Source organism: Kitasatospora sp. NPDC048715, assembly GCF_043198905.1.
Taxonomy (GTDB): Bacteria; Actinomycetota; Actinomycetes; order Streptomycetales; family Streptomycetaceae; genus Kitasatospora; species Kitasatospora lactacystinica.
The window spans coordinates 72248-182496 of the sequence record NZ_JBICVH010000015.1 but is presented as its reverse complement, the minus strand read 5'-3'; the positions used below and the strand labels follow the sequence as shown (position 1 = coordinate 182496).

The following is a 110249-nucleotide window of genomic DNA, read 5'->3' as shown; positions in this document are numbered from 1 at the left end:
GCCAAGTACTTCCTGGTCCTGCTCGCGCTCTGCGAGCCCAGACTGCGCTCGCCCTCCGCCGCGGCCGTCCCCGGGGTGACCGAGGTGCTCGCCCGGCTGCGCGCCCTGCCCGGCTGCCGCGGACTGAGCCGCTCGGCGGTCAACTACCACATCGACTACCTGGTGGCGACCAAGCTGCGGCTGCGCGAGCCGTACGAGGAGGGCCCGGGCGGCGGAAAGCGCGAGGAACTGGTGGCGCTGGCGCTGAGGTTCGACCTCGTCCGGGAGGAGCACCTCGCGCTGCTCCCGCCCCGGCGCCCGGCCGCCCGGCCGTGACGCCCGGTGCCCCGCCCGGCGGCCCGCCGTTCGCGGTCCCGGCGGGCTACCCGATCGCCGGCTACCGCCTCGGCGCCTTCCTCGGCGCGGGCGCCTGGGGCAGCGTGTACGCCGCCGAGGGCCCCGACGGCGGCCCGGCCGCCGTCAAGATCCTCGGCGCGGCCCGGTTCAGCCCCGGCCAGCGCCGGACCGTGGCCCGGATGGCCCGCAGCGAGCAGCGCTTCAGCCGCCGCGCCGACCATCCCCACCTGATCCGCACCTTCGCCGTGGCCACCGTCGAGGACCCGGACCACCCGGAGCTCGACGGCGCCGTCGCCCTGGTGATGGAACGCGCCGCCCGCAGCCTCCAGGACCTGCTGGCCGAGGCCCGCCCCGGTACGGCGGTGCCCGGCGCCGAACGCATCCTGACCGAGGTCTGCGCCGGGCTGACCCACATGCACCGGGCCGGCTGGGTGCACGGGGACCTGAAACCGGCCAATGTCCTGCTGATGCCCGACGGCACCGCCAAGATCGCCGACTTCGGCCTCACCGCCGAGCTGGAGGGCACCCACGCCTACGCCCCTCCGCTCGGCTCGCCCGACCACGTCCCGCCCGAGTGGTGGTCCGAGCGCACCGGTGCCCGCGGCGTCGCCGTGCGCCCCAGCGCCGACGTCTGGGCCTTCGGCGTGATCGCCCACCAGCTGCTCACCGGCGGCCTGCACCCCTTCCTCGGCGCGACCGCCCGGGCCCGCTCGCTGGCCGCCCAGGCGTACGCGCGGGGCGCCGCGCCGCTGCGGCTGGACGAGGCGCTGCCGGCGCGCTGGCGGCCCGTGGTCACCGCCTGCCTCGCCCCCGGGCGGGAGGAGCGGACCCGGACCGGGCCGGCCCTGCTGGTCGCCCGGGCCGCCGCCCCGCCGGGCCGGCGCCGCCGCGCCGCCGTCCGGGCCGGCGCGGGCCTGCTGGCCTGCGGGCTCGCCGTCCTCGCCCTGACCGGCGGGCCGGAGCCGGGCGGGCCGGGCGCCGCCCGGCGCGCGGTGCCCCCGCAGCCCGGTGCGATCCCGGCCGGCTCGGACGTCCCGGTGGCCTACCGGGGAATGATCGAGACCGCGGCGCGGCGCTGCCCCGAGCCGGAGGTCACCCCGGTGCTGCTGGCGGCCATGCTGAAGGCCGAGAGCGGCTTCGACCCGGACGCGGCCCGCCCGGAGACCGGCGAGTACGGCATCGCGATGTGGACGCCTTCGGTCTTCGAGGCCTGGGGCAAGGCCGCCGCCCACCCCGGAGCCAAGTCGTACTGGGACCCGGGCGACGCGATCGCCGCGATGGGCAACTACGTCTGCTGGCTCGACCAGCAGATAAAGCACCGCGGCCTGACCCACGACCTGCCCGCCCTGGTCGCGGCGGCCTACCGCACCAGTGACAAGAGCGTGGTGGCCGCCGGGGGCGTCCCGGAACGGGTTCGACCACATGTCGACAAAGTGCTTCAGTACCTTCGCGACTACGGAGGGTGACACCGCGAAATGGGATGAGTTATGCCACATCCCTACGAATCCCGGCGCGGGCACCCGGGTGACGGGCCTCCGGTCTGGGATCCTCGGCGGCATGATCACGAAGCTCCGCGCGGCCGTCGCGCAATGGACCGTCGTCGTTCCGGTGGTGTCGTTCCTCGTCCTCGCCCTGACCTGGCACAAGGAACTGCCCGGCTGGGTGGTGGCGGTGGTCGCCTGCTTCCTGGTGGGCGCCGTACTGTCCGCCGTGCACCACGCCGAGGTCATCGCGCACTGGTCGGGGGAGCCGTTCGGGTCACTGGTCCTCGCGGTGGCGGTCACCGTGATCGAGGTCGCGCTGATCGTGACGCTGATGGCCGACGGCGGGGACAAGTCCTCCACGCTGGCCCGGGACACCGTCTTCGCCGCCGTGATGATCACCTGCAACGGCATCCTCGGACTGTCCATCGTGGTCGCCGCCGTCAAGTACCGGACCGCCGTGTTCAACGCCGAGGGCACCGGCGCCGCGGTCGCCTGCATCGCCACCCTCGCGACCCTCAGCCTCGTGCTGCCGACCTTCACCACCAGCTCGCCCGGCCCGCAGTTCTCCACCACCCAGCTCACCTTCGCGGCCACCGCCTCGCTGGTGGTGTACGGGCTGTTCGTGGCCACCCAGACCATCCGGCACCGGGACTACTTCCTGCCCGTCACCCCCGAGGGCCGGGTGCTGGACGAGGAGGAGCACGCCTCCCCGCCGACCGTCCGGGCCGCCGGGGTCAGCCTGCTGCTGCTCGCCGTCGCCCTGGTGGCGGTGGTGGGCCTGGCCAAGGGCGTGTCGCCGACCATCGAGAAGGCGGTGGACGACGCCGGGCTCCCGCACGCGGTCGTCGGCGTGGTGATCGCCCTGATGGTGCTGCTGCCGGAGACCATCGCGGCGCTGCGCGCGGCCGTCCGCAACCGGGTGCAGACCAGCCTCAACCTCGCCCTCGGCTCGGCGCTCGCCAGCATCGGCCTGACCATCCCGGCGGTCGCGATCGCCTCCAGCTGGCTCTCCGGCCCCCTCGTCCTCGGCCTCGACCCGGCGCACATGGTGCTGCTGACCCTGACGATCATGCTGCTCACCCTGACGGTCATCCCGCGCCGGGCGACCCCGCTCCAGGGCGCGGTGCACCTGGCGGTGCTGGCGGGGTACGTGGTGCTGGCGTTGAACCCGTGAGGGCCCGCCGGCCGTAGTCCGGAGTGGAAGCCCCTGGCCCGTTCCCCCGTGCGGACCAGGGGCTTCCGGCGTTCCCGGGGCCGGACCGGGCGGACCGCGTGCGCCCGGTGCGGCCGATGTGGCCGGCGGGGCCGGCGGGGCCGTGGGTGAACCCGGGGAGCGGCGGCGGCCGTGGTACCGGGTGAGGGCCCCTGGTCCGCCCCCGTGGCCGGGGACCCTCGTCGAATCCGGTGCGACCGCCGGTGGACCCCCTGGCCAGGGGGTGCGCACCGTGGAACGACAAGGAGCCCCTGGTCCCGCAGCTGCTCGCGGGCCGGGGGCTCAGTGGCGCCGCGGCCCGGCCGCGGCGCCCCGCAGGTACTCGATCACCCGCTTGTCATGGTGCCGGGTGTCGCCGAGCGGCCCGAGTGGCCCGAGCGGCCCGAGCGGTCGACTCCGCTCCCCGGTCCGGTGGGTGAACCCGGACGGCCGTGGTGGCCGGTATTGACCGGTTCGCGGCGGCGGCCTGCGTGTCGGGGCGGCGGGCGGGTGCCGGGGTTCTCTATCGTCCGTCCGGAACCGCCCAGTCCGAGGAATCCGTCGCGAGTACAGCCGATCCGACCCGTGGGAGAGTGCGATGCCCGGCCCAGAGCAGACCGTCCGACCCGAGCGGACCGTCCGGCCCGAGGAGACCGACAGGGACGAGGAGGCCGTCCGGGCCGCGGAGAGCGCCGACGTCATCGTGGTCGGCGCCGGACCGGCGGGCTCCACCGCCGCCGCCCACCTCGCCCGGACCGGGCTGGACGTCCTGCTGCTGGAGAAGTCCGCCTTCCCGCGCGAGAAGGTCTGCGGCGACGGCCTCACCCCGCGCGCCGTCAAGCAGCTGACCGACCTCGGCATCGACGTCTCCGAGGGCGCCGGCTGGCTGCACAACCGGGGCCTGCGGCTGATCTCCGGGCGCCGCTCGCTGGAGTTCGACTGGCCCGAGCTCTCCGCCTACCCCGGGTACGGACTGGTCCGGCGCCGTGCCGACTTCGACGAACTGCTCGCCCGCAAGGCCGCATCGGCCGGTGCCCGGCTGGTCGAACGCGTCACTGTGACGGGCCCGCTGCTGGACGAGCGGACCGGCCGGATCACCGGCGTCACCGCCAGGTCGGGGGAGGAGCGCCGGCCGGTCGCCTACCGGGCCCCGGTCGTGGTCGCCGCCGACGGCAACTCCACCCGGCTGTCGGTGGCGATGAAGCGCTACCGCCGTACCGACCGCGCGATGGGCGTCGCGTACCGGACGTACTTCACCACCCCGCGCCACGACGACCGCTACCTGGAGGCCTGGCTCGACCTGCGCGACCCCGACGACCCGGCCCGGGGCCTGCTGCCCGGCTACGCCTGGGTGTTCGGCATGGGCGACGGCACCGCCAACGTCGGCCTCGGGGTCCTCGACACCACCGGGACCGAGGTGGACTGGCGGGAACTGCTGCGCCGCTGGTGCGACGGCCTGCCCCCGGAGTACGGCTACACGCCCGACGGGGTCACCGAGCCGATCCGCGGCGCCGCCCTGCCGATGGGCCTCAACCGCCGGCCCCACTACGCCGACGGCCTGCTGCTGGTCGGCGACGCGGGCGGCACGGTCAGCCCGGGGACCGGCGAGGGCATCGCCTACGCGATGGAGTCCGGCCGGTTCGCCGCCGAGACCATCGTCCAGGCGCTCGCCCGCCGCACCGACCGCGGCCGCGAACTCGCCCTGCGCGCCTACCCGCAGGCGCTGCGCTCCGCGTACGCCGGCTACTTCGCGCTCGGTCGCCTGGCCGCGGACCTGCTGGGCCGCCCGAAGCTGCTCGGCGCGGCCGGGGCCGCCGGGCTGGGCCACCCGGCGCTGCTGAAGGTGGCGTTCCGGCTGATGGTCAACCTGACCGAGCCGAACTCCAAGGACGCTCTCGACCGGCTGCTCCACCTGCTCGGTCGGGTCGCCCCGGGCAGGTGACCCGGTGGCGCCGGACCGCCCATCCTCCTGGACGGGCGGCCCCGCTGTCCCGGGTTCGGTGGAATCCGCGCAGTCGAACGAGCAGTCGTACGGATTATATTGACGAATGATCAGAAGATCCGATTGCCTGGTGTCGAACCAGCCACGGAGGGTGAGCACAACGCCCCTCCGTGGCTCCCTTTTCGACCGCTGACCCGTTCGACGGAGACACCGTGCGCCTTCGCCTTCGCCTGCTCGTCGCGCCGCTCGCCGCGGCCGCCGCCCTCACCGCCGTGAGCACCCCCGCCGCCCTCGCGGCCCCGGCGGCCACCCCCTCCGACCAGTGCTCCGCCGCCTTCCACCACGACGACGCCCGCCTCGGCCCCGCCGACCTCCCGACCACCGGTCCGGTCGGCCGCCAGCTCGCCGGCTACCAGCGCACCGGCGGCGCGAGCGACCAGACCTTCCTGGCCCAGTACTACGACCCGGCCGGCAACGGCGGCAAGGGCGGCTGGATCTACCCGCCGGCCGACGGCTACGTCACCCTGCCCGACGGCAGCCCGATCGAGTTCGACCTCACGCTGTACCCGAACCAGAACATCGACCGCTACGGCAGCGAGTACGGCGCCTACCTCGCCCCCGAGGGCCTGCCCTACGCCAACCGCGCGCTCCCGCCGCAGAGCCTGGACAGCAACCCGCCGGCCGCCTGCAACTACCACGACTACAAGGTGGTCAAGGCCTTCACGGTGCACGCCGGCCCGATCGCGCCGTGGTTCAACCAGCCCGGCTGGGGCCTCCAGTACCAGCTCGACGGCGCCCTGCTGCCCGGCGGCCCGGCCAGGCCGAACGTGCTCTGGCTGGTCGAGAACGGCTACCTGGCCCGGATCTGACCCGCTCCGGGCCCGCGGCCGCTCCGACCCGGACGGAGCGGCCGCGGGCCCGGGCCCCGGGAAATTCGCTGGCGGGCCCGGGGGCGCCGGGGATAGGAAGACGGGATGACCATCAGCGATCCCGCCACCGACCGGCGGGTCTTCCGCCCCACCGTCCTCGACCTCGGCGACGCCCTGCTGCGCCCGTTCGGGCACGGCCTCGACGTGCCCGGCGGCATCGTGCCCGCCCTGGCCGCCGCCGCGGCCGACCCGGCCGTCGCCCGCTGGACCCCGCTCGGCGGCTCCGGCCCGGTCGACGTCGAGGCCTACCTCGACCGCTGCGAGGCCCGCTGGGCCGACGGCACCGCGGCCCCCTTCGCCGTCGTCGACGCCGCCGACGGCCGCCTGTGCGGCAACGCCTACCTGGTGTGGACCAACCGGGACGACGGCGTCGTCATGGTCGGCTACTGGCTGCTCGCCGCCGCCCGCGGCCGGGGCCTGGCCACCCGGGCCGCCACCGCCGCCACCCGCTGGGCGGTGGAGCAGGCAGAGGCCCGCCGGATCGAGCTCTACCACGCCGTCGGCAACGAGGACTCCTGCCGGGTCGCGGCGCGGGCCGGCTTCCCGTACGAGGGCACCCTGCGCGCCTCCTACACCTACGGCGGGGGCGTCTACACGGACGAGCACCTGCACGCCCGGCTGGCCTCCGACCCGTTCACGGACTGAGCGCCCCGCCCGCGGGCCCCGGCCGACCGACCGGGCTCAGCCCCGGACGGTGCCGCCGTGGAGCCCGAACGCGGGGGCGGCGGACTCGGTGAAGCGCTCCTCCTGCATGGCGGTCAGCCCGCGGACCACCAGGACGGCGAGCACGGCGGCCACCACCAGCAGCAGGTCGGAGGCGATCAGCCAGCCGACGGCCTGCTGGTAGCCGTCCGCGTACTGCGCCGAGGCCGAGTCGAGGTACTGGGAGCCGACCCGGCCGGTCGCGTTGGAGATCCAGAAGGTGGCCCACCAGAGGTTGAGCAGCGTCTGCGGGAGCTGCGGGCGCACGCCCGAGGCGTCCGGCCGGGCGCCGGCCTGCCAGATGTCGCCCGCGATCTGGCGGGGGAACCAGAGCGCGACCACGGGGGTGAACCAGGCGCCGATCGCCCAGCCGCGCTTGAACCGGTGCCCGCGCGGGTCGAAGACCTCGGCGTTCACCCGGACCCGGTGGAACCAGGTGACGAACGCGACCGCGGACGCGGCCAGGGCCACCACCTGGAGGTAGCCGACGTTGTCGTAGAGCTGCGCCGTGTCCATCAGCGCGGAGCCGTCGGACTCGGCGCCGGTGGCGAGATCGCCGGCCTCCCCGTACAGGCGCAGGCCCACGCCGAGCGGGGCGAGGGTCGTGGCGGCGCTCACGGCGAGCAGAACGGTGGCGGCGGTGGCGCTGGCTCTCGGCGAGCGGTACACGGCGGGCGAAGGCATCGGGGATCGGGCTCCTGGACTGGACCAATGTGACGGAGCGACACCCTAGGGCCAAACGATCACCCCTGACCAGCCACTTTTCCGGGCCGTCGAGAGGATTCCGGAGGCCCGGTCGCAGGCTGCGCGCGCGGCGGAGGAGCGACCTAACCTGGAAGGGAGCATTCGGTGCGTCGCCCGCGAACGGAAGCGGTGGTCATGACGGTGGTCTCGGCGGCTCTCTTCGGTACCGACTGGTGGCAGCCCGCGCTGCCCGGCGGTGCCGAGTTGCTGCGCGAGTGCGCCGCCCGGGGGTGGACGGTGGTGCTGACCGGCCCCGGGCCCGCCGGGGCTCCGGCGCTCACCGTGGCCGATCCCGGGGGCGATCCGGTGAGAGCCGCGCTGGACCTGGTGGACGGCAGGCCCTGGCACGCCGTGGCCGTCGCCGGGAGCGTGCGCGAGGTACGGGCCGTGCGGCGGGCCGGGGTGCCGTGCGTCGCCCTGACGGCCGGCCGGGACACCGGCCCGGAGCTGCGGGCGGCGGGCGCGGCCGAGGTCCACCGCGACGCCGCCGCCCTGTTGGGGGTCCTGGACGACAGCCTGCTCGCCCGCCCCCGGGCCTTCGGGCCCGTCGGCGCCGGAACAGGCGGTGCCCGCAACGGTTAGTGCCGGCCCGTACCGGGCAACCGCCGGGTGCGAGCACGTCACCGGAAGTGTCGGAGGTGACCGAGATGGACGGTCCCGCTTTGAGCGGATGGGAGCGGCGGCTCCTCGAGGAGATCGAGTCCGATCTGCGCCAGGACACACGGCTCGACCGGAAGCTGAGCACGATGGGGGCCAAAGCGCCGAGCCGGGTCCGGCGCGTGCTCCGCGGGGTCGGGCGCAGGGTCACGGCGGGGGTGACGCTGACCGCCCTGGTGATGACGGCGATCTGTTTCGGCGTGGGCGCCCGGACACCGGCCACCGCCGTACTGGTCGCGCTCGGGGTGGTCTGGGCGGCGACGGTGGGGGCCGCGGTCGCCGCCTCCGAACTGCTGCGCCGCCGGCGCGAGGCCCGCAGCGGTGTCGCACCGGCGGACCCGACGGAGTTCCGGGAACGCCGGGAGCGCCGCGATCGGCGCCCCTGGGACCGGCCGGAGGCGTGACGCCATGACCACCGACCTGTGGGAGTACCGCCCGGGCTCCCATCCCGCCGCCGACCTCGCGCTGGTCGGGTACGAGGTGCACGCCACCGACGGCCCGGTCGGCCGGGTCGAACAGGACGCCGGGGACCACCTGCTGGTCGACGCCGAGCCCTGGGTGCCGGGCGCCCGGGTGCTCGTCCCGGCCGGACTGGTCGCCCGGCTCGACCACCTCGACCGCGCCGTCCACCTCGACTGCCCGCGCGCCCGGCTCAGCACCGCTCCGCCCGTGGCCGTCGACCTGACCGCCCCGCACCCGGGCTGAGCGACCGCGCCATGGGCTGGCCGTCCACCACGCTCACCGGCCGGACGATCGCGTTCCTGGTCGCGCCGTACGGGGCCGAGCAGGTCGAACTGACCGACCCGTGGCAGGCGGTCGCCGAGTCCGGCGGCACCCCGCGGCTGCTGTCCACCGCCGAGGGGCGGGTCCGGACCGTCCGGCACCACGCCGAGGGCGACACCTTCGCCGTCGACGCGCTGGTCGCCGAGGCCGACCCGGCCGACTACGACGGGCTGGTCCTCCCCGGCGGCGTCGCCAACCCGGACCGGCTGCGCCTGGACCGGTCGGCGGTCGGCTTCGTGCACGCCTTCGGCGCCGCCGGCCGGCCGGTCGCGGCGATCTGCCACGCGGCCTGGACACTCATCGAGGCCGACGCCGTACGCGGCCGCACCCTCACCTCCTGGCCCAGCCTGCGCACCGACCTGGTCAACGCCGGTGCGCACTGGGTGGACGAGCCGGTGCACGTCTGCCACGACGGCCCCGGCCCGCTCGTCACCAGCCGCAGGCCCGCCGACCTGCCGCTGTTCGACGACGCCTTCGTCACGGAGTTCGCCCACGCGTCGGCGAAGCGCGGGAAGTGAGCGCGGTCCGACGTCAGTCGCCCCGGAGGCGGACGAAGGTCGCGGTGGGCGGGCGGCCGGTGAGGGTGAACTCGGCGCGCAGGGGCGAGGTCAGCGGGTGGACCGGGCCGTGCTCGGGGTCGGTGCCGGGCGGGCCGAGCAAGGGGCGGACGACCTCGGCGACCTCGCCGGACTGGACCGGGGTGAGCCGCGGGGAGGTCAGGAACACCCGGCCGTCGTCGAGCCGCAGGACCAGCGCGTGCGGGTGGTCGGCCGGGCCGGTGACGGCGCCGACGGTGGCGTCCAGGGTGTCGCCGCGGCGGAACTTGACCCAGACCCGGCCCGCGCCGCGCGGCCGGTACGCGGCGGCGGCGGCCTTGCAGACCAGGCCCTCCACCCCGGTGTCGGCGAGCCGCTCCATCCACTCCAGCGCCTCCGCCCGGTCCGTGGTGGCCATGACCGGCCGGATCGGCGGCGGGACGTCGGCGAGGGCGGCGAGCAGCAGCCGACGGCGGTCGGTGAGCGGCAGCCCGCGGACGTCGCGGCCGGGCAGCGCCAGCAGGTCGAAGGCGATCAGGCCGAGCGCCACCTCGGGGGCGGCGGCGCGGGCCCGGCGGGTGCGCAGCAGCTCGCCGAAGGCGAACCGGCCGCCGCGCCAGGCGACCAGCTCGGCGTCCAGCACCAGCCCCTCCGGCAGCCGGGCCACGGCGGCGGCGACCAGCGGGAACTCGGGGGCGAGGTCGCGGCCGCCGCGGGACTGGAGGTACGCGGGCCGCCCGCCCCGGGCGAAGGCGACGCAGCGGAAGCCGTCCAGCTTCAGCTCGTACTGCACGCCCCCGCCGCCCAGGCCGTCGGCGGGCGGGACGGCGGTCACGGCGGCCGGGCGCATCACCTCGACGGGCGGGTGCAGCACCTGGCGCGCCGGCGGCCGCGCTCCGGACGCCGAGGGCGCACCTGGCAGCGGCCGGGCCCGCTCCGGGTCCAGCAGCGGGGCGAGCAGGTCGCCGTGCGCGGCCAGCCGGTCGGGCACCTCGGCGAGCGTGAAGACCAGGTCCCGCTCCTCGGTGGCCCGTTCCAGTTCCGCCCAGGCCAGCGGGGTGGAGACGGTCGGCAGCGGCCGGGCCCGCAGGGTGTACGGCGCGGCGGTGGTCTTCTTGGCGTTGTTCTGCGACCAGTCGACCAGCACCCGGCCCCGGCGCCGGGCCTTGGCCATGGTGTGCACCACCAGCTCCGGGCGCTCGGCCTCCAGGGCGGCGGCCAGCGCCTTCGCGTAACCGGAGACCCGGGTGCTCGGCGTGGGCTCGATCGGGACCAGCAGGTGCAGGCCCTTGGAGCCGGAGGTCTTCACCCAGGCCGCCAGACCGTCCGCCGCGAGCCGCTCCCGCAGCAGCAGGGCGACCGTGCGGCAGGTGAGCACGTCGGCGCCCTCGCCGGGGTCGAGGTCCAGCACCAGCCGGTCGGCGAGGGCGGGCGCGGCCGCGTGCCACTGCGGGACGTGCAGCTCCAGGCAGCCCAGGTTGGCGACCGCCAGCAGCGCCGCGCCGTCCTCCAGCACCACCTGCCGCAGCTCGCCGGTGTTGCTCGGCACGTCGACCGTGCGCACCCAGGCCGGGGTGCCGGGCGGCGGGTTCTTGGCGACGAACACCTCCGCCTCGACGCCGTCCGGGCAGCGCAGGAAGGAGACCGGGCGGTCGCGCAGGTGCGGGAGCAGGGCGGTGTGCACGGCGGCGTAGTAGCGCAGCACCTCGCCCTTGGGCGTGCCGGTGCGGGGGTAGTACACCTTGTCGAGGTGGGAGAGGGCGAGGGTGCGCCCGTCCACCGTCATCTGCGGCACGCTCCGCCTCCGATGCCTCCGATGCCTCCGCTGTCGCCGCTGTCTCCGATGCCTCAGGTGCCTCCGCTGTCTCCGGCGCCTCCGGTGGGGTGCCCCCGCAGCCAGTCTGCCCCGGTTCGGCGGCGGCCGCCCCGAGGGCTCCCGGGGGCCGTCCTCAGATGCCCGTCGTCCGCCCGGCGGGCGGCCGGGGCGCGCCCGGGTACGTGCCGAAGTACCAGCGGTTGCCCTCCGGGTCGGCGGCGGCGAAGTCCCGCGAGCCGTAGTCGGTTTCGTACAGCCCGGTGGTGATCCGGGCCCCGGCGGCCACCGCGCGGGCGTGCACGGCGTCCGGGTCGGCGGTGACCACGTACGCGGTGAAGCCGCCCGGCCGGCCCGGCCAGGGCTCGGCGCCCTCGGGCGTCCCGCGCTCGGAGCCGAGCATCACGCCGCCGCCCTCGGGCCAGGCGAGTTCGGCGTGCGCGACGACGTCGCCCTCGCCGTAGGTGACGACCTCCTGGAAGCCGAAGGCCTCGACCAGGAAGCGGATCAGGGCCCGGGCGTCGGTGGCGCGCAGGCTGGGCCAGACCTGCGGGGCGGGGGTCTCGGTGGCGTCCATGGCTCACTCACTCCTCGGGAAGCGTGGGTCGTCGTGCGGGTCGTTCCGCCTCCCACTCTGCGGCCGCACCCGGCGCCCCGCCTTGGACGTTTCGGAACTTCGCCTGCTCCGGCCCCTCCGCCGCCAGCCAGGCGCTCGGCGCGGCCCCGGCCAGCGCCCGGAACTCGCGGGCCAGGTGCGCCTGGTCGAAGTACCCGCAGCGCACGGCCAGTTCCGCGAGCCGGGGAGGCGGCTCGGTGGCGGCGAGCAGGCGCCGGGCGCGGTCGAAGCGCATCACCCGGGCGGCCGCTTTCGGGGTCAGCCCGGTCTCCCGGCGGAACCGCTCCTGGAGGTGCCGGGCGCTCCAGCCGGTCTCCCGGGCCAGCTCCGCCACCGGCAGCGCGCCGTGGCTGCGCCGCAGTGCCTGCCAGGCCCGGCCGACCTCGGGCGGCACCCGGCCGGAGGGACGGGCGGCCCGCAGCAGCGCCCCGTCCAGCACGGCGAACCGTTCCGTCCAGTCGGGGGCGACCAGCAGCTGCTCCCGGAGCCGCGGGGCGAACCGGCCGAGCACCTCCTCGGCGGGTACGTCGATCCCGGCCAACTCCCCGGCGGGCAGCCCGAACAGCGCCCGGGCGGCGAGCGGGTGCACGGCGATCTGCACGCCGGACTGCGCGCCCTCGTGGGTGATCAGCGCGGGGGTGGTGTGCAGTCCGCCGAGCAAGGTCGGGTAGCTGCCGGGCGGCTGTGCGGGATCGGGGTGCCCGGCGATCACCAGCGGCTCGTCGAGGGTGAGGATGAAGGTCAGGTACGGGGACGGCAGGCCGCGGTGCGCGGAGGGGGCGAGGCCGCGCTGCCGGTAGCCGGAGTACCGGGCCAGGTAGCGGCGCAGTGCCGTGGTGGGCCGGGCCCGGACGGCCTCGTCGACCGTCCGCTCGGCGTCCGTGGTCATGCTCCCAGTATCGGCGGTCGGGGCCGCCGGGCGCCGGGCCGGGGTCGCGGGCGGGGGCGGGGTTGCTTATGGTGAGGGCGCGGTCACACCCCTTCCGCCCCGACGGCGGGAGCCCGGGAGCGCCGCCGGGGGGATGCGGGGGGACCAGCGGGGGGAACCACCGACGAAGGAGTCCCCGTGACCACCACTGCCCGAGACATCATGCACACCGGCGCCCAGTGCGTCGGCGCCCACCAGACGCTGGCCGAGGCCGCGCGGATGATGCGCGACAAGAACGTGGGCGCGCTGCCGATCTGCGGCGACGACCAGAAGCTGAAGGGCATCATCACCGACCGCGACATCGTGCTGCGATGTATCGCGGAGGGCAAGGACCCGGCCACCATGACGGCCATGGAGCTCTCCGGCCACCTGCACTGCGTGCGCGCCGAGGACAGCATGGAGGCGGTGCTGCGCAAGATGGAGCAGCACCAGATCCGGCGCATCCCGGTGATCGACGGGGACCGGCTGGTCGGCATGATCAGCGAGGCCGACCTGGCGATGGGGCACCGCGACGGCCAGCGGCTGACCGATCAGCAGATCATCGAGTTCATGGACAGCGTCTACATGAAGCATTGACCGGCTGACGCCCCGCGTGCCCCGTGCCTGCCCGCCCCCGTGACCGGCCGGTCCCCCGTACCGGCCGGGCCCTTCGAGCGTGCCGGGCGGGGCACCGGTTCGTCTTGTACAAATGCGCACCGCCGGCGGCCGCGCACTTTCGGGGGCCGCATGTCGTGCGCGGGCGTGCGCCTCAGCCTCCGGCGTCCAGGAGGGTGCTGGTCACCCGCCCGGTGACCCGGTCGGTGACCCGGCCGGCGGGCTCGGGCAGGGCGGCGGCGGTGCGCCGGGACGCCAGGAACGCGCTCGGCGAGCGGCCGACCATGGCGCGGAAGGTCCGGTCGAGGTGCGACTGGTCGTAGTAGCCGCAGCGCGTGGCCAGGTCGGCGCCGGTGGTTCGCGCCCCGGCGGGGCGGCGCCCGAAGGGGTGGTCCCCGGCGGTCCGCTCCTCGTGGGCGGTCAGGACGTGGAGGGTGCGCTGGAGCCGGAGGATGCCGGCCGCCTGCTTGGGGGCCAGCCCGAGGTGCTCGCGGAAGCGCAGCTCCAGCCTGCGGCGGCTCCAGCCGGTGCCCTCGACCAGGGCGCCGATCGGCACCAGCCCGTGGGTGTGCCGCAGTTGCCGCCAGACCCAGTGCACGGACGGGTCCCAGTCCGGCCCGTACGCGAACAGCGCACCGAAGTAGCCGTCCAGCATGGCGAACCGGGCCGGCCAGCTCGGGGCGTGGGCGAGCCGGTCGGTCAGCGCCCGCAGCCGCGGGCCCAGCACGTCCCCGGCCTCGGCCCAGTGCCCGCCGAGCTCGCCGGCCAGCGGACCGAATGCCCGGAAGGCGCCCTGCGGAGTGAGCGAGACGGCCAAACCGTGCAGCACGCCCGCGTGTTCGGCGATCGTCGCGGTGCGGCGCAGCCCGGCCGCGACCGAGCCGAAGGCGGTGGCGGGCGCGGGGGAGACGGCGTCGGTGAGGCTCATCGTGCCTTCGAAGGCGAGGGCCACGGTGACCACGTCCGTCGGCACCTCCAGCCGTCGGAGCGGCCGGCGCAGGGCCAGCCGGTAGCCGCGGTAGCCGAGGACGTACGGGCGCAGCGGCGCGGCGGGGGTGCCGAGGACCGTCCCGGGCGCGGTGGTGGGGAGGGTGCTCCGGGTCATCGCAACTCCCGTGCTCGGCCTGGCGGGTGGCAGGTACCCGAACCATCGTAGGCGCCGCCGGGCGGCCTTTGGAGGGCGCGGACGGCGGTCGGTCGGCTTCGGGCGGCCCGGGCCGCCCGAGAGGCCGTCTCAGGGGCCGGAACCTCCTTTCCCACCAGTCGGGATGCGGGCACACTTGCGCCCATGGGAAAGCAGTACGAACGCATCGACGGCCGGCTGCGCGGTTTCATCGAGCGCCAGCCGGTCTACTTCGTCGCCACCGCCCCGCTGGCCGCCGACGGGCACGTCAACCTCTCGCCCAAGGGCCGCGCCGGGACGCTCGTGGTGATCGACGAACTCACCCTCGCCTATCTGGACTTCGGCGGCTCACAGGCCGAGACCGTCGCCCACCTGCGGGAGAACGGCCGGATCACCCTGATGTGGTGCGCCTTCGAGGGCCCGCCGACCGTGGTGCGGGTGCACGGGCGCGGCGAGCCGGTGTTCCGGGACGACCCGCGGTTCGCCGGACTGCTGCGCCACTTCGACCCGGCCGCGGACGGCTCCGGTCTGCGGGCGATCGTGCTGGTCGAGGCCGAGCGGGTCAGCGACTCCTGCGGTTACGCGGTGCCGTTCATGGACTACCGCGCCGACCGCGACCTGCACGCCCAGTACTTCGACCGCAAGGAGGAGGAGGAGTTCGGCGCCTACTGCGAGCGCAAGCCGCTGGTCGGCACCAGCATCGACGGCCTGCCGGCCGTCCCGCTGCCGCTCCCGCCCCGGCCGTCCTGACCGTCCCGGTCGTCCTGACCGGCGCGTTCGTCCCGGCCGCCCCGATCCCGCGGGCCCCGGGCACGACGAGGCCGCCGCACCCCGGGTGGGGTGCGGCGGCCTCGTGGCGTGCGGTCCTACTTGGTCAGACCGGCCTTGGCGGAGCAGACCGGCCAGGCGCCCGGACCCTGGGCGGCGAGCACCTTCTCGCCGACGGAGATCTGCTGCGCCTTGGTGGCCTGGTGGGCCTGCGGGGCGTAGGCGGTGCCACCGAAGGCGGCCCAGGTGCTGGAGGTGAACTGCAGGCCGCCGTAGAAGCCGTTGCCGGAGTTGACGGCCCAGTTGCCGGTCGCCTCACAGGCGGCGACCTTGTCCCAGACCGTGGCCGGCGCGGCGGAGGCGCTGGTGGCCGCGACGAGGCCGGCCGCGGGCAGGGCGGTGAGCGCCCCGGCCATCAGAGCCATCCGGATGCGGTTGCGGCGCTTCGGGGTGGCGGTGGTGGCGGCAGCGGCGGTCTCGTTGCGGAAGGTCATGGAGTTCCTTTCGGAGGGTTCGCGAGCGCGCGGAACCAGACCCTCGGAAGGCCGTCGGTTTCGGGGACACGTCACTCGCGTGGTTCTGCACCGTCCTGCCCGGGGGCGGTTGGCCCGGCCGGAGCGGATCGCTCGGTGCAACGGGTTCGAAGTTACGGGGGTGGTCGTGGCGGTTTCAAGGATTCGAAGGTTTAGCCATGTCAGAGGGCTGTTACCGGGCGTAAGGATCAAGGAATTGTGGCGATTTCGCCCGATTTACCACTATTTCCAAGATCAAATAGCCCCGGGAAGTGGCCCGCGCCACTCCGGACCCCCCGCAGAACCGCTGTGAGGCCGCCCACACGGTCGACAGCGTGTGACGGTCGGCCAGCCGCCGGTGCCGGATTCGGCGTCCGGGCCACCGCCCCGGGTGGCCCGGGCCACAGCCCTCACCCGGAGAGCCCGCCGCCGTCACTCCCGGTGGCGGGCATAGCCTCATTTCCATGAGCAACGAGAGCGATGCAGCGGACACGGCGGACGCGGGAGAGGCGGCCGCCGGTACGGGTGGGGCGGCGGACGCCGGCGCGCGAGGGGCCGCCGCGGCCGGGGCGCCGACCGGCCCCCCGGAGCACGAGGCCGCGGCCGCACCCGCCGGCTTCGAGCTGGGCACCGACGGCCCCGGCGTGATCCTGGCCGGCCTGGACGGCTCCGACTCCTCCTGGCGCGCCACCGCCTACGCCGCCGGACTGGCCCGCCGGCAGGGCGCCGTCCTCGCGGTGGCGTACATCCAGCCGATCCTCGGCGCCGCGACCGCCCTGGCCGGGGCCGCGGTGGAGGAGACCACCCAGGAGATCGCCGAGGAACTGCTGGCCGCGCTGCGCGAGGCCGAGCACCGGGTGCGCGAGGTGTGGAAGGTGGAGTGGCGCTTCCTGACCATGCGCGGCGACCCGTACGGCGGCCTCGCCAAGCTCGCGGACGAACTGCGCGCCGACGCCGTGGTGGTCGGCGTCTCCGAGCAGGCGGGGCACAAGGTGATCGGCTCGGTGGCCGTCCGGCTGGTCAAGGCCGGCCGCTGGCCGGTCACCGTCGTGCCGTAGGAGGGACAGTCCCGGCCCGCGGCCGGGCAACCGCCCGAGGAGGGCCGGGGCGGCGGCCGGTAGGGTGCGTGACCATGACGGACACGCGGGGCACGCACCCCTCCGAGCCCGCCCACTCGACCGGCAACGACCTGCACCTCGACCTCCCCGCCACCGGGGGTCGGCGCGCCGCGCTGATGGCGGCGCTGCGTGAGGCGATCCGCAGCGGCAGACTGGCCCCCGGCACCCGGCTGCCGCCCTACCGCGCCCTCGCCACCGACCTCGGCCTGGCCCGCAACACCGCCGCCGAGGCCTACGCCGAACTCGTGGCCGAGGGCTGGCTGACCGCCCGCCAGGGCTCCGGGACCACCGTGGCCGAACGCGCCGAACCCGTCCCGCGCACCCGGGCCCGCCGGCCCGTCCGCCGCCCCGGCCCCACCCACGACCTGCGGCAGGGGCAGCCCGACGCCGCCTCCTTTCCGCGCACCGCCTGGCTCGCCGCCGCCCGCCGGGCCCTCACCGGCGCCCCCAACGAGGCCTTCGGGCCCGGCGATCCCCAGGGCCGGCGCGAGCTGCGCACCGTCCTCGCCGACTACCTCGCCCGCGCGCGGGGGGTGCGCACCGACCCCGACCGGATCGTGGTCTGCTCCGGCTTCGCCCACGCGCTGCGGCTGCTCTTCGACGGCGCCGCACCCGTCCTGCCGCCCGCCGAGCACGGCCCGCTGGCCGTCGAGGCGTACGGGCTGGGCTTCCACCGCGGGCTGCTGGCCGCCGCGGGCGTTGCCACCGTTCCGCTGTCGATCGACGAACTGGGCGCCCGGACCGGTGAGTTGGCCCGGTATCCGGAGGTCCGGACGGCCCTGCTCACCCCCGCCCACCAGTTCCCGACCGGCGGCCCGCTGCACCCGGGCCGCCGCGCGGCCGTGGTCGACTGGGCGCGCGGGCGCGGCGGGCTGCTCCTGGAGGACGACTACGACGGGGAGTTCCGGTACGACCGCCAGCCGGTCGGCGCCCTCCAGGGGCTCGACCCCGAGCGGGTGGTCTACCTCGGCAGCGCCAGCAAGAGCCTGACCCCCGCGCTGCGGCTCGGCTGGATGGTGCTGCCCGACCACCTGGTGGACCGGGTGCTCGCCGCCAAGGGCGAACGCGAGGGCTGGGCCAGCGCCCTGGACCAGCTCACCCTCGCCGATTTCATCGACTCCGGCGGCTACGACCGGCACGTGCGCCGGATGCGCCGCCGCTACCGGGACCGCCGCGACCAGCTGGTGGCCGCACTGGCCGCCCGCGCTCCGCACATCGAGGTCTCCGGCATCGCGGCCGGCCTGCACGCGGTGCTCCGGCTGGAGCCGGGCACCGAGCGCTCGGTGCTCAAGGCCGCCGCCTACCGGGGCCTGGCCGTCGAGGGGCTCGCCGACTACCGCCACCCGGCGATCGGCGAGGAGGCGATGCCCGCCGTCGACGGACTGGTGGTCGGCTACGCCACGCCGCCGGACCACGCCTACCCGGCGGCGCTCGGCGCGCTCTGCGACATCCTGCCGCCCTGCGGGTGACGGGGCGGGGGAGGAGCGGCGAAGCATAGGGCCCCGGGCACGCCCGTGGGGGCGGAACGCGGGCGGCGGGTGCGCGGTGTCCGTTCGCCGCTCCTGCGTCGGTACGGACCGGGGCCGAGGAACGCAACCCGGGCGGAGGCGAGGCCTACGCTCCTTGGTCATGCGCAGAACACATCCGAGTCGCGCCGCGCTCGCCGCGTGTCCGGCCCTCGTCGTCGGTCTGCTCCTCGCCGCCGCCCCCGCCGCCCGGGCCGACACCCAGCTGCCCCTCACGGCCGTCTCCGACAAGCAGACGACCGTCCGGGGCGGCGAGTTCACGCTCTCCCTGACGCTCACCAACCCGTACGACACCCCGATCCAGTTCGTCTACCAGAGTGTCCAGGAGACCTACGCCACCAGTCTGGAGAACGGGCTCAAGTTCACCGCGACCGCCTGCGGCACCCAGACCAACGGGTGCAGTGACAACGTCCACGGCGGCATCGCCCGCTACAGCGTTCCACTCGCCCCGGGCGCCAGCAGCGCCTTCACGGTGACGTACGCCGTCGCCCCGGATTCGGCCTGCGGTCCGGACACCCGGATCGACTTCTACTCCTACCTGTACTACGAGTACAACGGCGGTGAGACCAACAACTCGGGGATCATCGGCATCCCGGGTACCCAGGTCGCCTGCGCCTGACCCGACGGGACCGTCGGCGCCGTCGGCGTCATCGGCAGCCCCTCGCGGGCGCCGGGCCTCCCCGGTGCGGACCCCGACCTGCGCGCCCCCCGTTCACCCGTCAGGTGCCGGCTTCCCCCGTGCCGGCACCTGACGGGCCCTTCGCGTTCCCGGAGACCTCCGCGCCCCCCGGGACCGTCGCGTCGCCGGGGTGGTTCGCGCACTCCTCGCCGACGCCGGGACGGTGCGCCGGGTTGACGTCCGGCGATGGCCTCCGGGCCGTTCGGCAGGGCCCGGGCCGGGACTGGAAAGCCTTTGGCAGCACGGGGATCGCAGGGGCGAACGGATGTTCCCGGAGTTTATGTGACTGTGGGGGCGGACCGGGCGAGATTCACCCTATCGGGGGGTAGTGGGCCTCCGTGCGGGCCCGGTCGGGTCCTGGTGATCTAGGGTTCCGGATGGGCCGCCCGGAGACGGCGGCCGCCTTTCGCGTGAAACACCAACGCCCCCACCAGTAAGCGGATCTGATGATCCGTCATGGCATGCGCCAGGACGGGCCGGTATGCCCCTGGACGCGTGACCCGATCACAGGAATGGAGATCCCTGCCGATGACCGTGGACACGAGCCCGGAGGCAGTGCAGGCCAAGCAGCAGAGCCTGGCGACAGCCGCTGCCCGGAACCTTGCCACCACGACCAAGTCCGCACCGCAGATGCAGGAGATCACCTCCCGCTGGCTGCTCAAGGTGCTTCCCTGGGTCCAGGCGGCCGGTGGCGCCTACCGCGTCAACCGCCGGCTCACCTACGCCGTCGGCAACGGGGTGGTGGAGTTCATCAAGACCGGCTCCCAGGTCCGGGTGATCCCGGCGGAGCTGGGCGAGCTGGCGCTGCTGCGCGGCTACGAGGAGGAGGACGTCCTCACCGCCCTGGCCGACCGCTGCCAGCAGCGGGACTTCGGCCCCGGCGAGGTGCTCGCCACCCAGGGGGACGCCGCCGACAAGATCTTCCTGATCGCGCACGGCAAGGTCAACAAGATCGGCACCGGCAAGTACGGCGACGACACCGTGGTCGGCGTGGCCGGCGACGGCGACCGCTTCGGCGAGGACGCGCTGCTGAACCCGGACGCCACCTGGGAGTTCACCGCCAAGACCGCCACCGCCGGTGTCGCCCTGACGCTGACCCGGGCGGACTTCGCCGCCATCCGGGACAACGCGCCCAGCCTCCAGGAGCACCTCCAGTCCTTCCTGGCCCTGCCGCTCCAGGCGCAGAACGAGCGCGGCGAGGCCGAGATCGCCATGTCGGCCGGCCACCGCGGCGAGTTCGAGCTGCCCGGCGCCTTCGTGGACTACGAGCTCAAGCCCCGCGAGTACGAGCTGAGCGTCGCGCAGACCGTCCTGAAGGTCCACACCCGCGTCGCGGACCTGTACAACCAGCCGATGAACCAGACCGAGCACCAGCTGCGGCTGACGATCGAGGCCCTGCGCGAGCGCCAGGAGCACGAGATCGTCAACAACCCGGAGTTCGGCCTGCTCAACAACGCCGACTTCGACCAGCGCATCCAGACCCACTCCGGCCCGCCCACCCCGGACGACCTGGACGAGCTGCTCAACCGTCGCCGTGACCCCGACTACCTGCTCGCCCACCCGCGGACCATCGCCGCGATCGGCCGGGAGTTCAACGCCCGCGGGCTGTACCCCACCCACGTCGACCTCGGCGGGCAGCAGGTGCCGGCCTGGCGCGGGGTGCCGATCCTGCCGTGCAACAAGATCCCGGTCACCAAGGAGAACACCAGCTCGATCCTGGTGATCCGTACCGGTGAGGACAACCAGGGCGTCATCGGCCTGCACCAGACCGGCATCCCGGACGAGTACCAGCCGTCGCTGTCGGTCCGCTTCATGGGCATCGACGAGAAGGCGATCATCTCGTACCTGGTCAGCGCCTACTACTCGACCGCCATCCTGGTGCCGGACGCGGTCGGCGTGCTGGAGAACGTGGAGATCGCGCACCGCCGCAGCTGAGCGCACGGAACAGCGGGCGCGGGCCGTAACCGGCCGGCTCGAAGATCGTTTGACCTGATGACGGACGGCCCGCCCCCCGAAGGCGGGCCGTCCGCCTGACCATGTCTGATCACTTCTGGTCGTACCCGATGGAATGTCCGTCAGGAATGCGACCGTATCTGATCTTTCTGCCCGTCCTGACCGTTCCGCCCATTCCCCTGAGGCCGGTCGGCCCGAGCCGTTCCGTCCTCCCCGGACGACCCGAGAGGTGTGTGGAGCCCATGCCCCAGCGTCGGCAGATCCGCCGGATACCGCCCGGCGGCGGTGGGGGCGCGGCGCCCGGGCGACGGGTGCGGCTGATCGGCGCGGCGGCCTGCGTGGTCGCGGTCTGCGCACTGGTCGGCGGAGCGACCGCCTCCGGCGCGGGGCAGTCCGGCCGGCCCCCGCGCGGTCCGGCGGTGGACGTCTGCGTGTGCGACGAGACCGACGTGTCGCTGTCGGTACGGCCGGGCGGGCAGGTGACCGTCGGCGTGGACGTGGACGTCCAGGTCGGAGTCGGCGTCACGCCGGGCGCCGGCGGTCCGGGGCACCACGGGCCCAAGCCGCCGCACTGGCACCACCCCTGCCACCCGCCCAAACCCGGCCCGAAGCCGACTTCGAAGCCCACCGCGCCGCCCTTCTCCCTGCCGCCCACGACCGTGCTTCCCACCCCCTCGATGCCCTTCCCGTCGACGCCCTTCTCCTCGCCCCCGCGCCCGACGGGGTTGCGCGGCGAGCCCGGGCGGCCGGTCGAGGGGCAGGCCGGGCCCGGGCAGGCAGGGCCGGGGCACGGCGGTGACGACCACGACGACGACTGGTGGGGGGACGACTGGTCCGACGACGACTGGTGGGGGGACCACGGCTGGCACCACCACCATCACCACCCGCATCCCTGCCCCAGCCCGACGCCCACCCCCACGCCGACGCGTACGCCAACCCCGACAGCCACGCCGACGCGTACGCCGACGCCGACTCCCACCGTCACGCCCACCCCAACCCCCACGCCGACTGGTACGCCGACCCCGACTCCGACGCCGACGCCGACGCCGACGCCGACGCCGACGCCGACGCCGACACCCACGCCGACGCCGACACCCACCCCGACGCCGTCGCCGAGCCCCAGCCCGACTCCCAGCCCGAGTGCGACTCCGAGCCCGAGTCCATCGCCGAGCCCGAGCCCGAGCCCGAGCGCGACTCCGAGCCCGAGTTCGACGCCCAGCCCGAGTCCGGCCCCCACGCCGTCACCGACCGTGCCCACGCCGACCCCGTCGTCGCCCGGTCCGACTCCGGCCCCCACCCCGGCGCCCGCGTCACCCGCGCCCCCGGCGTCGCCGGCCCCCGCACCGCCGTCGGTCCCCGCGCCGCCGCCCGCCCCGGCGCCTGCCCCCGCGCCCGCTGTGCCCGCTGTGCCCGTTCCGGCCCCCGTGGCGCCCGCGGCCTCCGTGCCGGCGGCCCCGAGCCCGGCCGCGCCCAGCCCCGCGGCCTCGCCGAGCGCGGTGCGTCCGAGCCCGCTGTGGCCGACCCCGTCGGCGCGACCGGTGTTCCACGCCCCGGCGACGAAGCCCGCGCCCATGGCCCGGCACCACCAGGGCATCTCGATGACCACCACGATGCTGATGATCATGGTTCCCGCCGTGATCGCGGCGGCTGCCCTGCGGCCGGGTCACGGTGGCCGAGGACGCGGTGGCCGCTCGGGTCCGTCCTGACCGTCTCCCGGTGGTCCGCCGACCGGTTTCCGGTCGGCGGCGGCCCCGCCCCGGGCCCGGTCGGCCCGGGGCCGCCCCCTGAACCTTTTCCTTTCCGTCACAAGCCAAGCCAGAGAAGGGAGTTCCCATGTCCGAGTGGGTGGCGTTGATCATCGCCATGGCGTCGGCCTGTGCCGTCGTCGTGGCGGTGGTGGTGCTCAGGCAGCGCCGACCGATCGAGGAGAGCACCGACGAGACCCCGGACGTCATCGAGTACATCACGATGATGATCGGGGTGGTCTACGCGATCGTCCTCGGTCTCGCCATCGCGGGTGTCTGGGAGGCGCGCGGCGCCGCACAGGACGACCTGTTCCGCGAGGCGCAGTCGCTGCGCGAGGTGAGCGACCGCGCGGTGATCTACCCGGTGGAGTTCCGGGACCAGGTCCGGGCCGACGTGGACGCCTACGTCTCGTACGTCGTGAACACCGAGTGGGACTACATGAAGGAGAACGGGGCGATCACCGAGAAGGGCGACCAGCTGCTCCAGAAGCTCCAGAACGACGTCGCCACCCGGGCGCCCGCCTCCGACCTGGAGTCGCAGTCCTACCAGCCGATCATGGACCGGGTCAGCGAGGCATCGGAGGCCCGCAATTCGCGCGGGCAGAACGCCGGGCCGACGATGCCCGGGGTGGTCTGGCTCGGTCTGATCGGCGGTGCGGTGGTGACCGTCGGCATGCTGTTCGCGCTGCAGATCCGGCGCACGCCGCGGGAGTTGACCCTGGCGCTCTGCTTCAGCGTGCTGATCGCCTTCCTGCTGTTCATGATCTGGGACTTCGACAATCCGTTCTCCCGGAGCGTGTCGGTGACCACCCAGCCGTTCGAGGACCTCTTCCCCTCGCTCAACCTCGGCGGCTGAGCGGGCGAAATCCGCTCGGTGTCGGCTCGGCATCGGCCCGGCCCCCGCCCGGGATCCGGCCAGGTGATCTTCGGATAATCTGGCCCGGATCGTCGGGGGTCGGCCCCGGCGGAAGGAACAAGGGGATTCTCAGCAGTGTCCGACCCGACGCCGGATCTCGGCGCCCACTACCCGCCGGCCCGCCCGGAGCGCGCCTGGTTGTGGCTGCCCGCCTCGGAACGGCTCCGGCGGAAGAAGCAGCGCCGGATGTGGGAGGAGTACCGGAAGCGCTACCGCCCGGAGGACGAGGCCAAGGCCCGGCGGCGCAAGCACCTCCGGGACGAGGGTACCGACTGCTGCCTCGACGGCTGCTGCGAGATCGCCGACCCCTGCCTGATCGCCCTGATCCCGGTGATGATGGTCTCCGGCGTCCGGTTCGCCCTCACCGGCGCGCGCGGACGCCGGACGGCCGACCCGTCGGCCCCCGCCCCGCGCGGGTTCGCGGCCGGAGTGCTGTACGGCGCGGTGCGCCACTACCGCACCGAGGTCAGCCCCCGGCGTCCGGCCTGCTGCCCGTACACGCCGTCCTGCTCGACCTACGCGGTGCAGGCACTGCACCGGCACGGCGCGCTGCGCGGGGCCCGGCTGACGGCCGGACGGCTGCTGCGCTGCCGCCCGGGCGCGGGCGGGACGGACCCGGTTCCGCCGCGCTGAGCCGCCCCGGCTCTCGGGCGGTCGAGGCACCGAGGCGCGGACGGCCCGCGCGGAGTTTCCGCGCGGGCCGCCGCTCATGCGCTCATGGCCGACGGGCCGTCAGCGCAGGCTGCTGTCCATCGAGTTGAGCATCGTGCCGGAGGCGTCGTCGTTCTCCAGGGAGAAGGCGAACAGCCCGCCCAGGCCCTTGCTCTTGGCGTAGGCCCCGCGCGCCTGGACGGCCTGCGGAGTGTCGCCGGTCCAGAAGTTGGTGCCGTCGTAGACCCAGCTGCTCTCGGTGACCGGGTCCCAGTGGGTCTGCGCCGCCGTCGGGTTGAGCTCCTTCCAGGCGGCCAGGCCGGCCTCCTGGCTCAGCGGCTTCTTCGCCGTCGGGCCGGTCGCACTCTGGTACAGGCCGTAGTTGGAGCCGGCCGGGACACCGGTCCAGCCGCGCCAGTAGAACGGGATGCCCAGCACGATCTTGTTCGCCGGGAAGCCGCCGGGGATGCCGTACTCGGGCAGGCCGGTGGTGTACGCGGCGATCGTGGTGTCCACGTTGTACTTGCGGGTGCCCGGGGTGATCGGCGTGGTCGGGTCGGCCGGGCTGTCGTGCAGCGGGTCCTGGTGGTTGGTCGGGCCCGTGGCGTCCCACGCGCCGTGCATGTCGTAGGACATCACGTCGGCGTAGTCCAGGTAGGCGCCGATCTTGTCGGTCTCCAGCTGGGCGACCTTGTCCTGGCCGCTGGGCAGCGCGGCGGTCAGCAGGTACCGCTTGCCCTGGGCGGCGCCGAGGGCGTCCAGCTGGGTGCGGAACTCCTTGAGCAGCAGGGTGTAGTTCTGCTTGTCGGCCGCGGAGTAGTGGTTGCCGGTGTGGCCGCCGGCCGAGCCCGGGTACTCCCAGTCGAGGTCGACGCCGTCGAAGAGGCCCGCCGCCGAGGCCGGGCCGCCGGAGGCGTCACCGGCCACGCCGGTCGGCAGGTTCCCCTTGAGGAACATGTCGACGCAGGAGGAGACGAAGGCCTTGCGGGAGGAGTCGGTGGCCGCCGCGTCGGAGAAGTACTTGGAGTACGTCCAGCCGCCGATCGAGATGGTGAAGCGCAGGTTCGGGTACTTGGCCTTCAGCTGCCGGAGCTGGTTGAAGTTGCCCTTGAGCGGCTGCTCCCAGGTGTCGCTGCTGCCGTCCACGCTGGTGCCGGCGCCGTAGTCGGCCTGGTAGTCGGCGTAGGCGTCGCCCGCGCCGTCACCGGCGTTCGGGTTGGACTCGTTGGCCGAGTCGGAGGCCTTCACCGCCTGGAAGCAGGTGAACTTCGTCGGGTCGATGTTGGCGAACGCGTAGTGGACGACGTCCAGCTTGGCCGCCGCGCCGCTGGTGTCGACGTTCTTCGCGTTGTACGCGTTCTCGTAGACGCCCCACTGGTCGAAGTAGGCCGAGCGGACCGGCTGCTGGGCCGGGGCGGCCGCGGTCGTGGTGCTCACCGGGGCGGACTGGGCGGAGGCGTGGCCGCCGGAGTAGCCCTGGACGCTGAAGGTGTAGCTCTTGCCCGGCAGCAGCGAGCTGACCGCGACGGAGGTGCCCATCGAGGTGGCGACGAGCTGGCCGTTGGACCACACCTTGTAGGCGACGGCGCCGTCACCGCTGGTGAGGGTGGAGGGCTGCCAGGTGAGCACCACCGCGTTGGACGTCGTCCTGGTGACCGCGAAGCCGGTCGGGGTGGTGACCTTGCCGTCCCCGGCCGGGCCGCTCGCGGTGGCCGTCGGGGTCGGGGTGGTGGTCGTGGGGGTGCCGGTCGGGCTGTTGGTCGCCGTCGGGCTGCCGGTGGCGGTCGGGCTGCCGGTCGCCGTGGGGCTCGCGGTCGGGCTGGCCGTGGCGGTCGGACTGGCGGTGGCCGTGGGGCTGGCGGTCGCGGTGGGCCCGGCCGGGCCGGTCAGGGTGAGGTCGTCCGCGTAGTACGTGCCGGTGCCGTACCAGCCGTGGGTGAAGACCGTGACGGAGGTCGTGGTGGCACCGGTGGTGAAGGTGGTGCTCAGCTGGTTCCAGCCGGTCCCGCCCGGCGTCCAGGCCGAGGAGTTGACGCCGGTGCCGGTGGCGCCCAGGTAGACGTAGCTGCCCTGGACCCAGCCGGCCAGGGTGTACGCGGTGTTCGGCTGGACGGCGACGGTCTGCTGGCACTGCGCGGTGTCGGCGGCCGAGGCGGCGCCGCCGAGCGCGCGGATCCCGCCGTGCACCGGGGTGGTGACGACGGACCCGTTGGAGCAGGTCCAGCCGGCCAGGGTGCCGGTCTCGAAGTCGCCGTTGGCCAGCAGGTTGACCGGGGCGGCCGAGGCGGAGCCGAAGGTCAGGGCGATGGCGGCGCCGCTGGTGGTCAGGGTGGCGGCCAGGGCCAGTGCGGTGGCCCGTCTGCGCTGGGCGGCCCGGCGGCCGGCACGCTCCCCGGCGGGGTTGGCGGGCCGTGCGGGCATGACGCGATCGTGCATGCGGTGGGTCCTCCGGATGTGTGGGGGTTCCGGCGGTGCGGTGGCCCGGACGGGCCGAGGGGAGCCGGCCCGGGCGCGGTGGGGGCGCGCGGGCTGGTGACACGTGCTGACGAGCGGTGCGCGGACACGACGGGCTGCCGGCCCGTGCACGTCACGACTGAACAGATTGGACTGGACCAATATTCGCCGTCAAGGGTGTCCGCCCGCTGGACCGCCTCCGGCCCCGGCAGCGGCGGCCCCGGACAGCGGCGGCCGGGGTGGCGCGGGCCCGGTAGGTTGGCCGGTACGAGCAGGCCCGTCGAACGCAGGAGGCGCGATGGACAGCCAGGACTGGGACGACCGCTACGCCGCGAGCGAGCTGGTGTGGGGCGCGGCGCCCAACCAGTGGGTGGTCCGTGAACTGACCGGCCGCACCCCCGGCCACGCCCTCGACCTCGCCGCCGGAGAGGGCCGCAACGCCATCTGGCTGGCCGCCCAGGGCTGGGAGGTCACCGGACTGGACTTCTCCGCCGTCGCCCTGGAGCGCGCCGAACGGCTCACCGCCGACCTGCCCGACGAGGTCGCCGACCGGCTCACCTGGCGCCACGGCGACGCCCGTGCCTTCGAGGCCCCCGCCGCCGGCTACGACCTCGTCCTGGTCGCCTACCTCCAGATCCCGGCCTCGGGCCGCCGGGCGGCGCTGCGCCGCGCCGCCGACGCGCTCGCCCCCGGCGGCACCCTGCTCGTCATCGGGCACGACCTGAGCAACCTCACCGAGGGCGTCGGCGGCCCGCAGGACCCGGCCGTGCTCTTCACCCCCGAGGACGTCCTGGCCGACCTCGCCGACCGCGGGCTGCGCCCCGTCCGGGCCGAGCGGGTGCACCGTACGGTCGGCGGCGAGCCCGGGCACAAGGGCGGTGGGGCCGGCGCGGGCGGACGGGTCGCGGTGGACGCGCTGGTGCGGCTGGAGCGCGGCGCCGGGTGACTCCCGGCCGCCGGCCCTCGGGGAGGCCGGCGGTACCTGCCGTCCGGCGGAGCCCGGTCCGCCCGGCGGCGTACGACGGTTGACGAAGCGTCAACTAGCGTGTGAGCCATGAGGATTCGCGTGCTTCCGGCGGCCTTGGCCGTCGCCGCCGCGCTGCTGCTGGCCGGTTGCGGTGGTGCGGGTCCGGGCTCCGGCTCCGCCGACGAGGAGCGGCCGGGGCCCGGGCCGGTCGGCGCGTCGCCGACCGGCCCGCCCTCGGCCGCCGCGCCCCCGGCCGCCGTGCCCTCGGCCGCCGCGCCCTCGGCCGCCGCGCCCCCGGACAGTGCGCCCTCGGCCGCCGCGCCCCCGGCCGGTGCCGAGCGTCGCGCCGACGGCGCCCAGCTGCTCTACCGCGCCGGGGGCGGCCGCAGCGCGCAGAACCCGGCCTTCTCCCCGGACGGCCGCTCCGTGCTGCTGACCGAGTTCAGCGGGGGCTACAACAAGGGTGCCGCCGCCCTCGGCGTCCTGCCGCTGGACGGCGGCGCCCCGCGCACGGTGCTGGCGGACCCCGACCGGGCGGCCGTCAACCTCCCGGGCGCCAGCTGGAACGCGGCCGCCGACGCCTTCGCCTTCGCCACCGACCGGGAGTCCGGGCACGACGAGATCTGGCTGATGCGGCCGGGCGGCGCCCCCGAGCGGGTGACCGGGCACGCCGACGCCAGCGGCTACAGCGAGCCGAGTTTCTCCCCGGACGGCGAGTGGATCGTCTTCCAGCAGAGCCGGGAGCCGGAGCACGCCGCCGTGCCGGGCGACGCGGCCGAACAACAGGACTCGCTCTGGAAGGTCCGCCGCGGCGGCGGCGCTCCCGTCCTGCTGGTGGACGGCCGGGGCACCGGCACCGACAACCGGCAGCCGAACTGGTCCCCGACGGGCGACCGGATCGTCTTCCAGCGGCGGAGCGCGGGCCGCGAGGACTGGTCGCTGTGGACGGTGGACCCGGACGGCGGCGGACTGCGGCAGGTCACCGGGTCGCCGGGCGAGCACACCGACCCGAGCTGGTCCCCGGACGGCCGCTTCCTGGTCTTCTCCTCCACCCTGGGCGACCTGCCGAACGCCCAGGTCTTCGTGCTGGAGGCGGCCGGCGGCACTCCCGTCCGGGTGACCCTCGACGACGGCGCCTACGACGGCGCGCCGAGCTGGTCCCCGGACGGGCGGTGGATCGCCTTCGAGTCCGCCCCGGGCGGCGAGGCCGGCCCCGCCGCCCTCTGGCGCATCCCGGCGCCGGTTCGCTAGACGGCCTGGCCGACGGTGATCGTCACCACCGAGTACTGCGCGACGGTCAGCGGCACGCTGACCGTCCCGCCGGTGACGGTGTACGGGACGGCCTTGGGCGCCGGGTCGGTGCCGTCCGGGCTCGCGACGGTGACGGCGGAGACGCTCGCCCCGGCGGGGAGGGCCCAGGAGAGCGTGCAGTTGGCGGGCGCGCTGCGGAACGCCGCCGGGGTGTCGCCGAAGTTGGTGAAGTTCACCAGGTGGACGACGGTGTCGGCGCCGAGCCGCCGGGCGTCCAGGAAGATCCGGCGGTCCCCGGCGAGGGTGACCTCCGGCGGGGCGGACTGGCGGACGGCGGTGAGCAGTTGGTCGGCCGAGGCCTGGTCGGTCCTGGTGAGGTAGCTCAGCCCGGGCAGCGCCTTGACGTACCAGCAGCTGCCGCTGCCGTAGGAGTTCTGCCTGGTGGCGGGCAACGGGTCGGCCCTGCGCAGGCCGAGCACGTCGGAGAGCGCGAACTCGGTGCGCTGGCCGCCCAGTTCGTCGAGCGCGGTGGGTGCCGGGCCGGTGATCACGATCGTCCCGCCGGCCGCGACGAACCCGCGCAGCAGCGCCGCCTCGGCGTCCGACACCGCCTGGAGGTTGGGCAGCAGCAGGACCTTGAACCGGGCCAGGTCGTCGGCGGTCAGGCCGGGGCTGGGCACCGTGTCGAACGGGACGTGGGCGTAGACCAGCGCCTTGACGGTGCCCCGGAACTCGCCGAGCCAGGGCAGCGAGGCGCAGCTCATCTCCGGGTCGTCGCCGCCCCACCAGTCGGTGATCCCGGCCGGGGCCGTGGCGTTGACGTACATCCCGTTGCCCTCGCCGGGGGACACGTAGTCCCGGGACGGCGCGGAGTGGTAGACGCCGACCCGCGCGATCGACACCGGGTCGTAGAGCCTGGTCTGGTTGGTGCGCACGAAGCGGTACATCCGGGTGCGCATCGCGGCGTCCACGGTGTCGTTCTTGAACGGGGTCTTCACCTCGTACGGGTTGCAGCCGGCCGCGATCAGCTGGGACATCACCAGCGAGGCGTCGTCGGCCTGCCAGCCGTAGGAGAACGCCCAGGCCGGCTTGGTGCCGCTGGCGGCGCGGGCGTACTTGTACATGGAGATCAGGCAGACCCAGTCGGCGGCGGTGGCGTGCCGCATGCCGTCGTAGTTGCCGAGGATGTCCACCTCCCAGACCTGGCCGACGGCGCCGGGGGCCTGGCGCAGGTAGCCGCCGTCCAGGCCGATCGAGGTGGCGTAGCGGTAGTCCATCGACACGGTCTCGACGAAGGTGACCAGGTCGGGGTTGACCGAGCGGCCGGCGTCGGCGATGTCCAGCTGGAACCGGAGCAGGTTGCGGTGGCGCCACTCGACGTAGCGGCGGAAGACCGGGTCGGCGAAGTTCGCGGCCTTGGGCAGGGCGAGGCCGGTGTCGGCCTTGAACGCGGCCGCGCCCCAGGTGGAGGCGTCGCACCAGGAGAGCACGCCGTCGAAGTAGATCGGGACGTCCGGCCAGATGCCGTCCACGCCGGTCGCGGCCACGCCCTTGATCCGGTTGAGGTAGTAGTCCCGCCAGGGCGAGTTGGGGCTGAGCCAGACGCTCTCGTCGCCCGGGTCGACCCAGACCACCACGCTGCCGTAGAACACGTTGGGCTTGCCGGCGAGGTCGCGCTGGACCCAGTTCTTGCCCTGGTCGTTCTTGTAGAAGGAGCGGCCCTTCTCCCCGCCGGGGGAGATCAGCTCCAGCGACGGGTAGTACATGACGACCTTGAGGCCGGCCGCGTGGGCCAGGCCGGTGAACTGCTTCACCTCGGCCATGTGGGCGGCGAACTGGGCGTCGGTGAGCCAGTCGGAGAGCAGGGTGTCCAGCTCGATGACGCTGACCTCCTGCGCCTTGAGGGCGTCCACGGCGCTCTGCATGTCTGCGGGCTCGTTGAAGGTGCCGTCGGCGATGCGGGCGTAGCGGGCCCAGTCCGGCCAGGTCTGTGCGGCGGCTCCGGCGCGCAGCCCGGCGTGGGAGGACGGCCAGAGGCCGTCGTACTGCGCCGTGCCGAATTCGTGGTCCCGTGCCGCGGCGGCCCAGGCCGTGCCGCCGGGCAGCAGCCGGACGGTGGCCAGCGCGCCGCCGGCGCCGAGGCCGGCCCGGAGCAGCCGGCGCCGGCCGAGGCGGGATCCCTCCGGTCGCTGCGGTGCTGCGTGCTGTTCGGTTCCGTCGTGCCGTTCGGTTCCTTCGTGCTGCTCGGGCATGGTGGTCCCCCCAGCGAGAGCGGGCGGCGCGCGTCGGCACGGCCCGGGAACGGTCGTGAGCACTGCGAGTCGTGGGTACTTCTCCGTCGTGGGCACGGTGAGGCGTGGGCACCGCGATCGGCGCGTGGACGGCGCGTCGGTGCTGCCGGGCGCCGTCCCGGGGCCGACCCTAGACCGTGTGCCGCCCCGGCCGTCCGGTCACGGTCCACGGCTACGCCAGACGTCGGACCGCCGGTTCCCTCAGTGTGCGGACCGTTGTCGGGGTGAGGTCCGGGGGAGTACGGGGTACAGGTGCTCGCAGGGCACCGTCGATGATCATAAATTCTCTACAGTGCTGTAGATTCGCGGCACGGACGGTGGCAGAACGGAGGAGGACGCGATGAGCGTTTCGCTGGCCAAGGGGCAGAAGATCAGCCTGGAGAAGCCGGGGGGTGGGCAGCTGAGCCTGGTCCGGATGGGCCTCGGCTGGAAGGCGGCGGAGCGCAAGGGCTTCCTCGCCAAGCTGCTCGCCGCCGGCCGGGAGATCGACCTGGACGCCTCGGCGGTGCTGTTCGCCCAGGGGCGACCGGTGGACGTGGTGTTCTTCCAACACCTCAACAGCAACGACGGTTCGGTCCGGCACAGCGGGGACAACCTGGTCGGCGGCGCGGGCGACGCGACCGACGACGAGTCGATCACGGTCAACCTGACCACCGTCTCCGCCGAGGTCGACCAGATCGTCTTCACCGTCAACTCCTTCACCGGGCAGACCTTCCAGGAGGTCGAGGCGGCGTTCTGCCGACTCGTGGACGAGACCACCGGCGTCGAGCTGGCGCGCTACACGCTCACCGGCGGCGGCCCGTACACCGCGCAGATCATGGCCAAGGTGCAGCGCACGGAGACCGGCTGGCAGATGGCCGCGATCGGCCAGCCGGCCAGTGGGCGGACCTTCCAGGACCTGATGCCGGAGCTGGTCAAGCACCTCTGATCGCCCGTGGCGGGTTCCGGCTCCCCGGCTCCCCGGCGTTCCGGCCTTCCGACGTCCTGACGCCCTGTCGGGCCGGAGCCGCGAGCCCCCGAGCCCCGGAGCCCCGGCGTCAGTCGATGTCGCGGCGCCGGAACCCGGCCAGGGCCAGGGCGATCAGGGCGGCCGCGACCAGGGTGAGCACGGCGAGCGGCGCCCAGTCCATCGCGGCCGCCGGGAGCCGGGGCACCCGGCCGTACGGGGAGAGCCGCTCCAGGCCCGCGGGGAGGTCGAGCAGCGGGCCCAGGTAGCCGATCACGAAGGCGTACCCGGGCACCAGCCAGGCCAGCGGCGCGGCCCGGGGCAGCCAGCCGTACACCGCGGCGGCGAAACCCACCGTCACCCACTGGGCGGGCGCGAAGGCCAGTGCTGCGCCGGTCAGCCGCAGGAACGCGCCCCCGTCGCCGCTGGACAGCGCCCCGGCCAGGCCGAAGCCCACGCCCGCCGCCAGCAGGACGGCGGTGGAGCCCAGCAGGGCCGCCGCCAGGTGCCCGCCCAGCCAGGCCGACCGTGACACGCCGGTGGCCAGCACCGGCACCGCCCGTCCGGCGCTCTCCTCGGCACGCGGGCGCAGCGTGGCCAGCACCGCGTGGACGCCGCCGAGCACGGCGACCACCAGCATGGTCAGCGCGGCGTAGGAGTCGGCGAGGGTGTGTCCGCCGAGCCGCTCCAGCGCCTCCCGGATCCGGTCGACGTCCCCCAGCATCGAGTCGGCGTCGCCGAGCAGCGAGCCGTACATCGCGCCGACCAGCAGCAGGGCGGCCGCGAAGCCGCCGAACAGACCGCGGTGCAGGCGCAGCGCCAGGCCGAACGGGGTGCCCAGGGCCGGGCCGCCGGTGGCCGGGCCGGGACGGGCGGCGCGCAGGCCGGCGCCGTGGTCGCGGCGGCTGCTGAGCGCGAACCCGGCGGCGGCGGTCGCGGCGGCCAGGGCGAGCGCGGGCAGCAGCGGCCACCAGCGGTCGTCCACGAAGGGGTAGCTGCGCTGCAGCCAGCCGATCGGGGAGGCCCAGGAGAGCGCGCCCGAGCCGGCGTCCCCGGCCGCGCGCAGCGCGTACGCGCCGCCGAGCACGGCGAGGGCGAGCCCGGAGGCGGTCCGGGCGTGCGCACCGAGCTGGACGGTGACGGCGGCCACCGCGGCGAACAGCAGCCCGGCGAGGGCGGTCGCGGCGCCGTACAGCGCCGATCCGCCGGCGGTGAGGCCGGGGACGCCCAGCGCGGGCAGGCCGGCCGCGAGCAGCAGGCCGAGCGCGAGGTCGGCGACGGCGGCGGTGGCCAGGGCGGCGGCGAGCGGGGCGTGCCGGCCGACGGCGGCCGAGCGGAGCAGTTCGGCGCGGCCGCTCTCCTCCTCGGCCCGGGTGTGCCGGGTGACGGTGAGGACGCTCAGCAGCCCGGCCAGGACGGCCAGCAGACCGAGCATCCGGTGGCCGAGCATGGCGCCCCAGGTGTAGTCGGCCAGGTAGTGGGCCGGTCCGCTCATCGCGAGCATCGCCGGGTTGTCCGAGCCGTGGGCGATGGAGGCGCGCTCGGCGGCGGTCGGGTAGAGGGTGTGGACGCTGTTGGCGGTGGACAGGGTGACCAGCCAGAGGCCGAGAACCCAGGCGGACAGCCGCAGCCGGTCGCGGCGCAGGGCGAAGCGGAGCAGCGCGGTGGTGCCGGCCAGGGTGGTGCGGGTCGCCGTGCGGCGAGGAGCGGCGGCGCGGCCGGTGGCCGGTTCGGCGGCGGTGGCGGTCATCGCAGGGCCTCGCCATCGGCGCGGTGCCCGTCGGCGGCCGGCTCGTCGCCGTAGTGGCGCAGCATGAGCTCCTCCAGCGTGGGCGGGTGGCTGAGCAGGCCGCGCAGTCCGGCCGCGCTCAGGAGCCGTACGGCGGCGTCGAGTTGGGCGCCGTCCACGGCGAACCGGACCCGGTCGCCCTCGGTGTGCAGGCCGTGCACGCCGGTCAGCGCCTCCAGTCCGGGGACCGGGCGCAGGGTCCGGGCCTCGACGGTGGTGCGGGTGAGGTGGCGCAGCTCGTGGAGGGAGCCGCTCTGCACGACCCGGCCGTGCCGGACGATGCTCACCCGGTCGCCCAGTTTCTCCACCTCGTCCAGGATGTGGCTGGAGAGCAGGACGGTGCGGCCGTCCTCCTTGGCCCGGCGCACGACGTCCTGGAAGACCACCTCCATCAGCGGGTCGAGGCCGGAGGTCGGCTCGTCGAGCAGCAGCAGCTCGGCGTCGGAGGCGAGCGCGGCGACGATGGCGACCTTCTGCCGGTTGCCCTTGGAGTAGCTGCGGCCCTTCTTGGTCGGGTCGAGGGCGAAGCGCTCGATCAGCTCGTCGCGGCGGCGGCGGTCGAGCCGGCCGCGCAGCCGGGAGAGCAGGTCGATGGCCTCGCCGCCGGTGAGGTTGGGCCAGAGCTCGACGTCGCCGGGCACGTAGGCGAGGCGGCGGTGCAGCTCGACGGCGTCGTGCCACGGGTCCTTGCCGAGCATGCGGGCGCTGCCGCCGTCGGCGCGCAGCAGGCCGAGCAGGACGCGGATGGTCGTGGACTTCCCGGATCCGTTGGGCCCGAGGAAGCCGTGTACCTCGCCGGTCTCGACGGTGAGGTCGAGGCCGTCCAGCGCGGTGGTCCGGCCGAAGGTCTTGCGGAGGCCGGACAGGGTGATGGCCTTGGTCATGGTTGTGAAGCTATCGTAGTTTCAGAAAAACGTGAATATTGAGAAGCGTTAAAGTTCGACAGGGACGAGTGATCACCGGAAAGGGGCTCAGGTGGTGCAGGGAACGAAGGGGCCGGGGGAGCCCGAGGAGGAGCGCGAGGACAAGGCGCTGTCGGACTTCGTCGAGCGCTTCGCCGCGGAGCTGGTGGTCGCGGGCATGGGCCGGATGCCGTCCCGGATCTTCTCCTGCCTGATGGCGGAGGAGAGCGGAGTGCTCACCTCCGCCGAACTCTCCGAACGGCTGCGGATCAGCCCGGCGGCCGTGTCCGGCGCGATGCGCTACCTGATCCAGGTCGGCCTGGTCGCCAAGGAGCGCGAGCCCGGCTCCCGGCGGGACCGCTACCGGGTGCTCAACGACGTCTGGTTCGAGTCGCTGACCCGGCGCGACGAGATCATGCTGCGCTGGATCCGGGTGCTGCGCGACGGCGAGGCCACCGTCGGCGCCGGCACCGTGGCGGGGGAGCGGCTGGCGGAGAGCGCCGCCTTCTTCGAGTTCATGATCGACGAGCTGCACGGGATGCTCGGCCGCTGGCGCGAGCACCGCGCGGCCGGGACGCGGTAGCGGGTCGGCCCGGACGCGGAGCGTCGGCACGGGGGGCGTTCGGCGGCGGGAAGAGCGCGCTCACCGGCCCGGTGGAGATCCACCCCCGCGCCGGGGAGCCGCTGCCGACGGTCGGTCGGCGCTGCTCGGTGTTCGACTCCGTGGGCCGGGACGAGGCAGGGAGGTCGTGACAAGCCCGGGCGGGGCCGCCCGTGACGAGCCGTGGGGCGCCCGTGACGAGCCGTGGGGCGCGGTTCCCGGGAAGGAACCGCGCCCCTCGGGTCACTTCGTCGGGGCCGCCGACGGCGAGAACGCGGAGCCGGGGGTGGTGCCGGCGGCCGCCCCCGGGGTCTGGGTCGCGGTCGGGCCGGGGGTGGGGCAGCCCGGGAGGGGCGTTGCCGTCGGGGTGCCGGTGGGCGTGGCGGTCGGCGACGGGGAGCCCGTCGGGGTGGGCGTGCCGGTCGGCGTGGCCGACGGGTCCGGGCAGGTGGTCGGCGTACCGGTCGGGGTGCCCGTGGGCGTGCCGGTCGGGGTCGCCGTGGGGGAGGTGCCGCCGCTCGGGGTGGTCGTCGGCGTCGCGGAGGGCGAGGCCGAACCGCCGGGCGTGGGCGTGGCGGTGGCGCTCGGGGTCGTCGTCGGCCGGGCGCTCGGCGACTGCTCCGGGGCGGGCGTGACCGGTACGGTCGGCTGCGGGTCCGTACTGGGCGCGGTCGTGCTCGGGCCACCGCCCCCGGGGAGGCTCGGGAGCCCCGGCGGGTTCGGCGTGGGCAGCGAGGTGGGCGGGACCGGGGACCCGGGGCGGTTCGGGACGGTTGTCACCGTGCCGCTGCCGTAGTGCGCCATCCAGTTGCGCACCGTCCGCAGGTACTCGCCCGAGTTGTTGTAGCTGAGCACCGCCCGGTCGAGCTGCGCCGGGTCGGCGAGGTCGCGGCCGCCCGCGCACAGGTAGCGGCCGGCCGCCTCGGCGGCGTCGAAGACGTTGTTCGGGTCGGCCTTGCCGTCGCCGTTGGCGTCCACGCCCCAGGAGGCCCAGGTGGACGGGATGAACTGCATCGGCCCGACGGCGCGGTCCCAGCGGGAGTCGCCGTCGTAGCGGCCGCCGTCGGTGTCGGATATCGCGGCGAAGCCGTTGCCGTCCAGCGCCGGGCCGAGGATCGGCGTCAGGGTCGTGCCGGCGGCGTCCACCCGGCCGCCGTTGGCCTGGCCGGACTCGACCTGGCCGATCGCGGCGAGCAGTTGCCAGGGCAGGTGGCAGCCCGGCGAACGCTGCGCCAGCGAGGCCTCGGCCTGGCGGTAGGCGGCGAGGACGGTGGCGGGCAGTGCGGGGCCGGTGGCCGCGAACGGGCCGGCCGAGGTCGTGCCGGGCAGCGTGCCGGGCGGCTGCGGGAGCTGGACGGTGCCGCCGCCGTCGGCCGGGACGCCGGTGCCGAAGGTGCCGGGGACGTCCGTCGAGGGGCTGCCGTCGGGCAGGGAACGGCCGACGCCCTGGCCGTCGGCGCCGTTGGCCGGACCGGCGTCGGCGACCGCGACCGGGGCGAGCCCGATGCCCGTCACCTGAGAACCGGTCAGCGCGGCCAGCGCGACGAAGGCCGCCGCCGTGCCCGTGAGCCGCTTGCCGATCCGGAGCTTCCGTCCGCCCTCGGCCTTGCCGATCCGCACCGTCATCCGCTACCCCTCCCCGTCGCCGCCCGGACCATCCCGGAACGGTTGAGCTGTCGTCATCGTGCCCGTCCGGCCGAGGGCCGGGCCCGCCGCCGGGACGATTAGTATCACGACGATCTGACAGGGACAGGGTGACCGGGAGGCGGACCGGGGCCCTCCGAGGGGTTAACTCGGCACTTCAGCGGGGGTGCCGACGGGTGCCGCGCCGTTCCGGGGCCCCGCCGCCGGCCGCCCCCTTCCATTATCCAGTGCCAACTCACCTTTCGCTGCGGAAAGTTGACCGAAGGGCCACCGCGGCGGGACGGGCGCTCCCGGGCGCCGGAACGGCGGTTCGGAGCACAGGGGTGGTGCGTGCGCGGCGTTTCGGGCTCCCCGGCGGCGCCCACCGCCCGCCCTCCTGACCTGCCGGAACGTCGGGCGCCCGGCCCGGCGCCCCCTACCAGGGCGGGCGCCGGGGCGCCAGGGCGCCGCCCCGACTCGGCCCTGGACGGGTGACGTTCTGGTGAAAGTGGGCATGCCAGGAATCACCGCCCGGCATGCTGTGCCGCGTGATGATGCGGATGGAGGTCCAGACCGTGAGCGCGAACCTGCCGGAGACCCTCGCCGAGGGAGCGGTCGTCCTGCCGGCGCCCCCTCGGGTGGTGGACGACCTGGCCCGTGACCTGACCCAGGCCGCCGCGGCCGTCCGGGCGGTGTCGCGCGCCCGTCGCACCGGTGGGGACGTCGCGGTCGCCGCGTACACCGCCGTGGTGTGCACCGGGCGGTCGGCCGCCACCGTCCTGGAGGAGGCCGCCGCCTGGTGCCGGCAGGCCCCCGAGGCCGAGGTGCACTCGCTGGCCTGGGCGCGGGTGCCGGGCCACCGGGAGGACGTCCACGAGTACCGCGTCACCCTCGCCGTCAGCTTCCCCGACGGCGAGACCGGCGAGCACCTCGGCGACACCCACCACGCCTGCCGCTGACGCGTATCATCGCCGCATGACTGTGGGGGACACGAACGAGATGGTGGACAGCCCGGCCGGCGAGGCGGACGACACGGCCGCGGGGGAACGCGCCGACGGCCCGCGGGAGCTCTCCCGGTCGGCGGCCGTCGCGGTCACCGTGCTCGCGGCGGTGTGCGGTGCGGCGGTGCTGCTGGCGGTGTTCCACTGGCTGGGCTGGTCCGTGCCGTGGATCGGCTGGATCGTCGCCAAGGCCGGGATCAAGCTCGCCGTCGGGGGCTTCGCCGGGCTGGCGGTCGGGCTCTCCTGGCTCCGGGCCAGGCTGCGCTCCCGGCCCGGGAGTTGAGCACCCGGTTGGTCAACCGGCCTGCGGCGAGGGGCAGGTGAGGTCGCGAGCGGGCGCCTCGCCGTCCAGCAGGTACCGCTCGACCACCCCGCTGACGCAGGTGTTGGACGTGGGGTACTGGCCGTGGTCGCCGCTCCCGGTGACGGTGACCAGCCTGGAGCCGCGCAGCGCGCGATGGGCGCCGAGCGCCGCCTCGTAGTACGTCGCCGGATCGTGCACCGAGTTGAGCATCAGCGTGGTCGGCAGACGGGCGCCCGTCACCTTGACCTCCGGCGCCGGGGCGACCGGCCACGCGGCGCAGACCGCGCTGAAGGCGAGCGTCCGGGCGCCGGCCAGCGGCCAGCGGGCGGTGTTCTCGGCGCCGCGCTCGATCCAGGTGTCCAGATCCCTGGTCCATGGGGTGTCGTTGCAGGTCACGGCGAAGTACTCGGCGAGGAACTCCGGGGAGAGGTAGCTGCCGAAGATCTTCGCGGCCGCCGTCCTGGTCGCCGGGTCGAGGCCCTGCCAGTTGTCGACGGCGGCCAGCATCCGGGCCAGCTCCGGGAAGTCGGACGCCCGGTAGATCGCCGACATGGCGAGGCTGTCCAGCTGGTTCGGGCCGATCGTCACCGAGCCCTCGACGATGGGGGAATCGTGCAGCGCGGCGCGCCGCTGCTCCCAGTGCGCCCGCACCTGCTCCGGCGTCGAGCCCCAGTGGTAGGTGGTGTCCCGCGCCGCGAGCCAGGGCACGAAGTCCTCGTCGAAGCGGCGCTGGAAGCTCATCGGCTGGCCCAGCTCGTACTTCTCCCAGGTGCCGTCGAAGCCGATGTTGCTGTCCAGCACCATCCGTTCGACCCGGTGCGGGAAGAGCGTCGCGTAGTAGGCGCCGATCATCGAGGCGTAGGAAGGACCGTAGTAGCCGATCTTGCGCTCGCCGAGCAGGCCGCGGAAGAGGTCGATGTCGCGGGCGGTCTGCTCGGTGGTCAGGTAGGGGATCAGGTCGCCGCTGCGCTCCTGGCAACTGGCGGCCAGTTTCCTGGAGTTGGCGATGACGCGGTCGATCGCGGCGGGGGACTGGTCGCGGTAGTCGCCGGCCAGGAACTCCTGCATCTCCGCCTTGGTCTGGCAGACCGCCTTGGTGCTCTCGCCGACCCCGCGCTGGTCGAAGCCGACGATGTCGTACGCGGCGGCGACCGCCGGGGCGCCGGCGGCCAGATTGGTCGGGCGCAGCAGGCCGGTGCCGCCGGGGCCGCCGGCCGCCATCAGCAGGGTGCCCTTGCGCTCGGCCGGGCCGGTCGCGCGGTGCCGGGAGACGGCGATGGTCAGATCGGCGCCGACACCGGGGTGGTGCCAGTCGAGCGGGGCGGCCATGGTGGCGCAGTCCAGGGCGGGCTGCCGGGCGCAGGGCTGCCAGTTCAGCGTCTGGTGGGTGTAGCGGGCGGGCACCGGAGCGGCGTCGCCCGGGTCCCGGCCGGTGGCGGCGCCCGCGGTGGTGGGCACGGCCAGGCCGGCCAGGACGGCGGCCGCCACGGCCAGGGCGGCGCGACGGGCGTGCCGGACGCGGGTCGGGGCGGCGTCGGTGCGCTGGGCTGCGGTCTTGCTCTTGGTCTTGCTCTTGGTCTCAGGCTCGGTCACGGGAACGATCCTGTCCGGCCCCGGCCTGATGATCGATCATCCCCACTACCGTCTTCGGGGTGGTGCTGGGTGCACCCCCGCCGGGGCGGGGGCTCCAGGCGGTCGAGGGCTCAGTAGGCGGCGGTGAACCGGGCCCGGCGGTGGACGGGCTGTTCGGCCTCGTCGAGGAGTGCGACGGCGAGGTCCTCCATGGAGATCGCCGAGTTGCCCTCGGCGTCGACCAGCAGGTCGTCGTGGCCGGTCCGGAACCGGCCGGTGCGCACGCCGGGTTCCAGGAGCGCGGCCGGGCTCAGGTAGGTCCAGTCGACGTCCGGGCCGGCGGCACGGTAGAGGCCGAGCTGCTCGTCGCAGGCCAGGGCGATCGGCCGGATCTCGTCGGGGAAACCGGGGCTGTCGACCAGGGTGGTCCCGCCGCCGCCCGGGACGAGCAGGCTGCCGGCGCCGCCGACGGCCAGCAGCCGTACGCCGGTGCCGGCGATCCCGGCCAGCAGGCCCTTGGTGGCGACGGCCAGTTCGTGCTCGCTGCCGGGCAGCGGACGGGTGGCGGTGATCACCACGTCCTGTCCGGCCGCGATCCGGGCGACGTCCTCGGGGTCGCGGGCGTCGCCGACGGCCAGGGCGGCGGCGGACGGCAGGCCGTGCGGCTTCGCCGGGTCCCGTACGACGGCGGTGACCTGGTGGCCGCGGGCCAGGGCCTCGGCCACGACCCGGCTGCCGACGTTGCCGGTGGCGCCGAACACGGTGATGCGCATGGGGTACTCCCTGTAGGTGGTGGGGATCGGTGGTGCTGGGGAACGGTGGGATCGGTGGGATCGGTGGGATCGGTGGGTGCGGGAACGGTGTCGGTGGGACGGGGTCAGGCGTTCTCGCGGACGGGCCGCGGGGTGTCCGCCGGCCCGGTTCCGGGTGCCGGCTCGGGCGCGGTGCGGGTCCGTCGGGTCTGGGCGGCGATCAGTGAGCCGAGCACGACCAGCGCGCCGAACGCCTGGAGCGGGCTGAGGTCCTGGCCGAGCGCCAGCCAGCCGAGCAGGGTGGCGACCACCGGGCTGAGCAGCGAGAGGAAGGAGACCGAGGTCGGCGGCAGCGCGCGCAGCCCGCGGAACCAGAGCGCGTAGGTGACGGCCGCGCCGATCAGGCACAGGTAGGTGTAGCCGAGCACGTTGGCGAGGGTGTAGTGGGACGGCGGCGCGCCCTCGGAGAGCAGCGTGACCGGTACCAGCAGCAGTCCGCCGGCCGTGAGCTGCCAGCCGGTGGTGGCGAGCATCGGCGCGGGGGAGACCCAGCGCTTGGAGAGGACGATGCCGGCGGCCATCACCACGGCGCCGCCGAGCGCGGCGAGCACCCCGATCGCGTCCAGCCGGGCGTTGGCCCGCAGCACCAGCAGGCTGACGCCCGCGACGCCCGCGATGCCGGACAGCACGGTGCGCAGGGTGAGCCGGTCGCCGAGGACCAGGGCCGAGAGTCCGGCGGTGACCAGCGGCTGGACGGCGCCGACGGTGGCCGCGATGCCGCCGGGCAGACGGTAGGCGGCGATGAAGAGCAGGGCCTGGAACACCCCGATGTTGAGGGCGCCGAGGACCAGCGAACGCCACCACCAACTGCCCTGCGGCAGACGGCGGGTGAGGGCGACGAGGAGCAGCCCCGCGGGCAGGCAGCGGATGACGGCGGCGAGCAGCGGGCGGCCGGGCGGCAGGAGTTCGGTGGTGACCAGATAGGTCGTGCCCCAGACCGCCGGAGCGAGGGCCGTCAGCAGGACGAGGGCGAGGCGATTTCTTAGCACTAAGGCAATGTATCTCAGCGCTAAGGCATTCTTCACCGCATCGGGTGAGTGATGTGGCTCACAGTTACCTCACCGCTAAGGAATCCAGTGGGGATCGCCTACCCTGAACCCGTGGCAGATCATGTGGACCGCGTCGTCGCGCAATGGGGTGCCGAGCGCCCCGACCTGGACGTCTCCCCGATGGAGGTGTTCGGCCGGCTCAAACGCCTCTACCGGCTGGTGGACGCGGCACTCAACCGCACCTTCGCCGAGCACGGACTGGACGCCGCCTCCTTCGACGTGCTCGCCACCCTCAAGCGCAGCGGCCCGTCCTACCGCCTCACCCCCTCCGGACTGATGCAGTCCGCGATGGTCACCTCCGGTGCCATCACCCAGCGGCTCGACCGGCTGGAGGCCCGCGGCCTGGTCACCCGCACCCGCAGCGACCAGGACGGCCGCAGCCGCGAGGTCGCCCTCACCCCCGAGGGGCACGTCCTGATCGACCGCGCGCTGCCCGACCACCTCGCCACCGAGCACCGGATGCTGGCGGGCCTCGACGAGGCGCAGCGGACGGCGTTCGTCGAGGTGATGCGCACCCTGCTGGCGGACTTCGGGGACAGCCCGGAGTAGCCCCGTCCGGTGCCGGTGCCGGTGCCGGTGCCGGTGCCCGTGCCCGTGCCGGTGCCCGTGCCCGTGCCCGTGCCCGTGCCGTCCCGGCCCGCCTCCGTACCGGGTGGGGCGGCGGGTCGTCAGGTCGTCGGGTCGTCGGGGCGGTGGCTCCCGCGGGCGCGGTCGAGACCCCCGTCCACGACCCCGCCCGCGGGCTCCGCTCCGGCCCGAGCCCGAGCCCGAGCCCGAGCCCGTCCCGGCCCGTCCCGCGTGGCGGCTACGGGTTGACCGCCACCGCCTTGAAGAAGGCGTAGTGGAACGTCCCGCCCGGCCCGGCCGCGCGGCGCAGCTCCGCGATGCCCCGGTCGAAGTCCTCCGGGGTGGTCAGTCCGGCGGCCACCGCGTCCGCGCGGACGGACTCGACCATCGCGACGAAGGTCCGCCGGGTGAACCCCTCCACCAGGGCCGGGTCGGCCCCGTCGGCGTAGACCGTGCGCGGGCGGACCGACACCCGGGCGAAGCCGGCCGCGGTCAGCAGCGGGTGGAGGCGGCGGCCGAGCAGGCCGTCGCCGCCCGCCCGGGCCTGCAGCCGGACCAGGTGGTCGACGGTGCGCCGGGCCGCCGGGCTCTCCGGGTGGAAGAAGGCCGAGCCGTGGTCCCCCTCGATCACCGTGATCGTCCCGCCCGGCCGCAGCACCCGGCGCAGCGCCGCCAGCCCGGCCGTCGGGTCGGGCAGGTGCTCCAGTACGAAGCACAGGAAGACGTGGTCGAACGAGGCGTCCGGGAACGGCAACCGGTGCAGGTCGCCGTGGTGCCAGCTGACGTCCGCGGCGGGTGCCTGCTCGGCGACCCGGGCGCGGGCCCGGGCCAGCGACTCCGCGGAGAGGTCTGCCGCCGTCAGCCGGATCCCCGGGTTGGCGGCCAGCAGGTGCACGGTCTGCGCCCCCACCCCGCAGCCCGCCTCCAGCACCCGGCTGCCGGCCGGGTACGCGGTGCCCGCGTGCAGCAGGTCGGCGAGGGTGTCGGCCTGGTCGCCGAGGCGCCGCGCCTCGGTCCGCGAGTAGCCGTGGACGTAGTCGGGGCGGTCGTCGGGGCGGTCGTCAGGGCGCTCCGATGCCGCTGTCCCCGTGGTCGTGGGCGATCCCGTGGTCGTGGGCGTTTCCGTGAGCATGGGCGCTTCCGTGGTCATGGCCCCACCCTCGCCGCCACTATGGTCCGGTGAACAGGTCCAAAGCCGAGGCATCCGACCGGTCCAAAGAGGCCGGCGCCGACTTCCTGCAGCTCGACCCGGCCGACGCCCCGCCCGGCGGGCTCACCGACTGGCTGACCCGCCGACTGCGCGAGGCCGTCGCCGACGGGCGGCTCCCGGTCGGCAGCAGGCTGCCCGCCGGCCGGGTGCTGGCGGCCGAACTCGGCGTCTCCCGCGGTGTGGTGACCGACGCCTACCAGCGCCTCGCCGAGGAGGGGCAGGTCGTCGGCCGCGGGCGGGGCGGCACGGTCGTGGTCGCGGCCCCCGCGGCCCCCGCGGCGCCGCACCGGGCGCCCGCGGCGGAGCCACCCCGCCCGGCGCCCGCGCTGTTCCGGGCCGATCCCGGCCCCGAGGTCTTCGACCTGCTGCGCGGCACCCCCGCCCGGATCGACCTCACCCCGGGCGTGCCCGACCTCGCGGCCTTCCCCCGCGCCGCCTGGCTGCGCGCCGAACGCGCCGTCCTCGACGACCTCGCCGCCTCCGACCTCGGCTACGGCGACCTGCGCGGCACCCCGGCCCTGCGCCGGGCCGTCGCCCACTGGCTGGCCCGAAACCGGGGCATCCGCGCGGACCCGGACGAGGTGCTGATCGTCGCCGGCACGGCCCAGGCGCTCGCGCTGCTCGGCCGGGCCCTGGGCCGGGCCGGCATCGGCGAGGTCGCGGTCGAGGACCCGGGCTCCCTCGGTGCCCGGCACCACCTCGCCCACTGGCTCGCCGCCACCCCGCCGGTCCCGGTCGACGCCGAGGGCATCCGGGTCGACGCGCTGCGCGCCACCGGCGCCCCGGCCGTCCTGCTCACCCCCGCCCACCAGTACCCGACCGGCGTCGTACTGGGCGGCGACCGGCGGCGCGAACTGCTGCGCTGGGCGGGGGAGGGCGGCCTGGTCATCGAGGACGACTACGACGCCGAGCACCGCTACGACCGGCCGCCCGTCCCGGCCCTGCGCGCCGCCCTGCCGGACCGGGTCTGCTACGCGGGCAGCATCTCCAAGCTGCTCGCCCCGGCGCTGCGCACCGGTTGGCTGCTGGTCCCGGCCCGGTTGCGGGACGCCGTCCTGAACGCCAAGCGCTTCGCCGACCTCGGCAACCCGGTGCTGCCCCAGCTGGTGCTCGCCCGGCTGATGGAGTCCGGCGACCTCGACCGCCATCTGCGGCTGCTGCGCCGCCGCCACCGCCGCCGCCGGGACGCGATGATCGCCGCCATCCGCACCCACCTGCCGGGAGCCACCGTGCACGGCGCGGCGGCGGGCCTCCACCTGATGCTGACGCTTCCGGAGGCACCCGGCCGCACCGACACCGAGCTGGCCGCCGCCGCCCTGGCCGAGGGGGTCAAGGTGCAGCCGCTGTCCTGGCACGCCCGGCTGCCGTACCCGCCGGGCCTGGTGCTCGGGTACGCGGCGGGTTCGACGGCGGAGATCGCCGAGGGGCTCGCCGTCCTGGGGCGGCTGGTCCGGCGTTCGTCGCCGATGTGAGGACGATGAGGATATTAAGGCGGATTATCGGATGAATCTGATGCAGGGGGGAGTGCCCCGCGGTACCCCTGGGTACGTTGACATGCTGAAGTCAAATGTCGGCCCGGGAGGCGTGATGGCCCTGTTCCGAAGTGTCGCCCAGTTCGGGGTGGTGCTGGCCGTGATGGGGATCGCGCTCGGTCCGGTGCCGCTCGGCGCGCCCGCCCGGCCGCACGGTGCCCCGGGTACTCCGGGTACTCCGGGTGCTCCGGGCGTTGCGGGTGCTCCGGGTGCTCCGAACGAGAGGGGTGCGGCGATGGCCGGCCAGGAGCGGGAGGACGCGCGGGTGCTCGCCGGGCGACGGATCGTGCTGTCGTACCCCGGTCCGACGCCGCCGGCCGGGGTGCTCCAGGCGATCCGGGAGGGCCGGGCCGCCGGGGTGATCCTGTTCGGTGAGAACGTCACGAGTCCGGAGCAGCTCGCGGAGTCGGTCGCGGAACTGAAACAGGCCGCGGCCGAGGCGCCGCACCCGCGCACCCTGCTGCTGATGACCGACCAGGAGGGCGGCAAGGTCCGCCGGCTGCCCGGTGCGCCCGAACTCTCCGCCCGCCGCGTCGGGTTGGCGCCGGACCCGCTCGCCGCGGCCGCGGAATCCGGGGCCGGCGCCGCCCGGACCCTCGCCGACGCCGGACTGAACCTCAACCTCGCCCCGGTGCTCGACGTCTACGACAAGCCGGACAACTTCATCGACCACCCCGAGCGCTCCTACGGCCAGGACCCGGCCAAGGTGGCGGAGTTGGGCAGCGCCTTCCTCACCGCCCAGCAGGGCCTCGGCGTGGCCGCGACCGCCAAGCACTTCCCCGGCCTCGGCGCCGCGCCCCGGGGGGAGAACACCGACGAGCGCCCCGTCACCCTGAACGTCCCGCTGTCGCAGCTCCGCTCCCGGGGCGAGGCCCCGTACCGGGCGGCCGTCGCGGCGGGCGTGCGGCTGGTGATGGCCTCGTGGGCGGTCTACCCGGCGCTGGACCCGGACCACCCGGCAGGGTTCTCGTCCACGATCATCCAGGGCGAGCTGCGCGGCCGGCTCGGCTTCGACGGCGTGACCGTCACCGACGCCATGGAGGCGGAGGCGCTCGCCCCGTACGGCGGAACCGGCGCCCGGGCGCTGGCCGCCGCCGAGGCCGGGATGGACCTGCTGCTCTGCTCCGCCCGGGACCCCCGGCAGGGCGAGGAGGCCACCGAGGCGCTGGCCGCCGCGCTGGACGACGGCCGCCTGGACCGGCACGCCTTCGCCGAGGCGGTGGCCCGGGTCGACGCCCTGCGCGGCTCGCTGGAGTGAGCCGACGGGGCCGGTCGGTGCCGTCCGGCACGGCGCCGCGGGGCGGGGCGGCACCGGCTGGCCGCGGGGCGCGGTGGCGTCGGCGGGCGGGGCGGCGGTGGTCCGCTCCCCGGACTCCCGTCCGGGCGGGTGACGCCGGGGCGCGGAAGGCCCCGGCCGGTCACCGGTCGAGCAGGGTGCGCAGGTCGATGACGCGGTAGCCGCGGGCGCGGGCGCCGTCGAGGATGCGGGGCAGCGCCTCGGCGTCGAGGCAGGTGTCGGGTCCGTCCTCCTCCGAGGCGCCGACGTGCAGTTGGAGGACGGCGCCCGGGGTGAGCGCGGCGAGGGCGCGCTCGACCGCGCGGTCCGCCGTCATGCCGTGGGCGGGGCCCAGGTAGCCGTTGGTGTCGGCGGTGAATTCGAGGTCGGCGTAGCCGAGCCGGTTGACGGTGGCGATGCCCTCCGGCGTGGTCGCGCTGTACGGGAAGCGGAAGAACGGCAGCGGTTCGGCCCCGGAGGCGCGGCGGATCGCGGTGTCGGCGCGGTGCACCTCGGCGCGGGCCCGGTCGGCGTCGAGGGTGGAGAAGTCGGGGTGGCTGTAGGAGTGGTTGCCGAGGCCGTGCCCGGCGGCGGCGATCGCGCGGACGGCGCGGGGATGGCGGTCGGCGAATTCGCCGGTCGGGAAGAAGGTGGCGGGGGCGTCGCGGTCGCGCAGGACGGCGAGGACGGTGTCCAGCCCGGTCTCGTTCCAGGCGGCGTTGAAGGTGAGGGCGAGGACGCGTTCCGCGGTGGGCAGGCGGCGGATCTCGGTGCCCATGAGCGTGGCCGGCGGCGACGCGGCGGCCAGCAGCGCGAGGAGGACGAGGACGGCCGCGGCGGCGGTCCCGGTGGCGGTTCGGATGCGGTTCATCCGGGCTCAACGTGGGCGTTGCCTGGGAGGGTACGGAAGTTCGGCCGTTCGAGGGTGATTGCGCCATCGAAGGTCTGCTTTCGGACGAGGCCTCGTATCCAAGGGTAAATCGGCGTCACTGCATAGGAATCGCATGGCAAAGTTCCTGTCGTGGGCCTATGAAATGTCATATGTGCCACACCACCTGTCCCAGTCCGTCCGTCCCCTCCAAGGAGGAACCCATGAACCGGATCGCCCGGATCGCCGCCGGCGCCGTCGGTGCCGCCGCCCTGCTCTCGGCCCCCGTCCCCGCGTTCGCCGCGGCCCCGGCCGTCGCCACCACCACCGTCACCACCTGCGGCTCCTACAGCCTCCAGGCGGGCCTGGCCACGTACGCCTGCGCCGACGTGACCGGTGACGGCGTCGCGATCTACGGGAAGATCGGCCTGGCCGGTCCGCCGTCCCCGGGCACCCCGTGGCCGCCGGCTCCGAAGGAGCTGGTGACCCACCTGTCGGCCAACGTGACCGGCGGTGCCTCGCTCGGCACGGTGAACGGCCGCACGGTGTTCCAGGTGTCCACGGTGCGGGTCGACGGCATCTCGACCACCGTGCCGTGCGGGTCCACCGTGCACGTGTCCTTTGACGTCGAGGGGTTCTGGAGCGGCCAGGTGCCGGCCACGGTGGATGTGCCTGTAGTCTGCTGACGGCGCGTCACCGTGACTGCCGAGCCCGGGAGTTGGCAGCATCCCGGGCTCGGCTTCTGCATGTCGCGGTCCGGTCGGCGGGCGGTCGGGGGGAGCGCCGGGCGGCGGCCCGCCGAGGGCGGACCGGAGGTCTGTCGAGGGCCCGCCGGGGGTCTTGCCGGCGCTCGACGCGCTGTGACGACTTGAAGAAATCTTCATCTGTCGCGATGATGCCTACCGGCCGCGGCATCGATCCCCGCCCGGCCGGACGACCACCGAGCCGGAACCGAGGGAGAGCGCGGACGATGCCGGTGCCGCTGTACCAGGCCAAGGCGGAGTTCTTCCGCACCCTCGGCCACCCCGTGCGGATCCGGGTCCTGGAGCTGCTCCAGGACGGCCCCCGGCCGGTGCGCGAGCTGCTGGCGGAGATCGAGGTCGAGCCGTCCAACCTCTCCCAGCAGCTCGCGGTGCTGCGCCGCACCCAGCTGGTCACGGCGACCCGTGAGGGCAACACCGTGGTGTACGCGCTCAGCACCCCGGACGTCGCCGAGCTGTTGCGCGCGGCCCGCCGGATCCTGACCGAGCTGATCACCGACCAGGGCGCGCTGCTCACCGAGCTGCGCGCCTCCGGTGGCCGGCTCCGCTGAGCCGCGCCCGGCCCGTCCGCCCGATCCGAGGAGAAGCACCACCATGAGCGACAGCACGAGCGACGAGAAGAGGCGCCGCAAGGCGATGCTGATCCGCGCGGGCATCTACATCTTCGCCACGCACCTGTTCGCCGGTTTCGTGCTGCTGCTGTTCGCGCTCGGCGGCCGGAAGTAGCGCACCGGGAACCGGTGGCTCACCGGCGCCGCCCGTGGTCCGGCACCAGGTACCGGTCGCTGGTGCTGGTCCAGGCCAGAACGCCGGCGACCAGCTCCCGGGTGCCGTCCAGGTACCAGCGCCCGGCCGGGTGGCGGCGCAGCAGGTCGCGGCGCAGTTCCTCGCTCTCCTGCTGCAGCCGTGCCACCCGGGCGCGCACCGCGTGGACCGCCCGGCCGCGGGTCCAGCCGTGGGCCCGCTGGAGGGTGAGCACCGTGTTGAACGCGGGCCCGGCCTGCCGCTCCTCGCGCCGCAGTGAGTAGAGGTCGTTGATCAGTGTGGCGGCGTCGGCGGTGTTGGCGCGCAGCCGGTGCAGCGCGGGCTCCGCGTGCAGTGCGGCCGGGGCGTCGGCGCCGTGGACCCGTTCCAGTATGTTCATGAACGGGTAGAGGCAACTGCCGTGCCGGCGCAGCTTCATGGTGTCGGTGAGGTCGAGGCCGAGGGCGGGCACGGTGCCGCGGGCGCGGTGGTCGGCCTCGGCGGGGAAGGTGGCCAGGCAGGCCCGCCACTCCCGGGCCGCCCGGGCCCGCCACTCGGGGGAGGTCGAAGCGGTCTGCCGCTTCCACAACTCCCGCCAGGAGACCAGCATGTGGCTCTCGGACGGGCTCTGGGACGGGCTCCCGCCGCGGGTGCCGCCGAGGACCGCGATCAGCGGGTCGACCACGGCGTGGGCCGCGGCGGGGTGGCGGCCGGGCGGGCCGTCGAAACGGTCGTCCAGGATGGTGAACCAGCCCAGCATGTCCACCAGGAGGTCGAGTTCGGCGCCCCGGACGCGGGGGAAGGCGTGGCCGATCAGCTTCTGCAGCCCGTAGGCCCGGTAGCGGGGCAGTTCCGCCGGGGTGAGCAGGCCGCGGCGGACCACCCAGTCGGCGTGCCGGTCGGCGGCGAGGCGCAGCTCGTCGGACGGCCGGGGGTCCGCCGAAGCGGCCGGACCCGCGGGGGAGGCTGGACCGGCCGGGGTGGCCGGACCCGCGGGGGCGGCCGTGGGAGCGGTCGTGGTGGTCGTGGAGGTGGTCGTGGGGCCGGTCGTGGAGGCGGTGCCGGTGAAGGGACACCGGACCGGCGGCGGCTCACCGTGCGAGGAGGGCACTGCGGCCCCCGGTGAGGACGCGGCATCGCCCTCTCGGGAGGCCGCCGCGGTGCGCCCGCGTGGGGAGCGCGCGCCGCGCGGCGCGAGCCGCACCCGAAGGCCGTGCGCCTGGACCGTCGTCCACACCACCTCGCGGGCCCGTGCCCCCGGCACCGCCGTGGGCCGCCAGCGGCGCAGGATCGTCGCGGCCGCGACGGTCAGTTCCGCCCAGGCGAAGGCCTCGCCGATGCACTTGTGCTTGCCCGCTCCGAACGGCAGGAAGGACGGCCGCCCGGAGCCGCCGCCGTCCTGCCAGCGCTCGGGCCGGAAGTTCATCGGCTCCGGGTAGCGCACCGGGTCGCGGTGCAGCGCGGTGAGGCTGTACAGCAGCTCGGTGCCGGCCGGGACGCGGTACGGGCCGAGCTCGACCGGCACCCGGGCGGTGCGCATCAGGAAGGCGTTCGGCGCGTGCAGCCGCACCACCTCCTGGGTGACGCTGCGGGTGTAGGTGAGCCGGGCCAGTGCCTCCGGGGTGGGGACGGCGCCCGCGGGCAGGTGCTCGTCGAGCTCGGCGAGGATCCGGGCCTCCACCTCGGGGTGGCGCAGCAGCTCGTCCAGCAGCCAGGTGAGCGTGGTGGAGACCGTCTCGGTGCCCGCGCCGAACATGGTGATCGCCTCGGACCGCACGTCGGCCTCGGTGAGCGGGCGCCCGGTGGCCGGGTCGGTCGCGGCGCGCAGCAGGGCGGGCAGGGTGCGCCGGCCCGCTCCGGGGCCCGTGGTCGCGGCGCGGCGGTTGACGGCCTGGTCGACCACCCGGTTGAGCACCCGCACGGCGTCGTCGAAGCGCCGGTTGACGGGCAGCGGCAGCCGGGCGAGCGCCGGGTTCGGGTAGAGGGACTGGACGATCTGGCCCTTCACCAGGTCCGGCAGCGCCCGGTGGAACGCGACGGTGGCGTCCTCGCTGAGCCGGGCGTCGAACAGCGTGCGGGTGACGATCTCCAGCGCCAGGTGGTTCATCTCCTTGGCCACGTCGAGGACCTGCCCGGGGCGCCAGCGTCCGGCCCGCTCCTCGGTGACCTGCTGCATCACGGCCAGGTACTCGCCCATCCGGTCCGGACCGAAGGCCGGCTGGATGATCCGGCGGCGGTCGCGGTGGGCCTGGCCCTCGGACATCAGCAGGCCGTCGCCGAAGGCCGTCCTGAGGGTGTCCTGGACGGCCCCGCGCGGGCAGTCGTGGGCCAGTGCCACGAGCAGGGTGTGGACCAGCCGGGCGTCGGTGACCACGCAGACGGTGCGTGGTCCGAGCCGGATGCGGACCACCCCGCCCTGGCGGGCGAGCGAACCGAGGAAGCCGAGCGGGTCGCGCAGCAGGGCGCCGGCGTGCCCGAGGCCGGGCAGGGCACCGGGGGCCAGCGGCGGGACGGCGGCGCGGGCCAGCGGGGACGGGCCGGGAACGGTTCTCGGGGGGACGATCAGCTTCCGCGTTTCGGTCAGCAGGGACATGACACTACCTCTCAACCAGAGTGGCCGGTGCGGGCGATGCCGGGCGGCAACGGCGGGCCGGCCGGGAGCCGGGGGACCGCCCAGCGCGGGCCCCGCGCGCGCCCCCGGCGGGAGGGCGCACGTTGAGCAAACGCGCCGGTTTCCCGAGCGTTGCGCCGAATGTGCGGGGATCACTCCAACGGCCGAGTGGATCGACCCTTTCGTGCGTGCTCGAAACTCCGTGTTGACCTGCGCGGATGCGTCCGTACGGGTGGTCCGCGGCTTGCCTGCGAGGCAGGGTCTTTGGACCCTCGCCGCACGGGCGTGCGAGGGACAGCATGGATGCGGAGAAGGAGGAACCTGATGACCCGTCTGCGCCACCGGCCGGCCCTCGACGTCCGGGTGGAGATCCGCGGCGAGCTGCCCCGCGAGGACGCCGAGTACGCCCGGGCCCGGGCGCTGGCCACCGCCACGGCGCTCGGCCCCGACACCCGCGCGCTGCGACTGCGGCTGACCCGCTCGCGCAACCGGTCGGTGACCCGGCCCGCGCTGGCCCAGGCGGACGTCGAACTGGCGGGCGTCGGGCCGGTCCGGGTGCAGCTGGCCACCGGCACCGCACGGGAGTCCGTCGACCTGGTGCTCGGCACGCTGGCCGGCCGGGCCGTCCGACTGCGCGAGCAGGGCGACATCGGCTTCGCCGCCGCGTACGAGAGCGCCTACCGCCCGCAGTTCGCCTACCGCCCGCTCGCCCAGCGGCGGATCGCCCGGCACAAGGCGGTCGTGCCCGCCCGCCGCAGCCCCGAGCAGGCCGTGCTCGAACTGCTCGCCCTCGACCGGCGGTTCCACCTCTTCGCGGACGCCGCCACCGGCCGGGACGGCCTGGTCCACCGCTGCTCGCCGGGCGGCACGCTGGAGTTGTGCGCCGCGGGCACCAGCGCGATGCCCCCGCTCGACCTCGCCGAGGCGGCCCGCCGGCTCTGGCTCACCGGTCGCCCGTTCGTCGGCTGGACCGACCCCGGCGACCACCGGGCGCGGGTGCTCTACCGCCGCTTCGACGGCCACTACGGCCTGATAGCGCCGGTATCGGACGGCCGGATCGGGGCAGGAACCCTGTTGGCACAGGACTGACACCACGACGCAACGACCACACCACGAACTCTCCACGACAGGGGCCGGGACCATGGACTGCGACGAGGTCATGCTGACCGTCCGGATCACCGCCGCCGAGCGGGCACTGCTGCGCGACCTCGCACGCGGGCACGGCGGCGACGTCTCCGAGGTGGCGGTGGACGGGCTGCTGGAGGTCATCCCCGCACTGCACGACGACGCCTGCGGCCTGCCGCTGCTGCGCGTTCTGGCCAGGCCGGCACCCTTCGCGCTCACCCTGTGGCTGCCCGCGCCGGTCGCGGACCTGCTGCCGCTGCTCGGTGAGCGGCTCGTACGGACCGGCGGCCCCGCGGCCGGGCCGGCCAGCGCCGCGCTCTCCGCGGCCCTGCGGCTCTGGCTCGCCGGGGACCGGGTCGTCCTGGCGGCCGGGCTGGCCCGGTTGCACGGGGGCTGCGCCGCCGGCGCGGTGGAGGCGGTGCGACCGGGGGTGGGTGCGGCGGTGCGCTCCGGGGTGGGTGCGGCGGTGCGCTCCGGGGTGGGCGGGGCGGCCTTCGGGGTGGAGCCGGTGAAGGCTGCGGCCTGACCTCCCGGCCCGCCTGACGATCCGTCATACGTGCTGGGTGTAGGCGAGTTCGGCTGCCTGAGCCGCGCCCCGGCCGCCGTCCGGGGCGGGTCCGGTGCGCCCGAACCGCGGTCCGGCCGAACCGGGCGATCGAACCTGGCGAACCGGGCGTCGAACCTGGCCGTCGAACCGTCCGGGGAATTCTGCAAGAGGTTTCTGTTATTCCCGGTCACCCCTCCCGCTCTCCGAAGTGTCGGAAGACCCGGGCCCCCTCCACCGCGGGGACGCGCGGGTCGTCGTCGCACGAGGAGGGAACGCGATGGGGCACCCGGGCGGCGGGCTCCGCCGGAGCAGGAGCGCAGGCTCACCCCATGAGGTGTCCATCAGCCAGATCGCGCCGAATTCCGCCGACCTGATTCGACGGGCCGCGCCCGCCCGGCACTCCCGGCCCGGCGCCCCGGCCGGCAGCCGCGCGCCGACGCGGCCGCCCGGACGCGACCACCCGCCGAAGCCTGCCGCCGGTCCGCCCTCACCGCGGACGGCGGCGCGCCGCTGCCCGGGCCCGGAGCGCGGCGGTACCGCGGCGGCCGGCCGCCGGAGCCGCGACAGTCGAAGCGGCAGCCCTTACCAGAACTGGTCGCTGTCGAAGACCTCGTGAGCCGTTCGGGGTAAGGCTGTTCCCGTGAGCCCGTAAAACCGGTCGGCCCGTACGCCGGCCGACCCTTCGACCCGAGCCGCCGACGCCCGCGCGCGCCGCGAGGCCCGCAGGCCGGCAGGTCCGTCGCGCCGGGAGCGGCCGCCGCCCACCCAGCGGCAGCCGTTCCCGGCGCCGGCCGTTCCCAGCGTCCCTGCCCCCCACACCGCCCCGAGGACCCTCCCGTATGCGAACCCGCCCCCACCTCGCCGCCCTCGCCCTCACCGCCGCGGCCCTGCTGTCCGCGGCCGTACCCGCCGCCGCCCACGGCGACAGCGTCCACCTGGACGTCACCGGCCAGCAGAACGGCCGTGTCAGCACCGTCGCCACCTGGGAGAACGACCACGACCCGGTGACCGGGGAGTTCGCCGGCACGCTCCTCGCGACGGCCTCCGACGGCCGCACCGTCGGGCCCTGGCGCCTGGTCACCGTCCCCGGCCGCCCGGGGACGTACACCACCCGGGAGGTCCTCCCGGTCGGGCACTGGCGGGTGACGGTGGACTGCGCCTTCCCCGCCCTCGGGCACGGCGAGCGCGAGCTCGACGTCGACACCGTCGAGATCGCCGACCCGGCGCCCCCCACGGCGCTGTCCGAAACCTCGCCGCGGTCCGCCGGGGTGACCCCCGCCCCGCTCCGGGAGAGCACCGGCGCGACGGGGACCACCGCCGCCCCCGTCTCCGCCCGGGAGGCCTCGCCCGGCCCCGCCCACGCGACCACCTCCGACGCCACCGCCTGGGCGGCCATCGGCACCGCCTGCGCGGCCGTCGTCCTGGTCGCCACCGGGCTCTGGCTGCGCCGTCACCGCGGCTGAGCCGCCCGGAAGCCGCCCGCCCCGGGAACGGGGACGCACCCGCCGTGGAACCGGCCGGGTGCGAACCGACGTCCCTTCCGGTCACCGGGCGCCACCGGGCGCCCGGACGACCGCAAGGGAGCGTCCGCGCATGAAGAAGGTCCTGATCACCGGCGGCGCGGGTTTCATCGGCAGCACCGTCGCCTCCGCCCTGCTCGACCGGGGGATCACCCCGGTCGTGCTGGACGACCTGTCCCGGGGCCGGACCGAGTTCGTCGCGGACCGGGTCTTCTACCGGGGCGACATCGCCGACGCGGCCCTGCTCGACCGGATCTTCGCCGAGCACCCCGACATCGACGCCACCGTGCACTGCGCCGCGAAGATCGTCGTACCGGAGTCGGTGGCCAAGCCGCTGTACTACTACCGGGAGAACGTCGCCAAGACCGTCGAACTCCTGGAGGCCCTCCAGCGCCACGGCTGCACCCGGGTCGTCTTCAGCAGCTCCGCCTCGATCTACGCCCCCACCCCCGACGCCCGGGTCGACGAGAGCAGCCCGGTCGACGCCGGGAGCCCGTACGCGCGCACCAAGCAGATGATGGAGCAGGTCCTCCAGGACTGGACCCGGGGCGAGGGCGCCGAGCGCCAGCGGGTCATCGCCCTGCGCTACTTCAACCCGATCGGCGCCGACCCGCAGCTGCGCACCGGCCTCCAGGACCTCCGGCCCACCCACGCCCTCGGCAAGCTGATCGAGGCGCACACCACGGGCACCCCGTTCACCGTGACCGGCACCGACTGGGCGACCCGCGACGGCTCCGGCATCCGCGACTACGTCCACGTCCAGGACCTCGCCGAGGCGCACGTCGCGGCGCTGCTCCGGTTCGACGAGGTGATCGCCCCGGGCGTGGCGGACCGCTACCGGGTGATCAACGTCGGCACCGGGGACGGGACCACCGTGCGGGAACTGATCGCCGCCTTCGAACAGGCCGTCGGCACCGGCCTGGAGGTGCGGGAGGCGGGCCCGCGGCCCGGGGACGTGATCGGCTGCTACGCCGTCGTGGACACCGCACGGGACCTGCTCGGCTGGCAGCCGCGGCGCGGCATCGCCGAGGGGGTCGCCGACGCGCTGGCCTGGCGGAGGGTCTGGTCCGCCCGGATCGGCGTCAGCTGACCGCCGGAGGCTGTCAGGCCACGGCCTCGCCGGACTTCGACCAGTTGTCGCGCAGCCGGTCGAGGTAGGACTGCGCCTGGGAGCCGATCTTGACGCCCCGGGCGAAGGCCAGCATGTTGCCCGCGCCCGCGTTGTAGCCGAGGGCGACCAGCTCGTCCCGGGTGAGCGGCACGCCCGGGCGGGCGGGCAGCTGCGCGGCGAGGTCGTGCAGGTGCCAGGCGGCCGCCTGGACGGCCAGGTTCCGGTCGTCCGGGAGCTCCTCCCACTGCCGGGAGGCGAACGGGCGGCCGGGCTTGGTGTCGTCGAAGGCGGCCCGGTGCATGTTGGCGATGCCGAACGAGGCGTCCGGCTTGCCGCGCTGCCAGGCCCGTTCGAGGTCGGGGTCGTGCGGCTTGTACGCCTCGTTGTAGAGGATCGCCATCAGCAGCTGCGGGTTGACCCCGGCCTCGGCGGCGTACTGGCGGACCGGTGCCGCGTAGTCGGCCGGGTCGTAGCGGCCCGAGGGCTTCGAGGGTTTCGACGGCGGAGCGGAGGAGCCGGCCGACGGTGCGGTGCCCGGGGAGGGGCCGGAGGCGGCGGTCGGGGAGGGGTCGGCGGAGGCCGCGCCGTCGTGGCCGTTGCCGCGGACGAGACCCAGTCCGGCCACCACCACGACGCCGATCACCAGCCAGCGTCCCCGGCCGGACCCCTTCTTCTCCTCGCTCACCGCTGCCGCCCCTCCCCGTTCGCTCGTGCGCCCGTTCGAGCGCCGTGCGGCTGATCGCTCCCTGCGGCAGGTTACTCGGCGGGCTTCTGGTCGCCGTCGAGGTTGCGCAGGAAGTCCTTCGCCTTCTCGACGCCGGTGTCGATCTGCCCGCTGTACTTGCCGTCCGTGCGGTCGTCGATCGCGTCGCCGACCTTGTCCAGGCCCTGCCCGATCACGTCGCCGTGCTCGCGGGCGAGGTCGGTGGCCTTGTCCGCGAGGTTCTTCAGACTCTCAAACATGGTGACGCTCTGCTCCTCTGATGCGTTCCTGATGGTGTGCCGACGTGGCGGGGATCGTGACCATCCTAACGACGGCCCACCAGGCGGTTCGTCGCCGCCGGGTGACGGCGGATGACTTTGCTGAAATGGGTTCGTATGCTCAGGCCATCTTCTACAGCGATGTAGAGGGTGGGGTCCCCACCAGGACGCCACCAGGACCGAAGGCGTCCCGGCACGCGCGGCGGCGCGATCGCTCCGCCGCGGCCGCAACGATCGAGGGAAGTGCGCATGGCCGGTCAGCGGGCGAGAACGCCGTACCAGGACGCGGGACCGCGCACCGAGGACCGCGCCCTGCCCGCGCAGCGCTCCCGGGCGGCCGGTGCGGGCGGTCCCGGGAGCCCCGCGGCGCCCGGGGCGGCCCGGACACCGCGCCCCGGGGCGGCCCGCCGCCGCCAGCAGGCGCGTCGTCGCGGCGCGACGGCGGCCGTGCTCTCGGCGGTCGGGCTGCCGCTGCTCGGGGCGGTCGCGGACGAGGTCGACGGACCGGGCATCAGCCTCCTCTTCGCGGTGGGCTCGGTGCTCGGGACGGCGGCCGCCGCACTGCTGTGCAGCCGGGCGGGCCGGTGGTGGGTGGTGACGGCCGCGCCGGTCGTGGTGCTGCTCACCGCCTCGGGCGTCGAGTACCTCGCGCACCCCGGGACGTACCAGGGGAAGAACCTCGGCACCGGCGCGCTGCGCTGGGTGGTCGGAGCCTTCCCGGTGATGGCCGCGGCCGTCGCGGTGGCGTTCGCCGTGGTCGCGGTCCGCGCCGTGCCGACCCGCCGCCGGGTGGTGCCGCAGCGCCGACGAACCGGCCGGACGGCCGCCCCGGTCGGAAGGGGCCGCCGTGGCTGAGCGCGGCAGCAGCCGTACCGGCGGCCGCGGTCAGCGCGGGCAGCGCGGTCAGCGCGGGCAGGCCGCGCGCCGCGCCGCCGCCCCGCTGACCGTCGCCGGGCGCACCCTGGCCTGCACCGTCTCGGTCGCCGTGCTCGGCGCCAGCGGCTTCACCTGGTACGAGTACCGCAGCCTGGACGACGGCATGGTCAAGTCCTCCGCGCTGAGCGAGGCCAAGAAGAACGCCCCGCCGCACCTCGACAAGTCCGTCAACCTGCTGCTGATCGGCCTGGACAGCCGCAAGGACATGGACGGCAACGACCTGCCCAAGCAGTTCGTCGAGGACGAACTGCACGCCGGCTCCAGCGGGATCGGCGGGTACAACACCAACGCCCTGATCGTGCTGCACATCCCGGCCAACGGCGGCAAGGTCACCGCGCTCTCCGTCCCGCGCGACGACTACGTGCAGACCGTCGGCGCGGACGGGAGGATGCACAAGATCAAGGAGGCGTACGGCATCGCCAAGGAGGCCGCCGAGCAGAAGCTGGCCGGCAAGGGGCTCTCCAAGGCGCTGCTGGAGCGGCAGAGCCGCGAGGCCGGCCGCTCGGCCACCATCCAGACCGTGCAGAGCCTCCTGGACGTCCCGATCGACCACTTCGCGGAGGTGAACCTGATCGGCTTCTACGACATCGCCAAGGCGGTCGAGCCGATCCAGGTCTGCCTCAACCACCCGGTGGACGACCCGATCATCGCCCGGACCGCCACCCACGAGGGCGGCGGCACCGGCCTCAGGCTCCCGGCCGGGATCAGCTCCCTCAAGGCCGCGCAGGCACTCTCCTTCGTCCGCCAGCGCCACCACCTCACCAACGGCGACCTCGACCGCACCCACCGGCAGCAGGCGTTCCTCTCCTCCGTCGAGTACAAGCTCAAGCAGCAGGGCATCCTGAACGACCTCGGGCAGATGCAGAAGCTGTTCGCGGTGGTGAAGAAGGACGTGGTCATCGACAACGAGTGGAACATCCTCGACTTCGCCCAGCAGGCGCCCAACCTGACCGGCGGCAACGTGGAGTTCAACACCCTGCCGATCAGCGGCTTCAGGACGGTCGGCGGGCAGGAGGTCAACACCGTCAACCCGGACCTGATCAGGAAGATCGTCCGGCAGCTCTTCAACCACGAGCCGGCGCCGGCCCCGCCGGCCGCCGCGCCGCCCGGGGACGGGCCGGGCGAACCGGCCCCGTCGCCCTCCGCCACCCCGAGCACGGCGCCCAAGGCGCTGGTCGACGTCAACGCGGCCGCGGGGGCGGGCGCGGCGGCCGACGAGTCCAGGGCGCTGGCCGAACTCGGCTACCAGGCGGGCCGGATCGGCGACGCCCCGGCCAGGACCCGGGCCACCACCGTCGCGTACGGGTCGGGGGCCAAGGCCGACGCACAGCACCTCGCCGCCCGCTACGGGGTGAACGCCTTCTTCTCGTCGGCCGTCCCCGCGGGGCGCATCCTGCTCACCCTCGCCGTCTCCCGCACCCCCGCGCCGACGGCCGTCCCCTCGGCCGCCGCGGCCGGCGATCCCTCCGCCGACCCGGCGGCGGGGCTGCCGATGCAGGGGCCGGCGGTGAAGGCGGGCGGGATCCCGTGCGTGGACTGAGGCCCGGCCGGCGGCGGGGAGTTCAGCCCCGGCCGGGGCGGGTGTCCCGGAGCGGCTCCCGGTCGAGGACCTCGACGTACACGATCCGCCCGCCGACGACGTCCAGGACGAGCATGCCGTGGGCCGGCGAGAGCGGGACGCACCGGTGGTCCGGGCCGTAGGGCCGACCGTCCGGGCGCGGTTCCGTCCTGAAGCTCTGGCAGAAGCCGTCACCGCAGCCGCACTCGGCGACCAGCCGCAGGCCCCGGGCGGCGACGGCCGGTTCGTGCTCGCCCTCCTCCTCCAGGAGGTCGACCAGTTCGTCGAGCAGGTCCGGGAAGACCTCGCGGAGCAGCGGGTGCTGCGGCGCCGTCACGGGCGGGGCGCCTTCACGCCGTGGACGGCGGCGTACTCGGCGGCGAGCCAGGGGCCCAGGTCGTCGACCAGCTCGGTGAGGGCGGCCCGGTCGGCAGTGGTGGCGGCGGTGCGGGCGACGGTGACGGCCAGGCGCGCCTGGGCGGCCCGCTCGGGGTAGTAGCCGGCGAAGACCTCGGCGGAGGCGGCGAGGTCGCTGGTCCAGCCGCCCCAGCGGGGCATGACCAGGGTGAGGCAGCTGCGGACGAGATGGCGGGAGACGGCGCGGGCGAGGCGGCGCAGTTCGGCCTCGGGGTCGGCGGCGGTGTCGGCGGCGGCCAGGCGTTCGCGCCAGCGCGGCAGGAACAGGGCGAGGTCGCCGTTGGTCTCCCGGGCGAGCAGCGGGGTGGGGCGGTAGCGGGGGAGCCGGGCGGCGAGGTCCTCGCCGAGCAGCGGGGTGCAGAGACAGGCGACGAACCAGCCGAGGTCGTGGCGTTCGAGCTCGCTCAGCAGGGTGTCCGTGCCGGCGAGCACCACGCCGACCCCGTTCACCTGCGCGAACTCGCCGTCGAGCGCGGCTTCGAGGGCGTCCGCCCCGGCCCGGTCCGTGGCGGTGGGCTCGTGGTGCAGGGCGAGCAGCAGGTCGAGGTCGGAGACGCCGGGGGTCGCGGTGCCGCGCGGGACGCTGCCGTAGAGGTAGGCGCTGTGCAGCCGGTCGGGGCCGAAGGCCGCGGCGATCCGCTCGCGGGCGGCGGCGACCACCGGCGCGAACGCGGGCGGCACGCGGTCCAGCGAGCCCTCCCGTGCGATGCAGCCGTCCCGGTCCAGTCCCTGAGTGGTGGTCATGGGGGCACTCTGCCCCACCCCCACCCGTGGTGACCAGCGATCATCCGGCGGCCCGGCGGATTGTCAGTGGGGCGTGCAAGCATGCGACGCACACGAACACGAGAGGCGTGAGGGGATCGGCATGGGCACCTGGGACATCGGGCACTTCGACAACGACTCGGCGGCGGACTTCGGCGGCGGTCTGGACGACGCGGCGCCGGGCGAGCGCGAGGCGCTGCTCCGGTCCGCGCTGCTGTGCGCCGTCGGGTCGGAGGAGTTCCTGGACTCCGACGAGGCGGTGGAGGCGGTCGCCGCCGCCGCGCTGGTGGCGGCGCAGTGCCCGGGCGGGGCGGCGGTGACCACGGCCTACGGGCCCAAGGAGCCGATACCGCCGCTCGCCGCCGAGCTGCGCCCGCTCGCGGTGGCGGCGCTCGACCGGGTGGTGGCGGCGGAGTCGGAGCTCGCGGAGCTGTGGGACGAGACGGAGAGCGGTCCGGCCTGGCGCGAGGGCATCCTGGAGCTGCGGGCGGTCCTGGCCGCGGCGGTGTCGGCGGACGCGCCGGTGGCCGGGAGCTGAGCGGGCCCGGGGCGATCGGCCGTCACGTGCGGGCCGCCGTCCACCAGTAGCCGAGCGCGGTGAGGCTGGTGGCGGCGCCGAGCAGGCAGACGGCCGTCCAGCCGCCGTGGTCGTAGACGACGGTGGACAGGATCGCGCCCGCGCCGCACCCGGCGGAGTAGAGCAGCATGTAGCCGGCGGTCAGGCGGCTCCGCGCCTCGGGGCGGAGCTGGTAGAGCAGGTGCTGGTTGGCGACGTGGAGGGACTGCAGGCCGTAGTCGATCACCACCATGGCGAGCACCAGCCACCAGACCGAGTGCGGCAGCAGTGCGGCCGGGAGCCAGCCGACCAGCATGGCCACCAGGCCGATTCCGGCGGTGCGTTCGGCCCGGCCGCGGTCGGCCTGACGGCCGGCGTACCCGGCTCCGAGCGCTCCGGCGGCGCCGGCGAGGCCGAAGAGCCCGATCTGGGTGTGGCTGAGGTTGAACGGCGGTGCGGCGAGCGGGAGCACCATCGGGGTGAGCAGCACGGTGACGGAGGTGAAGCCGAGCAGGGCGAGGACGGCCCGGGTGCGGAGCACGCGCTCCTGGGCGAAGAGCGCGAACACCGAGCCGACCAGGCGCGGGTAGCCGATCCGCTCGGCCGTGCGGTGCCGTTCGGAGGGGACGGCGGCCGCGACGGCGAGGGCCATGGCGGCGGTCGCGACGGCGGAGACGAGGTAGACGGCCCGCCAGCCGGCCAGGTCGCCGATGGTTCCGGCGACGGTTCGGGCGAGCAGGATGCCGATCACGATGCCGCTGGTCACGGTGCCGACCACGCGGCCCTGGTCGGCCGGGGCGGCGAGTTGGGCGGAGTGGGCGACGACCACCTGGGCGACGACCGCGAGGACGCCGACGGCGGCCATCGCGGCGAGCAGCAGCGGAGCGGAGGGGGCGAGTGCGACGGCGAGGAGGGCGAGGACGGACAGGCCGAGCTGGGAGGTGATCAGGGTGCGGCGGTTGACGAGGTCGCCGAGCGGCACGAGCAGCAGCAGGCCCAGGGCGTAGCCCGTCTGGGTGAGGGTGCCGACCAGGCCGATGGTCGCCGGGTCGATGCCGTAGTCCTGGGCGATCAGGTCGAGCAGTGGCTGCGAGTAGTAGACGTTGGCCACGGCGAGGCCGCAGGCGACGGACAGCAGCCAGGCGACGGCGGGTGACAGGCCGCGCGACGGGGCTCCGCCGGGGATGCCGGACGGGTCGGCGGTGGCGTCCGTGGCGTCCGTGGCGGAGGCGGCGGAGGCGGTTGTGCGGGCGGGCGAGGTCATGGGCGGGGCTCCCTCGAACGGCACGGTGGTTTCAAAGTGCTACCGCGACACCATGGCATAGCCTGGTTTTAATAAGCAACCACGTCCTGGTCGGTAGGCTGGGCGCCGACCGGTGAGGGCTGAGAGGTGGGAGAAGTGCCGAAACGCACCACGCACGAGGAATCGGCCTGCCCGGTCGCCCGTCCGCTCGACGTCGTCGGGGACGGCTGGACGCTGCTGATCGTCCGTGACGCCTTCGACGGGCTGAGCCGCTTCGGGCAGTTCCAGCGGAACCTCGGCCTGGCCAAGAACATCCTGTCGACCCGCCTGGCCAACCTGGTCGCCAACGGCGTGTTCGACCTCGCGCCGGCCACCGACGGCAGCCCGTACCAGGAGTACGTGCTCACGGAGAAGGGCCGCGCGCTGTTCCCGGTGATCACGGCGCTGCGCCAGTGGGGCGACCAGTGGTTCTTCGAGGAGGGCGAGCCCCGGGCGCGGCTGGTGGACCGTGACTCCGGTGCGCCCGTCGCGCCGGTCGAGGTGCACGCGGCGGACGGCCGGGTGCTGGGCCCCGAGGACACGAGGGTGCTGCTGCCCTGAGGCGCGCCGCCGCCACCGGACGGGCGGCGGCCGGAGGCGGGGAGCGGTGCGGGCGCCGGGTCGGCTCGCCGTTTCGCGGGCGGCCGAGTCGGGCGCGTCCGACCCGGCGAGCCCTGTCGCCGGCTTCCGGCCGCTCCCGCCGCCCCGTCCGCCACTCCCGCCGCCCCCGCCCGTCGCAACAGCGGGTGTGCGGGGCGTCGCCGAGCGTGCCCGCCGGTCGTCGGTCACCCTGGAAACCTCACCGGGCGTCGGCCGGGCGTCCGCCGGGAGCTCGATCGGGCCGATCGAGCCCAGGCCCGCCCCGGGCCCCGGAGCGGCCCGCGAGCGACGAGGAGGCGGCATGCAGCAGCCCACCACCCGGGTCGCGGGCCCGCCCGGCGCCGTACGCGGCTGGCTGGAGGCGCTCGCCGTCGTGCTGGCCGGACTGGTCGCGATGGCGGCGGTGGCCGCGCTCGGCCTCCGGCTGGCCGGCGCCGACGACCTCCCGGACGGCGGCTTCCCCGCCGTGCTGGCCGCGACGCTCGCGCTCGCGGTCGGGGGAACCGTCCGACTCGACGGCGGCGCGGGAGACTTCGCGGCCGTCGGGGCCGGGATCAGCGCGATGCCGCTGAGTGTCTCGGTGGCCGGAGCGGTCGCGATGGCCGAGGTGTTCCTGCGCGGGCTGCGCTTCCGTGCGGTCGCGAGCGGCGGTGAACTGCTCGGGCGGATCGGCCGGACGCTGCTGCTCTGGGCGCTCGCCCTGGTGCTGCTGACCCTCGGCGCCCGGCACAGCTTCGTCGTCCCGCTCGGCGGTGACCTGGCGGAGTCGATCGGCGGAGCGCTCGGGCTGACCCCGGAGGTCGGCTTCCACGCGGACGGCCCGACCACCGTCGGCATCGGGCTGGCCTGGCTGCTGCTGGTGCTCGCGCTCACCTTCGCGGTGTCCCGACGGGCCCCGCTGCCGCCCGCGCTGGTGCGCCACCAACTCGCCGTCCGCCCGGCCGCCTCGGCGCTCTGGCTGGTCCTGCTGGCGTACCTTGCGATCGGTGCGGTGGCCGGGGTGCTGACCGCGATCGTGCACGGCGACGCCCGGCAGACCCTGGCCGTGGTGCTGCTCGCGCTGCCGAACCTGGCCTGGCCGGCCTTCGGCCTGGGACTCGGGGCCGAGTGGCACGGTCGGCTGGTCGGTACGCTCGGGCTGCCCGTGCCCAAGGCGCTCAGCGCCGTGCTGCGCGCCCCCGAGGGCGGGCAGGCGACCGTCGACCTCGGCACCCTCGCGGAGCAGGGTGCCGCCAGCTGGTGGCTGCTGCCGCTGGCCGCCGTCCTGCTGCTCGCGGCCGCCTTCCTGGCGGCCCGCAGTGCGCCGCGCACCGTCCTGCTCCGGCAGCACGCCGTCCGGTTCGCGGTCGCCACCGCCGTCACCGTGCTGCTGGTGGGTCTGTGGAGCCGGGTGGACGCCGCCTACGGGCTCTCCGTGCTCGGCGTCGGCCTCGGCCAGGGCGGTCTGGGCGACCTGCTGGGCGCCGTGCTCGGCGCCGAAAACCCGCTGGCCGCGCTGGGCGGCGGCAGCCTCACCCTGCGCCCGGTGCTGTGGACGGCGGTGCCGCTCGCGGCGGGCTGGGGTCTGCTGACCGGTGCGCTCGGCGCCCTGCTCGCCACCCGGGTGCGCCACCGCGGCGAGCTGCCGGCGGATCCGCGGTGAGGGGCGCCGGGCGAGGAGCACGGAAGCGAGGGGCGGCGATCTCGGCTGCGAGGGGGCGCGGGGTGAGGTGAGGGGGCGCGGGATGAGGGACTGCGCGGACCGGCTCAGAACAGCCGGTGGCCCTGCACCCACATGGTCTTCCGCCCGTTGGCCCGGATCAGCCGCAGCTTCTTGATGCCGTCGTGCACGCTCGCGCTGAACAGCAGCGAGGGGCCGACGATCACGCCCGCGGCGGCCAGGGCGAAGAGCATGCCGAAGTTGTCGACCGCCTGGTCGTCGCCCTCCTCGACGGTCCGGCCGCCCAGCTGGATCAGCAGGGGGACGGTGACCAGCAGCGAGAGCACCAGCAGCCAGCCCAGCGCCCGGTGGATCCGCCGCTTGACCCGCGCCCTGGTGGCGGTCTCCACCCGGACGGAGAAGGAGCGCCGGCAGCGCGGGCAGATGACGCCGATCTCCCGGTCGCCGCCGGTGGGCCGGGGCGAGCCGCCCTCCGGCAGGTGGGCGATGCTCCAGTTGACCTTCGTCACGGAGGCTCCGTGCTCGACGCTCACCCGGCAGCCGAGGCTGACGACGTACCGGTCGCTGATCGGGATCCTGACCACTGCTGCCACCCCCAGCCTCCGCGACCGTCGCGGGGTAGGCGGATCGTAGCCCTTCCGGAGGGCCTCGAAACCGCTGGTGCGGCGTCAGAAAGCCTCGGCCAGAAGGATGATGGCCGCCGGGACGGCCTGACCGAGTGCGCCGCGCCACAGCTTCGGTTCCGAGGTGAACAGGGTGATCCCGCCCGCGACCATGAACGCGGCGACGTAGAGCACCACCGGTCGCCCGGCCCCCGGGTGCCCGGCGTGCAGCAGGACCAGTCCGGCGACCAGGCCGAGTGCCAGGAACAGGTTGTAGAAGCCCACGTTGACGCGCCAGAGCCGGACCTCCGGGGCGTCCGCCGTGCTGCCGGTCAGCACGCGGCGCACCCGTGGGTGTCCGTACAGGAAGCTCTCCAGCGGCCACACGATCAGGTGGATCGCCGCGGCGACCACGGCGAAGACCTGGCTCACGGCGTTCATGGCGGACGGCTCCCTCCTGGCGGGGCGGCGGAGGCGGGTGGGCGGTGGCGGTGGCCGGACGGTGACGCCGGGCGGCCGGAGCGGTCGGATCGGCCCGGACGGGCGGCCGCGGCACCGCGGGCGGGCCGCTGCTCGCGCAGCGCCGGCGGCGGGTCGTCGAGGTGCGCCCGGGCCGGTCCGATCGAGGGCGATCCGGTGCCGGTGACCCGTGCGAGGGGCGGCGCGGCGGGTGCGCCGGGGCGCTTTCCCATGGTGCGCATTCTATCGCCGGTGCGGTCGCCGCGGCGGTCGAAGAGCCCTTCCGGAGTGCGGGATTGGACTGGACCACTGCCTCCGCGCACCACTATCGTTCGGCGTGCCCGCGGATCGCGCGCCGCCGGAACGCATCGCGCGTCGCCGGAAGTCGTCGAGTGCTTCGGAACGGAACCCATGAGCATCTGGCCGCAGTTGCGAAGATCCAGGACGGTCCGGGCCGGGCAGGCCACCGGCCGGGTGCTGCGCTGCGGCCTGATGGACACCATGCTCGCGGACCTCGCCGTCTCGGTCGCGCTCTGCTTCGAGCACCCGCTGGACGACGACCGGCTCGCCGCCGGGCTGGCCCGTGCGCTGGAGCGGGTGCCGGTCTTCGCCGGACGCCTGCGCACCGTCGAGGGCGTCCTGGAGGCGGTCTGCGACGACACCGGCGTGCCGTTCGAGGTCTACGCCGTGGAGGGCACGCTCGCCGAGGCGATGGGCCGGGTGACGGCGCCCGGCTCCGAACTGGTCGCCCCGCTGGACGCCCGCGCCGCGCGCGACGGCGGCGTCCCGCTGCTCACCGTACGGGTGACCCGCACGGCCGACGGCGGCACGGTGCTCGGCTGCTCCTGGCACCATGCGATCGGCGACCTGCACAGCTTCATGCTGCTGCTGCGGGCCTGGTCCGCGGCGGTCGAGGGGGAGCCGCTGCCGGAGGCCGAACTCGTCGACGACCAGGACGAGTTGCTGGCCGAGGTGCTCCCCGTCGAGGACTGCGGCCGGCCCGGCTTCCGGCTGCCCTCGGCGGAGGAGGCGGAGCTGCTGGCCCGCGAGGTGGCGGCCGGGCCGCGCGCCAACCGGCTCGTCCAGATCGCCTTCACCGATGCCGAACTGGCCCGGATGTGCGAGGAGTTCGGCGCGGTGGCCGGGCGCCGGCTATCCTCCGGGGACGTGCTCTGCGCCCACCTCCTGAGCACCCTGCGGGAGCTGGACGGGGACGAGACCGAACGGATGCTGACGGTGCCGGTCAACGTGCGCCGCTGGCTGGGCCTGTCGCCCGCGCTGATGGGCAACCTGCTGAGCGAGGTCCATCTGCCGCACCGGCCGGAGGACGGGCCTGCGGCGCTGGCGGGCGCGCTGCGCACGGCGCTGGAGGAGTTCCCCGCCGTGCACCTCAACCTCCGCGCCAACCTGTGGTTCCTGGCGACCCTCGGCCGCGCGCGGCTGCGCGACTGCGTGCCGCTGGGCTTCGACCCGGCGGCACGCCGGTTCAGCTTCTCCAACTGGAGCGGCTTCGGCGCCTATGCGGTGGGCTTCCAGGGGAGGTGCCCGGTTCTCTTCAGCCCCGCCGCCAACTATCCGATTCCCTGGGTCTGTTGGACGGTGGAAGGGTTCCGCGGCGAGGGCCGGCTGGCCACCGTGGTGCTGCCGGCCCGGCTCGCCGCCCGGGTACGCGGGGCGGAGGGCCGGGCGGCGTTGCACCGCTACCGGCGGGCGGAGGATCAGCCGCCCGCGTCGGCGGCCGTCCTGCCCAAGGTGATCTAGGTGATCCGGGGTCTGTCGTGAAGGACTACTGGAAGGACTGCTCGATCGCCGTCCACAGGCCGAGCCGGGCGCGCAGCGCGGTGCGGACCGTCTCGGCGCAGGAGTCCCACTTGTCCTGGTCGTCGCCGCACAGGTCGATCAGCATCTGCATCGCCATCGGGGTGTGCTGCTCGCCGTCGACCTCGATGTGACGGGCCAGGTAGTCCTTGAAGACGGTGAGCGTGTCCTCGGGGTCGTCGATCCGGATGACCTGGGCGAACATGTCCGGGATCAGGTCCTCGCGGCCGAAGGCGAAGGCGGCGGCCCGGCAGTGCACCGGCGCGTTCTCCACGATCGACCAGGTGGTGGAGGTGAAGTCGAGGGCGGCCTGCGGAACTTCGGCCTTCTTCAGGGCCTCCGGAACGGTGCTGCCGGCGCCCAGCAGGGCCAGGAACTCCTCGATCGGGCGCGGGTCGGCACCGGCCAGCCGCATGCCCACCACGTACAGCTCGAAGTGGCTGGTGTAGCCCTCGCCGAGCTCGTCGCTCTCCTCGACCAGGACGATCTCGTTGATCAGCCGGCGGCTGGCGGTCGGGCCGTTCGGGACCCACGGCACGTCCACACAGGTGAGGTCGCGCTGGAGGCTCTTGAGCAGCGACATGAAGTCCCAGACGGCGAACACGTGGCTGCCGAGGAAGGTGCGGACGCGCTCGATGCCGGTGAGCGAGCGGTACACCGAGTGCTCGACGACCTCGCGGCGCAGCGGGTCGATGGCCTGCTGAAGGCTGCTCAGGCCGGGGTGCGAACGGTCCCAGTGGTAGCGGTTCGTGGACAATGCGACTCCTTGGTGGGCTCGTTGGACAGTCAACGGGTCTACGGGGGTCTTGCGCGATCATCGTACGGTTTCTGGCGCGTACTCGTCAGTGATCTTTGTGATTCGATGCCGAACAGTTCGTGGACGGGTGCGGTCAGCGGTGCTTCAGCACGAGGCCGAGCGCGTGCCGCAGTTGCTCACGGCCGGGCTGGACGGCGCGGTCCAGGGCCGGGGCGAAGGGCAGCACGGCGCCGTCCGGGCGGGTGATCCGGCGGGGCGGGGCGATCAGGCGCATCTCCTCGGCGGCGGTGGCCAGCACCTCGGCGCCGAAGCCGCAGCTGCGGTTGGAGTCGTCCAGGACGACCAGTCGCCCGGTGCGCTCCAGCGAGTCGGCGAGCGCCTGCCAGTCGAAGGGGTACGCCGTGCGCGGGTCGAGGACCTCCACCGAGACGTCCGGCGCCAGCTCCTCGGCGACCGCGAGGGCGTCGTGCACCAGGTGCCCGAGGGCGACCACGGTGACGTCGGTGCCCGGCCGGTGGATCCGGGCCCGGCCCAGCGGGACGGGCACGAGGTCCCAGGTGACGGTCTCGCGCACCGGCATCGCGGCGGCGGGCGCGAACACCACGACCGGGTCCGGGTCGCGGATCGCCGAGCGCAGCAGCCCGTAGGCGTCGGTCGGGGTGGCGGGCACCACGGTCTTCACCCCGGCGTGCGCGAACAGGCTGTACGGATGGTCGGAGTGCTGCCCGGCCCAGCCGTCCCGGGAGCCCGAGCCGGGCACCAGGCAGGTCAGTGGGACGGTCGCCTGGCCACCGGTCATCAGCGAGAACTTGTGGGCCTGGTTCACGAGTTGCTCGAAGACCAGGAACAGCAGGGACGGGATCTGGAACTCCAGCACCGGACGCCGGCCGGCCAGCGCGGCGCCGACCGCCATCGAGGTGAAGGCCTGTTCGGACAGCGGGGTGTCGACGATCCGCCCCGGCCCGAAGCGGTCCAGCAGGCCGAGGGTCGGCCCGGCCAGACCGGCGCCGATGTCCTCGCCGAAGACGCAGACCGCCGGATCGGCGGCGAGTTCGTCGGCCAGCGCCCGGTTGAGCGCCTTGGTGTACGAGAGCCTGGTCACGGTGTCACCCCCGCCCGGGGCCGCAGCCCGTCGGCGTACAGGTGGTCCAGCGCCCCCGCCGGGTCCGGGTGCGCCGAGGCGAGCGCGAACTCCTCGGCGGCGGAGAGCTGTTCGGCCACCGCGCGGTCCAGGTCGGCGACCGTCGCGGGGTCGAGCAGGGCGGCGGCCCGGGGGAGCGGGTCGCGCTCGCGCCAGGCCCCGACCTCCTCCGGGGAGCGGTAGCGCAGTTTCATCCGGCGTTCCATGGTGTGGTGGCCCTCGTAGCGGTAGGTGCGGCAGACCAGGAAGCCGGGGCCGCGGCCGGTGCGGGCCCGTTCGACGGCGCGCAGCGCGGCGGTGCGAACGGCCTCGGTGTCCATGCCGTCCACCTCCTCGGCGGGGATGCCGAAGGCGGCCGCCCGGCCGGTGGCGCTGCCCGCGACGGCGGTGGCGGCGGGCAGGGTGGTGGCGTAGCCGTTGTCCTCGCAGACGAACAGCACCGGCAGGCGCCACATCGCGGCGAGGTTGAGCGACTCCAGCAGGACGCCCTGGTTGAGCGCGCCGTCGCCGAAGAAGGCCACCGCGACCGGGGTCCGGCCCGAATCGGGCCGCCCGGCGACGGGACCGTCGGCTGTCACCCGTTCGGCCGCCGACCGTTCGGGGGAGGAAGCGGCCCGGGCCGCCCAGGCGGCGCCGACGGCGATCGGGGCGCCGGCGCCCACCATGCCGTTGGCGCCGAGGATGCCCAGCGCGAAGTCGGCGGCGTGCATGGAGCCGCCCCGGCCGCCGTTCGATCCGTCGACCCGCCCGAGGAGCTCGGCGAGCAGCCGGTGCGGCGCGGTGCCCCTGGCGAGCACGTGGCCGTGGCCGCGGTGGGTGCTGGCGAGCCGGTCGTCGGGGCCGAGCGCCGAACAGACGCCCACCGCGACGGCCTCCTGCCCGATGTACGGGTGGATGCCGCCGGGGATCGCGCCGGACTTCACCAGGCCGAGCGCCAGCTCCTCGAAGCCGCGGATCAGCCGCAGCATCCGGTAGCGCTCGGCGGGGGTGTCCAGCGGGGCGGGGCGGGCCTGCGCGCCGGGGCGGGCCTGCGCACCAGGGCGGGCCCGCACATCGCGGCGGGCCCGTGCGTCGGGGAGGGCCTGCGCGCCGGGGCCTTCCGGCGGGCCGACGCCCTCGTCGGTCGTGCGTGCGGGAGCGGTCACGGCCGTCCCCGCCAGATCGCCGGGCAGAACAGCGGGTCCGCGTAGTCCGGCCGGTCGTCGTCCGTGCGGCGCACCAGCACGTCGTGGTTGTACACCACCGGCTCGCCGTCCGGCCGGTCGTGCCGGCGGTACTCGTTGGCGCTGTCCTGGAGGTGCAGCGAGATCGCCCGGCGCGGGTGGGAGGCCAGGTTGGGGCCGCTGCCGTGGTAGGTGCGGCAGTGGTGGAAGGACATGTGGCCGCGCGGGATCAGCATCGGCACCTTCCGCACCCGCTGCCCGTTGTGGGCGGCGTTGGCGGCCAGGATGTCCTCCAGCTCGGAGCCGTCGCGGTCGGCGAAGTGCCGGGTGGAGTCCTCGCCGGAGGGCAGCTCCCGCCAGCGGTGGCTGCCGTCGACCATGGTGATGGTGCCGTTCTCCTCGCGGCAGTCGTGGAACGGGATGAAGGCGGTGAGCATCTCGTCCGAGGTGCAGGTCTGCCAGTAGTGCTTGTCGAAGTGCCACGGCACCCGGTTGCTGGGCTCCTCGGGCACCGGGGGCTTGTAGATGAGCGTCGACTGGAAGATCCGGATCTCCTCGGTTCCGGCGAGCAGCGCGGCCACCGCGCCGATCAGCGGCTTGCGCAGGACCGCGCCGATCGCGTCGCTCTCGTAGTGCACGTAGTCGTTGTGCCGCTGGACCGGCCCGTCCTCGGGCCGCCAGGAGGCCAGCCGGGGCGGCCGGGCGGGCAGCTCGCGGTCGCGGTGGCCGGCGTAGTACAGCTCGGTGGCGGCCTGGAGGGTGTCCAGTTCCTCGTCGCTGAACAGCCTGCGGGAGAGGTACCAGCCGTGCTCGCGGTAGTGCGCCACCTCGTCGGGGGTGGGCAGCAGGGCGAGCTCGGCCTCGGTGAGCCGGAACTCGGAGGCTGCGGCCATCGGGAGGGCCTCCTTCGGATGCGCGGGGGAGGGCCGGTCGGCGGCGGTGGGCCGGGCGACGGCTGCGGGCCGGTCGTCGGCGGTGGGACTGTGCCGTTCGACGGCCTCGTAGAGGGCCTTGATGTTCGCGGTGCCGAAGGTACCCGCTCCCTGCCGTTCGATCAGTTCGAGGAAAAAGGTGCGCCGGGGGTGTGTCGAACGGGCGAAGATCTGGAACAGCTGGCCGCCGTGGTCCTGGTCGACCAGGACGTGCAGGTCGCGCAGGGTCGCCACCGGGATGGCCGTCCCGCCGAAGCGCTCGGTCAGGGCGTCGAAGTAGGCGTCCGGGGTGCTCAGGAACTCCACGCCGCGCTCCCGGGCGGTCCGGACGGCGCCGGTGATGTCGCGGGTGCTGAAGGCGAGGTGCTGGACGCCGGCCCCGCCGTGGGCGGCGAGGAACTCGTCGATCTGGCCGGGGCGGCGGGTGGTGTCGGGCTCGATCAGGGTGAAGGTGACGCCGCCGGAGGCGCTCTGCACCACCTTGGAGTCCATCGCCTGCTCGCCGACCTCGATGTACTCCTCGAAGATCGTGCGGAAGCCCAGGGCCGTCTCGCAGAACCGCACGGCGTCCGCGAGCGTGCCGGCCGGCAGGCAGATCGCGACGTGGTCGAGGTCCTCCAGCAGGCGGGGCTCCGGGGTGGGCCCGGCGTCCGGCAGTGGCACCAGGCGCAGTGCGGTGTCGCCGAAGCCCTCGATCAGGGCGCCGGCCCGGTCGAGCACCCGGGCGCCGTGCCGCTCGGCCCGTTCCAGCGCGGCGGCCGGGTCGGCGCAGCCGAGCGCGAGGACGGCCACGCCGTCCCCGTGCCGGGCGACGTACTCGGCCACCGGGTGCTCCGGGTCGGGGGCGGAGGTCAGCCGCAGCCGGATGGTGCCCTGGCGCAGCCCGACGGTGCGGGCGCCGTCGGGCGCGGTGGCCGGGGCGTCGACGGTGAAGCCGTGGTCGGCGCGGAGTCCGGCCGCGGTCTTGTCGGCGTCCGCGCAGTGGAACTCGACGTGGGTGATGGTCTGGATGGACAACGGGATCTCCCCCCGGAGGGAACGGTGGATCGGGGATCGGCGCGCGGGCCGCCGCGCGGCGGTGGGCGGCGGGCGGTCGCCGGCGCTCGGGCCACCGCCGGCGGGCGGCCACCCTCGGGCGACCGTTACTGGGCGACCGCTATCGGCCGGCCCGGGTGGAGGCCGGGCCGAGGATCAGGCTGAGGTTGTGGCCGCCGAAGGCGAAGGCGTTGCTCAGCGCGGCGCGCACCGGGGCGGATCGGGCGGCGCCCCGGACGTGGTCCAGGTCGCAGGCCGGGTCGGGGTCGGTCAGGTTGAGCGTCGGCGGCAGCGTCCCCCGCGCCACCGCCAGGGCGGTCACCGCCGCCTCCAGCGCGCCCGCGGCGCCGAGGAGGTGGCCGGTGGCGCCCTTGGTGGAGCTGACCGCGGGTGGCTGCGCGCCGAAGACGGCGCGCAGCGCGGCGGTCTCGGCCACGTCACCGAGCTTGGTGCCGGTGCCGTGGGCGTTCACGTAGTCGATGTCGCCCGGGGCCAGGCCCGCGTTGGCGAGTGCGGCGCGCATCGCGTCGGCGGCGCCGGTGCCGTCGGGGCGGGGCATGGTCGGGTGGTGGGCGTCGGTGGAGGCGCCCCAGCCGAGGACGTCCGCGTACCCGGCGGCACCGCGGGCCTCGGCGTGCTCGGCCCGCTCCAGGACCAGGACGGCGCTGCCCTCGCCCAGTACGAAGCCGTTGCGGCGGGTGTCGAAGGGCCGGCTGGCCTGCTCCGGTTCGTCCCAACCCTGCGCCAGGGCGCGGGCGTTGGTGAAGGCGGCGGCGATGGTCGGGTGCAGCGACGACTCGGTGCCGCCGCACACCACCACGTCGGCGTCCCCGGCCCGGATCAGCCGCAGCCCCTCGGCGATCGCCTGGGCGCCGGCCGCGCAGGCCGTCACCACGGCGGAGCTGTAGCCCCGGATGCCGTGCTTGATGGCGATCCGGGCGGCGGCCATGTTGGAGAGCATCCCGGGCAGCAGGTACGGGCTGACGCCGGGCCGGCCGCGTTCCAGCCGGCGGTGCGACTGCTGCTCGAAGGTCTCCAGTCCGCCGCCGCCGGTGGCCAGTACCACGGCGGTGCGGTGCGGGTCGGAGTCCCGGCCGACGGCCAGGCCGGCGTCGGCGAGCGCGTCGTCGGCGGCGGCCAGGGCGAGCAGCACGAAGCGGTCCACGCAGCGGGTCTCGGTGGGCGGCAGCACCTCCCGGCCGTCGACGACGGGGGCGATCCCGGCGGCGGGCAGCCAGCCGTGCGCGGGGTGGTCCTCGGGGACGGCCCGCAGGCCGGAGCGGCCGGTGACCAGCGCCTCGAACACCTCGGCGGGTCGGCGGCCGAGCGGGGAGAGCAGGCCGATGCCGGTGACGACGGCACCGGGGCGCGGGCTCATGCGCGGACCCCGTTCCGCTCGGCGGTCGCCTCGCGCGACGCGCATCCCTCGACGACGCGTTCGCTCCGCTCGCTCATGCGCCCACCGCCGCGAGGTGGATCTCCCGCAGCAGGACCTTGCGGACCTTGCCGGTCGGGCCGAGCGGGATGTCGTCGGGGGAGACCGCCAGCACCTTGCGGACGGTCGCGCCGACGGCCTCGTCCAGGGCGGCGACGACCGCCGCGGTGCGGTCGGCGGCCGGGTCGGCGTCCGCGGCGAGGAGCAGCAGCACGTCGGTGACCACGCGCTCGCCGTCCCGTACCGCGACCACCGTGCAGTCCAGCACGTCCGGGCAGGCGGCCAGCACCCGCTCCTCCGACATGGCCGTGAACAGCCGCTTGCCGCCGCCGAGTTCGACCGAGTCGACGGCCCGGTCCACGTGGTAGTAGTAGCCCTCCTCGTCCCGGTACATCAGGTCCCCGGTGAGGAAGCGGCCGCGCAGCCGGGTGCGGAAGGTGGTGGCCGAGTCGTTCCAGTAGCCGAGCGCCAAGGTGGGTGAGGCGGTGGCGAGTTCACCGACCTCGCCGGGGCCGAGCGGTTCGCCGTCCGGGCCGACCAGCTCGCAGTCGACGAAGGCGTGCGGGCGGCCGACGCAGCGGCCGTAGCGCTCGGTGCCGGGGCCGTGGGTGATGAAGAAGTGCGAGTGGCCCATCTCGGTGGAGCCGAGGCCGTCCACGAACAGCGAGCCGGGCAGCCGGGTGCGGCCGGCCCGGGTGACGGTCTCCCGGCTGCCGGTGGCGATCAGGCGGCGGATGTGCACCTCGTGGGCGCAGTCTCCGGTGTTCCACCAGAGCGCGACGGAGCTCAGGTCGCGGGCGGCGAGGTCGTGCCGGGCGAGGTCGGACCAGGTGGCGGCGAAGCCGATCACCCCGGTGGGCCGCCACCGCTCGACGGCCTCCAGCACGCCGTCGCCGGACTGCCGGGAGAGCACGGCGAGTTCGGTGTGCGAGCTGAGCGCGAGGTTGAGGGCGATCAGGGTGGCGGCGTGCGGGGCGGGCAGTGCGCTGAGCATCCGGTCCTGGCCCTGCGGGCGGGGCAGCCGCAGCCGGTGGCGGATCGCGGCGTACAGGCTGGCGTGCGAGTGGACGACGGCCTTGGGCATTCCGGTGGTGCCGGAGGAGTGGGTGATCGCCACCGGGTCGCCGGACCAGTGCCGGTACGGCTCGGGGGCGGCGTCCGGGTCGCCGGCGCCGAGGGTGGAGATCTCCGGAAGCAGCGGCGCGCCGGGGTCGTGGCCGGCCAGTGCGGCCAGGTGGGCGGGGTCGGCGAGGACGCCGGCCGCGCCGAGGCGGGCGATGTAGCGGGCGGCACGCTCGCCGTCCAGGTTGGGGTTGAGCAGGGCCGGGACGGCGCCGAGCCGGGCCAGGGCGAGGAAGGAGAGCACGTGGTCGGCGGCGTCGCTCGCGTACACCACGACGGGGTCGCGCCGGGTGATGCCCAGCGCGTGCAGCGCGGCGGCGCGGGCCCGGACGGCGCGGTCCAGCTCGCGCAGGGTGAAGGGCTGCCAGGCGGGGTGGTCGTCCACCGGGGTGTCGAAGCTGAGCAACGGCACGTCCAGGTCGAGCCCGAGCGCGATCCGGGCGGTCAGGACGTTGCCGGCGCCCACGTCGGGGTCGTCCGCGAGCTGGGTGCGGAGGCTGCGGATGGTCACGGGGGTGGATCCCTCCCTCGGGGCCGGTGGACGGCCCGGGCGGCTGATCGGGTGGCAGGGGCGGCCGCACGGGCGGCGGGTCCGGTCGGCCGCGCGTCGTCGGGCGGCGGATGTCGGGAGTGAGGCGGGGACGGGCGGGGGCGCTGGTGTGCCGGGTGCGGCTGCGTCAGGCGCCGGGCCTCGATGATTGCTACGGCCAGGGGCGGGCGGCCGGTTCAGTCCGTTCGGTTTCGGCCCGTTCGGGTTCAGTCCGTTCGGTTTCGGCCCGTCCGGGTTCGGTCCGTTCGGTTTCGGCCGGTTCGGTTTCGGCCCGTCCGGATTCCGTGGCCGGACCGGCGAGCAGGACGGCCGCGGCCAGGTCCCCGTCGGGCGTCTGCTCGGCGGCCACGGCCAGCACCCGGTCGGCGTCGCCGTCCTGGAGCAGCAGTGCGGCGAGTTCGAACGCCTCGGCGGGGACGCGGCCGGGTTCGGCCTCGGCCGGGCAGATCGCCACGACCGGGCCGGTCAGGCCCCAGCGCGCGGCGATGTGTCCGAGGACGGCGTTGGGGTTGGACTGGAAGAACAGCAGCGGGCCGGTCCGCTGCCCGGGTTCGGCGCTGCGCTCGATGGCCCGCGCGGTTTCGAGGTCGCCGCTCGCGCTGGCGAGCAGCAGGGCGGTCCGCCCGGGTGCGGGCGGCTCGCCGTGGTGGGCGCGCAGGCAGCGTTCGGCGGTGTCGGCGACCAGCGGATTGAAGCCGGAGGCGGAGAAGCCGGGCAGTGGTGGCGGGGGCCCGTCCGGGCCCGGTGCGGGGTGGCGGGCCTCGGCGAGGATCCGCAGTCCGTGGGTGTGGTCGGCAGGGGTGGTCATGGCGGTGGCTGTCATCCCGGGGCCAGCAGCAGCGCGGTGTTGGCGCCGCCGAAGGCGGAGTTGAGGCTGAGGGCGTACGGGGGGCGGGCGGCGCGCGGGCCGTCCAGGACGAGGTCCAGTGCGAGGTCCGGGTCCGGGCCGAGCCAGCCGGCGTTGACCGGGAGCAGTCCGGTGCCCAACGCGCCGATGGTGGCGGCGAGTTCGAGCAGCGCGGAGGCCTCCAGGGCGTGCCCGTGCACGGATTTGCTGGAGCTGACCGGCAGGCGGTCGGTGTGCGGGCCGAACACCCGCCGCAGGGCGTGGGCCTCGGCCCGGTCGGCGAGGGCGGAGCCGGTGCCGTTGGCGTTGACGTAGCCGACCTCGGCCGGGTCGGCGCCCGCGCGGGTGAGCGCGGCCCCGATCGCCCGGATCGCCCCGCCGCCCTCCGGGTCCGGGCGGCAGACGTGGTGGGCGTCCCCGGCCCGGCCCCAGCCGGCCAGCCGGGCGAGGGCGGGCGCGCCGCGGCGTTCGGCGGCCGGGGCGGACTCGACCAGGACGGCCGCGGCCGCGTCGGCGAGCAGGGTGCCGGTGCGGCCGGCGCTGAACGGGCGCGCCTCGCCGTCCCGGGCCAGCGCCCGTCCGGCGTCGAAGACCGCGAAGACGCCCGGTTCGACCAGGTGTCCGGCGGCGACCAGGATCCGCTCGTGCCGTCCGGCGGCCACCAGGGCGCCCGCGTCGGCGACGGCGGTCGCGGCGGCCACGCAGGCGCCGTTGTACACCCGGGTGACGCCCGGCGCGCCCCAGTCGGCGCGGACCCCGGCGGCCACCGCGGCGGCGGTCGCGCGGGTGCGCTCGTCGCTGTGCAGCGCTAGCAGCACGGGCGGTCCGGCGCCCTCGGCGGCGGTCAGTCCGGCCTGCCGGCAGGCCTGGCCGATCGCGTCGAGCACGGCCCTGGCCAGCGGAAAGGTGCAGGCCAGCGGCACGGTGGCGGGGAACAGCGCGGCCCGGGTGGTGCGGCGGGAGCTCACGTCGAAGCGGGTGACCGGGCCGAACAGGGACTTGCCGTGGGTGACGGCCTCGGTGAGCGGGGCGAGTCCGCGCCCGGCGGCGCTGAGCACCCCGACACCGGTGACGACCGGGTGGCCGGCCGTCCGGCCCGGTGGTCCGGTGCCCGTCCCGGCGGCGATCACGGCCGTGCGCCCGCGCGGTCGGCGAGGACGGCCTCGCGCAGCAGTTCGGCGGCGTCGTCGACGGTGCGCACCGCGCCGAAGCGGTCGTCGTCCAGGTCCAGTTGGAGCCCGTACCGCTGCTCGAACTCGGCGACGAGCCAGGTGAGTTCGAGCGACCCGAGGTCCTCCGGCACGGTGTCGACGGCGCGCTGCCCGAACGCCGCCAGCATGGTGAGGACCTCGGTCCGGTCCGGGAGGGCGTCGGGGAGCGGGGAGCCGGTCACGCGGCGCTGCCGGAGGTGGCGGCGAGGGCGTCGACCCGGCGGGTGACGTCGGCGGTGAACTCGTCCAGCGTCATCAGCGCGGTGGTCTCCATCTCGTCCAGGTCGAACTTGATCCCGAACTCGTCCTCGACCTGCACCGACAGGTCGGCGAGGGCGAGCGATTCGAGGTCCAGTCCGGCCGGGCCGAGGTCGGTGTCCCCGGTGACCTCGGAGACGTCGTACTGCATCTCGGCGAGTGCCGCCAGGACGAAGGCGCGGATGCGGTCCTGCATGGTGGTGGGCTCCTTGTCGGGGTGGTGGTGCGAAGGGATCGGGGTGCGGCCGGGTGCGGCCGGCCCGGTGGCGGGCGGGGTCAGCCTGCGGCGGGCCGGCCGGCGGCCGCGCTCTCGCGCAGGGCGGCCGGGTCGCGCAGCAGCTTTCCGGTGGCGGTGCGGGGGAGCCGGTCCAGCGGGGCGAGCCGGCGCGGCCGCTTGTAGGCGGCCAGCCGGCGGGCCAGCCCGTCCTGGACGGAGGCGAGGTCGGTCCCGGGTTCGGTGGCCAGGTAGGCCTCGATCGCGCCGCCGTCGAAGACCACCACGGCCTCGCGGACCTCGGGCAGCGCGGCGAGCGTCTGCTCGACCTCGGTGAGGTCGACCTTCAGTCCGCCGATCGAGACCTGGGAGTCCAGTCGGCCGAGCACGGTGACCAGACCGTCGGCGGTCAGCTCGGCGGCGTCCCGGGTGTGCAGCCAGCCGTCCGACCAGCGGGTCGGATCGTCCAGCCCGGGGTACGGGGAGGCCGCCGCGCCGATCTGCAACTCGCCCTTCACCAGGCGCAGTTCCATGCCGTGCACGGGTTGCTTGGCGGGGTGGAGCGTGCCGGAGAGGTCGGTGGCGATCACCCCGGTCTCGGTCATGCCGTACATGGTGCCGAGCGGGACGCCGTAGCGTTCGGTGAACAGCGCGGGCAGTCCCGGGCGGACGAGCTCGCCCGCCACGACCATCCGCCGCAGCCGGGGCAGCGGCGGGGGAGCGACCGTCCCCGCCAGCAGCTCGGCGTGGAAGGGTACCCCGATCACGGTGGTCGGCCGGTCGCTCGCGGCGACCTCGGCGAGGATGCCCGCCGCCGTCATCCGCTCCGGCACGGTGAGCGCGACCCGGGCGTGCAGGCTGTTGAGCAGCCCGCCGACCAGGCCGAGAACGTGCACCACCGAGGAGAGCAGGACGACCCGCTCGCCCTCGCCGGGGAACTCCACCAGCCTTCGGTAACAGTCGAGTTCGCGTAGTAGATCGGCCGCCGTGCGGGCGATGACCTTGGCCGGACCGGTGGATCCGGAGCTGAGCTGGATCAACGCGTGCCCGGTGCGGGCCGGGCGTCCGTCCGTCAACGGGACGGCCACCGGCTCGACTTCGGAGAAGCCGCGCAGGGCCGCCGCGGACCGATGGGCGGAGCCTACCAGCACCTGCGGGGTCAGCCGCGCCACCGCCGCGTCGATCTCGTGGTCGGTCAACCGGTGGTCGAGCAGTGCGACTTGGGCGCCGAGACGCCAGCATGCCAGCAGCACCGCGACGAACGCCACCGAGGGCGGCAGTCGCAGCGCCGCCGTCCCGCCGGGGCCGAGTCCGGCGGCCGCCAGTCGGTCGGACTGCTCCTCGACCAGGGCGCGCAGGGTGTCCCGGTCGAGCGGTGCGCCGAGGCGCAGGCACTCCTCGGTGCCGGGGCCGGCCAGCAGCAGCCGGTCGACCCAGGAGTCCGGGGCGTCGGAGTGCGGCAGGAAGGCAGCCGGAAGTACGGAGGGGGAAAAGCCGGTCAACGCGGCTCCACACAAGTGAGGGGATTTGACATGAACGCCGTTAACAAGTCAGAACGGCCAATTCCGTGGCCAGACCATGGCACAGACGTTTGGTCAAATCAAGGTCTATACCAATGTGGTCGTTGCTCCTACGCTGCCCAACCAGGACCGGCCCGCGCGTGGCCGTCCTGGAACGAGGAATGCCCGTGAGAGTTCTCACGTCGGCCGGGATCGAGCGCGCGGCGCGCGACCGACTCCCAACGGAAATCTGGGATTTCATCGAAGGCGGCAGCGATGCGGAACGCACCCTGGCGGCCAACCGGCAGATGTTCGGACGCCATGCGCTGCGTCCGCGCACGCTGGTCGACGTCTCCGTCTGCGACGCGGCACTGACCCTGCTCGGCGCACCGCTGCGCCTCCCGCTCGGGATCGCCCCGATGGCCTACCACCGGCTGGTCGACCCGGAGGGCGAGACCGCCACCGCGCGCGCCGCCGGACGGGCCGGAGCCCTGCTGGTCGCCGCGATGTTCGCCAGCCGCACCCTGGAGGAGATCGCCGCGGCCGCCACCGGCCCGCTCTGGCTCCAGCTGTACTGGCTGCGCGAACGCGCCGCCCTCGCCGCCCTGGTGGAGCGCGCCGAGGCGGCCGGCTACCGCGCACTGGTGCTGACGGTGGACGCTCCCAGGATCGGCCGTCGGCTGCGCGACCTGCGCAACGGCTTCGCCGTCCCGCCCACCGTCCGGGCGGTCAACCTGGACCGGTCCCTGATGTCCGCCAGCCACCGCGCCGCCGGCGGCGGTTCGGGCATCGCCGAGCACGCCCGCGAACAGTTCGACCCCACCCTGAGCTGGACCGATCTGGCCTGGCTGCGCGAACGCACCCGGCTGCCGCTGGTCCTCAAGGGCGTCCTCACCGCCGAGGACGCCCGGCTGGCCGTCGAGCACGGCGTCGACGCCCTCCTGGTCTCCAACCACGGCGGACGCCAACTCGACGGGGCGGTACCGGCCCTGGCGGCACTCCCGGACGTGGTCGAGGCGGTGCCCGCCGACCTGCCGGTGCTGTTCGACGGCGGCGTGCGCAGCGGCACCGACCTCGCGATCGCCCTCGCCCTCGGCGCCCGCGCCGTGCTGATCGGCCGCCCCGCGCTCTGGGGCCTGGCCGCCGGCGGCGAGGCCGGGGTGCACCGGGTGCTCGACCTGCTGCGCGAGGAACTGGAGCACACCATGGCCCTGTTGGGCCGCCCCCGGCTCGCCGACCTGGACCGCACGGTCCTCGCCCCCTGGCCCTTCCCGGCCGGCTGACACCGCACCCGCGCGGTCCTTCGTCCGCTTCGCACCCGCGCGGCCCTTGAACCGCGCCGCCCCCGAACCGCGTTCTTCCCACCAGGAGGTCCGACACATGACCGAGCAGAGCGAGCGATTCCCGGGCTGGGACTGGGACGACCCGGACGGGCTGGCCCCCCGACTGGACGCCTTCAGCGAACAGGTCGCCACCTGCGAGAAGCTCGAAGCGCATCCGGGCGGGCTGCCGCGCGACCACGCGGGCCTGAGCGAACTCGGCATCACCGGCATCGAGTTCGCCGCCTTCCGGACCGCCCACCCGCAGGGGCTCGGCACCGACCTCGCCACCCTGCGCAGCCCCGACACCGCCACCGAGCCCGGCACCCTCTACCGGGTCGACGGCGACCGCTGGTTCACCCGGCTCGACATCGCCGAACCGCTGCCCTTCGCCGACGCCAGCGTCGACTGGGTGTACGCCGAGCACCTGATCGAGCACGTCACCATGCCCGTCGCCGTCGGCTGGCTGCGCGAGGCCCGCCGGGTGCTGCGCCCCGGCGGCGTCCTGCGCCTGACCACCCCCGACCTCGCCCGCTACCTGGTCGGCTACGCCACCGGCGACGGCTTCCTCGCCAAGCACCGGCGCCGGCTGACCACCCTCGGCTTCGGCCCGCCGATGCCCGCGCGTCCGGCCTTCCTGGTGAACCAGATCTTCCGGCACTTCGGGCACCAGTGGATCTACGACCTGGACGAACTGCGGCATGTCCTCACCCGGGCCGGCTTCGACCCCGGGAGGATTCGCCCGTGCGCCTACCGGCAGGGCACCCGGCCGGACGTCGCCGACCTCGACACGGCCTTCCGCACCGACGAGACCGTCTACGTCGAGGCAGACCGCTGAGCCCTCCGCACCGAATGGATCCGCCCATGCCCCTGCACCCCCAGGCCGAAGCGCTGCGCACCAGGCGCGCCGGCAGCGGTGCCCCGCCGCTCTACACCCTCAGCCTCGCCGAGGCCCGTGCCGCCGACCTCGCGGACATCCGCGCGGCGGCCGGCACCCCCGAACCGGTCGCCGCCGTCGAGGAGTACCGCATCCCCGGTCCCGGCGGCGAACTCGCGCTGCGGCTCTACCGCCCCGAGCCGCCCGGCCGCCGGCTGCCCGCCCTGCTCTACCTGTTCGGCGGCGGCTGGACGCTCGGCTCGCCCGACACCAGCGACGCGATCTGCCGCCGGCTCACCAACGCCGTCGGCTGCGTCACCGCCTCCGTCGGCTACCGGCTCGCCCCCGAACACCCCTTTCCCGCGGCGCTGCACGACTGCCGCGCCGCACTGCTGCAACTCGTCGAAAGGGCGGCGGAGTTCGGCATCGACCCGGACCGGATCGCGGTCGGCGGCGACAGCGCCGGCGGCAACCTCACCGCCGCGCTCACCCTGCTGCTGCGCGCCGAGGGCGGCCCCGCCCTGCGCCACCAACTGCTGGTCTACCCCAACACCGACCACGGCGCCGACACCCCCTCGCTGCGCGCCCACGACGACCCGGCACTGTTCAACCGCCGCTCGGTGGCCTGGTACTGGGGCCACTACCTGGCCGACGAGGGCGACGGCGCCAGCCCGTACGCCTCCCCGCTGCGCGCCGCCACCCTGGCCGGCCTGCCGCCCGCGACCGTCCTGACGGCCGAGTACGACCCGCTGCGGGACGAGGGCGAGCAGTACGCCGAGGCGCTGCGCGCCGCCGGGGTCCCGGTGGACCTGCGCCGCTACCAGGGCATGCCGCACGGCTTCTTCGCCATGACCGGCACCCTGGACGCCGCCGCCGAGGCCCAGGACTTCGCGGCCGAGCGCCTCCGGGAGGCGCTGCGATGACGATCCCGTTGAGCGACCTGCACGCCTCCCTGGCCGATCCGCTGCTGGACGCGATGACCTTCCTCAACGAGGTCACCACCCGCTACCCGGAGGCGGTCTCCTTCGCCCCCGGCCGCCCCTACGAGGGCTTCTTCGAGCCCCAGGACGTCCCGGCGTACCTGGAGACCTACCTCGCCCACCTGGCCGACCGCGGCCTGGACCGGGACGCGGTGCGCACCGCGCTGTTCCAGTACGGTCCGACCAAGGGCATCATCAACGAGCTGATCGCCCGCACGCTGGCCCACGACGAGGGCCTGACCGTCGACCCCGCGGCCGTGGTGGTCACGGTCGGCGCCCAGGAGGGCATGCTGCTGACGCTGCGCGCCCTGTGCGCCGGCCCGGACGACGTCCTGCTGGTCAGTTCGCCCTGCTACGTCGGCGTCACCGGCGCCGCCCGGCTGCTCGACCTGACCGTCCGCCCCGTCCCCGAGGGCCCGGACGGCGGCCCCGACCCGGCGGCGCTCCGGGAGGCCGCCCGCGCGGTGCGGGCCGAGGGACGCCGTCCGCGCGCCTTCTACGTCGTCCCGGACTTCGCCAACCCCTCCGGCACCAGCATGCCGGTCCCGGCCCGCGCCGGGCTGCTGGAGGCGGCGGCCGAGGAGGGCGTGCTCGTCGTCGAGGACAACCCGTACGGCTTCTTCTCCCGCACCCCGGGGCTGCGGCCCACCCTCAAGGCGCTGGACCGCCGCCGCCAGGTCGTCCACCTGGGCTCCTTCGCCAAGACCTGCTTTCCCGGGGCCCGCCTCGGCTACGTGGTCGCCGACCAGGAGGTGACCGGCCCCGACGGCCGGCGCAGCCTCCTCGCGGACGAGCTGGCCAAGCTGAAGAGCATGACGACGGTCAACACCCCGGCGCTCAGCCAGGCCGTCATCGGCGGCATGCTGCTGACCCACGACTGCCGCCTGCGGGCCGCCAACGCCCGTGCCACGGCCCACTACGCGGCCGGCCTGGACACCCTGCTGCGGGAGCTGGACCGGCACTTCCCGGCCTCCGTGCGGAACCGGCTGGGCATCTCCTGGACCCGGCCGGACGGCGGCTTCTTCGCGGTGCTGACGGTGCCGTTCGTCGCCGACGAGGCCGCCATGGAGCGCTGTGCCCGCGAGCACGGGGTGCTCTGGACACCGATGGCGCCGTTCTACCCGGCGGGCGGTGGCGAGCAGCGGCTGCGGCTGTCCGTCAGCTCGCTGACGCAGGCGCAGATCATCGACGGCGTGGCGAGGCTGGCGGCCTTCGTGACGGCCTTCGTGACGGACTGAGAGCCCGCGCGGAACGGCGGGGGCGCGGAACGGCGGGGGCGCGGAACGGCGGAGGGGCCCGGCTCGTGGTGAGCCGGGCCCCTCCGCCGTTCGCCGGTCAGCGCACCCGGGTGGAGAACAGCCGGGCCGACCAGTACACCGCCAGGACGGTCATCACGACGACCACCAGCAGTCCCTGCCACACCACGCTGTCCCCGGCGTGCCCGGAGAACAGCGCGCGCATGCCCTCCACGGCCCAGTAGAAGGGGTTCCACCTGGCCGCCTGCTGCAGCCACCCGGGTGCCAGGGTGAGCGGCAGCAGCACCCCCGACAGCAGCGCGATCGGCTGCGCGATGGTGTTGACCACCGGCGACATCGCCGCGTCGGTCGGCACCATCAGCGCGATGCCGTAGGAGATCGCCGAGGTCATCAGCGCCAGCAGGCCCAGCAGCAGGTAGGCGAGCAGCAGGTTCAGCGGGTTCACCCGCAGCCCGAACGGCAGCGCGATAAGGGTGATCAGGACGGCCTGCACCAGCAGCGCCACCATCTCCCGCAGAGCCCGTCCCAGCAGCAGCGCCAGCCGGCTCACCGGGGTCACCCGGGAGCGCTCGATGATGCCGGCCCTGAGCTCGCCGAGCAGGCTGAAGCCGGTGAACAGTCCGCCGAAGATGCACAGCACCGCCAACAGGCCCGGCACGTACACCTGGTAGGCGTCGGCGTAGCTGCCGGCGCCCTGCGGGGTGAGCACCTTCTTCAGCAGCGGGGCGAACAGCAGGAGGTAGAACACGGGCTGGATGATGCCGACGGCGATCCAGATCGGGGTGCGGATCATGAGCAGCAGCTGGCGCTGGAAGACCAGCCAGGTGTCGCGGGCGAGCTTCACGGTCTCCCCAGGGGGTTGTGCGGGTCCGGGCGGTACGGGGTCAGGACTGCTGCAGCGAGCGGCCGGTGCGGGCCAGGAACACGTCGTCCAGGCTGGGCCGTTGGAGCTGCACGGTGCCGGGCGTCACGCCCGCCGCGTCCAGGGCGCGCAGCAGCCGGGGAATGGCGGCGGCGCCGTCCTTCAGGTACAGCCGCAGCCCCTCGTCGCCGTTCTGCTCCAGCCGGTGCAGGTACGGCTGCGCGCGCAGCACCTCGGCGGCCCGCTCGAAGGCGGCCTCCGCGGCGTCCGCGGTGTCCAGCCCGACCAGGACGACGTCGCCGGAGATCTCGCGCTTGAGCGCCTCGGGGGTGCCCTCGGCCACGACCCGGCCGTGGTCGACGATGGCGACCCGGTCGCAGAGCGCGTCGGCCTCGTCCAGGTAGTGGGTGGTGACGACCACCGTCATGCCCCCGGTGCGCAGCCGGCGGATCTCCTCCCAGACGTGCGCCCGGCTGGCCGGGTCCAGTCCGACCGTGGGCTCGTCCAGGAACAGCACCCGGGGCTGGTGGATCACCCCGAGCGCGATGTCCACCCGGCGGCGCTGGCCGCCGGAGTAGGTGGCGCACGGGCGGTCGCCGAACTCGGCCAGGTCGAAGGCCTTGAGCGCGTCCGCGGCGGCCTGGACGGCCTGCGCCTTGGCCGCGCCGTACATCCGGGCCTGGAGGACCAGTTCCTCGCGGCCGCTGACGTGGTCGGTGGTGCCGCCGCCCTGGGCGACGTAGCCGATCCGGCGGCGGACCCCGGCGGGGTCGGTGAACAGGTCGGCTCCGGCGATGGTGGCCCGTCCTCCGTCCGGGCGGATCAGGGTGGCCAGCATGCGCAGGGTGGTGGTCTTCCCCGCGCCGTTGGGGCCGAGGAAGCCGTAGATCTCGCCGGCGGCGACCGACAGGTCGATGCCGCGGACGGCGTCGACGGTGGGGTTCTCGCCGCTGCGGCGGGAGGTCTTCTTGCGGTAGGACTTGCGCAGTCCCGCGGTCTCGATCAACCGGAACTCCCGTGCGGGGATGGGCTGCCACGGCACCTGGAAAGGCGGGGCTCGGCACCTGCGGAGGGCGGTGCCGCTGCGACACCCTAGGGCGAACCCCGCCCCGGAAACAATGGCCTAGACCAATGGACGTACCCTCGGCCGGTCTGCTAAGGGGCGGCGGTTCCGGGCCGGGTCGGGGCGGTTCCGGGGGTGGATCGGGGGCGGTCCGGGGGTGGGACGAGCCCGGTCCGGCCCGCTCGGCCGAGCACCTCCAGCCGGTCCGCCGCGGCCACCGCACCGCCCCCGGCGAGCAGTCGGCTCCCGACCTGAACCGCCCGCTCCCGGTGGGCCGTGGAGTCGAGGACGGCCCGCAGCGCGTCCGCCAGCCGCACCGAGGTGACGCGCGCGAACGGCACCCGCAGCCCCGCGCCCGCCGCCGCCACCTGGCCGGCCACGATCGGCTGGTCGTGCCGGATCGGTGCGGTGACCAGCGGCAGTCCGTGCGCCAGGGCCTCGCCCACGGTGTTCATCCCGCCGTGGCAGAGCACCGCGTCCAGCTCGCCGCGCGCCATCAGCTCCAGCACCGGCGCCCGCCCCACCGCGACGGCCCGGGAGGGGAGTTCGGGCAGCAGCTCGCTCGGCGCGGCGAACACCGGCTGCACCTCGTCACCGCACAGCTCCAGCGCCCGGACGGACCGGGCGAGGAAGTCCGCGCCCAGCCCGCCGGCCAGGGTCCCCATGGTGACCAGCACCCGGCGCCGGCCGGGCAGCAGCCGCTCCCACGGGAAGTCCGGATCGTGCGGCCGCGCCGGGATCACCGGCCCGACGAGCGCGTGCTCCGGCGGCGGGGTCGAGCCGGTCAGGGCCGGACCGGTGGTCGCCAGGACCAGGGCGGGGGAGAAGCGCGGGTCCAGGTACTCCTCCGCGGGCAGCCCGGCGCGTTCCCACAGCCCCCGCAGCAGCCCGGTCATCCAGGCCTCGACCTGCGGCAACGCCCGGTAGGGGCGCCCCAGTTCCATCGCCCCGGGCGCGAAGGACGCCCACGGCAGGCCGTGCCGGTGCGCGACCAGCGCGCCCGCCGGAGTGTGCTGGTCGACCAGCAGCACGTCCGGCCGCCACTCCCGCACGACGGCGTCCAGCGGCTTCAGCGTGAACCTGGTGTACGGGACGATGAAGCCCTCCCAGAGCGAGCGCAACGCGGCCAGCCCGTGCCCGCCCTGGGCCCGGAACGCCCGGGTACCGGTGCCGAGCACCCGGGCCTGCGGCCCGAGCAGCGGGCGCAGCACCGATTCGGTGCCGGTCCAGGCGACCTGGTGGCCGCGTGCGGTCAACTCGGCGGCGATGCCGGCGGCCGGGTTGACGTGGCCGGTCAACGGCGGCATCACCAGGAGGAACCGGGTCATCGTGCGCCCTCCTCGGGGAGCAGTCGCTGGACGTCGGCGACGGTCAGGGCCTCCAGGGCGGCCAGGTCGAGCCCGGCGCGCAGCGCGGCCAGGTCGGCCTGCGGGCCGAAGCGCCCGCGCAGCCGGTCGGCCAGTTCGGCGAGTTCGTCCTCGTCCAGCAGCAGGTCGCCGTCCAGCCGGGCCTCCGGAGTGACGTGACGCGCCCAGCCGGGCGGCGCACCGGCCACCTCGACCAGCAGGGCCACCAGATCCTGGTTCAACGGGGCTCCGGGGTAGGGGGGTTCAGGGTTCGACATGAGAGATCTCCCACCTGCTCGACGGCACGGGGGTGAACGCGGCCGCGCCGGGGGGAAGTTGACCGGCTTCCGGGGAGCGGCGGCGACGGAGGGGGCCCGAGATCACTTGTGCGACCCGGCGGGCGTCGGAATACTAGCCCGGGTGACCGCACTGGAGGCAGTGGCCGTCCACCTCCCCCCGCACGCCGTTCCCATCGAGGCTGTGGGCGAGCTCATCGGCCTGACCCCACGTCAACTCCGTCTCTTCCGCCGCTTCCACGGCCTGGACCAGCTGCGCCTGGATCCGACCGGGACGCTGCCCGACCTGCTCGACGCCGCCCTGGACAACCTGCCGGAGCTGCGTGGACGCGAACCCGACATCCGCTTCGTGATCCACGCCCGCAGCATGCCAGTGGCGGTGCCCCATCCGCTCAACCCGCTGCACGACCTGCTCGACGCCCGTGGACTGGCGCACGCCAACGCCTTCACGGTGACCCACCACGCCTGCGCGGTGGGCCTGCTGGCCATCGACCTGGCCGGCAGGCTGCTCGCGGACGAACCCGACCCGGCGGCGCTCGCCCTGGTGCTGACCGGCGAGAAGACCTTCACCAGGGACGCCCAGGTGGTGCCCGAGACCGGCATCTTCGCCGAGGGCGCCGCCGCCTGCCTGGTCAGCGCCGGTGGCGAGCGCCACCGGATGCTCTCCTTCGTGGTGCGCCAGCGCCCGGAGTTCGACGGCCGGCTGGCCGAGGACCCGGACCTGCTCGCCCGCTACCAGCGCGAGTACCCGAACGTGATGGTGGAGGCGATCGAGGCCGCCCTGGACCAGGCCGGTCTGGACCTCTCCGACCTGGCCGCGATCCTGCCGCACAACGTCAACCAGGCGTCCTGGCGGATGATCGCGCGCCGGATCGGCTATCCGGTCGAGAAAGTCGTGCTGGACAACGTGCGGTCGGTCGGGCACAGTTTCGCCTCGGACAGCCTCATCAATCTCCACACCGCCACCACGCGGGGGCTGCTCCGCCGCGGCGACCACTACCTGATCGCCGCCGCCGGTGTCGGAGCGACCTTCTCCGCGATGGCGATGCGGTACTGACGGTCCGCCGGCCACCGGCCGCCGATGCCGCCGAATCCGCCGGCCGCCGTCCGCACGGTGACGCCGGATTCCCACACCACCCAGAGCCCCGGGGCGCCTGCAAGCCCCGGAGCACACATCCCACGTACGACGGGACGGGACACCCATGTCAGAAGCCGCGGTCCAGACCACCGACCCCGAACTGCGCGAGCGCATCCTGCACGGCATCGGCGAGCTCCTGCCGCGCGTCCTCAAGCGCGAACTGCCCGAGATCCCGCAGGACGCCTGCCTCTTCGACGACCTCGGCCTCACCTCGGCCGGCACCATCGAGCTGATCCTGGAGCTGGAGGAGTCGCTCGACATCCAGGTGGACGTCGAGCAGATCACCGAGGACGACCTGCGGTCGGTCACCAGGCTGGCCGACTACGTCGCCGGGCACGTCATCCCCGAGGACTGACCGGGTGGCCCCCGGTCCCACCGGTCTGCGGATCACCCGGGCGCTGGCCCGCCGGTTCGACGGCCGCTCGGAGACCTCGCTCGACCCGGACCTGCGGGTCTTCGTCTCCGACCTCGTCCGCCCCTACGGCCTGCCGCTGCGCGAGGACCTGCTCGGCGAGGGCGTCGGCCACTCCTACGAGGAACTGGCCGCCGGAGTGCTCCGCGAGGCGCTCGCCGAGGACGAGCCGGCCGACCTGCTGATCCTGGCCTTCGACACCCCGGACGTGCGGCCCGGCGCGCCGTCCTCGCTGGCGCTCAGCCGGTCCGTCCCGGGCGGCCCGCTCGCCTTCGCGGTCTGCGACCAGGGCGGCGCGGCGGCCTTCACCGCACTGCGGCTGGCCGCCGGCCACCAGCGCACCGGCGGCTGCCGCCGGGCCGTGGTGGTGCTGGCCGAACAGACCGCGCTGCACTACGAGCCGCCCGGACCGGTGCCGCTGCCGGAGCGGCACGCGGTGGTGGTGCTGGTCTGCGAGGAGGCCCCCGGCGAGGGCCTGGCCGTCCGGCAGACCAGGGGCGCGGCCTCCCCGGCCGAGTCGGTCCGGGCCGCGGCCGGGGAACTCGGGCCCGAGGCGGCACTGCTGCTCGGTCCCGGCCTCGGCCCGCCGGAGCCCCCGTCGGCCCAGCCGTTCACCGGACTCTGGGCGGAGCTGGCCGAACACCTGCCGCAGTGGCGGGCGGCAGGCCGGCCCGCGCTGCTGGCCGGGTTCGACCGCCGGCTCGGGGTGCTGAGCACGCTGACCCTGCCGTGACGGCGATCGACCTCTGGCTGATCGACACGCGTCAACCGGCCGCTCCGGCCGGGGAGCTGTGGCAGCTGCTCGACCAGCGCGAGCGCGCCCGGGCGTCCGGGATGGACCCCTGGGCGCGCGAGCGTTTCACCGTGGTGCGCGGCGCGGTCCGGCAGCTGGTCGCCGCCCGGCTCGGCGTGCACCCGGCCGACGTGGTCTGGCGGTACGGGCCGAACGGCAAGCCCGAGCCGGCGGGGGACGGCGCGCTGCGGGTCAGCTGGTCGGCCTCGGACGCCGTCGCGGTGCTGGCCCTCGCCGAGGGGCGGGCGGTCGGTGTCGACGTCGAACGGCTCCACGACCCGCGGACGGCCGAGCGGATGGCCGCCCGCTGGTTCCCGGTCGAGGAGGCGTGGTTCGTCGCCGAGCCCGCGGAACCGGCCGAGCGGGCGGCGCGGTTCACCGCGCTGTGGTGCCGCCGGGAGGCCTGCGTCAAGGCGTACGGCGGGCGCGTCGTGCAGTCCTTCGGCGTGCCCGTCGCCGGTCCGTCGCCGGTGCTGGTGGCCGACCCGGGCGCGCTCGGCGACGGCCCGGCCCGGCTCTGCGACGTCCCCGTCGCGGAACCGTTCCGGGCTGCCGTCGCCGCCCTCGGAGGATCGCCAATACATGTCAACTCGCATGAGTGGAACGGGAATTGACGAAACGCTCGATCAGCTCCGGTTTGGTCTGGACCAGCTGGCGAGCGCGCTGGTAGCGTCCCGGTCACACCCCCTGCCGAGCCCTCCCCGGCCCTCCCCGGCAAGCCGAAAGGCGTGTACGACGTGGCACCGCACGACGCTCCACCGCAGGACCCGGCGTCACTCGGCGCTCCACCGCACGACCCGGCGCTGCTCGGCGCTCCACCGCACGACCTGGCGTCACTCGGCGTGACACCGTGCGGCGCGAATCCGGCCACTAGGCGGGTCACCGTGCGGTACGCCGCCGAGAACAGCGGCTCCGGACCGCTCACCCGCGGCCAGGACAACATGATCCGCTGCATCCGGGCCAGTGCCCCCGAGGCGATCAACAAGGAGTCCGTCTGGCCGGTGCCCGACGGTACTTCGGTCCCCTCCGGGCTGGTCGCCCTCCGCCGGCTGGTCGAGCGGCACGAGTCGTTGCGGACCTCCTTTCCGGCGGGCCCCGGTCCGGACGGATTCCCGGACCGCCAGGTGGTGCACCGGCAGGGCCGGTTCGCCGTCTCCGTGGTCGAGGCCGGCTGTCGCTCGGACGCCGAACTGAACGCGATGGCCGAGGAGTTGGGCCGGGTCGATGTCACCGTTCCGGTCGGCCTCGACCTGCCGCCGAGGATCCGGTTCACGCTGATCGCCGCGGGCGAGCGACTGCTGCGGCTGGTCGCCGTGGTCTGCCACGCGGGCGCCGACGGCGCCGCCACCGCCGTGCTGATCGAGGACTGGTGCGCCCTCGCCGCCGGGAAGGAGCTGCCGCCGGTCACCGCGCCGACCCCGCTGGGGATCGCCGTGGCGGAGCAGAGTGCCCAGGGCCGCCGCAGGTCGGCGGCCGCCCTGCGGCACTGGGCCCGGATCCTGACCGCCGGCCCGGTGGGAGTCTTCTCCGACGCGCGGATCAGCGGCCCGCCCCGCGACCACAGCGCCCTGCTGGTCCGCTCGCGCACCGCCGCCGACGACCTCGCCGCGGTCTGCCGGCGCACCGGTGCCAGCCCCTCGGTCGTCCTGCTCGCCGCCTTCGCCGCGCTGGTCGCCCACCGCGCGGGCCGGTCCGAGCTGGTGTTCTCGGCGCTGTCCGCCAACCGTCAGCGCGCCGCCCTGATCGACCACGTCGGCACCCTCGCGCAGGACGCCCTGATCCTGCTCGACGCCGGCGCGGCCGACCTCGACCAGCTGATCGGCCGCGCCAAGTCGGCCTCGCTGAGCGCCTACTGGCACAGCACCCTGGACGCCGAGAAGGTCTGGCAGCTGGTGGACGACGCGGCCCATGTGCGCGGCGCCCGGTTCGCCCGCCAGGTGGTCGTCAACGACCTGAGCCTCACCATCCCGGCCTCCGTCGCCGCCGTCCAACCGCCCCCGGCCGCCGACCCCGAACTCACCGTGCTGCCCGCCCCGCCGCTGCCGGTCCGGCTGATGCTCACCGTCCTGCGGATCACCGGCAGCCTGGACTTCGCCCTGATCGCCTGTCCCCAGGTGCTCGACCCCGAGGAGGCCGAGAGCTTCGCCCGGGCGCTGCCGGCCGTGCTCGCGGCCGCCGCCGAGGGCCCGGTGCTGCTGGCCGACCTGCCCGCGGCGCTCGGGCCGCCGGGGGCCGGCCGGGGCGGTGATTGGAGGCTGGTCGACGGCTCCTGGATCGATCTCGCGGCCGTCCGCGAACTCCTGCACGCCGCGCTCGGGGACCACCGGCTCTCGTTGAGCGAGGGAAGGCTGGTGGCCGAGGTGGCCGCCGTCGACCCCTCGTTCGGCCCCGCCGAGGCCCACCGCGCCGTGGTCGCCGCCCTGGCCGGACGTGACACCGCGATGGCACCGCACCGGTACGTCGTCCGGCACACCACGCCGGCGGGGGAGCGCACCGAGACCGGGAGCGGGCGCGACCGGGCCGTCGTCGCCCGGCTGTCGGCGCTCACCTGAACGGATGATCACGGCAGCCCGCGGAACACTCACTCCCACGGGGCGCCGTGATCGTCCCCGGCTCCCCACGGAAGGTCCGTCCAGGAGCAGCCGGAGGTCGCCCCCGAGGTGAGCCCCCACGGGCTCGGCACCTCCTCCTCGTCCCCGTCCTGCACCGGCAGCCGGTCGATCACCGCGACCAGCGCCGGCGGCAGCTGCGGGGCGAGCCCCCGGTGCACCCGCGACAGGATGTCCCGCCGTACGTCGTCCGGCAGCAGCGGCCGGTTCATCCGCAACACCCGCGGCCCGGGCGGTCGTTCGACCGTCGCCAGCTGGTCCGACCAGGCCCGCCAGTAGTCGGCGTCGTCCGTCTCGCCGAGCATCAGGTGGTGAAGGTGCAGGCAGTAGGCGGCCGTCCCGCTGCCCGAGCCCGCCGCGAAGCGCCACCAGAACTCGGCGCCCTCCTCCTTGCCGGTGGCGTACAGCAGCGCGCCGAACACCTCGGCCCCCTCCGGCTCGATCCGGCGCGCGTTCACCAGCAGGTCGAGTCCGCGCGAGGCGTCCGGCGCGCCCAGCACCAGGGCCACCACCAGGCCGAGTTCGAACGCCGCCTGCTCGTGCTCCGACGGCAGGTGGGCGGGCGCGGCGGTGAGCCTGGCCCGGCGCAGCGCCGCGACCCGCTCCGCGTGGGCGCGTTCGGACCGGGGAACGCGGAACACCGTCCGGCCGCCGTCCGCCGGTTCCGCGCCGGCCGGGCCGCCGTCCGCCGGTGCCGCGCCGCCCGGGGTGCCCCCCTCCGGTCTCCCCGTCACAGCTCGCCCTCGTCGTCCGGGAGTTCGCCCACCCCGAGCCGGCGGGCCAGCCGTTCCCGGGCGTGCCGGAGGTTGGAGTGCACCGTCGCCACCGGCCGCCCCAGGTACGCCGCGATCACCTTGACGTGCAGGCCGAGCAGGTACCGCAGGATCACCACATCCCGCTGCCGGTCCGGAAGTTCGAGGATCGCCGCGTACAGCCGCACCTCGTCGGCCTCGCTGTGCAGCAGCCCCTTCGCCACCTGCTTGAACGCCCCGATCACCGCCGCGAAGGTGACCGCCTCCACCTCCACCGGCTCCTCGGCGGCCACCCAGTCCGACACGTGCCGGTTGGCCAACCGCCAGGCATAGGCGGCCGGTTCCTCGAACCGCAGGACCTGCGGCCAGCAGCGGGCCAGGTCGGACTTCACCGCCCCGACGACCAGCTCCGCGTCGGACCGGTTGCCTATCCGGGTCAACGCGAGCGCGTGCCAGGCGGGTTCGTGCGTCTCGCAGAAGGCGGCGTAGGCGAGGCCCAGGCGGAGTTCGGGGTCGGACCGGGGAGCGCGGTCGGAGCCGGCCGCCGGCGCCGTCTCCGCTCCGTGAATGTGCGCCACGGCCGTTCCGCCCCGGAACCTGCGCGCCGGGGCACCCCTGTCGATCGTCATCGAGCCTGCTTTCCGTGGCCGTCGGCTGCTCACCCGGCCACCCGAGGGTCGGGCTGTCGGTGCCCATCCTCATTCCATCAGGCCCGTCACTCCAGGATGCAATCCGAATACAGATGGTCATCTCATGGGCGCCGTCGGTTGGTTGGAATGCTCCGAAGCTGTTCGGAACGCGACCGGTCCCGCCTATCGTGGTCAGGAGCGATCGGTCGGGAATGATCGGTCGGGAGTGGAACCGGGGGAGAGCGCGATGGGTCTCTACGACGGGGTGGACCTGCGGCTGAACGTGCCTCACTCGGCCCGGATGTACGACTACTTCCTCGGCGGCTTCACCAACTTCGCCGCCGACCGCGAGGCCGCCGGACAGGCCCTCGCCGTCGCACCGTGGCTGCGCGCCGCCGCCCGGGTCAACCGCGCCTTCATGCAGCGCTCGACCCGGGCGCTCGCCGAGGCCGGCTTCGACCAGTTCATCGACATCGGCACCGGCATCCCCACCTCGCCCAACCTGCACGAGGTCGCCCAGAGCATCCGGCCGAACGCCCGCGTGGTCTACGCCGACAACGATCCGATCGTGCTCTCGCACGCCCAGGCCCTGCTCACCGGCACCCCCGAGGGCCGCACCGCGTACGTCGAGGCGGACGTCACCGACCCGCTCGGACTGCTCGCCGCCCCGGGCCTGCGCGAGACCCTCGACCTGTCCCGCCCGGTCGCGCTCTCCCTCAACGCCCTGCTCCACTTCGTCCCCGACACCCACGGCGCGTACGAGCTGGTCGAGCGCCTCAAATCCGCCCTCGTCCCCGGCAGCGCCCTGGTGCTGACCCACGTCAGTCCTGAGTTCGCGCCCGAGGACATCGCCCGGCTGACCCGGATCTACGAGGCCGCTGGCACCGCAGCCCAGGCCCGCACCCGGTCGGAGATCGTCCGCTTCTTCGACGGCTGGACGCTCCTCGACCCGGGGCTCGTCCCCATCGCGCAGTGGCGGCCCGCACCGGAGGAGACGCCCGGGGCCGCCGAGGAGGTCTCGTTGTACGCCGCGGTGGCCGTCCGGCCGTGAGCCATCGGACGGATGACCACAGTTGACGAACCGTCGGCGAATGCGCCGCGTCCTGGTGATCGGGAAGGCGGTTCGCGCCGCGACAGGACCGTCGCCGAATTCTGTTCCGCGAACTCGGCGGACCGACCGCCGTCACCGGCTTCGCCCGCTCGATCGGCGACCGCGTCACCCGCCTGGCATCGCCGGGACCCCGGCCGGCGCCCCCGTCCTCCTCGCCGTGCTGACCACCGAGCCGGCGGACGAGGCGGCCCCGATGGACGAACCACTGGTCACCCGGACGGCCACGCTGCTCGCGGACGCGCCCGGCTGACCCGGAGCCGCGTCCCGCGGGTGGGCGCTCCGGCCCGTCCGGGACGCCGGGGGCGGCCGCTCCCCGGGGCCCGGTGGATCCGGATCCACCGGGCCCCGGCAGGACCGCCGTCGGTCACATGGTGTTGACGATGAGCCCGATGTGGGTGAAGTAGTTCAGCCCGCCGAACGCCAGGAAGGCGAGGCCGGCCAGCCCCCATGCGGCGCCGATGACCGGGCTCGTCCACCGCCGGGGCGAGCGCAGCGCGAACGGGAAGAGCAGCGCCCCGATGCCGACCAGGACGTACAGCCCGGACATGAAGCTCGCCTCCAGCCACGGCCGGTCCGAGAACTCCCCCGAGACGGGTTCCTCGGGCGGGGCGGCGAAGAGCGTGTACCTCCAGCCCGCGGCGGCGATGCCGAAGCAGGCGAGCCCCATGCCGAAGACGAACACCGAGATCGGCGCGGCCACCCGGACCGTCCGGTCGACGCCGTCCGCGGCGAGGAGCTCGCTGCCGCGCGTCCAGAGGTAGAAGGAGGCGGTGAGCAGGAGGACGCCGAACGCCAGGGCGGGCTCGCCGAAGATGATGTTGTCGAACGGGAAGCCCTGCCTGGCCAGCGGCCAGGTCAGGGTCATGTGCAGGCCGGTGGTGACGAGGGTGAACCCGAGGGCCCCGAACGCCAGCGCCCAGCCGTCGAGCGTGATGGTGCGGCCCCGGGCGAGGAGCCGACGTCCCAGTTCCACCACGAGCAGCAGCCCGGCGCCGGCGGCCACGGACATGATCGTGTTGTAGGTCGGCATCCTTGCCCAGTCGATCTTCAGACCGGATGCGGCGAGCGGCACGGCGTGCTGAATCATGGATCAGGCATGACGCAACACCGCTCGTCGGCAAACCGCCCGCCGCTCAGGTGGACCCGGTGGGCCGAGCCGCTCCGCCCCGTCCCGTCCCACGCGCTCCACCCGTGCACCCCCGTCCCGTGCGCTCCATCCGTGCGCCCCCGTTCCCCCGGGCACAGACTGGTGAGGGGACCGAGTGCTGCCCCGCGAGGCAGGGAGAGGCATGCTGCTGGGACTCACCACCGCGTTGGCCGCGACCGTCTGCTTCGGCTTCGGGGCGGTCTTCCAGGCGCGCGGCGCGCGGTCGGCCCCGCGCGCCGACCGGGTGCGGGCGGGCCTGCTGGCCGCGCTGCTGCGGTCCTGGCAGTTCATCCTCGGCACGCTGCTGGACATCGTCGGCTTCGTGCTGAGCATCGTCGCCCTGCGCACCCTCCCGCTCTTCCTCGTCCAGGCCGTCACCAACGCCAGCCTGGCCGTCACCGCCCTGGCGGCCGTCTGGCTGCTGGGCGCCCGGCTGCGCCGGGGCGATCTCGCGGGCATCCTCGCGGTGGTCCTCGGCCTGACCCTGCTGGCGCTCGGCTCCGGACAGGAGGGCCGCGACCACGCCGCGACCGCCTTCCACTGGGCGCTGCTCGCCACCACCGCCGCCATGGTGCTCGCCACCGTGGTCCTGGTGCGCCGGGAGGGCAACGCGGCCGCGGCCGGCCTGGGCCTGCTGGCCGGGGTCGGCTTCGGCGTGACCAGCCTGGCCGTGCGGGTCCTGGACGTCTCCGGCCCGGTCGCCGTCCTCACGGATCCCGCCGCCTACGCGCTCGCCGTCGGCGGCCTCGGCGGCTACCTCGCCTACGCCCTGGCGCTGCAGCGCGGGACGGTCACGGCCGCGACCGCTGCCGGGACGGTGACCGAGACCTTCGGTCCGGCGCTGATCGGCGTGACGGTGCTCGGGGACGCCGCCCGGCCCGGGTTCGAGTGGTGCGCGCTGACCGGCTTCGTGGTCGCGGTGGGCGGTACCTTCGTGCTCTCCCGCTTCGGTGAGCTGGAGGGCGAGTCCGCCGAGCTGGTGGCTCCGCACCGGGACACCGAGGCGGAGCCCGCCGTCCCGCCCCGGTAGCCCGGACGGCTCCGCCATGCGAAGGTGACTTGCCGGACAAATCGGACGGCGACACGGCCACAGAGCGGCAGGTGCCCGATGGCGGAGGAGTCCCACTCCCGACCCCGGCGGTCAGGCCCGAAGGCCCGCACGGCCCCCTCGGCTCCGGAGGGCCGGACCGCCCCGGCCGCCCCGGCCCCCTCGGGCGACCGCCCGGTCGCGCTGATCACCGGCGCCTCCTCCGGGATCGGCCTCGCCACCGCCACCCGCCTGGCCGACGCCGGCTGGCACACTCTGCTCTCCGGCACCGACCGCGCCCGCCTCGACGAACTCGCCGACCGCACCGGCGGCCGCGCCCTGCCCGAGGACCTGAGCAAGCCGGACGGTCCGGCCCGCCTCGCGGAGGCCGCCCTGGCCGTGGCCGGCCGGGTGGACGCCCTGGTCGCGAGCGCCGGCCTGGGCTGGCGCGGCCCGTACGCGCAGACGCCCTCCGACACCCTGGACCGGATGATCGAGGTCAACCTCGCCGCCCCGCTGCGCCTGGTCCGCCTGCTGCTGCCCGGCATGCTGGAGCGCCGCCGTGGCCGGATCGTGCTGCTCGGCTCGATCGTCGGCCAGGTCGGCTCGCGGGAGGAGTCCGGTTACGCGGCCACCAAGGGCGCGCTGACGATGTTCGCCGAGAGCCTCTGGTACGAGCTGCGCGGCACGGGCGTCGGGGTGCGCCTGGTGCTCCCCGGCGCGGTGGACACCCCGTTCTTCGAGCGGCGCGGCACCCCGTACGAGCGCGACTGGCCGCGGCTGGTCCCGGCGGACCGGGTCGCGGACGCGGTGGTGGCGACCATCACCACCGAACGCGACCGCCTCTACGTCCCGCACTGGCTCGGCTTCCCGTCCCGCTTCCACGGGGTGGCACCGGGCGTGTTCCGCCGGATGGCCGCCCGCTTCGAGTGAGCGCCGCCGCCGTGCACCGGACGGGCACCGCCGCCGTCGCCGCCACCGCCCTCGCCGCCGGCGCGGAGTTCCTGCACCTCGCCCCGGCCGCCGTCCGCCTGCCCCCGCTGCGCCGCACCCTGGCCCGCCGCACCGCCGGACACGGCGCCGCGCCCGGCCACGTCGCCCTGACCTTCGACGACGGCCCCGATCCGGCCAGCACCCCGTACGTCCTCGACGCGCTGGACGAACTCGGCGCCCGGGCCACCTTCTTCCTGCTCGGCGCGATGCTGGAGCGCGCCCCCGGGCTCGGCCGCGAGCTGGTGCTGCGCGGCCACGAGGTGGCCGTCCACGGCTGGCACCACCGGCAGCAGTGGTACCCGGCCCCCGCCCGCGACCTGCGCGAACTGCGCCGCGCCGCCGAGGCGGTGACCGGACTCTGCGGCGCCCGTCCGCTCTGGTACCGCCCGCCGTACGGCGTCCTGACCGCGGGCCCGGCCCTGGCCGCCCGCCGCCTCGGCCTGCGCAGCGTGCTGTGGACCGCCTGGGGCCGCGACTGGACGGCGGAGGCCACTGGCGCGACCGTCTACGCGACCGCCCGCCCGGGCCTCACCGGCGGTGCCACCCTCCTGCTGCACGACTCCGACTGCACCTCCGCCCCCGGCTCCTGGCGCGCCACCCTCGCCGCGCTCCCCCTGATCGCCGCGCACTGCCGCACCCGCCGCCTCACCCTCGGCCCCCTCCGCGACCACCGGGTGCCGCCGCCCGCCGGCCGGAACCGCCCGGTGTGACCGACGCGTCGTCAGGAGTACCGGACGAGCAGGGGGTCTCGCGTGAGGGTCAACACCCGTGTGCCGTACGGCGGTCGGGCCGTCGTCGCGGTCGGTCTCGCCGCGCTGGTGGTGGCGGGGTGCGGTGGTCCGGGCTCGTCGCCCGCGTCGACCGGCTCCGCCGGGCAGCCCTCCGCTCCGGCCACCGTCTCCCCTTCCGCCGCCGCCCCTTCCACCGCCTCCGCCACGACCGCCGAGGCGTCCGCCGTGCCGCCCTCCGGCACGCCCGGTACGGCGCCCGGGGCCTCCGGCGGAAGCAGCCTGACCCTGTCGGCCGCCAACGGCGGCAGCTACCGGTTCGGTTCGGTCGTCTGTGTCGGCGAGGACTCGCCGACCGGCGCGCTGACCCTCACCGCGACCACGATGGGCGCGAAGGACGCGCGCGCGGAGCTCGTTCTCGGCGACGGCGAGGCCCGGCTGCTGCTGGCGTTCAAGGGCTTCCGTCCCGTCCTCTGGAAGGGCGAGGTGCCGATCGGTCAACGGGCGAGCCGCACCGCCGGGGGCGCGAGGCTCACCGCGATGCCCGTCACGGAGGAGCTCGGCGACACCGGCACGGTGACCGGTACCCTGACCTGCTCGGGGGCCGTCGGCGTGCACTGAACCCCGACCGCCCCGGACCCGCCCGGCGCGGCTACCCCAGCCCCATCCGCCGCAGCGCCGCCCCGAACCCCGCCTGCCACGCCTCCGGTGTGGCGCCGGCGGACGGCGCGGGCTCGGGGCGGTGGAGCGCGGCCAGGGCGTTGCGGACCACTTCGGCCGGGTGGGCGGTGGCGACGTCGGCGTGGCCGAGTTCCAGCTCATGCTGGAGGTTGTCGCGCCCGTGCCCCTGCACCACGTCGAGGAGCAGCAGCCGCCGGCCCAGCGCCCGGGCCTCGCTGCAGGTGTCGCCCGAGCTGGTGACCACCAGGTCGGCGGCGGCCATCAGCGCGGGCACGCGGTCGGTGTAGCCGAAGGGGTGCAGCCGGGGCTCCCGGCGCGCGGCGGCCCGCAGCCGGCGCTCCAGTTCGCGGTTGCGCCCGGCCACCGCGAGGACGTGCGGCCCGGCGGCGGCCAGCGAGGCGGCGGTGCGGGCGAGCGGACCGAGCCCCCAGGAGCCGGACATCAGCAGGACGCACGCGGCGCCCGCCGGCACGCCCAGCTCCGCCCGCGCCGCGGCCCGTCGCGGCGGCCGGTAGAACGGCTGGCGCAACGGCGCCGGCACGACGGCGATGTCGGCATCCGGCCGGTACCGCCGGACCGCGCACGCGGCGACCTCGGAGGTGACCAGGAACAGGTCCGTCCCCTCCTGCACCCAGAGCCGGTGCGGCGTCACGTCGGTGCAGAACACGAAGTGCCGGAACTCCCGCTCCGGCGCCTGCCGCAGCAGCCGGTTGACGGCCGAGGTCGCGGTGGCGAACACCGAGACCACCAGTTGCGGCCGCTGCGCCTCGATCAGCTCCCGCAGCGCCGGGACCAGCCGGCCGCGGGCCGCCGCGTCGGCGAGCAGGGCGATCCGGGCGCCGGGCCGCAGCGCCGAGAAGTGGAAGGCGTCGTACACCCCGGGCAGGTCGAGCAGCCGGCGGAAGACCGCCTCCCCGGCCGCGCCCGAGCGCTGCCCGAGCAGGGCCATGGCGTCGACGGTGCGGGTGGTCCAGCCGCGTTCCCGCAGGGTGTCGGCGCAGGCCTGGGCCATCACGTCATGGCCCTGTCCGAGCGAGCCGGAGACCAGCAGGGCGTGCGGCATCGGGCGGCCCGGTCAGGCGCCGGCGGCGGTGCCGACGGTGGCCCGGTACCAGTCCGCGTACCGCCGCACGCCGTCGGTGAAGTTGGTCCTCGGCGACCAGCCCAGCAGCCGCTTGGCCTGCGCCGAGGAGATCCGCCGCCCCGCGTAGTCGGCCTTCCGCCCGTCGATGTGCTCGATGGTGACGGGTCCCAGCAGGCCGTCCACCGTGTCGGCGATGTCCCGCACCGAGACGGCCGTCGAGCCCTCCAGTGCGAAGGTCTGGTCCTCGGCGGCGGGGGACAGGGCCCGGACGTGGGCGTCGGCGAGGTCCTCGACGTAGACGAAGTTGCGGCTCTGCCGGCCGTCCCCGGCGATGGTGATCGGCCGTCCGGCCAGCGCGGCCTGGACGAACCGGGCGACGACCAGCTCGTCCCGCATCCGGGGGCCGTACGGGATGCCGTAGCGCAGGATGGTGAAGTGCTGCCCGTAGAGCTCGCGGTAGCTGTGCACCAGCATCTCGGCGGCGAGCTTGGTGGCCACGTACAGATGGCCGCTGTGCTCCAGCTCGATCGGTACGTGCTCGTCCAACTCCTGCTCGCTGCTGTCGAGTTGCTCGTCGGTGAGGGCGGCGCCGTAGACCCAGACGGTGCTCGCCAGGACCGTGCGGCTCAGGCCGCTGCGCCGGGCGGCCTCCAGGACGGCCTCGGTGCCGTCGATGTTGGTCCGCACCGCGCGGACCGGGTCGGCGCTGACCTGCTCGACGTCGGCCATGGCGGCCAGGTGGTAGACCACCTCGCTGCCGGCCAGCGCCGCGGTGAGGGCCTTGAGGTCGAGGACGTCGAGCCGCGCGTGCTCGGCGTCCGGATTGAGGTACTTGTCGGTGGTGTCCACCGCGAGGACGTCGTGGCCGGCCGCGATCAGGTGGTCCACGACGTGTGAGCCGATGAACCCGCAGCCCCCGGTGACGGCTATCCGCACGATCTTGCTCCCTTCGCTCCGGCTACCCGGCCAGGCGCCGGTACACCGCGGAGACGGCGTCGACCACCTGCTCCGTCTCGTCCTCGGTCATGTCGGAGTGCACCGGCAGGCAGACCTGCCGGGCGCAGACGTCCTCGGCCACGGGCAGCGGCCCGCGCCGGTACGGGGCGAACACCGGCTGGAGGTGCAGCGGCAGGTCGTACACCTCGCCGGACAGCCGCACCGCGTGCTCCTCGGCCACCGCCCGCTTGAACTCGGAGCGGTCGACCCCGGCCGGCAGCAGCGCCACGTACTTGTAGTAGTTGCCGCGGCAGCCGGGCGGTTCGGGCACCGGGTCGAGCCCGTCCAGCCCGGCGAGCGCCGTGTCGTAGCGGCGGGCGACGGCCCGGCGGGTCTCGATGAACTCCTTCAGCCGGCGCAGGTGCACCGCGCCGATCGCGGCGTGCGGCTCGCTCATCCGCCAGGAGTAGCCGGGCTTGACGTGGTGGTTGGTGGTGAAGGAGCCCTTGCCCTGGTCGCGGTAGATCCGGGCCCCGTCGCGCAGTTCGGCCGACTCGGTGAGGATCATCCCGCCCTCGCCGCTGGTGGTGACCTTGGTCGGGTAGAAGGAGAAGGCCCCGGCCAGGCCGAAGGTGCCGGCGGCGCGGCCGTTGAAGCTGCTGCCGTGGGCGTGCGCGGCGTCCTCGACCAGTGGGACGCCGCGCCGGTCGCACAGCGCCCGCAGGGCGTCGACCTGCGGGCCGACCAGCCCGCCGATGTGCACCAGGACGACGGCGGCGGTGTCCGGGGTGAGCGCCGCCTCCAGGGTCTCGGGGGAGAGCGCGAGGGTGGCCGGATCGACGTCGGCGAAGACCGGCCGCCCGCCCGCGTGCACCACCGCCCCGGCGGTCGCGTAGAACGTGACGGCGGGGACGACCACGTCGCGGCCCCGGACGTCGACGCTGCGCAGGATCACCTCCAGCGCCGCCGTGCCGCTGCTCACCGCGACGGCGTGCGAGGCGCCGTGCTCGGCGGCGAAGGCCTGCTCGAAGCGCTCGGTCCACGGGCCGAGGGTCAGCGCGCCGGTGGTGAGCATCTCGGTCACCGCTTCGGCGACGGCCGCGCGGTCGCTCTCGTCGAACACGATGCGGGCGGCTGGAACGCCCATGGGCACCTCCGGCGGCGGGCTGCCGGAGCAGCACCGATCGGGTCGAATCCTCCCGAACCGCACGTCAGCGGACGGGTCAGGCACATCACGCTACTTCGCCCACCGGTCCCCGGCCCGCCGTCGCCGACCGCACGGGTGAGCGGATCTGCTGCCGTCGCAGGTCCGGGGGCTGCTTCCGGCGCAGGGCGTGCGCTCCTCCGTGCGGGGGATGGCACTACTGCGTCCGCAGTACGCAAACGGCCTGCACAGGGACGACGACGGAGCAGGGGTCGGCGATCAAGGATGGGTCATGCTGCGGGGGACCGCGTCCACCAGGACGTCCGGTCGGCCGCGGCGCCTCCTGTTCCCGAGAACCGCATTCGAAGGAGTCCGCTCTCCCGTGGCCACGTTCCTCTACCGCCTGGGCCGATGGACTTTCGTCCGGCGCCGGCTGGTGACCTTCCTCTGGGTCGCCGTGCTGGCAGCCGTCGGAGTCCTGGCGGCCAAGGCGCCCGCCGCACCCGACGACGGCTTCGCGATGCCCGGCACGGAAGCGCAGAAGGCGTTCGACCTGATGAACGAGCGCTTCCCCGGCGGCCACGCCGACGGGGCCTCGGCGCGCCTGGTGTTCGTCGCCCCCTCCGGCCAGAAGATCACCGCCGCGCCCAACCAGCAGGCGGTCGAGCGGACGGTCGGCGAGCTCGCCGGCTCCGAGCAGGTCACCGGCGCGGTGAGCCCGTTCAAGATGCCGGGCGCCGTCTCCTCGGACGGCACCACCGCCTACGCGACGGTGAGCTACTCCGCCAAGGCCGGCGAGGTGTCCAGGACCGCCACCGACACCCTGGAGCGGGCCGCCCAGCACGGCCGGGACGCCGGACTCAAGGTCGAGATCGGCGGCACCGCGCTGATGGCCAAGGCCGACGCCGGGGGCAGCAGCGAGGCGATCGGCATGGCGCTGTCCGCCGTCGTGCTGGTGATCACCTTCGGCTCGCTGGTCGCGGCCGGCCTGCCGCTGCTCACCGCGGTCGTCGGCGTGGGCCTCGGCATGGCGCTGATCACCGCGCTCGGCAGCACGCTCGGGCTCTCCACCACCACCGGCACCCTCGCCATGATGCTCGGCCTCGCGGTCGGCATCGACTACGCGGTGTTCATCGTCTCCCGCTACCGCGCCGAGCTCGCCGAGGGCCGCGCGCCCCAGGAGGCGGCGGGCCGGGCGGTCGGCACCGCCGGGTCCGCGGTGGTCTTCGCGGGCCTGACCGTGGTGATCGCGCTCGCCGGCCTCTCCGTGGTCGGCATCCCGATCCTGGCCAAGATGGGCATGGCCGCCGCCGGGACGGTCGTCATCGCCGTGCTGGTCGCCCTCACCCTGGTGCCCGCCCTGCTCGGCTTCCTCGGCCGCAAGGTGCTGCCGCGCAAGGCCCGCAAGGCCCGTGGCGGGGCGGCCCCGGCCGCGAAGGAGAACGGCGGAGCCCGCTGGGCCCGCTTCATCCTGCGCCGCCCGCTCGCGGTGCTGCTCGGCGGTGTGATCGGCCTCGGCGTGCTCGCGGCCCCCGCGCTCGACCTGCGGCTCGGCCTGCCGGGTGACGAGTCCAAGCCCACCTCCACCACCCAGCGACGCGCGTACGACCTGCTCTCCGAGGGCTTCGGCCCCGGCTTCAACGGCCCGCTGACGGTCATGGTGGACGCCAAGGACGTCGCCGACCCGAAGGCCGCCGCGAACGAGGTGGCCAAGAAGGTCTCCGGGCTGCCGGGGGTCGTCGCGGTGACGCCGCCGATGTTCAACCAGGCGGGCGACACGGCCCTGCTCAACGCCGTCCCGGCGACCGGCCCGAGCGAGGCCGAGACCAAGGACATCGTGCACGCCATCCGCCACGACGCGGCCGGCCTGAAGACGGCCACCGGGGCGACGGTCCTGGTCAGCGGCACCACGGCGATGAACATCGACGTCTCGCAGAAGATGTCCGACGCGCTGCTGCCCTACCTCGCCGTGGTCGTCGGCCTCGCCGTCGTCCTGCTGATGGTGGTCTTCCGCTCGATCCTCGTGCCTCTGAAGGCGGCCCTCGGCTTCCTGCTGTCGGTGGTCGCCGCGCTCGGCGCCGTGGTCGCGGTCTTCCAGTGGGGCTGGCTGGCCGAGCTGATCGGCGTGGAGCAGACCGGCCCGGTGATGAGCATGATGCCGATCTTCATGATCGGTGTGGTCTTCGGCCTCGCCATGGACTACGAGGTGTTCCTGGTCACCCGCATCCGCGAGGGCTACGTCCACGGCGAGGAGCCCGGCGAGGCGATCGTCACCGGCTTCCGGCACAACGCCCGGGTGGTCACCGCCGCCGCGTTCATCATGATCGCCGTCTTCGCCGGCTTCATCGGGATGAGCGAGCCGATGATCAAGATGATGGGTCTGGGCCTCGCCGCGGCCGTCGCCTTCGACGCCTTCATCGTCCGGATGACCGTCGTCCCGGCCGTCCTCGCCCTGCTCGGCCGCCGCGCCTGGTGGCTGCCGCGCTGGCTCGACCGCCTGATACCGGACGTGGACGTCGAGGGCAGCAAGCTGGAGACCCCCGCCCCCGAGCAGGCCCCGGCCCGGGAGTCGGTCACCGTCTAGGGCACTGCCGCCCGGCCCCGCCCCGACACCGAGCGGGGCCGGGCCGGCGCCCCACCGCTCGGACACCGGTTCGAGCCCAACCGTTACGGTTGCTGTCGGGGGCCACCGCGCGTGCGGAGGCCCCCGCCGCGTCCCGCCGCGCCCCCGATCGGGATCGGCGCGGCTCGAACCCAGGCTGCCCGGTTGCGGGCGTGGCCAGCGTCCCCGACCGGAGAGCACGAGCATGAGCGACTTCTGGCAGCGCCTGCGCCGCGACCATCCGCGGCTGCTCGACGTCGCCGGCGGCACGGCCATGATCACGGTCACCGCCCTCGGCGCCACCATCGACCAGACCGGCGGCCGCTTCACCCCGTTCGCCGCGCCCACCTTCGTCATCGCGCTGGTCTCCGCCGTCACCGTGCTCGCCCACCGCCGCCACCCGCGTGCGGTGGTCGCCGTCACGCTGCTCTGCACGATGCTGCTCGCCATGGTCAGCCCCCGGCTCACCCCGACCCTGGCCACCCCGCTGCTGCTCGCGCTCTACTTCCTCGCGATCCGCACCGACCGCGCCACCGCGCTGCGCGCCTCGGTCGCCGCCGCCGTCCTGCTCACCGGGATCGCCCTGCTGTTCGGCCCCGGCGGGCCGGTCAGCGAACGGCTCGGCGTGCTCGCCTGGGCCCTGCTGCCCGGCGCCCTCGGCGACTCGATCCGCAACCGCCGCGCCCACCTCGCCGCCATCGAGGAGCGTGCCGAACGCGCCGAGCGCACCCGCGAGGAGGAGGCCCGTCGGCGGGTCGCGGACGAGCGGATCAGGATCGCCCGCGACCTCCACGACGTCGTCGCCCACCACATCGCCCTCGCCAACGCCCAGGCCGCCATCGCCGTCCACCTCATGGACAACCACCCCGTCCAGGCCCGGGAGGTGCTCAGCCACATCACCGACGCCACCGGCTCGGCCCTCCAGGAACTGCGCGCCACCGTCGGCCTGCTGCGCCGCGCCGAGGACCGCGCCCCGCTCGAACCCGCCCCGGGCCTCGACCGGCTGCCCGAACTGATCACCACCTTCGAGCGGGCCGGCCTGCCGATCCGGCTCTCCGTCGAGGGCGAGGCCCGCCCGCTGTCGCCCGGCGTGGACCTCACCGCCTTCCGGATCGTCCAGGAGTCGCTGACCAACGTGGCCAAGCACGCTCACGGCGCCGACGCCGAGATCACCCTCGCCTACAGCGGCAGCCGGGTCGCGGTCAGCGTCGCCAACGGCCGACCGACCGCGACCGGCCGCCGCCGCGCGGTGTCGCTGCCCCAGCACCCGCCCAGCGAGGGCGGCTTCGGTCTGATCGGCATGCGCGAGCGGGCCGGGGCGGTCGGCGGCCGGCTCAGTGCCGACCGGCGGCCCGACGGGGGCTTCCTCGTCACCGCCGAACTGCCGCTGCGCACCGGCGCCCGCGACGACGGCCCCGAGTCCGCGGGCGCCTTCACCGCCGCCGACGTCGCCCGGGCCGCCCGGGCCGCGCGCACCACCCGTACCGATCGCCCGACACCGGCCGAACGACAGGAGCACGCCGCCCGAGCGGACGGCGCGCTCCGAGAGGACAGGGACCACGCATGACCATCCGGGTACTGCTCGCCGACGACCAGGCCCTGCTGCGCGGCGCCTTCCGCCTGCTGATCGAGGCGGAGGAGGACATGGAGGTGGTCGGCGAGGCCGCCGACGGCCGGGAGGCCGTCGCGCTCGCCCGGGCCACCAAGCCCGACATCGTGCTGATGGACATCCGGATGCCCGGCGTCGACGGTCTCGGTGCCACCGCCGAGATCTGCGGCGACGAGGAGCTGTCCGGCACCCGGGTGCTCATCCTCACCACTTTCGAGATCGACGAGTACGTGGCCCAGGCGCTGCGCGCGGGCGCCGGTGGATTCCTCGGCAAGGGCGCCGACCCCAAGGAACTGCTCGCCGCCGTGCGCACCGTCGCGGCGGGCGAGGCGCTGCTCTCGCCCGCCGCCACCCGGGCCGTGATCGACCAGTTCCTGGCCCAGCCCGAGCCGGCGTCCGCCACCCCCGCGAGCGAGCGGCTGGCCGTCCTCACCGCCCGTGAGCGCGAGGTGATGTCGATGGCCGCCACCGGCCTCACCAACGAGGAGATCGCCGAGCGGATGTTCGTCAGCCCGTTCACCGTCCGCACCCACGTCCACCGGGCGATGTCCAAGCTCGACGCCCGGGACCGGGCCCAGCTCGTCGCCATCGCCTACCAGACCGGCCTGGTCCCGCCCGGCCGCCCGGTCTGAGCGTGCGGTGGGCGCGGCGGGGCCGGGGTCAGGCCGTGGGCCGCCCCGCCCCCGCACCCGCCCTCGGAGCGCGGACACGGGGGAGCCCGAAGGCGGACATCTCCTTCTCCTCGTAGGAGAGGAAGCCCAGCGAGCGGTAGAAGGCGTGGTTCCGCACACCCTCCGGGGTGGACTCGTGGTCGGTGGAGAGCAGGAAGAAGCGGCAGTGCGCGTAGCGGTCCATCAGGTGCTCCATCAGCGTACGGCCCACGCCCTCGCGGTGGTGGCGCGGGTGCACCAGGACGTCCTGGACATAGCAGACCGCCTCGTCGTCCGAGATGGTGCGGGCCAGCCCGAGCAGTTCCCCCGACTCGCCGCGCGCGGTCACGACCAGGTGGGAGTTGGCCAGGCCGCGCATCAGTTTGTCGACGTCGCTGGTGTAGCCCTCCCACTCCACCGCGTCGTACAGCTCGAACACCTCGTCGCGGTCGAACTCCACCTCGCGGGCGATGATCACACGGCCTCCCCGATCGCGCGGCTCTCCCCGAGCCGCGGTACCTGACGTATCCGAACGGCCCATCGTTCCAGGCCGGCCCGCTCCGCTCAAGGCGGTACGGGCCGCCTGCCCCGGGGCACGTCAGCCCGTTCGCGCGCGATCGCACCGGGCCGACAGCCGGATCTTGCCGGCACCGGCCGACCGGCCCGGGTCTCAGGGCTTGCGGGCCACCGCGCCGTACATGCTGACGCGGTCGGCGCCGGGCTCGGGGGTGGTGTCGGGGCGCCAGAGGGGGACGGTGGTGACGCCGGGTTCGAGGAGGTCGAGGCCGTCGAAGAAGGCCCGGACCTCCTCGCGGGAGCGGCCGACGAGGGGAGCGGTGGCCCTGTCGTAGACGCCGGTGACCCGGTCGCGCGTCGCGGACGGGATGAAGTCGGCGGTGCCGTGCGAGAGGACCAGGTGGCTGCCGGAGGGCAGGGTGTCCAGCAGCGCTGCGAGCACCCGGTGGGGCTGGTCCTCGTCCCGCAGGAAGTGGAGGACCGCGGCGAGGACGAGCCCGACCGGGCGGGAGAAGTCGAGCAGTTCCACGGCCCGGACGGCGTCCAGCAGGTCGCCGGGCTCGCGCAGGTCGGCCTGGATGACGGTGGTGCGGCCGGCGCCCGAGCCGGCCATCAGGGCCCGGGCGTGGCTGAGCACGATCGGGTCGTTGTCCACGTAGACGACCCGGGCGCCGGGCCTGGCCGTCCGGGCGATCTCGTGGGTGTTCCCGGCCGTGGGGATGCCGGTGCCGATGTCGAGGAACTGTTCGATGCCGAGGTCGGCGACGCACCGCACCGCGCGGGTGAGGAAGGCGCGGTTGGCGCGGGCGGTGGAGCGGAACTCCGGGTTGGCGGCGAGCGCCTTCTCGGCGGCGGCGCGGTCGGCGGGGAAGTTGTCCTTGCCGCCGAGGTAGTAGTCGTACATCCGGGCCGGATGCGGCACGTCGGGCCGCAGGTCGGCCGCGATTCCGGCCCCGCCGGAATCCCACATGTTCTCGTACCCCACGGCTGCCGCCCCCTTCGCCCGGACACCACTAACACCACTGACCGCACTGACACCGCTGACGATCCACTCGCGGTCCTGCTGCCGGACAGCCTAAAGCCCAGGTCACGGCGCCCGTGGCGGTTGGCCGGGTCACCCCCGTATGTCCCTTTCGTCGGGCCGGGGGCTCGTGGCCTCGCCGCGCGTCCCGGCCGCTCCCGGAGCAGGATGGGAGACCGGGGCGGGGGAACAGCCGGGGACGGGAGGTCGGACCGTGGGCATCGCGATGGCGGACATCCGCGAGTGGCGCGGCCACGCCGTGGTCGACGAGAAGAGCCACCGCATCGGTTCGCTGGAGTCGGTCTACGTGGAGACGGCCAGCGACGAGCCGTTCTTCGCCACCGTCACGGTCGGGTTCGCCGGTCGGCGCCGCCTGGTGTTCGTCCCGCTGGAGGGTGCGGTGGCCGGCCCGGACTACCTCCGGGTGGCGTACCCGCGCAACCTCGTCAAGCAGGCGCCGGCGATCGGCACCGACGACGTGCTGCCCGTCGAGGACGAGCCCGCCGTGTTCGCGCACTACGAGCTTCCGTACGCGACCGGCGCGGGCGGGGAACGCCGCCTGGCCCGCCGCTGAACCGCGCCCTGGCCTGCCGCCCGCCCGTGCCCGCCCGTGCCCGCCCGTGCCGCCCGCCTGTGCCGCCGACCCGTGCCCGCCCCTGCCGCCGACCCGCGTCCGGCGCGGGCGGGTCGGGTACGACGTTCGCCACCCGGGAATGAATACCCCGCCGGGTACACTTGTCCATCGACAGTCGATGTGAAAGGCGGCCCGACATGCAGGTGGACGAGGAGGCGGTCGGCGCGGTCCTGAACCGGCTGCGTCGCGCGCAGGGCCAGTTGGCCGGGGTGATCGCGATGATCGAGGCGGGCCGGGACTGCAAGGACGTGGTCACCCAGCTCGCCGCCGTTTCGCGCGCGCTCGACCGGGCCGGGTTCAAGATCGTCGCGAGCGGCATGCGCCAGTGCATGGCCGCCGCGGACGAGGATGCCGCGCCGATGAGCGAGGCCGAGCTGGAGAAGCTCTTCCTCGCCCTGGCCTGACCGGCGCTCCGCGCCTCGGGAGCACGGCCCGACGGGGGTCGCGGGGGGGCCGGGCCCCCCCCCCCCCCCCCCCCCGGCCCCCGGGGGCCCCCCCCCCCTCACCCCCCCCCCCCCCCCCCCCCAAGGGGGGGTGGAAGGCCGGGGGCGCGGCGGA

The 110249-nt window shown here is 75.0% G+C and carries 108 protein-coding genes and 1 pseudogene (1 of these 109 cut by a window edge); 59 read left to right on the top strand and 50 right to left on the bottom strand.

The genetic code is table 11. From position 1 onward, the window contains the following. The 6 genes from ACGFSC_RS27225 to ACGFSC_RS27200 all read left to right on the top strand — a co-directional run. Positions 1-315: the final stretch of a serine/threonine protein kinase gene (locus ACGFSC_RS27225; RefSeq protein ID WP_359899347.1), read on the top strand. The gene continues 447 nt to the left of window position 1, outside the view; the window shows 315 of its 762 coding nt (coding positions 448-762); the start codon falls outside the window, past its left edge; it ends in the stop codon at positions 313-315. Next, positions 312-1802 carry a serine/threonine-protein kinase gene (locus ACGFSC_RS27220; RefSeq protein ID WP_359899345.1) on the top strand — a complete coding sequence of 497 codons (1491 nt, stop codon included), beginning with the start codon at positions 312-314 and terminating at the stop codon, positions 1800-1802. Before ACGFSC_RS27225 ends, ACGFSC_RS27220 begins: the two co-directional genes overlap by 4 nt. Positions 1803-1893: 91 nt before the next feature. Further along, complete coding sequence (locus tag ACGFSC_RS27215; RefSeq protein WP_359899343.1) at positions 1894-2994, top strand: ionic transporter y4hA; 1101 nt, start codon at positions 1894-1896, stop codon at positions 2992-2994. A gap of 616 nt (positions 2995-3610) precedes the next feature. Further along, entirely contained in the window at positions 3611-4954 is a 1344-nt protein-coding gene (locus ACGFSC_RS27210) for a geranylgeranyl reductase family protein (RefSeq protein ID WP_359899342.1), read from the top strand. 212 nt (positions 4955-5166) lie between these two features. After that, positions 5167-5823 carry a TNT domain-containing protein gene (locus ACGFSC_RS27205; RefSeq protein WP_359899340.1) on the top strand — a complete coding sequence of 219 codons (657 nt, stop codon included), beginning with the start codon at positions 5167-5169 and terminating at the stop codon, positions 5821-5823. A 105-nt stretch (positions 5824-5928) separates the two neighbouring features. Beyond that, positions 5929-6528, top strand: coding sequence for a GNAT family protein (locus ACGFSC_RS27200; protein WP_359899339.1), 600 nt, complete (start codon positions 5929-5931; stop codon positions 6526-6528). 36 nt (positions 6529-6564) lie between these two features. On the opposite strand, the gene ACGFSC_RS27195 is transcribed toward ACGFSC_RS27200, so the two are convergent. Further along, positions 6565-7269 (bottom strand): DUF4328 domain-containing protein, encoded by a 705-nt coding sequence (locus ACGFSC_RS27195; protein WP_359899337.1) that lies wholly within the window; start codon positions 7267-7269, stop codon positions 6565-6567. A 165-nt stretch (positions 7270-7434) separates the two neighbouring features. Between ACGFSC_RS27195 and ACGFSC_RS27190 the strand changes: the two genes are divergently transcribed. The 4 genes from ACGFSC_RS27190 to ACGFSC_RS27175 all read left to right on the top strand — a co-directional run bounded on the left by ACGFSC_RS27190 (position 7435) and on the right by ACGFSC_RS27175 (position 9287). Next, complete coding sequence (locus ACGFSC_RS27190; RefSeq protein ID WP_359899335.1) at positions 7435-7911, top strand: hypothetical protein; 477 nt, start codon at positions 7435-7437, stop codon at positions 7909-7911. Positions 7912-7976: 65 nt separating this feature from the next. Then, positions 7977-8390: a hypothetical protein gene (locus ACGFSC_RS27185; protein WP_359899334.1), complete on the top strand. Its 414-nt coding sequence runs from the start codon at positions 7977-7979 to the stop codon at positions 8388-8390. Positions 8391-8394: 4 nt separating this feature from the next. Continuing rightward, a complete protein-coding gene (locus ACGFSC_RS27180; protein WP_359899332.1) occupies positions 8395-8691 on the top strand; it encodes a PRC-barrel domain containing protein in 297 nt (98 codons plus the stop codon). 11 nt (positions 8692-8702) lie between these two features. Beyond that, positions 8703-9287 carry a type 1 glutamine amidotransferase domain-containing protein gene (locus ACGFSC_RS27175; protein WP_359899330.1) on the top strand — a complete coding sequence of 195 codons (585 nt, stop codon included), beginning with the start codon at positions 8703-8705 and terminating at the stop codon, positions 9285-9287. Positions 9288-9300: 13 nt separating this feature from the next. Here the strand turns inward: ACGFSC_RS27175 and ACGFSC_RS27170 are convergent, their stop codons facing one another. The 4 genes and pseudogenes from ACGFSC_RS27170 to ACGFSC_RS27155 all read right to left on the bottom strand — a co-directional run bounded on the left by ACGFSC_RS27170 (position 9301) and on the right by ACGFSC_RS27155 (position 12623). Beyond that, the gene (locus ACGFSC_RS27170) at positions 9301-10155 is read right to left on the bottom strand and encodes a DNA ligase (RefSeq protein ID WP_359899448.1); all 855 of its coding nucleotides are present in this window, start codon (positions 10153-10155) and stop codon (positions 9301-9303) included. A gap of 66 nt (positions 10156-10221) precedes the next feature. Next, positions 10222-11091: pseudogene (ligD, locus tag ACGFSC_RS27165) on the bottom strand (non-homologous end-joining DNA ligase); the annotation flags it as partial. Positions 11092-11254: 163 nt separating this feature from the next. Next, positions 11255-11695 carry a VOC family protein gene (locus ACGFSC_RS27160; RefSeq protein ID WP_359899328.1) on the bottom strand — a complete coding sequence of 147 codons (441 nt, stop codon included), beginning with the start codon at positions 11693-11695 and terminating at the stop codon, positions 11255-11257. 7 nt (positions 11696-11702) lie between these two features. Then, positions 11703-12623 carry a helix-turn-helix transcriptional regulator gene (locus ACGFSC_RS27155; protein ID WP_359899326.1) on the bottom strand — a complete coding sequence of 307 codons (921 nt, stop codon included), beginning with the start codon at positions 12621-12623 and terminating at the stop codon, positions 11703-11705. 201 nt (positions 12624-12824) lie between these two features. Here ACGFSC_RS27155 and ACGFSC_RS27150 point away from each other — a divergent pair, with 201 nt between their 5' ends. Next, positions 12825-13238, top strand: a complete 414-nt coding sequence (locus tag ACGFSC_RS27150) for a CBS domain-containing protein (protein ID WP_359899446.1) — start codon at positions 12825-12827, stop codon at positions 13236-13238. 172 nt (positions 13239-13410) lie between these two features. Here ACGFSC_RS27150 and ACGFSC_RS27145 read toward each other — a convergent pair whose 3' ends face one another. Next, entirely contained in the window at positions 13411-14361 is a 951-nt protein-coding gene (locus ACGFSC_RS27145) for an AraC family transcriptional regulator (protein ID WP_359899324.1), read from the bottom strand. A gap of 183 nt (positions 14362-14544) precedes the next feature. Here ACGFSC_RS27145 and ACGFSC_RS27140 point away from each other — a divergent pair, with 183 nt between their 5' ends. After that, positions 14545-15129, top strand: coding sequence for a pyridoxamine 5'-phosphate oxidase family protein (locus ACGFSC_RS27140; protein WP_359899322.1), 585 nt, complete (start codon positions 14545-14547; stop codon positions 15127-15129). A gap of 116 nt (positions 15130-15245) precedes the next feature. On the opposite strand, the gene ACGFSC_RS27135 is transcribed toward ACGFSC_RS27140, so the two are convergent. Continuing rightward, positions 15246-15641 (bottom strand): transglycosylase family protein, encoded by a 396-nt coding sequence (locus ACGFSC_RS27135; RefSeq protein ID WP_392864049.1) that lies wholly within the window; start codon positions 15639-15641, stop codon positions 15246-15248. A gap of 482 nt (positions 15642-16123) precedes the next feature. On the opposite strand from ACGFSC_RS27135, the gene ACGFSC_RS27130 reads away from it, so the two are divergent. The 4 genes from ACGFSC_RS27130 to ACGFSC_RS27115 all read left to right on the top strand — a co-directional run bounded on the left by ACGFSC_RS27130 (position 16124) and on the right by ACGFSC_RS27115 (position 20917). After that, entirely contained in the window at positions 16124-16717 is a 594-nt protein-coding gene (locus ACGFSC_RS27130) for a universal stress protein (RefSeq protein ID WP_392864047.1), read from the top strand. Between the two features lie 74 nt (positions 16718-16791). After that, positions 16792-18246 carry a PLP-dependent aminotransferase family protein gene (locus tag ACGFSC_RS27125; protein WP_359902701.1) on the top strand — a complete coding sequence of 485 codons (1455 nt, stop codon included), beginning with the start codon at positions 16792-16794 and terminating at the stop codon, positions 18244-18246. Between the two features lie 160 nt (positions 18247-18406). Beyond that, entirely contained in the window at positions 18407-18922 is a 516-nt protein-coding gene (locus ACGFSC_RS27120) for a hypothetical protein (protein WP_359902698.1), read from the top strand. 588 nt (positions 18923-19510) lie between these two features. After that, entirely contained in the window at positions 19511-20917 is a 1407-nt protein-coding gene (locus ACGFSC_RS27115) for a family 2B encapsulin nanocompartment shell protein (protein ID WP_359902695.1), read from the top strand. Between the two features lie 895 nt (positions 20918-21812). On the opposite strand, the gene ACGFSC_RS27110 is transcribed toward ACGFSC_RS27115, so the two are convergent. After that, complete coding sequence (locus tag ACGFSC_RS27110; RefSeq protein WP_359902693.1) at positions 21813-22559, bottom strand: hypothetical protein; 747 nt, start codon at positions 22557-22559, stop codon at positions 21813-21815. Between the two features lie 209 nt (positions 22560-22768). Here ACGFSC_RS27110 and ACGFSC_RS27105 point away from each other — a divergent pair, with 209 nt between their 5' ends. Then, the gene (locus ACGFSC_RS27105) at positions 22769-23536 is read left to right on the top strand and encodes a hypothetical protein (protein ID WP_359902690.1); all 768 of its coding nucleotides are present in this window, start codon (positions 22769-22771) and stop codon (positions 23534-23536) included. Between the two features lie 135 nt (positions 23537-23671). Then, entirely contained in the window at positions 23672-24229 is a 558-nt protein-coding gene (gene yidD / locus ACGFSC_RS27100; protein ID WP_359902688.1) for a membrane protein insertion efficiency factor YidD, read from the top strand. 99 nt (positions 24230-24328) lie between these two features. On the opposite strand, the gene ACGFSC_RS27095 is transcribed toward yidD, so the two are convergent. Beyond that, entirely contained in the window at positions 24329-26683 is a 2355-nt protein-coding gene (locus ACGFSC_RS27095; protein WP_359902685.1) for a glycosyl hydrolase family 18 protein, read from the bottom strand. A 316-nt stretch (positions 26684-26999) separates the two neighbouring features. On the opposite strand from ACGFSC_RS27095, the gene ACGFSC_RS27090 reads away from it, so the two are divergent. Further along, complete coding sequence (locus ACGFSC_RS27090) at positions 27000-27647, top strand: class I SAM-dependent methyltransferase (protein WP_359902682.1); 648 nt, start codon at positions 27000-27002, stop codon at positions 27645-27647. A gap of 108 nt (positions 27648-27755) precedes the next feature. After that, complete coding sequence (locus ACGFSC_RS27085; RefSeq protein WP_359902679.1) at positions 27756-28919, top strand: hypothetical protein; 1164 nt, start codon at positions 27756-27758, stop codon at positions 28917-28919. Here ACGFSC_RS27085 and ACGFSC_RS27080 read toward each other — a convergent pair. After that, positions 28916-31171, bottom strand: a complete 2256-nt coding sequence (locus ACGFSC_RS27080; RefSeq protein ID WP_359902677.1) for a hypothetical protein — start codon at positions 31169-31171, stop codon at positions 28916-28918. The genes ACGFSC_RS27085 and ACGFSC_RS27080 overlap by 4 nt on opposite strands. A gap of 379 nt (positions 31172-31550) precedes the next feature. Here ACGFSC_RS27080 and ACGFSC_RS27075 point away from each other — a divergent pair, with 379 nt between their 5' ends. After that, positions 31551-32138 (top strand): TerD family protein, encoded by a 588-nt coding sequence (locus ACGFSC_RS27075; RefSeq protein ID WP_359902675.1) that lies wholly within the window; start codon positions 31551-31553, stop codon positions 32136-32138. A 109-nt stretch (positions 32139-32247) separates the two neighbouring features. On the opposite strand, the gene ACGFSC_RS27070 is transcribed toward ACGFSC_RS27075, so the two are convergent. After that, positions 32248-33906: an ABC transporter permease gene (locus ACGFSC_RS27070; protein WP_359902672.1), complete on the bottom strand. Its 1659-nt coding sequence runs from the start codon at positions 33904-33906 to the stop codon at positions 32248-32250. Continuing rightward, complete coding sequence (locus ACGFSC_RS27065) at positions 33903-34829, bottom strand: ABC transporter ATP-binding protein (RefSeq protein ID WP_359902669.1); 927 nt, start codon at positions 34827-34829, stop codon at positions 33903-33905. Before ACGFSC_RS27065 ends, ACGFSC_RS27070 begins: the two co-directional genes overlap by 4 nt. Positions 34830-34920: 91 nt before the next feature. On the opposite strand from ACGFSC_RS27065, the gene ACGFSC_RS27060 reads away from it, so the two are divergent. Further along, complete coding sequence (locus ACGFSC_RS27060) at positions 34921-35430, top strand: MarR family transcriptional regulator (RefSeq protein ID WP_359902667.1); 510 nt, start codon at positions 34921-34923, stop codon at positions 35428-35430. Between the two features lie 261 nt (positions 35431-35691). Here ACGFSC_RS27060 and ACGFSC_RS27055 read toward each other — a convergent pair whose 3' ends face one another. Next, positions 35692-37074, bottom strand: coding sequence for a lytic murein transglycosylase (locus ACGFSC_RS27055; RefSeq protein WP_359902664.1), 1383 nt, complete (start codon positions 37072-37074; stop codon positions 35692-35694). Positions 37075-37646: 572 nt separating this feature from the next. Here ACGFSC_RS27055 and ACGFSC_RS27050 point away from each other — a divergent pair. Both ACGFSC_RS27050 and ACGFSC_RS27045 read left to right on the top strand, forming a co-directional pair. Next, positions 37647-38030, top strand: coding sequence for a hypothetical protein (locus tag ACGFSC_RS27050; protein WP_359902661.1), 384 nt, complete (start codon positions 37647-37649; stop codon positions 38028-38030). A 16-nt stretch (positions 38031-38046) separates the two neighbouring features. Continuing rightward, positions 38047-38355, top strand: coding sequence for a hypothetical protein (locus ACGFSC_RS27045; protein WP_359902658.1), 309 nt, complete (start codon positions 38047-38049; stop codon positions 38353-38355). 12 nt (positions 38356-38367) lie between these two features. On the opposite strand, the gene ACGFSC_RS27040 is transcribed toward ACGFSC_RS27045, so the two are convergent. From ACGFSC_RS27040 to ACGFSC_RS27030, 3 genes are all read right to left on the bottom strand, one after another. Next, positions 38368-39969 (bottom strand): alpha/beta hydrolase, encoded by a 1602-nt coding sequence (locus ACGFSC_RS27040; protein WP_359902655.1) that lies wholly within the window; start codon positions 39967-39969, stop codon positions 38368-38370. Between the two features lie 110 nt (positions 39970-40079). After that, positions 40080-40721, bottom strand: coding sequence for an NAD(P)H-binding protein (locus tag ACGFSC_RS27035; protein ID WP_359902652.1), 642 nt, complete (start codon positions 40719-40721; stop codon positions 40080-40082). Positions 40722-40825: 104 nt separating this feature from the next. After that, entirely contained in the window at positions 40826-41749 is a 924-nt protein-coding gene (locus ACGFSC_RS27030; RefSeq protein ID WP_359902649.1) for an EamA family transporter, read from the bottom strand. Positions 41750-41860: 111 nt separating this feature from the next. Here ACGFSC_RS27030 and ACGFSC_RS27025 point away from each other — a divergent pair, with 111 nt between their 5' ends. After that, on the top strand, positions 41861-42358 hold the full coding sequence (locus ACGFSC_RS27025) for a MarR family transcriptional regulator (RefSeq protein WP_359902646.1): 498 nt from the start codon (positions 41861-41863) through the stop codon (positions 42356-42358). Positions 42359-42614: 256 nt separating this feature from the next. Here ACGFSC_RS27025 and ACGFSC_RS27020 read toward each other — a convergent pair whose 3' ends face one another. Then, positions 42615-43508, bottom strand: coding sequence for a methyltransferase domain-containing protein (locus ACGFSC_RS27020; protein WP_359902643.1), 894 nt, complete (start codon positions 43506-43508; stop codon positions 42615-42617). A 47-nt stretch (positions 43509-43555) separates the two neighbouring features. Between ACGFSC_RS27020 and ACGFSC_RS27015 the strand changes: the two genes are divergently transcribed. Further along, on the top strand, positions 43556-45058 hold the full coding sequence (locus ACGFSC_RS27015) for a PLP-dependent aminotransferase family protein (RefSeq protein WP_359902641.1): 1503 nt from the start codon (positions 43556-43558) through the stop codon (positions 45056-45058). Positions 45059-45173: 115 nt separating this feature from the next. Then, positions 45174-46376, top strand: a complete 1203-nt coding sequence (locus tag ACGFSC_RS27010; protein WP_359902639.1) for a glycoside hydrolase family 3 N-terminal domain-containing protein — start codon at positions 45174-45176, stop codon at positions 46374-46376. A 160-nt stretch (positions 46377-46536) separates the two neighbouring features. Here ACGFSC_RS27010 and ACGFSC_RS27005 read toward each other — a convergent pair whose 3' ends face one another. Continuing rightward, a complete protein-coding gene (locus ACGFSC_RS27005; protein WP_359902637.1) occupies positions 46537-47265 on the bottom strand; it encodes a polysaccharide deacetylase family protein in 729 nt (242 codons plus the stop codon). 221 nt (positions 47266-47486) lie between these two features. Between ACGFSC_RS27005 and ACGFSC_RS27000 the strand changes: the two genes are divergently transcribed. From ACGFSC_RS27000 to ACGFSC_RS26990, 3 genes are all read left to right on the top strand, one after another. After that, entirely contained in the window at positions 47487-47948 is a 462-nt protein-coding gene (locus tag ACGFSC_RS27000) for a hypothetical protein (RefSeq protein ID WP_359902635.1), read from the top strand. Positions 47949-48232: 284 nt separating this feature from the next. After that, entirely contained in the window at positions 48233-48574 is a 342-nt protein-coding gene (locus ACGFSC_RS26995; RefSeq protein WP_359902632.1) for a metalloregulator ArsR/SmtB family transcription factor, read from the top strand. Between the two features lie 43 nt (positions 48575-48617). Further along, the gene (locus ACGFSC_RS26990; RefSeq protein WP_359902629.1) at positions 48618-48749 is read left to right on the top strand and encodes a DUF6126 family protein; all 132 of its coding nucleotides are present in this window, start codon (positions 48618-48620) and stop codon (positions 48747-48749) included. 19 nt (positions 48750-48768) lie between these two features. On the opposite strand, the gene ACGFSC_RS26985 is transcribed toward ACGFSC_RS26990, so the two are convergent. Continuing rightward, a complete protein-coding gene (locus tag ACGFSC_RS26985; RefSeq protein WP_359902626.1) occupies positions 48769-51360 on the bottom strand; it encodes a cytochrome P450 in 2592 nt (863 codons plus the stop codon). 342 nt (positions 51361-51702) lie between these two features. Between ACGFSC_RS26985 and ACGFSC_RS26980 the strand changes: the two genes are divergently transcribed. The 4 genes from ACGFSC_RS26980 to galE all read left to right on the top strand — a co-directional run bounded on the left by ACGFSC_RS26980 (position 51703) and on the right by galE (position 55660). Continuing rightward, on the top strand, positions 51703-52467 hold the full coding sequence (locus ACGFSC_RS26980; protein ID WP_359902624.1) for a sigma 54 modulation/S30EA ribosomal C-terminal domain-containing protein: 765 nt from the start codon (positions 51703-51705) through the stop codon (positions 52465-52467). A 52-nt stretch (positions 52468-52519) separates the two neighbouring features. Next, positions 52520-53029: a hypothetical protein gene (locus ACGFSC_RS26975; protein WP_359902621.1), complete on the top strand. Its 510-nt coding sequence runs from the start codon at positions 52520-52522 to the stop codon at positions 53027-53029. Between the two features lie 860 nt (positions 53030-53889). Further along, on the top strand, positions 53890-54513 hold the full coding sequence (locus tag ACGFSC_RS26970; protein WP_359902618.1) for a hypothetical protein: 624 nt from the start codon (positions 53890-53892) through the stop codon (positions 54511-54513). Positions 54514-54643: 130 nt separating this feature from the next. Continuing rightward, complete coding sequence (gene galE / locus ACGFSC_RS26965; protein ID WP_359902616.1) at positions 54644-55660, top strand: UDP-glucose 4-epimerase GalE; 1017 nt, start codon at positions 54644-54646, stop codon at positions 55658-55660. Between the two features lie 13 nt (positions 55661-55673). Here galE and ACGFSC_RS26960 read toward each other — a convergent pair whose 3' ends face one another. Continuing rightward, positions 55674-56366, bottom strand: a complete 693-nt coding sequence (locus ACGFSC_RS26960; RefSeq protein ID WP_359902613.1) for a lytic transglycosylase domain-containing protein — start codon at positions 56364-56366, stop codon at positions 55674-55676. A 71-nt stretch (positions 56367-56437) separates the two neighbouring features. Next, positions 56438-56644 (bottom strand): antitoxin, encoded by a 207-nt coding sequence (locus tag ACGFSC_RS26955; protein WP_359902610.1) that lies wholly within the window; start codon positions 56642-56644, stop codon positions 56438-56440. 267 nt (positions 56645-56911) lie between these two features. On the opposite strand from ACGFSC_RS26955, the gene ACGFSC_RS26950 reads away from it, so the two are divergent. Further along, positions 56912-57517 (top strand): DUF6542 domain-containing protein, encoded by a 606-nt coding sequence (locus ACGFSC_RS26950; RefSeq protein WP_359902608.1) that lies wholly within the window; start codon positions 56912-56914, stop codon positions 57515-57517. Next, positions 57510-59138 (top strand): LCP family protein, encoded by a 1629-nt coding sequence (locus ACGFSC_RS26945; RefSeq protein ID WP_359902605.1) that lies wholly within the window; start codon positions 57510-57512, stop codon positions 59136-59138. Before ACGFSC_RS26950 ends, ACGFSC_RS26945 begins: the two co-directional genes overlap by 8 nt. A 22-nt stretch (positions 59139-59160) precedes the next feature. Here the strand turns inward: ACGFSC_RS26945 and ACGFSC_RS26940 are convergent, their stop codons facing one another. Next, on the bottom strand, positions 59161-59493 hold the full coding sequence (locus ACGFSC_RS26940) for a hypothetical protein (RefSeq protein ID WP_359902602.1): 333 nt from the start codon (positions 59491-59493) through the stop codon (positions 59161-59163). Then, positions 59490-60317: a nucleotidyltransferase domain-containing protein gene (locus ACGFSC_RS26935; protein ID WP_359902599.1), complete on the bottom strand. Its 828-nt coding sequence runs from the start codon at positions 60315-60317 to the stop codon at positions 59490-59492. The genes ACGFSC_RS26940 and ACGFSC_RS26935 overlap by 4 nt, the downstream gene beginning before the upstream one ends. A 121-nt stretch (positions 60318-60438) precedes the next feature. On the opposite strand from ACGFSC_RS26935, the gene ACGFSC_RS26930 reads away from it, so the two are divergent. After that, positions 60439-60873 (top strand): DUF4259 domain-containing protein, encoded by a 435-nt coding sequence (locus tag ACGFSC_RS26930; RefSeq protein WP_359902597.1) that lies wholly within the window; start codon positions 60439-60441, stop codon positions 60871-60873. 22 nt (positions 60874-60895) lie between these two features. Here the strand turns inward: ACGFSC_RS26930 and ACGFSC_RS26925 are convergent, their stop codons facing one another. Further along, the gene (locus tag ACGFSC_RS26925) at positions 60896-62155 is read right to left on the bottom strand and encodes an MFS transporter (RefSeq protein WP_359902594.1); all 1260 of its coding nucleotides are present in this window, start codon (positions 62153-62155) and stop codon (positions 60896-60898) included. 135 nt (positions 62156-62290) lie between these two features. Between ACGFSC_RS26925 and ACGFSC_RS26920 the strand changes: the two genes are divergently transcribed. Beyond that, positions 62291-62734 (top strand): helix-turn-helix domain-containing protein, encoded by a 444-nt coding sequence (locus ACGFSC_RS26920; RefSeq protein WP_359902591.1) that lies wholly within the window; start codon positions 62291-62293, stop codon positions 62732-62734. Positions 62735-63074: 340 nt separating this feature from the next. Further along, a complete protein-coding gene (locus ACGFSC_RS26915; RefSeq protein WP_359902588.1) occupies positions 63075-64415 on the top strand; it encodes a streptophobe family protein in 1341 nt (446 codons plus the stop codon). A gap of 104 nt (positions 64416-64519) precedes the next feature. On the opposite strand, the gene ACGFSC_RS26910 is transcribed toward ACGFSC_RS26915, so the two are convergent. The 3 genes from ACGFSC_RS26910 to ACGFSC_RS26900 form a co-directional block, all read right to left on the bottom strand. Beyond that, on the bottom strand, positions 64520-65026 hold the full coding sequence (locus ACGFSC_RS26910; RefSeq protein ID WP_359902585.1) for a hypothetical protein: 507 nt from the start codon (positions 65024-65026) through the stop codon (positions 64520-64522). Between the two features lie 75 nt (positions 65027-65101). Then, positions 65102-65476 (bottom strand): DUF1304 domain-containing protein, encoded by a 375-nt coding sequence (locus tag ACGFSC_RS26905; RefSeq protein ID WP_359902582.1) that lies wholly within the window; start codon positions 65474-65476, stop codon positions 65102-65104. Beyond that, the gene (locus ACGFSC_RS26900; RefSeq protein WP_359902579.1) at positions 65473-65727 is read right to left on the bottom strand and encodes a hypothetical protein; all 255 of its coding nucleotides are present in this window, start codon (positions 65725-65727) and stop codon (positions 65473-65475) included. Before ACGFSC_RS26900 ends, ACGFSC_RS26905 begins: the two co-directional genes overlap by 4 nt. 178 nt (positions 65728-65905) lie before the next feature. On the opposite strand from ACGFSC_RS26900, the gene ACGFSC_RS26895 reads away from it, so the two are divergent. After that, positions 65906-67255, top strand: coding sequence for an acyltransferase (locus tag ACGFSC_RS26895; RefSeq protein WP_359902576.1), 1350 nt, complete (start codon positions 65906-65908; stop codon positions 67253-67255). A gap of 25 nt (positions 67256-67280) precedes the next feature. On the opposite strand, the gene ACGFSC_RS26890 is transcribed toward ACGFSC_RS26895, so the two are convergent. The 11 genes from ACGFSC_RS26890 to ACGFSC_RS26840 all read right to left on the bottom strand — a co-directional run bounded on the left by ACGFSC_RS26890 (position 67281) and on the right by ACGFSC_RS26840 (position 79479). Beyond that, entirely contained in the window at positions 67281-68069 is a 789-nt protein-coding gene (locus ACGFSC_RS26890; protein WP_359902574.1) for a DUF3050 domain-containing protein, read from the bottom strand. A 133-nt stretch (positions 68070-68202) separates the two neighbouring features. Continuing rightward, the gene (locus tag ACGFSC_RS26885; RefSeq protein ID WP_359902571.1) at positions 68203-69171 is read right to left on the bottom strand and encodes a transketolase C-terminal domain-containing protein; all 969 of its coding nucleotides are present in this window, start codon (positions 69169-69171) and stop codon (positions 68203-68205) included. Continuing rightward, entirely contained in the window at positions 69168-70355 is a 1188-nt protein-coding gene (locus ACGFSC_RS26880) for a thiamine pyrophosphate-dependent dehydrogenase E1 component subunit alpha (protein ID WP_359902568.1), read from the bottom strand. The genes ACGFSC_RS26885 and ACGFSC_RS26880 overlap by 4 nt, the downstream gene beginning before the upstream one ends. Then, complete coding sequence (gene hppD, locus ACGFSC_RS26875; protein WP_359902566.1) at positions 70352-72322, bottom strand: 4-hydroxyphenylpyruvate dioxygenase; 1971 nt, start codon at positions 72320-72322, stop codon at positions 70352-70354. The genes ACGFSC_RS26880 and hppD overlap by 4 nt, the downstream gene beginning before the upstream one ends. A gap of 139 nt (positions 72323-72461) precedes the next feature. Beyond that, positions 72462-73718 (bottom strand): beta-ketoacyl-[acyl-carrier-protein] synthase family protein, encoded by a 1257-nt coding sequence (locus ACGFSC_RS26870; RefSeq protein WP_359902564.1) that lies wholly within the window; start codon positions 73716-73718, stop codon positions 72462-72464. Between the two features lie 73 nt (positions 73719-73791). Beyond that, entirely contained in the window at positions 73792-75408 is a 1617-nt protein-coding gene (locus ACGFSC_RS26865; protein WP_359902562.1) for a class I adenylate-forming enzyme family protein, read from the bottom strand. A gap of 190 nt (positions 75409-75598) precedes the next feature. Beyond that, on the bottom strand, positions 75599-76255 hold the full coding sequence (locus ACGFSC_RS26860; RefSeq protein ID WP_359902560.1) for a hypothetical protein: 657 nt from the start codon (positions 76253-76255) through the stop codon (positions 75599-75601). 11 nt (positions 76256-76266) lie between these two features. After that, on the bottom strand, positions 76267-77424 hold the full coding sequence (locus ACGFSC_RS26855) for a beta-ketoacyl synthase N-terminal-like domain-containing protein (RefSeq protein WP_359902558.1): 1158 nt from the start codon (positions 77422-77424) through the stop codon (positions 76267-76269). Next, a complete protein-coding gene (locus tag ACGFSC_RS26850; protein ID WP_359902556.1) occupies positions 77421-77687 on the bottom strand; it encodes an acyl carrier protein in 267 nt (88 codons plus the stop codon). The genes ACGFSC_RS26855 and ACGFSC_RS26850 overlap by 4 nt, the downstream gene beginning before the upstream one ends. Next, entirely contained in the window at positions 77684-77959 is a 276-nt protein-coding gene (locus ACGFSC_RS26845) for a phosphopantetheine-binding protein (RefSeq protein WP_359902554.1), read from the bottom strand. The genes ACGFSC_RS26850 and ACGFSC_RS26845 overlap by 4 nt, the downstream gene beginning before the upstream one ends. Positions 77960-78039: 80 nt before the next feature. After that, positions 78040-79479 carry an AMP-binding protein gene (locus ACGFSC_RS26840; RefSeq protein WP_359902552.1) on the bottom strand — a complete coding sequence of 480 codons (1440 nt, stop codon included), beginning with the start codon at positions 79477-79479 and terminating at the stop codon, positions 78040-78042. 179 nt (positions 79480-79658) lie between these two features. Between ACGFSC_RS26840 and ACGFSC_RS26835 the strand changes: the two genes are divergently transcribed. The 4 genes from ACGFSC_RS26835 (at position 79659) to ACGFSC_RS26820 (ending at position 83890) form a co-directional block, all read left to right on the top strand. Further along, the gene (locus tag ACGFSC_RS26835) at positions 79659-80759 is read left to right on the top strand and encodes an alpha-hydroxy acid oxidase (protein WP_392864033.1); all 1101 of its coding nucleotides are present in this window, start codon (positions 79659-79661) and stop codon (positions 80757-80759) included. A 97-nt stretch (positions 80760-80856) separates the two neighbouring features. After that, the gene (locus ACGFSC_RS26830) at positions 80857-81633 is read left to right on the top strand and encodes a methyltransferase domain-containing protein (RefSeq protein ID WP_359902548.1); all 777 of its coding nucleotides are present in this window, start codon (positions 80857-80859) and stop codon (positions 81631-81633) included. A 26-nt stretch (positions 81634-81659) separates the two neighbouring features. Continuing rightward, positions 81660-82595, top strand: coding sequence for an alpha/beta hydrolase (locus ACGFSC_RS26825; protein WP_359902547.1), 936 nt, complete (start codon positions 81660-81662; stop codon positions 82593-82595). After that, complete coding sequence (locus ACGFSC_RS26820) at positions 82592-83890, top strand: PLP-dependent aminotransferase family protein (RefSeq protein WP_359902545.1); 1299 nt, start codon at positions 82592-82594, stop codon at positions 83888-83890. The genes ACGFSC_RS26825 and ACGFSC_RS26820 overlap by 4 nt, the downstream gene beginning before the upstream one ends. A 97-nt stretch (positions 83891-83987) precedes the next feature. Here the strand turns inward: ACGFSC_RS26820 and ACGFSC_RS26815 are convergent, their stop codons facing one another. The 4 genes from ACGFSC_RS26815 to ACGFSC_RS26800 form a co-directional block, all read right to left on the bottom strand. Continuing rightward, positions 83988-84752 (bottom strand): ABC transporter permease, encoded by a 765-nt coding sequence (locus tag ACGFSC_RS26815; RefSeq protein ID WP_359902542.1) that lies wholly within the window; start codon positions 84750-84752, stop codon positions 83988-83990. 40 nt (positions 84753-84792) lie between these two features. Then, positions 84793-85776 (bottom strand): ATP-binding cassette domain-containing protein, encoded by a 984-nt coding sequence (locus tag ACGFSC_RS26810; RefSeq protein ID WP_359902540.1) that lies wholly within the window; start codon positions 85774-85776, stop codon positions 84793-84795. Positions 85777-85925: 149 nt separating this feature from the next. Next, positions 85926-87161 carry a glycosyltransferase gene (locus tag ACGFSC_RS26805; RefSeq protein WP_359902537.1) on the bottom strand — a complete coding sequence of 412 codons (1236 nt, stop codon included), beginning with the start codon at positions 87159-87161 and terminating at the stop codon, positions 85926-85928. Continuing rightward, positions 87158-87421 (bottom strand): hypothetical protein, encoded by a 264-nt coding sequence (locus ACGFSC_RS26800; protein WP_359902534.1) that lies wholly within the window; start codon positions 87419-87421, stop codon positions 87158-87160. Before ACGFSC_RS26800 ends, ACGFSC_RS26805 begins: the two co-directional genes overlap by 4 nt. A gap of 178 nt (positions 87422-87599) precedes the next feature. Here ACGFSC_RS26800 and ACGFSC_RS26795 point away from each other — a divergent pair, with 178 nt between their 5' ends. The 5 genes from ACGFSC_RS26795 (at position 87600) to ACGFSC_RS26775 (ending at position 92370) form a co-directional block, all read left to right on the top strand. Then, positions 87600-88532 (top strand): 3-oxoacyl-[acyl-carrier-protein] synthase III C-terminal domain-containing protein, encoded by a 933-nt coding sequence (locus ACGFSC_RS26795; RefSeq protein ID WP_359902531.1) that lies wholly within the window; start codon positions 87600-87602, stop codon positions 88530-88532. A gap of 145 nt (positions 88533-88677) precedes the next feature. Beyond that, on the top strand, positions 88678-88968 hold the full coding sequence (locus ACGFSC_RS26790; protein ID WP_049653836.1) for a phosphopantetheine-binding protein: 291 nt from the start codon (positions 88678-88680) through the stop codon (positions 88966-88968). Positions 88969-88972: 4 nt separating this feature from the next. Continuing rightward, positions 88973-89758 (top strand): hypothetical protein, encoded by a 786-nt coding sequence (locus ACGFSC_RS26785; RefSeq protein WP_359902528.1) that lies wholly within the window; start codon positions 88973-88975, stop codon positions 89756-89758. Next, positions 89755-90432 carry a 4'-phosphopantetheinyl transferase superfamily protein gene (locus tag ACGFSC_RS26780; RefSeq protein WP_359902525.1) on the top strand — a complete coding sequence of 226 codons (678 nt, stop codon included), beginning with the start codon at positions 89755-89757 and terminating at the stop codon, positions 90430-90432. The genes ACGFSC_RS26785 and ACGFSC_RS26780 overlap by 4 nt, the downstream gene beginning before the upstream one ends. Positions 90433-90702: 270 nt before the next feature. Then, positions 90703-92370 (top strand): condensation domain-containing protein, encoded by a 1668-nt coding sequence (locus ACGFSC_RS26775; protein WP_359902522.1) that lies wholly within the window; start codon positions 90703-90705, stop codon positions 92368-92370. 29 nt (positions 92371-92399) lie between these two features. On the opposite strand, the gene ACGFSC_RS26770 is transcribed toward ACGFSC_RS26775, so the two are convergent. Next, positions 92400-93161, bottom strand: a complete 762-nt coding sequence (locus ACGFSC_RS26770) for a hypothetical protein (protein WP_359902520.1) — start codon at positions 93159-93161, stop codon at positions 92400-92402. Next, the gene (locus ACGFSC_RS26765) at positions 93158-93757 is read right to left on the bottom strand and encodes a sigma-70 family RNA polymerase sigma factor (RefSeq protein WP_359902517.1); all 600 of its coding nucleotides are present in this window, start codon (positions 93755-93757) and stop codon (positions 93158-93160) included. Before ACGFSC_RS26765 ends, ACGFSC_RS26770 begins: the two co-directional genes overlap by 4 nt. A 298-nt stretch (positions 93758-94055) precedes the next feature. Between ACGFSC_RS26765 and ACGFSC_RS26760 the strand changes: the two genes are divergently transcribed. Continuing rightward, positions 94056-94859 carry an SAM-dependent methyltransferase gene (locus ACGFSC_RS26760; protein ID WP_359902515.1) on the top strand — a complete coding sequence of 268 codons (804 nt, stop codon included), beginning with the start codon at positions 94056-94058 and terminating at the stop codon, positions 94857-94859. 424 nt (positions 94860-95283) lie between these two features. Here ACGFSC_RS26760 and ACGFSC_RS26755 read toward each other — a convergent pair whose 3' ends face one another. Further along, the gene (locus ACGFSC_RS26755; RefSeq protein WP_359914711.1) at positions 95284-96006 is read right to left on the bottom strand and encodes a DUF981 family protein; all 723 of its coding nucleotides are present in this window, start codon (positions 96004-96006) and stop codon (positions 95284-95286) included. Positions 96007-96208: 202 nt separating this feature from the next. Here ACGFSC_RS26755 and ACGFSC_RS26750 point away from each other — a divergent pair, with 202 nt between their 5' ends. The 4 genes from ACGFSC_RS26750 (at position 96209) to ACGFSC_RS26735 (ending at position 99435) form a co-directional block, all read left to right on the top strand. Next, on the top strand, positions 96209-97096 hold the full coding sequence (locus ACGFSC_RS26750) for a DMT family transporter (RefSeq protein ID WP_359914714.1): 888 nt from the start codon (positions 96209-96211) through the stop codon (positions 97094-97096). Between the two features lie 78 nt (positions 97097-97174). After that, positions 97175-98026 carry an SDR family NAD(P)-dependent oxidoreductase gene (locus ACGFSC_RS26745; protein WP_359914717.1) on the top strand — a complete coding sequence of 284 codons (852 nt, stop codon included), beginning with the start codon at positions 97175-97177 and terminating at the stop codon, positions 98024-98026. Next, positions 98023-98796: a polysaccharide deacetylase family protein gene (locus ACGFSC_RS26740; RefSeq protein WP_359914720.1), complete on the top strand. Its 774-nt coding sequence runs from the start codon at positions 98023-98025 to the stop codon at positions 98794-98796. The genes ACGFSC_RS26745 and ACGFSC_RS26740 overlap by 4 nt, the downstream gene beginning before the upstream one ends. Positions 98797-98838: 42 nt before the next feature. Continuing rightward, positions 98839-99435 (top strand): hypothetical protein, encoded by a 597-nt coding sequence (locus tag ACGFSC_RS26735; RefSeq protein WP_359914723.1) that lies wholly within the window; start codon positions 98839-98841, stop codon positions 99433-99435. Positions 99436-99466: 31 nt separating this feature from the next. Here the strand turns inward: ACGFSC_RS26735 and ACGFSC_RS26730 are convergent, their stop codons facing one another. The 3 genes from ACGFSC_RS26730 to ACGFSC_RS26720 are packed head-to-tail and all read right to left on the bottom strand — an operon-like array spanning position 99467 to position 102662. Beyond that, entirely contained in the window at positions 99467-100558 is a 1092-nt protein-coding gene (locus ACGFSC_RS26730) for a hypothetical protein (RefSeq protein ID WP_359914725.1), read from the bottom strand. 12 nt (positions 100559-100570) lie between these two features. Continuing rightward, positions 100571-101515: an NAD-dependent epimerase/dehydratase family protein gene (locus ACGFSC_RS26725; protein WP_359914728.1), complete on the bottom strand. Its 945-nt coding sequence runs from the start codon at positions 101513-101515 to the stop codon at positions 100571-100573. Between the two features lie 22 nt (positions 101516-101537). Beyond that, the gene (locus tag ACGFSC_RS26720) at positions 101538-102662 is read right to left on the bottom strand and encodes a DegT/DnrJ/EryC1/StrS family aminotransferase (protein WP_359914730.1); all 1125 of its coding nucleotides are present in this window, start codon (positions 102660-102662) and stop codon (positions 101538-101540) included. A gap of 379 nt (positions 102663-103041) precedes the next feature. Between ACGFSC_RS26720 and ACGFSC_RS26715 the strand changes: the two genes are divergently transcribed. The 3 genes from ACGFSC_RS26715 to ACGFSC_RS26705 all read left to right on the top strand — a co-directional run bounded on the left by ACGFSC_RS26715 (position 103042) and on the right by ACGFSC_RS26705 (position 107502). Beyond that, positions 103042-105243, top strand: coding sequence for an MMPL family transporter (locus tag ACGFSC_RS26715; protein WP_359914733.1), 2202 nt, complete (start codon positions 103042-103044; stop codon positions 105241-105243). A 223-nt stretch (positions 105244-105466) separates the two neighbouring features. Next, positions 105467-106828: a histidine kinase gene (locus tag ACGFSC_RS26710; RefSeq protein WP_359914736.1), complete on the top strand. Its 1362-nt coding sequence runs from the start codon at positions 105467-105469 to the stop codon at positions 106826-106828. Then, positions 106825-107502 carry a response regulator transcription factor gene (locus ACGFSC_RS26705; RefSeq protein ID WP_359914739.1) on the top strand — a complete coding sequence of 226 codons (678 nt, stop codon included), beginning with the start codon at positions 106825-106827 and terminating at the stop codon, positions 107500-107502. The genes ACGFSC_RS26710 and ACGFSC_RS26705 overlap by 4 nt, the downstream gene beginning before the upstream one ends. Before the next feature lie 28 nt (positions 107503-107530). On the opposite strand, the gene ACGFSC_RS26700 is transcribed toward ACGFSC_RS26705, so the two are convergent. Together ACGFSC_RS26700 and ACGFSC_RS26695 are read right to left on the bottom strand one after the other, a co-directional pair. Then, positions 107531-107998, bottom strand: a complete 468-nt coding sequence (locus tag ACGFSC_RS26700; protein ID WP_359914742.1) for a GNAT family N-acetyltransferase — start codon at positions 107996-107998, stop codon at positions 107531-107533. A gap of 192 nt (positions 107999-108190) precedes the next feature. Then, positions 108191-109006 (bottom strand): SAM-dependent methyltransferase, encoded by an 816-nt coding sequence (locus ACGFSC_RS26695; RefSeq protein WP_359914745.1) that lies wholly within the window; start codon positions 109004-109006, stop codon positions 108191-108193. A gap of 277 nt (positions 109007-109283) precedes the next feature. Here ACGFSC_RS26695 and ACGFSC_RS26690 point away from each other — a divergent pair, with 277 nt between their 5' ends. Beyond that, positions 109284-109631: a PRC-barrel domain-containing protein gene (locus ACGFSC_RS26690; RefSeq protein WP_359914748.1), complete on the top strand. Its 348-nt coding sequence runs from the start codon at positions 109284-109286 to the stop codon at positions 109629-109631. A 197-nt stretch (positions 109632-109828) separates the two neighbouring features. Continuing rightward, on the top strand, positions 109829-110095 hold the full coding sequence (locus tag ACGFSC_RS26685) for a metal-sensitive transcriptional regulator (protein ID WP_188303232.1): 267 nt from the start codon (positions 109829-109831) through the stop codon (positions 110093-110095). Positions 110096-110249 lie beyond the last annotated feature (154 nt).

What these genes read in the sequence shown, in the direction of transcription:
- ACGFSC_RS27215 (WP_359899343.1), top strand. Translation starts at nt 1,894, where the DNA reads ATGATCACGAAGCTCCGCGCGGCCGTCGCGCAATGGACCGTCGTCGTT.
- ACGFSC_RS27210 (WP_359899342.1), top strand. Translation starts at nt 3,611, where the DNA reads ATGCCCGGCCCAGAGCAGACCGTCCGACCCGAGCGGACCGTCCGGCCC.
- ACGFSC_RS27200 (WP_359899339.1), top strand. Translation starts at nt 5,929, where the DNA reads ATGACCATCAGCGATCCCGCCACCGACCGGCGGGTCTTCCGCCCCACC.
- ACGFSC_RS27195 (WP_359899337.1), bottom strand. Translation starts at nt 7,269, where the DNA reads ATGCCTTCGCCCGCCGTGTACCGCTCGCCGAGAGCCAGCGCCACCGCC.
- ACGFSC_RS27185 (WP_359899334.1), top strand. Translation starts at nt 7,977, where the DNA reads ATGGACGGTCCCGCTTTGAGCGGATGGGAGCGGCGGCTCCTCGAGGAG.
- ACGFSC_RS27180 (WP_359899332.1), top strand. Translation starts at nt 8,395, where the DNA reads ATGACCACCGACCTGTGGGAGTACCGCCCGGGCTCCCATCCCGCCGCC.
- ACGFSC_RS27175 (WP_359899330.1), top strand. Translation starts at nt 8,703, where the DNA reads ATGGGCTGGCCGTCCACCACGCTCACCGGCCGGACGATCGCGTTCCTG.
- ACGFSC_RS27170 (WP_359899448.1), bottom strand. Translation starts at nt 10,155, where the DNA reads ATGCGCCCGGCCGCCGTGACCGCCGTCCCGCCCGCCGACGGCCTGGGC.
- ACGFSC_RS27160 (WP_359899328.1), bottom strand. Translation starts at nt 11,695, where the DNA reads ATGGACGCCACCGAGACCCCCGCCCCGCAGGTCTGGCCCAGCCTGCGC.
- ACGFSC_RS27155 (WP_359899326.1), bottom strand. Translation starts at nt 12,623, where the DNA reads ATGACCACGGACGCCGAGCGGACGGTCGACGAGGCCGTCCGGGCCCGG.
- ACGFSC_RS27150 (WP_359899446.1), top strand. Translation starts at nt 12,825, where the DNA reads ATGCACACCGGCGCCCAGTGCGTCGGCGCCCACCAGACGCTGGCCGAG.
- ACGFSC_RS27145 (WP_359899324.1), bottom strand. Translation starts at nt 14,361, where the DNA reads ATGACCCGGAGCACCCTCCCCACCACCGCGCCCGGGACGGTCCTCGGC.
- ACGFSC_RS27140 (WP_359899322.1), top strand. Translation starts at nt 14,545, where the DNA reads ATGGGAAAGCAGTACGAACGCATCGACGGCCGGCTGCGCGGTTTCATC.
- ACGFSC_RS27135 (WP_392864049.1), bottom strand. Translation starts at nt 15,641, where the DNA reads ATGACCTTCCGCAACGAGACCGCCGCTGCCGCCACCACCGCCACCCCG.
- ACGFSC_RS27130 (WP_392864047.1), top strand. Translation starts at nt 16,124, where the DNA reads ATGAGCAACGAGAGCGATGCAGCGGACACGGCGGACGCGGGAGAGGCG.
- ACGFSC_RS27125 (WP_359902701.1), top strand. Translation starts at nt 16,792, where the DNA reads ATGACGGACACGCGGGGCACGCACCCCTCCGAGCCCGCCCACTCGACC.
- ACGFSC_RS27120 (WP_359902698.1), top strand. Translation starts at nt 18,407, where the DNA reads ATGCGCAGAACACATCCGAGTCGCGCCGCGCTCGCCGCGTGTCCGGCC.
- ACGFSC_RS27115 (WP_359902695.1), top strand. Translation starts at nt 19,511, where the DNA reads ATGACCGTGGACACGAGCCCGGAGGCAGTGCAGGCCAAGCAGCAGAGC.
- ACGFSC_RS27110 (WP_359902693.1), bottom strand. Translation starts at nt 22,559, where the DNA reads ATGATCATCAGCATCGTGGTGGTCATCGAGATGCCCTGGTGGTGCCGG.
- ACGFSC_RS27105 (WP_359902690.1), top strand. Translation starts at nt 22,769, where the DNA reads ATGTCCGAGTGGGTGGCGTTGATCATCGCCATGGCGTCGGCCTGTGCC.
- ACGFSC_RS27095 (WP_359902685.1), bottom strand. Translation starts at nt 26,683, where the DNA reads ATGCACGATCGCGTCATGCCCGCACGGCCCGCCAACCCCGCCGGGGAG.
- ACGFSC_RS27090 (WP_359902682.1), top strand. Translation starts at nt 27,000, where the DNA reads ATGGACAGCCAGGACTGGGACGACCGCTACGCCGCGAGCGAGCTGGTG.
- ACGFSC_RS27085 (WP_359902679.1), top strand. Translation starts at nt 27,756, where the DNA reads ATGAGGATTCGCGTGCTTCCGGCGGCCTTGGCCGTCGCCGCCGCGCTG.
- ACGFSC_RS27080 (WP_359902677.1), bottom strand. Translation starts at nt 31,171, where the DNA reads ATGCCCGAGCAGCACGAAGGAACCGAACGGCACGACGGAACCGAACAG.
- ACGFSC_RS27075 (WP_359902675.1), top strand. Translation starts at nt 31,551, where the DNA reads ATGAGCGTTTCGCTGGCCAAGGGGCAGAAGATCAGCCTGGAGAAGCCG.
- ACGFSC_RS27070 (WP_359902672.1), bottom strand. Translation starts at nt 33,906, where the DNA reads ATGACCGCCACCGCCGCCGAACCGGCCACCGGCCGCGCCGCCGCTCCT.
- ACGFSC_RS27065 (WP_359902669.1), bottom strand. Translation starts at nt 34,829, where the DNA reads ATGACCAAGGCCATCACCCTGTCCGGCCTCCGCAAGACCTTCGGCCGG.
- ACGFSC_RS27055 (WP_359902664.1), bottom strand. Translation starts at nt 37,074, where the DNA reads ATGACGGTGCGGATCGGCAAGGCCGAGGGCGGACGGAAGCTCCGGATC.
- ACGFSC_RS27045 (WP_359902658.1), top strand. Translation starts at nt 38,047, where the DNA reads ATGACTGTGGGGGACACGAACGAGATGGTGGACAGCCCGGCCGGCGAG.
- ACGFSC_RS27035 (WP_359902652.1), bottom strand. Translation starts at nt 40,721, where the DNA reads ATGCGCATCACCGTGTTCGGCGCCACCGGCAACGTCGGCAGCCGGGTC.
- ACGFSC_RS27020 (WP_359902643.1), bottom strand. Translation starts at nt 43,508, where the DNA reads ATGCTCACGGAAACGCCCACGACCACGGGATCGCCCACGACCACGGGG.
- ACGFSC_RS27010 (WP_359902639.1), top strand. Translation starts at nt 45,174, where the DNA reads ATGGCCCTGTTCCGAAGTGTCGCCCAGTTCGGGGTGGTGCTGGCCGTG.
- ACGFSC_RS27005 (WP_359902637.1), bottom strand. Translation starts at nt 47,265, where the DNA reads ATGAACCGCATCCGAACCGCCACCGGGACCGCCGCCGCGGCCGTCCTC.
- ACGFSC_RS27000 (WP_359902635.1), top strand. Translation starts at nt 47,487, where the DNA reads ATGAACCGGATCGCCCGGATCGCCGCCGGCGCCGTCGGTGCCGCCGCC.
- ACGFSC_RS26995 (WP_359902632.1), top strand. Translation starts at nt 48,233, where the DNA reads ATGCCGGTGCCGCTGTACCAGGCCAAGGCGGAGTTCTTCCGCACCCTC.
- ACGFSC_RS26990 (WP_359902629.1), top strand. Translation starts at nt 48,618, where the DNA reads ATGAGCGACAGCACGAGCGACGAGAAGAGGCGCCGCAAGGCGATGCTG.
- ACGFSC_RS26985 (WP_359902626.1), bottom strand. Translation starts at nt 51,360, where the DNA reads ATGTCCCTGCTGACCGAAACGCGGAAGCTGATCGTCCCCCCGAGAACC.
- ACGFSC_RS26980 (WP_359902624.1), top strand. Translation starts at nt 51,703, where the DNA reads ATGACCCGTCTGCGCCACCGGCCGGCCCTCGACGTCCGGGTGGAGATC.
- ACGFSC_RS26975 (WP_359902621.1), top strand. Translation starts at nt 52,520, where the DNA reads ATGGACTGCGACGAGGTCATGCTGACCGTCCGGATCACCGCCGCCGAG.
- ACGFSC_RS26970 (WP_359902618.1), top strand. Translation starts at nt 53,890, where the DNA reads ATGCGAACCCGCCCCCACCTCGCCGCCCTCGCCCTCACCGCCGCGGCC.
- galE (WP_359902616.1), top strand. Translation starts at nt 54,644, where the DNA reads ATGAAGAAGGTCCTGATCACCGGCGGCGCGGGTTTCATCGGCAGCACC.
- ACGFSC_RS26955 (WP_359902610.1), bottom strand. Translation starts at nt 56,644, where the DNA reads ATGTTTGAGAGTCTGAAGAACCTCGCGGACAAGGCCACCGACCTCGCC.
- ACGFSC_RS26950 (WP_359902608.1), top strand. Translation starts at nt 56,912, where the DNA reads ATGGCCGGTCAGCGGGCGAGAACGCCGTACCAGGACGCGGGACCGCGC.
- ACGFSC_RS26935 (WP_359902599.1), bottom strand. Translation starts at nt 60,317, where the DNA reads ATGACCACCACTCAGGGACTGGACCGGGACGGCTGCATCGCACGGGAG.
- ACGFSC_RS26930 (WP_359902597.1), top strand. Translation starts at nt 60,439, where the DNA reads ATGGGCACCTGGGACATCGGGCACTTCGACAACGACTCGGCGGCGGAC.
- ACGFSC_RS26925 (WP_359902594.1), bottom strand. Translation starts at nt 62,155, where the DNA reads ATGACCTCGCCCGCCCGCACAACCGCCTCCGCCGCCTCCGCCACGGAC.
- ACGFSC_RS26915 (WP_359902588.1), top strand. Translation starts at nt 63,075, where the DNA reads ATGCAGCAGCCCACCACCCGGGTCGCGGGCCCGCCCGGCGCCGTACGC.
- ACGFSC_RS26905 (WP_359902582.1), bottom strand. Translation starts at nt 65,476, where the DNA reads ATGAACGCCGTGAGCCAGGTCTTCGCCGTGGTCGCCGCGGCGATCCAC.
- ACGFSC_RS26900 (WP_359902579.1), bottom strand. Translation starts at nt 65,727, where the DNA reads ATGGGAAAGCGCCCCGGCGCACCCGCCGCGCCGCCCCTCGCACGGGTC.
- ACGFSC_RS26895 (WP_359902576.1), top strand. Translation starts at nt 65,906, where the DNA reads ATGAGCATCTGGCCGCAGTTGCGAAGATCCAGGACGGTCCGGGCCGGG.
- ACGFSC_RS26870 (WP_359902564.1), bottom strand. Translation starts at nt 73,718, where the DNA reads ATGAGCCCGCGCCCCGGTGCCGTCGTCACCGGCATCGGCCTGCTCTCC.
- ACGFSC_RS26860 (WP_359902560.1), bottom strand. Translation starts at nt 76,255, where the DNA reads ATGACCACCCCTGCCGACCACACCCACGGACTGCGGATCCTCGCCGAG.
- ACGFSC_RS26845 (WP_359902554.1), bottom strand. Translation starts at nt 77,959, where the DNA reads ATGCAGGACCGCATCCGCGCCTTCGTCCTGGCGGCACTCGCCGAGATG.
- ACGFSC_RS26835 (WP_392864033.1), top strand. Translation starts at nt 79,659, where the DNA reads ATGCCCGTGAGAGTTCTCACGTCGGCCGGGATCGAGCGCGCGGCGCGC.
- ACGFSC_RS26830 (WP_359902548.1), top strand. Translation starts at nt 80,857, where the DNA reads ATGACCGAGCAGAGCGAGCGATTCCCGGGCTGGGACTGGGACGACCCG.
- ACGFSC_RS26825 (WP_359902547.1), top strand. Translation starts at nt 81,660, where the DNA reads ATGCCCCTGCACCCCCAGGCCGAAGCGCTGCGCACCAGGCGCGCCGGC.
- ACGFSC_RS26820 (WP_359902545.1), top strand. Translation starts at nt 82,592, where the DNA reads ATGACGATCCCGTTGAGCGACCTGCACGCCTCCCTGGCCGATCCGCTG.
- ACGFSC_RS26805 (WP_359902537.1), bottom strand. Translation starts at nt 87,161, where the DNA reads ATGACCCGGTTCCTCCTGGTGATGCCGCCGTTGACCGGCCACGTCAAC.
- ACGFSC_RS26790 (WP_049653836.1), top strand. Translation starts at nt 88,678, where the DNA reads ATGTCAGAAGCCGCGGTCCAGACCACCGACCCCGAACTGCGCGAGCGC.
- ACGFSC_RS26760 (WP_359902515.1), top strand. Translation starts at nt 94,056, where the DNA reads ATGGGTCTCTACGACGGGGTGGACCTGCGGCTGAACGTGCCTCACTCG.
- ACGFSC_RS26755 (WP_359914711.1), bottom strand. Translation starts at nt 96,006, where the DNA reads ATGATTCAGCACGCCGTGCCGCTCGCCGCATCCGGTCTGAAGATCGAC.
- ACGFSC_RS26750 (WP_359914714.1), top strand. Translation starts at nt 96,209, where the DNA reads ATGCTGCTGGGACTCACCACCGCGTTGGCCGCGACCGTCTGCTTCGGC.
- ACGFSC_RS26745 (WP_359914717.1), top strand. Translation starts at nt 97,175, where the DNA reads ATGGCGGAGGAGTCCCACTCCCGACCCCGGCGGTCAGGCCCGAAGGCC.
- ACGFSC_RS26730 (WP_359914725.1), bottom strand. Translation starts at nt 100,558, where the DNA reads ATGCCGCACGCCCTGCTGGTCTCCGGCTCGCTCGGACAGGGCCATGAC.
- ACGFSC_RS26720 (WP_359914730.1), bottom strand. Translation starts at nt 102,662, where the DNA reads ATGGGCGTTCCAGCCGCCCGCATCGTGTTCGACGAGAGCGACCGCGCG.
- ACGFSC_RS26710 (WP_359914736.1), top strand. Translation starts at nt 105,467, where the DNA reads ATGAGCGACTTCTGGCAGCGCCTGCGCCGCGACCATCCGCGGCTGCTC.
- ACGFSC_RS26705 (WP_359914739.1), top strand. Translation starts at nt 106,825, where the DNA reads ATGACCATCCGGGTACTGCTCGCCGACGACCAGGCCCTGCTGCGCGGC.
- ACGFSC_RS26695 (WP_359914745.1), bottom strand. Translation starts at nt 109,006, where the DNA reads ATGTGGGATTCCGGCGGGGCCGGAATCGCGGCCGACCTGCGGCCCGAC.
- ACGFSC_RS26690 (WP_359914748.1), top strand. Translation starts at nt 109,284, where the DNA reads ATGGCGGACATCCGCGAGTGGCGCGGCCACGCCGTGGTCGACGAGAAG.
- ACGFSC_RS26685 (WP_188303232.1), top strand. Translation starts at nt 109,829, where the DNA reads ATGCAGGTGGACGAGGAGGCGGTCGGCGCGGTCCTGAACCGGCTGCGT.